This is a genomic window from Paenibacillus sp. FSL R7-0333, from assembly GCF_038000365.1.
Lineage (GTDB): Bacteria > Bacillota > Bacilli > Paenibacillales > Paenibacillaceae > Paenibacillus_AQ > Paenibacillus_AQ silagei.
The window spans coordinates 1-115,343 of the sequence record NZ_JBBOBZ010000001.1; the positions used below are offsets into that span (position 1 = coordinate 1).

The 115,343-nt window shown below is 53.8% G+C and carries 93 protein-coding genes, 1 pseudogene and 2 riboswitches (1 of these 96 running past the window's edge); of the genes and pseudogenes, 59 read left to right on the forward strand and 35 right to left on the reverse strand.

Annotated features, from left to right (window positions below):
• On the forward strand, positions 1-525 hold a 525-nt coding region (locus MKY86_RS00005), incomplete at its 5' end, for a helix-turn-helix transcriptional regulator (protein WP_340825512.1).
• Here the strand turns inward: MKY86_RS00005 and MKY86_RS34120 are convergent.
• The 3 genes and pseudogenes from MKY86_RS34120 to MKY86_RS00015 form a co-directional block, all read right to left on the reverse strand.
• Positions 522-638, reverse strand: a pseudogene (locus MKY86_RS34120) (flavin reductase family protein); the annotation flags it as partial. The gene MKY86_RS00005 and the pseudogene MKY86_RS34120 sit on opposite strands and share 4 nt — an antisense overlap.
• Before the next feature lie 18 nt (positions 639-656).
• Positions 657-1,100, reverse strand: coding sequence for an SMI1/KNR4 family protein (locus MKY86_RS00010; RefSeq protein ID WP_076077484.1), 444 nt, complete (start codon positions 1,098-1,100; stop codon positions 657-659).
• Between the two features lie 206 nt (positions 1,101-1,306).
• Positions 1,307-1,717, reverse strand: a complete 411-nt coding sequence (locus tag MKY86_RS00015) for a hypothetical protein (RefSeq protein ID WP_340825513.1) — start codon at positions 1,715-1,717, stop codon at positions 1,307-1,309.
• Positions 1,718-1,955: 238 nt separating this feature from the next.
• On the opposite strand from MKY86_RS00015, the gene MKY86_RS00020 reads away from it, so the two are divergent.
• The 4 genes from MKY86_RS00020 (at position 1,956) to MKY86_RS00035 (ending at position 5,687) form a co-directional block, all read left to right on the forward strand.
• Entirely contained in the window at positions 1,956-2,648 is a 693-nt protein-coding gene (locus MKY86_RS00020; protein ID WP_076077487.1) for a response regulator transcription factor, read from the forward strand.
• Positions 2,645-4,111, forward strand: coding sequence for a sensor histidine kinase (locus MKY86_RS00025; RefSeq protein ID WP_076077490.1), 1,467 nt, complete (start codon positions 2,645-2,647; stop codon positions 4,109-4,111). Before MKY86_RS00020 ends, MKY86_RS00025 begins: the two co-directional genes overlap by 4 nt.
• Before the next feature lie 103 nt (positions 4,112-4,214).
• Positions 4,215-5,336, forward strand: coding sequence for a PD40 domain-containing protein (locus MKY86_RS00030; RefSeq protein ID WP_076077492.1), 1,122 nt, complete (start codon positions 4,215-4,217; stop codon positions 5,334-5,336).
• A 114-nt stretch (positions 5,337-5,450) separates the two neighbouring features.
• The gene (locus MKY86_RS00035) at positions 5,451-5,687 is read left to right on the forward strand and encodes a DUF6953 family protein (protein WP_036723590.1); all 237 of its coding nucleotides are present in this window, start codon (positions 5,451-5,453) and stop codon (positions 5,685-5,687) included.
• A gap of 109 nt (positions 5,688-5,796) precedes the next feature.
• Here MKY86_RS00035 and MKY86_RS00040 read toward each other — a convergent pair whose 3' ends face one another.
• The 3 genes from MKY86_RS00040 to MKY86_RS00050 are packed head-to-tail and all read right to left on the reverse strand — an operon-like array spanning position 5,797 to position 9,159.
• Positions 5,797-6,879, reverse strand: a complete 1,083-nt coding sequence (locus MKY86_RS00040; protein ID WP_076077495.1) for a mannose-1-phosphate guanylyltransferase — start codon at positions 6,877-6,879, stop codon at positions 5,797-5,799.
• Positions 6,872-7,978, reverse strand: a complete 1,107-nt coding sequence (locus MKY86_RS00045; RefSeq protein WP_051477883.1) for a glycosyl transferase — start codon at positions 7,976-7,978, stop codon at positions 6,872-6,874. Before MKY86_RS00045 ends, MKY86_RS00040 begins: the two co-directional genes overlap by 8 nt.
• The gene (locus MKY86_RS00050; RefSeq protein WP_076077498.1) at positions 7,978-9,159 is read right to left on the reverse strand and encodes a glycosyltransferase family 4 protein; all 1,182 of its coding nucleotides are present in this window, start codon (positions 9,157-9,159) and stop codon (positions 7,978-7,980) included. Before MKY86_RS00050 ends, MKY86_RS00045 begins: the two co-directional genes overlap by 1 nt.
• Positions 9,160-9,360: 201 nt before the next feature.
• Here MKY86_RS00050 and MKY86_RS00055 point away from each other — a divergent pair, with 201 nt between their 5' ends.
• The 3 genes from MKY86_RS00055 (at position 9,361) to MKY86_RS00065 (ending at position 11,239) form a co-directional block, all read left to right on the forward strand.
• Positions 9,361-9,657, forward strand: coding sequence for a helix-turn-helix domain-containing protein (locus MKY86_RS00055; RefSeq protein WP_063830889.1), 297 nt, complete (start codon positions 9,361-9,363; stop codon positions 9,655-9,657).
• Positions 9,623-10,570, forward strand: a complete 948-nt coding sequence (locus MKY86_RS00060; protein ID WP_076077502.1) for a DUF1861 family protein — start codon at positions 9,623-9,625, stop codon at positions 10,568-10,570. Before MKY86_RS00055 ends, MKY86_RS00060 begins: the two co-directional genes overlap by 35 nt.
• Positions 10,571-10,654: 84 nt before the next feature.
• Positions 10,655-11,239, forward strand: coding sequence for a 50S ribosomal protein L25 (locus MKY86_RS00065; RefSeq protein WP_339253070.1), 585 nt, complete (start codon positions 10,655-10,657; stop codon positions 11,237-11,239).
• 126 nt (positions 11,240-11,365) lie between these two features.
• Here the strand turns inward: MKY86_RS00065 and MKY86_RS00070 are convergent, their stop codons facing one another.
• The 3 genes from MKY86_RS00070 to MKY86_RS00080 all read right to left on the reverse strand — a co-directional run bounded on the left by MKY86_RS00070 (position 11,366) and on the right by MKY86_RS00080 (position 14,620).
• Positions 11,366-12,244, reverse strand: a complete 879-nt coding sequence (locus tag MKY86_RS00070) for a carbohydrate ABC transporter permease (RefSeq protein ID WP_340825535.1) — start codon at positions 12,242-12,244, stop codon at positions 11,366-11,368.
• A 112-nt stretch (positions 12,245-12,356) separates the two neighbouring features.
• Positions 12,357-13,241, reverse strand: coding sequence for a carbohydrate ABC transporter permease (locus MKY86_RS00075; protein WP_051477881.1), 885 nt, complete (start codon positions 13,239-13,241; stop codon positions 12,357-12,359).
• 83 nt (positions 13,242-13,324) lie between these two features.
• On the reverse strand, positions 13,325-14,620 hold the full coding sequence (locus tag MKY86_RS00080; RefSeq protein WP_076077507.1) for an ABC transporter substrate-binding protein: 1,296 nt from the start codon (positions 14,618-14,620) through the stop codon (positions 13,325-13,327).
• A gap of 617 nt (positions 14,621-15,237) precedes the next feature.
• On the opposite strand from MKY86_RS00080, the gene MKY86_RS00085 reads away from it, so the two are divergent.
• Both MKY86_RS00085 and MKY86_RS00090 read left to right on the forward strand, forming a co-directional pair.
• The gene (locus MKY86_RS00085) at positions 15,238-17,166 is read left to right on the forward strand and encodes an S-layer homology domain-containing protein (protein ID WP_083684754.1); all 1,929 of its coding nucleotides are present in this window, start codon (positions 15,238-15,240) and stop codon (positions 17,164-17,166) included.
• Positions 17,167-17,189: 23 nt separating this feature from the next.
• The gene (locus tag MKY86_RS00090; protein WP_143803634.1) at positions 17,190-19,733 is read left to right on the forward strand and encodes a hypothetical protein; all 2,544 of its coding nucleotides are present in this window, start codon (positions 17,190-17,192) and stop codon (positions 19,731-19,733) included.
• Between the two features lie 92 nt (positions 19,734-19,825).
• Here MKY86_RS00090 and MKY86_RS00095 read toward each other — a convergent pair whose 3' ends face one another.
• On the reverse strand, positions 19,826-20,542 hold the full coding sequence (locus tag MKY86_RS00095; RefSeq protein ID WP_036723582.1) for a GntR family transcriptional regulator: 717 nt from the start codon (positions 20,540-20,542) through the stop codon (positions 19,826-19,828).
• Between the two features lie 273 nt (positions 20,543-20,815).
• Between MKY86_RS00095 and MKY86_RS00100 the strand changes: the two genes are divergently transcribed.
• The gene (locus tag MKY86_RS00100) at positions 20,816-22,144 is read left to right on the forward strand and encodes a 6-phospho-beta-glucosidase (RefSeq protein WP_076077513.1); all 1,329 of its coding nucleotides are present in this window, start codon (positions 20,816-20,818) and stop codon (positions 22,142-22,144) included.
• 88 nt (positions 22,145-22,232) lie between these two features.
• Here MKY86_RS00100 and MKY86_RS00105 read toward each other — a convergent pair whose 3' ends face one another.
• The 3 genes from MKY86_RS00105 to MKY86_RS00115 form a co-directional block, all read right to left on the reverse strand.
• Complete coding sequence (locus tag MKY86_RS00105) at positions 22,233-24,578, reverse strand: UvrD-helicase domain-containing protein (protein WP_076077516.1); 2,346 nt, start codon at positions 24,576-24,578, stop codon at positions 22,233-22,235.
• 93 nt (positions 24,579-24,671) lie between these two features.
• Positions 24,672-25,142 (reverse strand): Imm30 family immunity protein, encoded by a 471-nt coding sequence (locus tag MKY86_RS00110; RefSeq protein ID WP_076077518.1) that lies wholly within the window; start codon positions 25,140-25,142, stop codon positions 24,672-24,674.
• A gap of 274 nt (positions 25,143-25,416) precedes the next feature.
• Entirely contained in the window at positions 25,417-26,292 is an 876-nt protein-coding gene (locus MKY86_RS00115) for a Cof-type HAD-IIB family hydrolase (protein WP_076077521.1), read from the reverse strand.
• Between the two features lie 296 nt (positions 26,293-26,588).
• Between MKY86_RS00115 and MKY86_RS00120 the strand changes: the two genes are divergently transcribed.
• Positions 26,589-27,830, forward strand: coding sequence for a DUF445 domain-containing protein (locus tag MKY86_RS00120; RefSeq protein ID WP_076077524.1), 1,242 nt, complete (start codon positions 26,589-26,591; stop codon positions 27,828-27,830).
• Between the two features lie 100 nt (positions 27,831-27,930).
• Here the strand turns inward: MKY86_RS00120 and MKY86_RS00125 are convergent, their stop codons facing one another.
• The 3 genes from MKY86_RS00125 to MKY86_RS00135 form a co-directional block, all read right to left on the reverse strand.
• A complete protein-coding gene (locus tag MKY86_RS00125) occupies positions 27,931-28,257 on the reverse strand; it encodes a P-II family nitrogen regulator (RefSeq protein WP_076077527.1) in 327 nt (108 codons plus the stop codon).
• Positions 28,258-28,541: 284 nt separating this feature from the next.
• Positions 28,542-29,648, reverse strand: a complete 1,107-nt coding sequence (locus MKY86_RS00130; RefSeq protein ID WP_076077529.1) for a glycosyltransferase family 4 protein — start codon at positions 29,646-29,648, stop codon at positions 28,542-28,544.
• Between the two features lie 104 nt (positions 29,649-29,752).
• Complete coding sequence (locus MKY86_RS00135; protein WP_076077532.1) at positions 29,753-30,577, reverse strand: hypothetical protein; 825 nt, start codon at positions 30,575-30,577, stop codon at positions 29,753-29,755.
• Between the two features lie 302 nt (positions 30,578-30,879).
• On the opposite strand from MKY86_RS00135, the gene MKY86_RS00140 reads away from it, so the two are divergent.
• The 6 genes from MKY86_RS00140 (at position 30,880) to MKY86_RS00165 (ending at position 40,171) form a co-directional block, all read left to right on the forward strand.
• A complete protein-coding gene (locus tag MKY86_RS00140) occupies positions 30,880-33,906 on the forward strand; it encodes a PAS domain-containing protein (RefSeq protein ID WP_076077535.1) in 3,027 nt (1,008 codons plus the stop codon).
• Complete coding sequence (locus MKY86_RS00145) at positions 33,903-34,514, forward strand: C39 family peptidase (RefSeq protein WP_083684760.1); 612 nt, start codon at positions 33,903-33,905, stop codon at positions 34,512-34,514. Before MKY86_RS00140 ends, MKY86_RS00145 begins: the two co-directional genes overlap by 4 nt.
• 194 nt (positions 34,515-34,708) lie before the next feature.
• Complete coding sequence (pulA, locus tag MKY86_RS00150) at positions 34,709-36,664, forward strand: type I pullulanase (protein ID WP_076077540.1); 1,956 nt, start codon at positions 34,709-34,711, stop codon at positions 36,662-36,664.
• Between the two features lie 404 nt (positions 36,665-37,068).
• Positions 37,069-37,395 carry a PadR family transcriptional regulator gene (locus MKY86_RS00155; RefSeq protein ID WP_076077543.1) on the forward strand — a complete coding sequence of 109 codons (327 nt, stop codon included), beginning with the start codon at positions 37,069-37,071 and terminating at the stop codon, positions 37,393-37,395.
• A 5-nt stretch (positions 37,396-37,400) separates the two neighbouring features.
• Positions 37,401-38,393, forward strand: coding sequence for a permease prefix domain 1-containing protein (locus MKY86_RS00160; protein ID WP_076077546.1), 993 nt, complete (start codon positions 37,401-37,403; stop codon positions 38,391-38,393).
• 293 nt (positions 38,394-38,686) lie between these two features.
• Positions 38,687-40,171 (forward strand): glutamate synthase subunit beta, encoded by a 1,485-nt coding sequence (locus MKY86_RS00165; protein ID WP_076077548.1) that lies wholly within the window; start codon positions 38,687-38,689, stop codon positions 40,169-40,171.
• A 96-nt stretch (positions 40,172-40,267) separates the two neighbouring features.
• On the opposite strand, the gene MKY86_RS00170 is transcribed toward MKY86_RS00165, so the two are convergent.
• The gene (locus MKY86_RS00170) at positions 40,268-41,398 is read right to left on the reverse strand and encodes an IS4 family transposase (protein WP_340825549.1); all 1,131 of its coding nucleotides are present in this window, start codon (positions 41,396-41,398) and stop codon (positions 40,268-40,270) included.
• A 290-nt stretch (positions 41,399-41,688) separates the two neighbouring features.
• On the opposite strand from MKY86_RS00170, the gene yfcE reads away from it, so the two are divergent.
• The 20 genes from yfcE (at position 41,689) to MKY86_RS00270 (ending at position 60,669) form a co-directional block, all read left to right on the forward strand.
• Positions 41,689-42,240, forward strand: a complete 552-nt coding sequence (gene yfcE, locus MKY86_RS00175; protein ID WP_076085934.1) for a phosphodiesterase — start codon at positions 41,689-41,691, stop codon at positions 42,238-42,240.
• Between the two features lie 240 nt (positions 42,241-42,480).
• A complete protein-coding gene (locus MKY86_RS00180; protein WP_076085973.1) occupies positions 42,481-43,509 on the forward strand; it encodes an agmatine deiminase family protein in 1,029 nt (342 codons plus the stop codon).
• A 28-nt stretch (positions 43,510-43,537) separates the two neighbouring features.
• On the forward strand, positions 43,538-44,413 hold the full coding sequence (gene aguB, locus MKY86_RS00185; protein WP_076085937.1) for an N-carbamoylputrescine amidase: 876 nt from the start codon (positions 43,538-43,540) through the stop codon (positions 44,411-44,413).
• Positions 44,414-44,630: 217 nt separating this feature from the next.
• Positions 44,631-45,446, forward strand: a complete 816-nt coding sequence (locus MKY86_RS00190; protein ID WP_083685780.1) for a basic amino acid ABC transporter substrate-binding protein — start codon at positions 44,631-44,633, stop codon at positions 45,444-45,446.
• A gap of 96 nt (positions 45,447-45,542) precedes the next feature.
• On the forward strand, positions 45,543-46,190 hold the full coding sequence (locus MKY86_RS00195) for an amino acid ABC transporter permease (RefSeq protein WP_076085940.1): 648 nt from the start codon (positions 45,543-45,545) through the stop codon (positions 46,188-46,190).
• A 5-nt stretch (positions 46,191-46,195) separates the two neighbouring features.
• Positions 46,196-46,927 carry an amino acid ABC transporter ATP-binding protein gene (locus MKY86_RS00200; RefSeq protein WP_076085943.1) on the forward strand — a complete coding sequence of 244 codons (732 nt, stop codon included), beginning with the start codon at positions 46,196-46,198 and terminating at the stop codon, positions 46,925-46,927.
• Between the two features lie 257 nt (positions 46,928-47,184).
• A complete protein-coding gene (locus MKY86_RS00205) occupies positions 47,185-47,631 on the forward strand; it encodes a tellurite resistance TerB family protein (RefSeq protein WP_036723555.1) in 447 nt (148 codons plus the stop codon).
• Between the two features lie 111 nt (positions 47,632-47,742).
• Positions 47,743-48,339: a TerD family protein gene (locus tag MKY86_RS00210; RefSeq protein WP_076085946.1), complete on the forward strand. Its 597-nt coding sequence runs from the start codon at positions 47,743-47,745 to the stop codon at positions 48,337-48,339.
• Between the two features lie 29 nt (positions 48,340-48,368).
• A complete protein-coding gene (locus MKY86_RS00215) occupies positions 48,369-48,944 on the forward strand; it encodes a TerD family protein (protein ID WP_076085949.1) in 576 nt (191 codons plus the stop codon).
• A gap of 50 nt (positions 48,945-48,994) precedes the next feature.
• Positions 48,995-49,576, forward strand: a complete 582-nt coding sequence (locus MKY86_RS00220; RefSeq protein WP_036723550.1) for a TerD family protein — start codon at positions 48,995-48,997, stop codon at positions 49,574-49,576.
• Positions 49,577-49,670: 94 nt separating this feature from the next.
• Positions 49,671-50,996: a TerD family protein gene (locus tag MKY86_RS00225; RefSeq protein ID WP_076085952.1), complete on the forward strand. Its 1,326-nt coding sequence runs from the start codon at positions 49,671-49,673 to the stop codon at positions 50,994-50,996.
• A gap of 27 nt (positions 50,997-51,023) precedes the next feature.
• Positions 51,024-51,767: a TerC family protein gene (locus MKY86_RS00230; RefSeq protein ID WP_036723548.1), complete on the forward strand. Its 744-nt coding sequence runs from the start codon at positions 51,024-51,026 to the stop codon at positions 51,765-51,767.
• A gap of 233 nt (positions 51,768-52,000) precedes the next feature.
• Positions 52,001-53,209 carry an HpcH/HpaI aldolase/citrate lyase family protein gene (locus tag MKY86_RS00235; protein WP_051477877.1) on the forward strand — a complete coding sequence of 403 codons (1,209 nt, stop codon included), beginning with the start codon at positions 52,001-52,003 and terminating at the stop codon, positions 53,207-53,209.
• A 76-nt stretch (positions 53,210-53,285) separates the two neighbouring features.
• A complete protein-coding gene (locus MKY86_RS00240; protein WP_076085978.1) occupies positions 53,286-54,578 on the forward strand; it encodes a phosphoribosyltransferase family protein in 1,293 nt (430 codons plus the stop codon).
• On the forward strand, positions 54,575-55,729 hold the full coding sequence (locus MKY86_RS00245; protein WP_076085955.1) for a cysteine protease StiP family protein: 1,155 nt from the start codon (positions 54,575-54,577) through the stop codon (positions 55,727-55,729). The genes MKY86_RS00240 and MKY86_RS00245 overlap by 4 nt, the downstream gene beginning before the upstream one ends.
• Positions 55,726-56,562 (forward strand): HAD family hydrolase, encoded by an 837-nt coding sequence (locus tag MKY86_RS00250; RefSeq protein ID WP_076085958.1) that lies wholly within the window; start codon positions 55,726-55,728, stop codon positions 56,560-56,562. Before MKY86_RS00245 ends, MKY86_RS00250 begins: the two co-directional genes overlap by 4 nt.
• The gene (locus MKY86_RS00255; protein WP_076085961.1) at positions 56,559-57,614 is read left to right on the forward strand and encodes an ATP-grasp domain-containing protein; all 1,056 of its coding nucleotides are present in this window, start codon (positions 56,559-56,561) and stop codon (positions 57,612-57,614) included. The genes MKY86_RS00250 and MKY86_RS00255 overlap by 4 nt, the downstream gene beginning before the upstream one ends.
• Before the next feature lie 36 nt (positions 57,615-57,650).
• Positions 57,651-58,367, forward strand: coding sequence for a hypothetical protein (locus MKY86_RS00260; protein WP_076085964.1), 717 nt, complete (start codon positions 57,651-57,653; stop codon positions 58,365-58,367).
• A gap of 13 nt (positions 58,368-58,380) precedes the next feature.
• On the forward strand, positions 58,381-59,475 hold the full coding sequence (locus MKY86_RS00265; protein ID WP_076085967.1) for a toxic anion resistance protein: 1,095 nt from the start codon (positions 58,381-58,383) through the stop codon (positions 59,473-59,475).
• 405 nt (positions 59,476-59,880) lie between these two features.
• Complete coding sequence (locus MKY86_RS00270; protein ID WP_036723535.1) at positions 59,881-60,669, forward strand: formate/nitrite transporter family protein; 789 nt, start codon at positions 59,881-59,883, stop codon at positions 60,667-60,669.
• A 156-nt stretch (positions 60,670-60,825) separates the two neighbouring features.
• Here MKY86_RS00270 and MKY86_RS00275 read toward each other — a convergent pair whose 3' ends face one another.
• Positions 60,826-65,223 carry a helix-turn-helix transcriptional regulator gene (locus tag MKY86_RS00275; protein WP_076085970.1) on the reverse strand — a complete coding sequence of 1,466 codons (4,398 nt, stop codon included), beginning with the start codon at positions 65,221-65,223 and terminating at the stop codon, positions 60,826-60,828.
• A gap of 198 nt (positions 65,224-65,421) precedes the next feature.
• Here MKY86_RS00275 and MKY86_RS00280 point away from each other — a divergent pair, with 198 nt between their 5' ends.
• Together MKY86_RS00280 and MKY86_RS00285 are read left to right on the forward strand one after the other, a co-directional pair.
• Entirely contained in the window at positions 65,422-65,592 is a 171-nt protein-coding gene (locus MKY86_RS00280) for a hypothetical protein (protein ID WP_340757501.1), read from the forward strand.
• 336 nt (positions 65,593-65,928) lie between these two features.
• Positions 65,929-70,464 carry an invasin domain 3-containing protein gene (locus tag MKY86_RS00285; RefSeq protein WP_340825560.1) on the forward strand — a complete coding sequence of 1,512 codons (4,536 nt, stop codon included), beginning with the start codon at positions 65,929-65,931 and terminating at the stop codon, positions 70,462-70,464.
• 110 nt (positions 70,465-70,574) lie between these two features.
• Here MKY86_RS00285 and MKY86_RS00290 read toward each other — a convergent pair whose 3' ends face one another.
• A complete protein-coding gene (locus MKY86_RS00290; RefSeq protein WP_083685746.1) occupies positions 70,575-72,884 on the reverse strand; it encodes a TPM domain-containing protein in 2,310 nt (769 codons plus the stop codon).
• Positions 72,885-73,078: 194 nt separating this feature from the next.
• Positions 73,079-73,222 carry a hypothetical protein gene (locus MKY86_RS00295; protein ID WP_171720322.1) on the reverse strand — a complete coding sequence of 48 codons (144 nt, stop codon included), beginning with the start codon at positions 73,220-73,222 and terminating at the stop codon, positions 73,079-73,081.
• A gap of 298 nt (positions 73,223-73,520) precedes the next feature.
• Here MKY86_RS00295 and MKY86_RS00300 point away from each other — a divergent pair, with 298 nt between their 5' ends.
• A complete protein-coding gene (locus MKY86_RS00300; RefSeq protein ID WP_076085507.1) occupies positions 73,521-76,661 on the forward strand; it encodes an EAL domain-containing protein in 3,141 nt (1,046 codons plus the stop codon).
• 91 nt (positions 76,662-76,752) lie between these two features.
• Here the strand turns inward: MKY86_RS00300 and MKY86_RS00305 are convergent, their stop codons facing one another.
• Positions 76,753-77,763, reverse strand: coding sequence for a GGDEF domain-containing protein (locus MKY86_RS00305; protein ID WP_340825565.1), 1,011 nt, complete (start codon positions 77,761-77,763; stop codon positions 76,753-76,755).
• 310 nt (positions 77,764-78,073) lie between these two features.
• Positions 78,074-78,173: riboswitch (purine riboswitch) on the forward strand.
• A 137-nt stretch (positions 78,174-78,310) separates the two neighbouring features.
• Between MKY86_RS00305 and MKY86_RS00310 the strand changes: the two genes are divergently transcribed.
• Both MKY86_RS00310 and MKY86_RS00315 read left to right on the forward strand, forming a co-directional pair.
• A complete protein-coding gene (locus tag MKY86_RS00310; RefSeq protein ID WP_076085512.1) occupies positions 78,311-79,741 on the forward strand; it encodes an NAD(P)/FAD-dependent oxidoreductase in 1,431 nt (476 codons plus the stop codon).
• Between the two features lie 70 nt (positions 79,742-79,811).
• Positions 79,812-81,329 carry a methyl-accepting chemotaxis protein gene (locus MKY86_RS00315; protein WP_076085515.1) on the forward strand — a complete coding sequence of 506 codons (1,518 nt, stop codon included), beginning with the start codon at positions 79,812-79,814 and terminating at the stop codon, positions 81,327-81,329.
• Positions 81,330-81,485: 156 nt separating this feature from the next.
• Here the strand turns inward: MKY86_RS00315 and MKY86_RS00320 are convergent, their stop codons facing one another.
• Complete coding sequence (locus MKY86_RS00320; RefSeq protein WP_076085518.1) at positions 81,486-81,818, reverse strand: HIT domain-containing protein; 333 nt, start codon at positions 81,816-81,818, stop codon at positions 81,486-81,488.
• Positions 81,819-82,341: 523 nt separating this feature from the next.
• On the opposite strand from MKY86_RS00320, the gene MKY86_RS00325 reads away from it, so the two are divergent.
• The 5 genes from MKY86_RS00325 to MKY86_RS00345 all read left to right on the forward strand — a co-directional run bounded on the left by MKY86_RS00325 (position 82,342) and on the right by MKY86_RS00345 (position 87,960).
• Positions 82,342-83,946 carry a LytS/YhcK type 5TM receptor domain-containing protein gene (locus MKY86_RS00325; protein ID WP_445669923.1) on the forward strand — a complete coding sequence of 535 codons (1,605 nt, stop codon included), beginning with the start codon at positions 82,342-82,344 and terminating at the stop codon, positions 83,944-83,946.
• Positions 83,943-84,674 carry a LytR/AlgR family response regulator transcription factor gene (locus tag MKY86_RS00330; RefSeq protein WP_076085521.1) on the forward strand — a complete coding sequence of 244 codons (732 nt, stop codon included), beginning with the start codon at positions 83,943-83,945 and terminating at the stop codon, positions 84,672-84,674. Before MKY86_RS00325 ends, MKY86_RS00330 begins: the two co-directional genes overlap by 4 nt.
• Positions 84,675-84,808: 134 nt before the next feature.
• Entirely contained in the window at positions 84,809-86,065 is a 1,257-nt protein-coding gene (locus MKY86_RS00335; RefSeq protein ID WP_445669924.1) for an L-lactate MFS transporter, read from the forward strand.
• Between the two features lie 402 nt (positions 86,066-86,467).
• Entirely contained in the window at positions 86,468-87,016 is a 549-nt protein-coding gene (locus tag MKY86_RS00340; RefSeq protein ID WP_340825571.1) for an RNA polymerase sigma factor, read from the forward strand.
• Positions 86,977-87,960: a hypothetical protein gene (locus MKY86_RS00345; protein WP_076085527.1), complete on the forward strand. Its 984-nt coding sequence runs from the start codon at positions 86,977-86,979 to the stop codon at positions 87,958-87,960. The genes MKY86_RS00340 and MKY86_RS00345 overlap by 40 nt, the downstream gene beginning before the upstream one ends.
• A 221-nt stretch (positions 87,961-88,181) precedes the next feature.
• Here the strand turns inward: MKY86_RS00345 and odhB are convergent, their stop codons facing one another.
• Together odhB and MKY86_RS00355 are read right to left on the reverse strand one after the other, a co-directional pair.
• On the reverse strand, positions 88,182-89,498 hold the full coding sequence (gene odhB / locus MKY86_RS00350; protein WP_076085530.1) for a 2-oxoglutarate dehydrogenase complex dihydrolipoyllysine-residue succinyltransferase: 1,317 nt from the start codon (positions 89,496-89,498) through the stop codon (positions 88,182-88,184).
• Between the two features lie 59 nt (positions 89,499-89,557).
• Positions 89,558-92,425 carry a 2-oxoglutarate dehydrogenase E1 component gene (locus tag MKY86_RS00355; protein WP_076085533.1) on the reverse strand — a complete coding sequence of 956 codons (2,868 nt, stop codon included), beginning with the start codon at positions 92,423-92,425 and terminating at the stop codon, positions 89,558-89,560.
• 495 nt (positions 92,426-92,920) lie between these two features.
• Positions 92,921-93,024, forward strand: a riboswitch (cyclic di-GMP riboswitch).
• 34 nt (positions 93,025-93,058) lie between these two features.
• Between MKY86_RS00355 and MKY86_RS00360 the strand changes: the two genes are divergently transcribed.
• Positions 93,059-93,202: an anti-repressor SinI family protein gene (locus MKY86_RS00360; RefSeq protein WP_143803895.1), complete on the forward strand. Its 144-nt coding sequence runs from the start codon at positions 93,059-93,061 to the stop codon at positions 93,200-93,202.
• Between the two features lie 144 nt (positions 93,203-93,346).
• Here MKY86_RS00360 and MKY86_RS00365 read toward each other — a convergent pair whose 3' ends face one another.
• From MKY86_RS00365 to MKY86_RS00405, 9 genes are all read right to left on the reverse strand, one after another.
• Positions 93,347-93,679 carry a helix-turn-helix domain-containing protein gene (locus MKY86_RS00365; RefSeq protein ID WP_036732876.1) on the reverse strand — a complete coding sequence of 111 codons (333 nt, stop codon included), beginning with the start codon at positions 93,677-93,679 and terminating at the stop codon, positions 93,347-93,349.
• 319 nt (positions 93,680-93,998) lie between these two features.
• Positions 93,999-94,589: a TasA family protein gene (locus MKY86_RS00370; RefSeq protein WP_036732873.1), complete on the reverse strand. Its 591-nt coding sequence runs from the start codon at positions 94,587-94,589 to the stop codon at positions 93,999-94,001.
• A 37-nt stretch (positions 94,590-94,626) separates the two neighbouring features.
• The gene (locus tag MKY86_RS00375; RefSeq protein ID WP_036732870.1) at positions 94,627-95,223 is read right to left on the reverse strand and encodes a TasA family protein; all 597 of its coding nucleotides are present in this window, start codon (positions 95,221-95,223) and stop codon (positions 94,627-94,629) included.
• A gap of 99 nt (positions 95,224-95,322) precedes the next feature.
• The gene (gene sipW / locus MKY86_RS00380; protein ID WP_076085535.1) at positions 95,323-95,925 is read right to left on the reverse strand and encodes a signal peptidase I SipW; all 603 of its coding nucleotides are present in this window, start codon (positions 95,923-95,925) and stop codon (positions 95,323-95,325) included.
• A 1-nt stretch (position 95,926) separates the two neighbouring features.
• Positions 95,927-97,237, reverse strand: coding sequence for a hypothetical protein (locus MKY86_RS00385; RefSeq protein ID WP_076085538.1), 1,311 nt, complete (start codon positions 97,235-97,237; stop codon positions 95,927-95,929).
• Positions 97,238-98,343: 1,106 nt separating this feature from the next.
• Positions 98,344-99,321, reverse strand: a complete 978-nt coding sequence (locus MKY86_RS00390; protein WP_076086805.1) for an aldo/keto reductase — start codon at positions 99,319-99,321, stop codon at positions 98,344-98,346.
• 65 nt (positions 99,322-99,386) lie between these two features.
• A complete protein-coding gene (locus tag MKY86_RS00395; RefSeq protein WP_076086808.1) occupies positions 99,387-99,599 on the reverse strand; it encodes a hypothetical protein in 213 nt (70 codons plus the stop codon).
• Between the two features lie 253 nt (positions 99,600-99,852).
• Positions 99,853-100,452 carry a PadR family transcriptional regulator gene (locus MKY86_RS00400; protein ID WP_340825582.1) on the reverse strand — a complete coding sequence of 200 codons (600 nt, stop codon included), beginning with the start codon at positions 100,450-100,452 and terminating at the stop codon, positions 99,853-99,855.
• Positions 100,430-101,950 carry an MDR family MFS transporter gene (locus MKY86_RS00405; protein ID WP_076086811.1) on the reverse strand — a complete coding sequence of 507 codons (1,521 nt, stop codon included), beginning with the start codon at positions 101,948-101,950 and terminating at the stop codon, positions 100,430-100,432. The genes MKY86_RS00400 and MKY86_RS00405 overlap by 23 nt, the downstream gene beginning before the upstream one ends.
• 268 nt (positions 101,951-102,218) lie before the next feature.
• On the opposite strand from MKY86_RS00405, the gene MKY86_RS00410 reads away from it, so the two are divergent.
• From MKY86_RS00410 to MKY86_RS00420, 3 genes are all read left to right on the forward strand, one after another.
• Positions 102,219-102,569 (forward strand): metal-sensitive transcriptional regulator, encoded by a 351-nt coding sequence (locus MKY86_RS00410; RefSeq protein WP_076086814.1) that lies wholly within the window; start codon positions 102,219-102,221, stop codon positions 102,567-102,569.
• A 295-nt stretch (positions 102,570-102,864) separates the two neighbouring features.
• The gene (locus tag MKY86_RS00415) at positions 102,865-103,065 is read left to right on the forward strand and encodes a copper ion binding protein (protein ID WP_036732845.1); all 201 of its coding nucleotides are present in this window, start codon (positions 102,865-102,867) and stop codon (positions 103,063-103,065) included.
• A gap of 119 nt (positions 103,066-103,184) precedes the next feature.
• A complete protein-coding gene (locus MKY86_RS00420) occupies positions 103,185-105,641 on the forward strand; it encodes a heavy metal translocating P-type ATPase (RefSeq protein WP_076086817.1) in 2,457 nt (818 codons plus the stop codon).
• Between the two features lie 395 nt (positions 105,642-106,036).
• Here MKY86_RS00420 and MKY86_RS00425 read toward each other — a convergent pair whose 3' ends face one another.
• Positions 106,037-107,167, reverse strand: coding sequence for an IS4 family transposase (locus tag MKY86_RS00425; protein ID WP_340825549.1), 1,131 nt, complete (start codon positions 107,165-107,167; stop codon positions 106,037-106,039).
• 220 nt (positions 107,168-107,387) lie between these two features.
• Positions 107,388-108,326, reverse strand: a complete 939-nt coding sequence (locus tag MKY86_RS00430) for a DMT family transporter (protein ID WP_076083498.1) — start codon at positions 108,324-108,326, stop codon at positions 107,388-107,390.
• 208 nt (positions 108,327-108,534) lie between these two features.
• On the opposite strand from MKY86_RS00430, the gene MKY86_RS00435 reads away from it, so the two are divergent.
• From MKY86_RS00435 to MKY86_RS00465, 7 genes are all read left to right on the forward strand, one after another.
• The gene (locus MKY86_RS00435; RefSeq protein WP_076083495.1) at positions 108,535-109,878 is read left to right on the forward strand and encodes an aminotransferase-like domain-containing protein; all 1,344 of its coding nucleotides are present in this window, start codon (positions 108,535-108,537) and stop codon (positions 109,876-109,878) included.
• Between the two features lie 143 nt (positions 109,879-110,021).
• Positions 110,022-110,774 carry an oxygen-insensitive NADPH nitroreductase gene (gene nfsA / locus MKY86_RS00440; protein WP_076083492.1) on the forward strand — a complete coding sequence of 251 codons (753 nt, stop codon included), beginning with the start codon at positions 110,022-110,024 and terminating at the stop codon, positions 110,772-110,774.
• 988 nt (positions 110,775-111,762) lie between these two features.
• Positions 111,763-112,227: a hypothetical protein gene (locus MKY86_RS00445; protein ID WP_076083488.1), complete on the forward strand. Its 465-nt coding sequence runs from the start codon at positions 111,763-111,765 to the stop codon at positions 112,225-112,227.
• The gene (locus MKY86_RS00450) at positions 112,188-113,024 is read left to right on the forward strand and encodes an alpha/beta hydrolase family protein (protein ID WP_076083485.1); all 837 of its coding nucleotides are present in this window, start codon (positions 112,188-112,190) and stop codon (positions 113,022-113,024) included. The genes MKY86_RS00445 and MKY86_RS00450 overlap by 40 nt, the downstream gene beginning before the upstream one ends.
• A 109-nt stretch (positions 113,025-113,133) precedes the next feature.
• Complete coding sequence (locus MKY86_RS00455) at positions 113,134-113,721, forward strand: TetR/AcrR family transcriptional regulator (protein ID WP_076083482.1); 588 nt, start codon at positions 113,134-113,136, stop codon at positions 113,719-113,721.
• A 278-nt stretch (positions 113,722-113,999) separates the two neighbouring features.
• Positions 114,000-114,911, forward strand: a complete 912-nt coding sequence (locus MKY86_RS00460; protein WP_076083477.1) for an ABC transporter ATP-binding protein — start codon at positions 114,000-114,002, stop codon at positions 114,909-114,911.
• Positions 114,911-115,343, forward strand: the 5' portion of a protein-coding gene (locus tag MKY86_RS00465; RefSeq protein WP_076083510.1) for an ABC transporter permease. 305 nt of this gene lie beyond the right edge of the window; 433 of the gene's 738 nt are visible here — the first part of the coding sequence; its start codon is at positions 114,911-114,913; its stop codon lies off the right edge, out of view. Before MKY86_RS00460 ends, MKY86_RS00465 begins: the two co-directional genes overlap by 1 nt.

Consider the following 115,343-nt stretch of genomic DNA (forward strand, 5'->3'; position numbering starts at 1 on the left):
TTGATAGATAATAACAAAGCCGGGCAGAATATATTGAACTTAAGGAAGGGGCTTTCCCTGACCCAAGCAGAGCTGTCCAGCTTACTTGGCGTAAGCCATCAGGCGGTTTCCAAGTGGGAGCAGGGTGACTGCCTGCCTGATATCGGGGTGTTGCTGAAGCTTGGACAGGTCTTCGGGAAGTCGGTGGAGGAGCTTCTGTTAGGGGAGAGCGTTATCCGCGATTCAGCTTCTGAGAAAATTGTAAGCCCTCCCATCGAGCTGCCGGATGAGGTCTGGACGCAAGCTTTGAATCATATCCAAGGCCGCATCTCACCACCCAGCTTCAACACCTGGTTCAAGGGCACGAAGGGCAAACAGCTGGGGGAGACTTACTGCGTCTACAGTCCGAGCCGTTTTGCTTCAGAATGGTTATATCACCGTTATTCCAATTTGATTGTACCGATTCTCGAAGATATTACGGGCACATCCGGCCTTAAGGTCGAGTTCTGCTCTATGGGAGCGTGGGACATTAACCGTAAGGATTAGGTTTCTGCCCGGTAGGTTTTGCCAAGACGATGACCCAGACCAAAATAATGGCGGAAATTGTAGAGGAGTGGACTCCATTTCAGAGGATCGATATGATTGTCATCGATAATAATTAGCTGCAAGGAATGAAGCTACCACTCCATAAAATTCTCTTCGATCAGCGCAGCAAACGATTCTGCGATCACCTCGTAATCCCCGTTATCATGGTCGATGAGCAGCACGCGGCCCTCGGGGTCAAGCAGGATCGGGTTGCCCGAGCCGTCCATGGAAAAGACTGCACTTCGTGCAAGCAGCCCGCTCATAGGGGTATCCTTGTAATCCTCGCGGAAGGACAACGTTAACTCGATCACACTCTCCCGTCCGATGGAGGAACCGTTGCTGAAGGCGTGTACGGATAGTCCGGCATAGGCGCCGCCAAAGCTTCGGATGAATTGAACATAATCCTGATCCAGCGACAGACCCAGTTGCTTCTCTGCCTCAGCGATTTGTTCCTCTGTTGCCGGTGTACCAAGCAGACTCTGATTTCCTTCTTTGGTTAAAAAAAGCTGCAAACGTTCCATTAGCGCATCATTCATAGCTATTCCTCCACTTCTAAGAGTATCTATTAATCATAACAAGAGCGGGACTTAGGTCAATAGTGCTCTTTGAATGATCTGAATGTGTTGCTGCGAAGGCATATGAGCCGGATATAAAAAAAGCTGTCCCATACGCAGTAAGTCTGCTAAAGGGACAGCTTTTTAAATACTTTCAGCCCTATTTAGTTGTCGCTGCGCCCATTCACTCAGCCAAACGAGGTTTCGACACTCTGCGCGACAATCTCCCTGAGCTCGGCCTTCTGTACGTTGAACTGCTGCGGGGTGATGCTGCCGCTGGCGAGTCTGGCTTCGAGCTGCTGGGTCAGCTGCTTGACTTGCAGGTTAATGACCTGAGTCACGTTGCCGCCATTCTCTTCTGCAATGTTACGCAGGGATTTGCCGTCATACAAGGCGTCGTATAGCTCTTCGTCAGAGGTAGGGTTCAGGTTCAGGGCATCCAGCAGCTCATCGGTATCGGCCACATCAGAGGTGGACCATTTGGCGACAGGAAGGGTATGTAAAGCCGGCTTACCCCAGGCCGTTCCTCCGAACGACATAGCTACGATCATTGTTCCTACAATCATTACACGCTTAATATTCATATGTTTTATATTCATGTGTATCATCCTCTTTTCGTGGTTGGTTATATCGGTCAAGGTTCATCATTTACGGCGGCTAGTGAACTTCAGCTAAGTACAGTTTACCCAACAATACTGAAATGAAGCTTAAGTCTTCTTAAAGATAACCTAAACTTTGCTTGGCTCCTGCCGGTTCCTTGCTCCGGCTTCTTCATCTGCGTTATTCTTGAAGGGCATTACCGAACCGAACAAGCGAGAGCGGAAGGATGAACCGTCTATGAAAAAAATACTGGTCGTCGATGACGAACCGGCCATAGTAAGTGCGATTGCCTACGCGCTGCGGCGTGAAGGCTATGAGGTCGATACTGCCGGTGACGGTGAGGAAGCGCTAAGCAAGGCGAATACCTTCCGTCCGAATGTGCTGGTGCTGGATGTAATGATGCCGAAGCTAAGCGGTTATGATGTCTGCCGCAAGCTGGAGGACCGGGATGATATTGGAATCATCCTGCTGACTGTCAAGAATGATATTGTTGATAAAATTGTCGGTCTGGAGCTGGGTGCAGACGATTATATGACCAAGCCCTTCGAGATCCGCGAGCTGCTGGCCCGGGTGAAGGCGCTGCTGCGCCGGCTGGAGAAGAATACGGCTGAGATCCGCAGTGAGCTGATCGAATACGGCCTCTTGCAGGTTCACCCGGACCGGCGCAGCGCCGAGCTTGGCGGGGAGCCGCTGGAGCTGACCCCGAAGGAATTCGATCTGCTGCATCTGCTGCTCTCGCACCCGCAGCGGGTGTATATGCGCGAGGAGCTGCTGGAGCAGGTCTGGGATATGGACTATGCCGGAGGAACGCGCACCGTGGATATTCATATCCAGCGGCTGCGCAAAAAGCTGGGCGAGCCCTACCAGAATATCCTGCAAACCGTCTACGGTGTAGGCTATAAGGCAGTGCCTGCGGGGAGCTACTCATGAGAATCAGCATTAAGCTGAAGTTCAGCCTGTTCCTGGCGGTGCTGCTGATTCTGGCCGTCGGCGTGCTGAGCTACTTCGTCCTGCGCGGCGTGGAGCGCAATGAGCAGGGCCAGACGGAGCACAATCTGGCCCAGCACGTCAACACGGTCAATCTGCGCGTGAAGCAGACATACTATACCGGTGCGCGCCTTACGCCGCAGGTCTTCATGCAGCAGCGCGGCAAGGCGCTGGCTGCCGAGCTGGCCGGATTCACCGGCCTGGAGGTGACCCTGTACGACAGCCAGGGCCAGCAGGCGGGCACCTCGGCGCAAGGCGAGCCTGGGCCGGGCAAGCCGGATCTCAGCACAGCGCTGGACTACGCGCTGAATAACAAGGTCGCCTACCAGAGTGAAGGCGACAGGCTGTTCTACCTGGCCCCGCTGCAGGGGCCGGAGGGGCAGATGGGCGTGGTGCAGCTGCAGTACTCCCTGGAGGGTGCCCGCAGCTTCCAGCAGACGCTGCTGAATCTGTTCCTGACCACAGGCGGCGCGGTACTGGTATTCAGCTTCATCCTCGGGTATCTGTATTTCAACCGTGCGGCTGCCGCTATCGGGCGGCTGAAGAAGGCGGCGGAGGATATCCGCGGTGCCGACTATATCACAGCTCCGCCGGTGCGGCGCAAGGATGAGCTGGGGGAGCTGGCCGAGGGCATCTACTTCATGAGCCGGGAGATCGAGCGCAGCATTGCCGCCAAGGATGAAGAACGGCGCAAGCTCCAGCTGGCGGTGGAGAAGCTTCAGGCGCTGGAGCAGCAGCAGAAGCAGTACATCGGGAACATCAGCCATGAATTCAAGACGCCGCTGACCTCGATTAAGGCGTATGTTGATCTGCTGAATATGTATGACGATGACCCCAAGCTGCTGCATGATGCCAAGCTGAGTATCGCCAAGGAAACAGAGCGGCTGTACGAGATGGTGGAGAAGGTGCTGCAATTAACGGCGCTGGAGAAGTATGATTTTGAATCCCAGGCAGAGCTGCTGGAGGTTGAGAGTACGCTGCGCGATATCTGCGGACGAATGAAAGGCAAGGCGGAGCGCTACGGCCTCACAGTCACGCTTGACGCCCAGCCCGCGCATATCTGGATCGATAGAGAAAGCTTCATGCATATCTTCATCAATCTGCTGGACAATGCGATCAAATATAATGTCCCGCAGGGGAGTATTCATCTGTACAGCGAGGTCAGGGATCAGCGGGTATGGATCACCGTGCAGGATTCCGGCATCGGCATTCCGGAGGCGTCGCGGGAGAAGATCTTCGAAGCGTTCTATACGGTCAATCGTGACCGTTCCAGAGCCTCGGGCGGCACAGGGCTTGGTCTCTCGCTGGTCCGTAATCTGGTGGAGAAGCAGGGCGGCACCATTGTCTTGCTGGAAGGCTCAGGCGAAGGGGCGGCGTTTGAGCTGTCTTTTCCGCTGGTGACCTGAAGGGATAAAGTTTACAAGTTGGATATATTTGCGATGCGGTCTGGAAATAAGCGTCCAGTATGCTGAAGAGGCAACATGAGCGATGAGCTGGAGGGAAGCCTGAATGAATCATAAGAGCCATAGAGCCTGGGGCAAGATCTGGAGCATTCTGCTCTGCGGAGCTGTTCTGCTATCGGTTACTGCCTGTAGTACTGAGAGCACAGATACACGTGAGGTTGTAGAGAAGGCAGGCCGCAAAATTACAGTCCTCGATAATATCAGCGAACCGGTCTACACAAAGCTGAAGCTTGCGGGCATACAGAAGGTGGAGGGGGTGCGGGGGACGGATTTTGCCGGCGAGGATGTAATGGTAGTGACCAAGGAGAACCGCAGTCTTCCCTCGCAGATTATTGAAGGACAGGAACGGTATCCGCTGAATCTCTATCTGCATACCCTGTCCACTGGTGAGGAAGCACCGCTGCAGGTTGGAGAGCTGAATGTTGGCGCGCCGCAAATATCCCCGGACAAGACGCATGTCTTCTTCAAGGAGATGCATGACATCACAGGATTCGGTTATATTATGGATCTGTCCGGGGGTGCACCGGTGAAGGTAAGCGATGCAGAGTTTCGGGTGGAGGAAGGAAAGTGGGCGGATGACGCGCATGTGATTTTTCCTGATATGGAAGGCAATATTCTAAGTGCAGATCTAACCGGCAAGCAGGAGACGATCGTGAAGACGGGCATCCCGTATGTGCATGAGGTGGTTCAGACCGGCAGCCGGATTCTCTATGTTACAGGTGAAGACAGCCAGCTTAGCGCCTATGACACAGCGACGAAGCAGACCAAGGTGCTGCGAAAGAATGTGATCTGGGCGGTTCCTTCTCCGGACGGAAGTCAGATGGCGATTGTCGAGCGTATCGGACGCGGAGAGATGACTCTGAAGCTCTGTGACAGCGAAGGCAATGAGCAGTCTAAGCTAGCTTCAGGGCAGCAGATCTTCGGCACCAGCTGGTCGCCGGACGGCAAGCTGCTGGCTTATGCGGTCACGGCGGCCGGTTCGACGGATGACCAGCAGGACCTGTTCATTACCGAGGTGGAGACCGGAGAGCAGACACCTGTACTGAATGATTTTCATCTGGCTGACCCTCTCCACTGGAGTCCGTCCGGCAAGAAGCTACTGGCTACAGCTACGGTACTGAAGGATAATATCTATCAGTTTCTGACCTATGTGGTTAGCCTGTCGTAGCTTTCTTATTCGCCAAAAGGTAAAGGCCGCTGGAATGGTGGAATCGACTGGCGGGATTCGTGGTATAATGGGGGAATGTGCAAGCAGGATGAACAGGAAGGAGCAGTACCCCCAATGGAAGTAACCGCACAGGAAGTAGCGGAGTGGATGGTGAAGGAGATTAAGTTCACAGGAACTTTATACCAGACCGCTGCGATTGAATATGTGAAGGCGAATTTCGGTGAGGAATTTGTATTCGTGAATGAGAATGGCAATGCCTCGTTATCCAAGGAAGTGAAGAAGGCCTTCCGCAAGCTGCATGGCGGCCGGATTGCCTGGGACCGCGACGGATTCCTCTGGGCCTGGACCTGAGGCTGGACAAGTAGAGAATACCCATAAGAACATAACAAAGGGAGCATTGCTGTAATGGCAGTGCTCCCTTTTGTATGCAAATAGAACTTACTATAATGATTAGCATCCCCTATACATATTCCAGCATGCCCTTGTCCTTGAGCAGATCCACAATGTCTTTGACGGACTGCGCCTTGTCCTTAGGGCAGATCATGAGGGCATCCCCCGTGTCGGCGATGATGAAGCCGTCAACGCTGATGGTGGTAATCAGCCGCCCGTTGCCATAGATAATGGAATTGCGGGTGTCGATGCCGACATGATTGGCCTTGATAATGTTGCCTTCATCATCAGGCGGGAAGATGGCCCCGAGTGCGTCCCAGCTGCCGATATCATTCCAGCCGAACTGGCCGGACAGCACCACTACCTCATCAGAGCGTTCAAGTATGCCATAGTCAATGGAGATATTCTGCAGCAGCGGATAAATCCGGTTAAGGGTCTCCTGCTCCTGATCTGTACCGAGTGCATCGCGGATCGGCAGCATGGTATTGTACAGCCGCGGCAGGTAGCGCTTGAAGTTATCAATAATGACCGAAGTTTTCCAGATGAAGATTCCGCTGTTCCAGAGATAATTGCCTGAGGCCAGATACCCCTGTGCCTTCTTGAAATCCGGCTTCTCCACGAATTCAGCTACATCGTATACGGCAACCGGCTTGACTGCGATCGGCTCCTGGTCATAAGCGATGTAGCCGTAGCCGGTGGATGGGAAGGTCGGCTTAATCCCGATCGTGACAATGGCGTCACTCTCCATCGCGACGGTGCAGGCTTCGTCCAGCGTAAGCCGGAACTGCGGCTCATCGGTAATGTAGTGATCGGAAGGCAGGACAACCATTAGGGAATCCCCTTCACTCATCTGCTGGATGGAGAAGGCGGCAAACAGGATGCTTGCTGAAGTGTTCCGGGCCACAGGCTCGATCAGAATATTGCTTTTCTGAACACTACTGTGCATAATGCTCTCCAGCAGGACCGCCTGGGTGCGGTTCGTTACAATAACGGTATTCTCCTGCGGGATGATGCCCTTGAAGCGTTCGATGGTATCGTTCAGCATAATATCGTTGCCGCTGATGTTCAGCAGCTGCTTGGGGATTTCCTGTCTGGACAGCGGCCAGAAGCGGGTGCCGCCACCGCCTGCAAGTATGGTTGCGTATTTATCCATGATGAGTCACCAGATGGGCAATCGAGAAGGATATAATGCTCTCCGATCCCTGATTGAGGTTCAGCCCTGAGCTGTGAATGCCGTCGTAGCAAGCCCCGGACTGGGGGTCAATCAGGGAGATCTGCAAGGAATTATTCCCTGTATACCAGGCGTAGCACAGGTCAGCCCGCTGCAGATAAGCCGGGTCCTTCAGCACAACGGCCGCTTCCTCGCAGGCCAGCAGCATTTCGCAGGCTTCGATGGGCTGTTCATCATATAACGCAGGGCTGCCGCCGCGCAGCAGCCAGCCGTGGCTGCCAATGGGCTTGTAATAGCCTTCCGGCGCGAAGGTCCGGGAGATCAGGAAATCGAGGCTTTCCTTAGCCGTGATTCTCAGCGCCGGATTGCCGGAAATCTTGTAAGCCTTAAGCAGCGCCCAAGGCAGCATCGAGTTACCATACGTAAGACTGTCTTCATACCAGTTCCAGCCTTCGCCCTTGGTGAGATTGTATTGGTCATTCAGCCGGACGGCAACAGATTCAATAAGTTCTGTGATGAAGGCTTCAGGCAGGAAGGCACGTTCTTCTTCTGTACTTGGTATATGCGGATAAGGGAAGGAGTAGGTGAGTGCTCCTGGAGTCCCGGGTAAATAGCTGAGTCCGATCACGGCATAGGCCAGAGCCCGGGGCGACCGCAGGCCTGCGATATGCGGCAGCGCCTGGTTGATTAAATAACGGCAGGTATTCAGCAGATTATCAGGCAATATGGAGGAATAGGAGAGTACGAAGCCCAACGCCCAGAGGGTACGCCCCTGGCAATCCTCAGAGCCCCGTTCTTCCAGGAAGGAACGGTTATAGTCCATGAAGTTCCGGAAGTTGCCTTCTTCAGTCTGTGCATGGTGGACGAAAGAGAGGTACGTATGGATCAGGTCGAGGGAGGCGTTGTCCTGATTTTTTTTGTACATCAGAACGGCTGCAATTAGAGCCCGCGCATTATCATCGGTAGTGTAGCCTTTGGCACGGTCGGGAACCCCGAATTTCGTATGCTGAAAAATCCCTGTATCATCGGTAATCCGGCGCATATAGTCCGGCTTGAACTGTAACACCGCTGGCGCCTGCATCAGATCACACTCCGGTCAGCCGGTGTGGCAAGGCCTATAATGTCCTGGAAGATGGCGGCATAGGTCTTCGCAACCTCACTCCACATCATTGTACTGCCGAGTTCCTGTGTACGCTGTTCCATATCCCGGACTTTGGCCGGACTGTCCAGCAGTTCCAGAATACAGGCCTCCAGGGAAGCCGAATCGCGGAATGCTGCCAGCAGTCCTCTGCCTCCCGCCAGCATCTCTTCGGCATAGCGGTAAGGGGTGGAGATAATCACTCTGCCATAGCCGACTCCATAAGCGAGCGTTCCGCTGACGGCCTGTTCCTTGCCCAGATAAGGAGTCATATATATATCCGACATCACCAGGGACTCAATGACCTCTTCCTGGGTCAGCAGCTTGTCGACGAACAGCACATTATTGACCAGGTCTAATTCATGCACCAGATCGGTCAGCTTTTGCCGGTAGACTTCACCGGTCTCCTGTTTAACGACCGGATGCGTCTTGCCCCAGATGATATAGAGCGCGTCAGGATGCTGCTTCACTACGCCGCTCATAGCCTCAATCGCATATTCAATGCCCTTGCCGGGACTCAGGAAGCCGAAGGTCGAGAGGATTTTGCGTTCGCCGAACTTGTATTGAAGCTTCAGCTCTGCACGGGTGGAGGTCTGGACAAAAGGAACGCCGTGATGAATGAATGCTATTTTGGCGGCGTTAATATGATAGACAGAGATTAGATCCTCTACTGTGGATTGGGCCATGGTCACTACCTTGACGCTTCCTTCGGCGAGCCGGGTGATAATCTCATGCTGCTTGGGGGTAGGCTTGGTTAAGACAGTATGGAAGATAACCACGTAAGGGATCTGAAGCTCTTCTGTGAACTGCAGCAGATATTCGCCGCTCTCTCCGCCGTAGATGCCGAATTCATGCTGAATGACTAGCAGATCGGTATCTGACTGGTTGATGTCCCTGGCTGATTCTATATAATCAGATAGCTGATGTTGGTTAATTTCCCGCATGACCTGATCCGTGTAACGGTAGTTCCCGTTGTTATTCATGGCGATGATGCGCGGTTTGTTGAAGCCCTGAAGCTTCGTGAATTCATCCAGCAGATCCTGGGTGAAGGTGGCAATTCCGCATTCTCTAGGCAGGCTGGTGGACAGGAAAACAATGTTTTTATTGCGGTTGCTGTGGTTCATAATAGAAAGCCTCCCTATTGATTATCGAACTTTTGGGGACAAAAAAAGAAAATAAAGAGGACTTTATTTTCCGGGGATGAGTGGTATAAAGTTTTGTTTCTGCAAATAATTTCCTGCCCAAACTATAACATGACCATTTAATCTTGTCAATTTATTGACTCCCTTGAAATCACCGGATATAGTGATGTAGGAGGTGTATGGATGCCAGTCATACGCAGTAAATTGAGTGAGGTTATGGATAAGCATGACCCGAAATTATCGATTCGCAAGCTAGCGAAGGACATTAATTACCATTTCGATTCCGTCCGGCGGATGTACAAAGACGAGATGGTGCAGTATCCCCGGGATCTGCTGCTGAAGCTGTGTACGTATTTCAATATTCAGCCTGGGGAATTGATCCGGATGGAATCGGATGAGAACGATTGGGCAATAGATAAGGCAAATGAATATGAGGAGGAAGGCAATGACAAGGAGCCCGGCGAAGACAGCAACCTGTAATGAACTGCTGGATACCTTTTATGCCAATCTCCGTACCGTGCACGTGGAGAAGCTGGTCTTCTCCGGTGTGGGCGGGCGTGATGTCTACAATATAACGGCTCCGTTCCTGCATGACGGGGAGGAAGTGATCTTGGGAAGAGTTGAGGAACGGGATAGCGAGTTCTCTCAAGTCTTCTTTTTTACATCCGGCGCAGATGGGGTATGGGTTCCCCGTGCGCATACCCATACCTATAATCTGCAGGACCCGTGCGTAACCCGCGTTAAGGGAGAATTGATTGTCGGCGGAGTTGAGGTGATTACGGCTGGGGATAATCCGCCCAAGATAGTCTCCTGGGTTACCCAGTTCTACCGGGGATACCGGATCGACTCGCTTCATCACTTCGCCTCCGGTCCGGCAATGATGAAGGATATCCGGCTGATTGAGCTTCAGGATGGCAGAATCGGTGTACTGACCAGACCGCAGGGAGAGCGGGGCGGCAGAGGACAAATTGGCTTCACCATTATTGATTCACTGGAGGAGCTGCATGAACAGACCTTCCTGGAGGCGGAGATTCTGCAGCATCAGTTCGTGCCGGAAGAGTGGGGCGGAGCCAATGAAGCCCATCTGCTGCGCAATGGCCATATAGGTGTGCTGGGGCATATTGCCTGCTTCGACCGTCTGGGGAAGAAGCATTACTACTCTATGGCCTTCTCGCTTAATCCGGACACTTTGGAGACTACCCCGATTAAAATCATCGCAGCCAGAAGCGACTTCCCGATCGGTCCGGGCAAACGTCCTGATCTGCAGGATGTCATCTTCAGCGGCGGACTGGTACGCGGAGCGGGCGGCCGGGCGGTATTGTCTGTAGGCGTCAGCGATGCGGAAGCCTATAGAATCGAGATCCCTGATCCTTTTGCTGAATATGAAGTCTGATTGCTGCAGGTTTGACTAGATTCTATGGTCATGTTACACTTGAGGTGACAAGAATTTATGGTCGAAGAGAGCGGGAACCAAGCAATGAGTAAATTTATTCAACTAAGCAATCGTACGTCTGACACGAAGTCCAACCTGAATGTGGCAAGAAAGCAGGGCCGCATCCCGGCTGTACTGTACGGAATTGGTAAAGATACTCTTAGTCTTGAAGTGAACGAGAAGGAACTGCTGGAAGTGCTGAGAACGAATCCGCGGGCGATCCTGCAAGGGAAATTGACCGACGGTACAACCGTTCCGGTAGTGGTTCAGAACATCCAGAAGCAATCCATGTCCGGTAAAGTGCTGCATATTGATTTCCAGCATGTGAACATGAGCATCAGCATGGACAGCAAGGTGACCATTCATTTTGCAGGCGAAGCTGTTGGCGTCAAAGAAGGCGGCGTACTGCAGGTGGAAATCTATGAAGTAGAAGTCCGCTGTATGCCGGGCGATCTGCCTACTTCCATGGAAGTGGATATCAGCGGCCTTGCCATCGGCGACCAATTGCTGGTGTCGGATCTCATTTTCCAGGATGGCATTGAAGTGCTGACCGATCCAAGTACGGTCATGATTCAGATCAAGACTGTACATGAAGAAGTTGAAGAACCGGTAGTAGTTACTCCGGCTTAAATACAGTATGACGCATAGCCCTTTCGGGCAGAACGTCTTGGAAGCTCATGATATATCATGATTCCGCTACGTCTGCCCGAAGGGGTTTTTGTTGTTGTGGGGGACAGGAAGGAAGTCAGGGGGAGGTTATTTCAGCGCCCCTTCTGTCAGGCCGGCAACGATGTAGCGGTGGAAGAAGAGGTATACGACAATCATTGGGAGCGTAATAATCGCGAGTGCTGAGAACAGCAGCTTATAGTCGGTCATATACCGGCTGGAGAAGGCCAGCAGACCAACCGGTATCGTCTTCAGTGCATCATTCTGGATGTACAGCATGGCCAGCAGCAGCTCATTCCATGCATTCAGCGCTGAGAAGATCCCGACGGTGGCCATGTTCGGAATAAGCAGCGGAAGGATAATTCTGCTGTACATTCTCCAGTTGCCGCAGCCGTCTATCCGGGCAGCTTCCAGCAGCTCTTTCGGGATAGAGTCCAAGTATGCCTTGAGCAGGAAGATGGCCAGCGGAAGACCGGTTCCAATATAAGGGAGAATTAACCCCATATAGGAATCCTTCAAATTCAGCTGCTCAAAAATATAGCTCTGGGCAATGAAAAAGGATTGCAGCGGCATAAACAGTCCGAATACGAACATCAGCATCAGGAAGCTGCTGCCGCGGAAGCGGAGCTTGCTGAAGGCGAAGGCTGCGAGGCTTGCGAAGAGCAGGATGCCCGCAACGGTGGCCGAGGTTACAATTACACTGTTGCCGGCGTAGGTGCTCATATTGCCGACGGTCCAGGCTTTGGACCAGTTCTGAAGATTGATCTGTTCCGGCAGTGCGAATGGAGCGGAGAAGATCTCCCGGTTCTCACGGAAGGAGGAGAGAATAAGCCAGAGAATCGGGTAGAAATAGAAGCAGGAAATGAAGATCATGAACAGATAATACATAATATGCGAGAACGCTCTGCGGCTGGCCGCTTCCCCGCCGCTGTAAGCGTCTTTCTTGAGATCCAGGGCTGTGGTCGTCAAGCGGTACACCTCACTTTCGTATAATGTCAGAGTTTACATGTATCGGGGTCCCCGCAAAGTACCTGAGTCATCACCCGAAGCCTCTTTCAGAGGACTGCGAAGCCGTTTCTTCCTAATACTCCAGTACACTGGAGTCTTTCTTATTCAGTCTGCCGGCCACAAGCCCGATCACTGCGATCACAATTGTCATGATGACGGCAAGTGCGGAGCCGTAGCCGATGCTCATATGGGTGAAGACTACTTTGACCAGGTAGGTCGTAACGATTTCGGTTGAATTATACGGTCCGCCATTGGTCATTACATAGAACAGATCGAAGGACTGGAAGCCGGTAAGTACACACAGCATGATGCCTGTCTCCACCAGATTACGGATCATGGGCACCTTGATTTTGAAGAAGATCTGTCCTTCCCCTGCGCCGTCCAGATAGGCCGATTCATAGACTTCTCTAGAGATGCGCTGGATTCCGGAATAAAAGATGGTCATATAGAAGCCTGCGTAGACCCAGCCGGATACGATGCAGATGGCATAAAGCGCGGTATCGGGGTTGCCCAGCCAGACACGGGTCCAGCTCTCCAGACCGATCTTCTCCAGCAGGATATTGATGAGGCCAAAGTCGGAATTATAGACGAATTTCCATAAGTAGGAGACGACTATCATCGGCAGCATGACGGGCACGAAGAAGGCGAGCCGGAAGAGTCCGCTTCCCTTGCGGCCCATCGTGATCAAGCCTGCGAGCCCGAGTCCGGCAATGACTTCAACAAAGACAGTGGCGACAATATAGATAAGCGTGTGTCCGTAGGAGTTCATGTAGACACGGTCCTGAAAAGCCCGGATGTAGTTGTCGAAGCCGGTGAATTTCATAGTGCCGATCCCATTCCAATCGTAGAAGCTGAATACGAAGGTCATAAGGACGGGGACAAGTACAACAAAGCCAAACAGCAGGAGGGCTGGAGATATGAACAGGTAGGGAGAGAATTTATTGCTTCGGCCGGACATGGGTCCACCTCCAATTCAAGGTATAAGGGGGGATGCGTAATCTTCGATTTCCGGATGAAGCCGCCTTACGGACGTACTCATCGTTACTTCAGAGGGGCGATGGTTGTCTCGAGCTCAGCCAGAGCCTCTTCAGGTGATTTGGCGCCACCGATAACCTCGGAGGTGGCCATATTGAGCGCGTTGGCGACCTCGATGGAATAGCCGGTATCGGGCGGCGACACAAGTGCCGGAGCATTCTCCATCAAATCGTTCAATTCCAGCGAGAGCGGAAGCATGGTCTCCTTGTCGATCCCGTCTTTGGTAATCGGTACAGCCCCGGCATCGGACAGCTTCTTGGAGGATTCGGGGGAGCTGTAGAGCTTCATGAATTCAATAGCCTCGTCGATCAGCCTGGAGTTTTTATTGACCACCATTCCGTTCAACACGCCGATTACACTCTCCTGATTGCCCTTGCCGTCCGGTATGGCCGGAGTATTGAAGTAGCCAAGCTCAAGTTCCGGTGTCTCTTCGACTGCGGTTGGAGCGAGCCAGCTTCCGATCGGATGCATGGCACCGCTGCCGTTCAGGAACAGCATGTCCGCCTCACTGTCGCTTGCGGCGGTTACATTTTCGTTAATATAGCCTTTATCCCAGAGCTCCTGCACGTAACCGTAGGCTTTGACAAAATCAGGTGAATTGAACGGCTGCTTCAGCTGCATAGCCTCACTGTAGGCGTCTTCGCCCACAACCCGGGAGATGATATGGGCGACCCAGTTGCCTGCCGTCCACAGATCGGAGTTGCCGATCACGAGCGGGGTGATGCCTGCCTGCTTGATGGTCTCGCATACCTTAAGGAATTCCTCCCAGGTAGCTGGCGGCTGAAGACCCAGATCATTGAATACCGCTTTATTGTAAAAGATTACGTTCGTCACATCGCCCGCAGTTGGAATCATATACGTCTTGCCGTCGATTACCATACCATTGAAGGTACCCTCCGCGAACATATCCTTCAGTCCTGAGCTTTGGAGCTGCTCTGTAATATCCGCCGCATAACCGTCCGCTACTCTTGTCTGCAGGCGCTGCCCCGCCCATTCAAAGTACAGGTCAGGAGCGTTCTTGCCGCTTAGCAGATTTGGCAATCCGATCGTCTGATAGGTGTCATCGTCCTGATAGCTGAATTCCACCTTAATCCCCTGATGCTGCGCTTCAAACTCTTTGCCGATCGTTTCCCAGACCTTGATCAATCCTTCGCCGGGCGAACCCATAGCAATACGGAGTGTTTCCGGTTTTGCACCGGAGCCTCCGTTATTGGCCGGGCTGTTATTAGAAGCTTCAGAAGAGCAGCCCGTTAAGGCGGTAACCAGCATCGTTGAGATCATTGCAATCATCCGTTTGTTCATTCGTTAATCGCTCCTTTGATTGGTATTGGCAAATAAGTTGACGCGACTACGCTCTTTATCCTTAGTCCCTACTCTCCCCTACGCGTTCACACTCCTCAATGTAATGTTATATGACTCTTCTGAGTGAGGTGTTTCTGATTTTTGTGTGTGATTGATTGAGTAACTAATATTTGTAGTAACAATATTGCTTTCATTATTCATGATAGCAAGAAGCCTGTCAATTGTTTTTTCATGCAAAAAGACATATAAAAATCATTTTATCCAGAAAGTACGCAGTAATTATTTTTGACCAATGGATTATTGTAAGCGCAAACAACATTGATTTTACATGGAAATTTACGATGTTATGGGAGTTTGTGGAAAAGGGAGGAAGAATATCTCTCTATTTAATAAATGTATTGACAATTTGTTATGATTAAAAATAGAATGTGGGTAAATGTTACTACAATAACATTGATAATATGACATGGAGGTGACATTAAGAAACCTGCCAATTTGAAAAGATTACCTGAAAAGGATGTCACCCCTGGAGATTATGCAGCACATGCTTCCGAAACAGTTGTGTACGAAGTTATCAGCTGAAGTACCGCTTAACAAAACCTTGAGGAGGAGTGCATATGAAGTTCAAATGGAAGCAGACGCTTGGAGTATTCGCCGTAGTGTCATCCGTGGCGTTTACGGGCATGCCCGCAGCATCTGCAGAAGTAGCGGAGAAGATTCCTGCATGGGCCGCAGAGGAAATAGCCTCGTGGAAAGAGATGGGGCTGCTCAAAGGCAATCAGGAAGGTCTCGTTCTGCCGAATGACGGAATCAGAAAAACAGAATTCGTCGCCCTGATTAACCGGATCTTTCATTTCAGTGAGGAGAGCGGCCAGAGCTTTACCGACGTCCCTAAGACGGCATGGTACGCCTCTGACATCAGCAAAGCGGTTGCTGCCGGTGCCCTTATTGGTAACGGCGAAGGCAGGATCAATCCGCTGGAGATCCTGACCCGTGAGCAGGCGGCGCTGATTCTCAGCAGAGTATTTAATGTTGCAGCCTCCGGGAATTCCTTCGTCCCGTTTACCGATGATGCTCAACTTGCCGGCTGGTCCAAGGAAGCGGTCTATGCTATGAAGGAAGCTGGTTATGTGGCTGGAACACCGCAAGGCGCGTTCCAGCCCAAGAAGGCACTGACGCGGGCCGAGGCCGTGAAGATGATGAATAACACCATGGGCCTCTTGGTTGCCGACGGCGGAGATCATTCGGGAACCTCCGGAAGCAACCTGATTGTTAACACAGCTGGAGGCACGCTATCGGATCTGAACTTCTCAGGGAATGTATATATTACTCCCGGCGTTGGCGAAGGTAATCTGAGTTTCATCAATGCTAAGATTGGAGGCACCGTCTACATAAACGGCGGCGGTGTGAACAGTATTACGCTGACAGACAGTCAGGTAGGCAGCATTGTTATCAGCAAACCCGCTTCTCCTGTAAGAGTTATTCTGAAGGGGAAGACAACTGCCGGGAAGATGGATGTAACCTCGGCTGCAAGGATCGTTAATGAATCCGGCCAGGCGATAAGTACCGTTAACCTGCTTACGCGGGCTTCCGATGCTGTCTCTGTATCAGGGGATGTTAATGAATTGAATGTAGCTGCACCGGCAAGCTTCACGCTGGAGGGCGGCCAGATTGGAAGCTTCAACGTCTCGTCCAAAGCAGGCGGCTCAGCGATTAAGCTGAATAAAGGCGGGGTTGTCAAGAAAATGACCTTGAACAGCGCAGCAACTATAACCGGTGAAGGAATAATCGCAGAAGCGGTGGTCAATGGAGAAGGCGTGTCTTTCTCTGTCAAGCCGGACAAACTGACGATGAATGCTGCGAAGGTGCGCATAGGCGGACAAGACTTTGATGCTTCAGGTCATCTGATCACTTCGGCGGCCGGCCATTCGGGAGGAACCGGTTCAAGCGGCGGCACGGGAAGCCAGGCCCCTACTCTAACTCCGGCTCCAACCTCAAGCCCGGGTACAGGGGGTCCAACGCCAACCCCGACACCAGTGCCGACACCGACACCAACAACGAAACCGACGCCGACACCAACTCCAACGCCGACGCCAACCCCAACACCTGAGCCCAAAGCTCCGGAGCTGTATACCTATGCCGAAGCCTTAAGCTCCTTCAGCTCCACAGGAGCAGAAGGATTGGCCAAGCAATACCTGACCTTCCTCCAGGACCCTTCATACACGCCTTCGATAGCGAACAAGGATGTGACCATGCCGAACCTTGTGAATGCAATAACCTTTGTAAATTATGAATTTAATATCAAACCTTCCATATTCGCTTCGATGCGGGGGATTAACACCTCTGTATTGGACAAAACCCGGACTTATTTGTGGATCGGAACAGACAGCGGAGTCACCAAAATCAATCTCGTCACGAATGAAATGATAAGTTATTCCGCACAAGGCAAGCAATTGTACGATGATAAGGTGCTTCTGCTTTTACCGGATGAAAGTACGGGGGTACTGGTTATTACACAAACCGGCGTATCGCATATCTACCAATAAGGAAAGGGGAGCTTACCATGTACATGATGAAAAGAAATGGCGTGAAGATCACGGGTGCACTGCTTGCCTTAACGCTGTTCGTACTGCCGGCAGCGCCCGTGCTTGCGGAGAAGCTGCCGGGTGCGGGCTACTCTCCTGTTCAGCTGGAGGCTGTGCAGACCAAGGAAATGACCTATTACAAAGCCGGATCTGCCTCCATACCGGTTACCCTTGAATGGGTCACCGATGCTGCAGCACTCAAATTCCTGCCGATGTCGGTAACCGGGGATGTAACCAGCGTTGTTCTGGACGGGGGAGTCTACTGGATTGGAACGGAGACCGGCCTGCAGCGGGTTGATTTCGGCGCAAGCGATACCAAGGATATTGTTCAGTATATGGCCGGACCAAGGTATCTGTATGGCGGAGACGATCATGTGACGGGACTTGCCAGTGACGGGCAGAACGGCATTTGGGTCCGGACAGCGAGCGGTGTCACGCATATCGCGATGCCGGAGAAGACGCTGCATGACAAATCGTTTATCTATGAGGATCTGGTGAAGTCGATTCTGGACCGGCGCGGCATGGTTCATGGCGCAGGCTTTACATTTACGGAGACGGACAGCAAGCTGGATGCGGTCAATTACAACTCTAAGACCGGAGTATTCACCTCCACACCTACAACCAGTGATAATGACGGTCTATGGACAGCGATGTATGCAATGGGGGAGATTTTCCGCTATAAAGCACTGCAGGAGCAGTACGGAGCCAGCCCGGCTTCCGGGGAGCAGGCAGAAATTGCTGATGCAAGAGCGGCGGCGCTTAGAGCGACCAAGGCCGTTCTGCTGCTCGATTATGTCTCCGGACGCGGAAACGGATTTCCGGCACGCTCCTATATGCTGACCAGCGAAGCGAGTGCGGCTACAGTGGGCAATTCAGTGTACGGCTACCAATCTCAGAACGGCTTCTGGTTCCAGAACTTTGTCGGGCCGGACATGATTAACCCGAATGGAATCATTCCAAGCATGCAGCGTAACGACGGGGTGGAGCCTATCGGCTATTCCATGGTGAGGGTAACCAAAGACGCTGAGAACAAAAAAGGCTCCACGCTGTTCCCGAGCGGAGGTACCGATGTGCTCAATTACAATGGGCTTGGGCTTAGTCAAGCTGCCATTGACGAGCTGAACCTGACGCGTCCTGAAGGCCAGAAGCTGGGGATTGATATCAAGACACGGGTTGGAACTACCGTAACCGGCTCAGTATATCAGGTGCTGCCTGTCATTACGGCTGCCACTAACAACAATGACGCGAAGGAAGATAAGACAACGGGCATCAATAATAAGCCGCTGTTTCAACTGACAGCTCCCGTCTATGAGCAGATTCCGGAATTCTTCAATGATTTGTTCCCGGATAGCGCAATTGTGGACGGCCATATCGACATGAACCAGATTGTGTATAAGGCAGATACTTCTGCAGATGAAGTGGATGGCCATTATGCCATGTTCTATACAGCTTATAAATATCTGGTCGGTGACAGCACCGATCCTGAACTTCTTGAGCTGAAATCCCTCATTGAAGAAACGACGCACCGCATGACAGAGCTGATTTTGAAGGACGACCATTATTATATTGAGGATGCCACCGGCAAATCAACACAGTGGTCCAGATGGTTCGCCAAATACTTCAACGACAGCCTTGGCGTTATGGAGCAGCAGGTACAGTGGCAGTCCAAGATCGGCGTTGACGAAAAAGGGGATGATGCGCTGTCCTACGGTTACGAAGACGGCCCGCTCAACGCACTGCAAGTCATGGCTGCGCTGAAATCAGCAAGCTATATTGTCGCAGCGAGCTATCCGGCTGATTCGGCCAAGTATGAGCTGGCGTATGAGCAGGCTTTTGCAGGCAGCTACAGCAAGGAAGAGCCGTATATCAACGGTAAGGGCTATATGGCCATGGCACAGGACTATATTGAGCGCAGACTGGTGCGTCAGGCTACCAATGCTTACAGCGAGAACGACAACCAGCCGGTAACTATGGATAATGCAGGCGATGGCACGAACACCAATGCGACGCTTCATAATGACTGGACCCAATACATCAATTACTCGGATGAAGAGCTGGGCTGGTTCCCGGTATTCATACTTGTTACGCTTGAGCAGGATGCAGGCAGACATGCGCAGATTGTAGCAGCCTATGATCAATGGTACTCCAATGAGGTGCGGGAGGAGAATCCGTTCTACACCTTCCTCTACCAGCTTGCGCATCCGGACAAAACCGATGTCGATCTGCAGTCGGCGGTCCGCTTCCTGTACCGTTTCCCTGAATTCCAGATTGAATTCCCGGTACAGTGGGACCGTCAGGATGTGCTGTATATTGAACCGGGTGACCGCGATGATTATAAACAGACGAACTACGCACTGGCTCCGGATGAGCGGCGCATTATTAAGCATAACTCGAATCCGTTTGAAAATGACAGCCAGACTACCGGGGCCAATCCGGGGTATAACTACCATTCAGGCGGCATTGAGGCTGGTTCGGTATTCACACTGCCCTACTGGCTGGGGCGCTATTTTGAGATCATCAAGGAGTAACAGGGCTTACTGAACTGAAGGTAACGGAGCCGGAGCGCCCCATCCAGGGGTGCTCCGTATGCTCTCTGCGCTGACGATCGTCCGGCCTTCCTTCATCCAAACTGTCTCTCGATAGTATAGCTGGGGAAATCGCCCCGGAATACGCCGAAGCTGTATTCCAGCGGGGAACCGTCGGCCAAATACGTAAAAGTTCTCACTTGCAGGCAAGGGGAGCCTTCTTTGACACCAAGCAGCCTGCTGGCTGTTTTGTCCGCGAGTACAGGCTTCAGCTGCTCCACAGAGCGGTGGGCCTTCAGGTTATACTCTGACTCAAGGAAGGAGAAGAGCGATCCATCCTTATATTCATTAATGAGCCCCGGAGCAAGATCCCAGGCAATATAAGTGGTCTCATATAGAAGTGGTTCATTATCGGCATAGCGGAGCCGCAATAGCTGGTTTACCGGTGCTTTCAACGGAATATTGAGGAATTCATTGAGCGGGATTTCCGCAGGTGTCACTTTGGCTTCAATAATTGTACTGGTCGGCTCTTTGCCGCTCATCAGCACATCTTCAGTGAAGCTTCGTTTCTGGTTAAGCTGGAGCTCCTTCCGTTTGACAAAGGTGCCCTTGCCCTGATGCCGCTCCAGAATATCCTGAACCTCAAGCTCGCTGAGCGCGAGGCGGATAGTGGTCCGGCTGGCGGAGAACATCTCGCATAACGCGGCTTCGGTGGGAAGCTTCTCTCCGACAGCATAGAAGCCGGATTGGATCTGTTTGAGCAGTTGTTCTTTAATATTGAAATATAATGTATTATTTGTTCTCTTTGTCATTACAAGTTTCCTCCGATGCCAATTTGTTATATTATATCACGGAAAAAGAGCAGGAGAAACCATATGGAAATGACGGGGTTTTGAATCCATAATGTGTGCACCCTTTGCCGGGTATAGAGATTCACAAATCATTTGAGTGATTAGAAAATCCAATGAGGAGAAAAAAGGTTAAAAAAGGACATGTATTTGTAGGAACAATAAATAGAATTGTTATTATAAATATCTAACCGGGGCAATAATAAAGCATTTCAAGAGAGACGGAGGAAATCACAAATGAAGAAGAAACACTTGAAAATCGCAGTCATCGGAGGAGGTTCCTCCTATACGCCGGAGCTTGTTGAAGGGCTGATCCGGTATCATGATGAATTTCCGGTTGCTGAGCTGTATCTGGCAGATATCGAGGCAGGGGCGGACAAGCTGAGAATCATAGGGGAGCTGGCGCAGCGTATGATTGATGCAAGCGGCAAGCCTATCAGGCTGCATACGACACTGGACCGGCGCGAAGCGATTCGCGGTGCGGATTTTGTCGCTACGCAGATCCGTGTCGGCATGCTGGATGCACGCTCCAGAGATGAGAAGATCCCGCTGGCCCACCATTTAATCGGCCAGGAGACGACGGGCGCGGGCGGGTTCGCCAAGGCGCTTCGCACCATTCCGGTCATTCTGGATATTTGCCGGGATATCGAGGAGCTGGCTCCGGGTGCGTTCATGATTAACTTCACCAACCCGGCCGGTATCATTACGGAAGCCGTCTCGAAGCATTCCCGGGTCAAGTCTGTGGGGCTATGCAATCTTCCTATAAGCACGAAGATGCAGATCGCTGAGCTGTACGGGGTTCAGCAATCGGAAATGTTCATTGAGATTGTCGGGATCAATCACCTCAACTGGACGACCCGGGTGCTGATTGAAGGGGAGGACATGACGGAGGACTTTCTCAATAAGCTGTCGGGAGCCAAGGGGCCTTCGATGGCCAACATCCCCGATCTGGAGTGGGATTCGGAGTTCATTCAGTCCGTAGGTGCACTTCCCTGCCCGTATCACCGTTACTACTATATGAAGGAAGAGATGTACCGGGAGATCTCTGAGCATTACCAGAAGAGCGGCAAGACACGTGCCGATGATGTGAAGGAAGTGGAAGCCGAGCTGTTCGAGATCTATAAGCAGCCTGAAGTGAACAGTAAGCCGGCTCAATTGGAGAAACGCGGCGGTGCCTACTATTCGGAAGCGGCGGTTCAATTGATGAAGTCTATCTATAATGATACCGGCGATATTCAGACCGTCAATGTGCGTAATCAGGGGGTTATTCCGGATCTTCCGGGTGATGTCTCCATTGAGATCAACTGTGTCATCAAATCCGATGGGCCTCATGCGCTTGCACCAAGCCAGCCCCTTCCCCCGCAGATCCGAGGTCTGCTGCAGGTAGTGAAGGCTTACGAGGAGTTGACCATAGATGCTGCAGTAAGAGGAGATTATGCCTCTGCACTGCAGGCCCTGACGATCCATCCGCTGGTGGGCGACGAGCGGATCGCCAAGGAAGTACTGGCCGACATTCTGGAGCAGAATGCCGAGTACCTGCCCCAATTCCAGGTGCGGGCAAGATAAACCCGGGAATAACGGCATCAGCCCCTTTCTGCAGCGCCGATTAGCTGCTGAAAGGGGCTGATGTTATGCATGGCAGCCGTGCGTCCTGTTATACCGGGACGTCCCGGGTGCTTGGTTCCATCGGGGAGCTGCAGAGCGGACACGGCTTCGAGGTCAGGTGATCCTCTGCGCCGCCCGCCTTCTTCCGGGTCCAGCCCGGACAGGCTTTGCCGGTGCACTGCCAGACCGGAACAGTATGTGTTCTCACTGCGGCTGAACCGTGTGTGCCGCTGCGTGTTACATGCGTTCTGCCCGGGCTGCTGGCTCCGGCGGCTGGAGCCGGTGCCTGTGGGCGGGCCGCCGAACGGAAGGCCGCGAGCATGAAGCGCGAGACCTCCGCTTTCTTGCCCCGATGCCTTGCAGGCGAGCTGATGAACAGCTCCTCCCTGGCCCGGGTAACGGCCACGTAGGCGAGCCGGCGCTCTTCCTCCAATGCGGCAATGCCCGCTTCGGCTGCGGCTTTTGCAGCAGCCGCGCTGATCACCTTGACCGAGGCCTTCGCTGGCTTGCGGTCCTTAGCACGGTCCTCCTCCAGAGCGGAGCTATGCGGCAGAATTCCCTCTGATGCTCCGATCAGGAAGACTACGGGGAACTCCAGTCCCTTGGATTTGTGGATGGTCATCAGCGCCACCCGGTTGCCTTGCTCCTTCAGCCCCGGCTGCCGGTTCTGCTCGTTACGCTCCGTTACGTTGTCGATGAATTCAAGGAACAGCGGAATTGTAGCGAAGCGCTCCGCCGAGGACTCCAGCTCATCCAGCATTTCCTTCAGCGTCTCCCGGTGCAGCGTAGCCTGATGGCGCTCGCTGCCTTCGATGAAATAATCATAGAATACAGTGCGGATCTGGCGGATCGCCTGCACGGGCGTCAGCTCGCGCAGGCCGCGGATCAGGTCCAGCCGTTCGCGCAGCTTGACGCCCTTGAAATCCTCCATGCCCGGCATGGAGAGCAGATGAATCAACGGGCCCTGCTTCGCCTGTACCGCCTCCATGCGCCTGATATGCTCCATTCCCTTGTCCCGGTTCATGTAGAGTGTCGGCAGAATATTCTCCATGGCAGCGAAGTCGCGGCGGTTCACCGACAGGCGAAGGTGATCCAGCACTGGAGAGATTAGCCAATGCTCATAGAGCAGCTGGCCTTCCCCGTAATCAATATAAGGAATATCGCGCAGCAGCAGCAGCTCCAGCACCGCCCGGTTGCTGCTTGTGGCGCGGTACAACAGGGCGAAATCACGGTATTCCCGGGCCCCGCTCTGCGTTTCACGCTCAATATGCTCCACGATTTGTCCAGCCTCGTCATCTGCTGTCTGCGGACGCAGGTAACGGGGTGGCAGGCCGCTGCTGCGGGCTGCCTGCAACGTCTTGGCGCGGCGCCGCGAATTATGGCGGATAATGCCGTTGCCCAGTCCGATGATCGCCGGACCGGACCGGTAGTTGATATCCAGCGTGATCACCTTGGCCTGCGGATACAGCTTCTCGAACTCCAGGATGAACTCGCTGCGGGCACCGTTGAAGGAGTAGATCGTCTGGTCATCGTCGCCGACCACCATCAGGTTATCCTGCGGAGCAGCAACCATCTTCACCAGCTCATATTGCAGCGCATTCGTATCCTGGAACTCATCAACCATCACATATTGATACTGCTGCTGCAGCTCCCGCAGCAGCGCCGGCTGTTCCCGGAGCATCTGGTAGGCGAGCAGCAGGACATCGTCGAAATCGATTTTGAAATGATCGGTCTTCCACTGCTCGTATAGAGCCAGGATGGCCTTCATCTCCTTCTCTGCCTCGGTAGTCTCCGGCAGCTGCCCGGGCAAGCCCATATTCATCTTGCAGGCGGAGAGCAGGCTGAGCAGATTCTCCGGCGGATAGGCATCCTTCGGCAGTCCCAGCTCGCGCATAATCTGCTTCAGCAGAATATGCTGGCGGCGGGTCTCGCTGAAAATATCCTGCCGCAGTCCCTGCCGCCGCAAGAAATAAAGAAAGAACGAGTGGAATGTACGCGCCTGCAGGCGCGCGGCATCCCCCTCGTTCACCCCCGGCAGCAGGGCAATCCGCTCGCGCATCTCTGCTGCTGCCTTGCTGGAGAAGGTCAGCAGCAGCAGGCGTCCGGGGGCGATGCCGCGCACAGACAGCAAATACCCGGCTCTGCAGATCAGCACCGAGGTTTTGCCGGAGCCGGCTCCAGCCAGTGTCAGCAGCGGCCCGAGATGATGGCGTACCGCCGAGACCTGCGGCGGATTGAGCAGAATGCCGCCTGCCTCCAGCCGCCTGAAATAAGCGGCATCGCTGTCCCCCGGCTGTACCGTCTCCCGGCTTGTCCGGGCTGAGGCTACCTTCGCCTGGGGGATATTCTCACCGCTGGCTCCCAGCGGGATATTATGAAATAAGAGCTTGTTCATTATGTTCACCTTCGTTTGTTTCTGAATGCGTAATCAGTCATGCGGTTTTGGCCAGTATACACTATACCATTCCGCACTCTATTCTGCACGAGGCTATCTCCCGGATGCATTCAGCTTGGCCAGAAAAGAATTCACCTTGCGCTCGTACAGCCGGGGCTGGTCCTCCTTGATCTCCTCCAGCAGGAAGGCCAGGCACTGCCGGATTCTTGGCGGCATACGGACGGCGATCTCGGCGTAATCCCTGCGGTAGCGGTCGTCCTGGAGAATTCTTTGATTCAGCACAATCGCCCAGTTGCGGGCGTGCTCCAGCATCTCCGGCAGCGATTCCAGCAGCTGGGTCAGATACATCTCCATCTGGACACTCTCTACAAAATGAACAAGGCTGAACATCACCTCTTCCTGCTCCGTATCATCGTCGAATACTTTGAAGATCTGGTGAATGACGGCATCCTCTGTATCACCGGCCAGACCCTCCAGTGCCTGATCGAACTGCTCGCATTCCAGCTCGGTGCGCAGCAGCCGGTTCTCATATAACCGGGCAATCCCGGGGTATAGGTGGTTCATAGAGTAATTCCTCCCAGCAGAAAATAACGCCATTTATCATAAAGTCCACTTTTTGACAGATAATACTAATATATTGAACAAAGGACTAGCTGATTATAACAGATAGACAAATAGAAGTGAGGTATGGAGGGATATCATGTTTATTCCGGTGCTTATGGAATTAACCAATGCCGAACGGTTGACGCTCATTCTATATTTAGCAGTCAACCTGGGCGCCATCTCATTATTATGCTTTCGGCGCTCGGGGACCGACCGCCGTTAGCGGAAGCAGCCTTCATTTGAAGGCTGTTTTGCTGTTCAGAAGATGCCGCAGTCCCGCCGCTACACCATTCTCCGTATGGCTCAACGTAATGAAGTCGGCGGTCTGCTTCAGCACAGGGGCGGCATTCTCCATGGCAATCTTGTACCCCGCCATCTCGAACATAGGCAGATCATTGTAGCTGTCGCCCATCACCGCCACTTGCTCCGCAGGAATCCCGTAATGGGCTGCGAGCATGCTTACACCGGTGCCCTTATTCGCTTCCTTATGGTTGATCTCGATATTGTTGACATGCGATGCGGTAATAATCAGCCCGGGAATGGCAGCGAACCGCACAGAGGCTTCCTTCAGCAGCTCACGGTTCAGCGAGAAGACCAGGGTCTTATAGATCAGATTCTCTTCCTTGCTCCAGACGTCCTCCATCTTCTCCACGTAGGTTACCGCTGCCTGCTGGAACTGCTGGTCTACCATTGCCTGGAGCAGCCAGGCCAATTCCTCGGGTACCTCAGTATCCTTAAGAGTAGCCAGCTTCTCCAGTTGTACCCGCTTGTCCAGCTCTACATATACGTTATCCTCAGTGTACACCTCGTAATACAATTCAGGAATTTCATTCATCCAGCGCAGTGCGGGGATAATATCCTCTTTATTCAGCGGAGTGCTTGCCGCCACCGTCCGGTCAGCCAGCGTGATCACAGCACCGTTAAGACTCACCACAGGGCACTCCAGATCAGCCAGCCGCAGCTGCCGTTCAGCATCCATGTAGGCCCGGCCCGTAGCGATAATCACGATATGCCCCAGGCGCTGTGCTTGAAGAATAGCTTCTTTGTTCTCGTTGCTGATTTCACCCTCCGCATTGAGCAGTGTTCCGTCCATATCCAGTGCAATAAGCATGTGATTGATCTCCTGTTCTATCTATTTATTGTAATTTCCCCTTCAAGGGTGCGTATGCTTTGCCTGTATTTTATCATTATTTACTCGGAAACTTAAAATTAAAGTGTTCATCTATAGTATTACAGAACAGCTTCGCTGCTGCATGCAGCGTGACGGATTTTCAGAAAAGAGTGCTCCCGTGGTACAATGTAAGGCAGACCTGTAACCTGACAGCCTGGTTCGTCTTCTGCAGTGCAAGGGACGATGACCGGGATGCAAGCGGCATGGGGTCGCTATGTAAGGGGGAAAAGATACTGATGAAATCCAGAAATTTAGCTACGATCTCTCTGGCTATTATGGCCTGCGGCTTTCTGTTCACCTTGTTTCTGCCGGAGAATCTGGCAGTTATTCTGCTGAGAGGCGGCTTCGAGGCAGGTCTGGTCGGAGGAATCGCCGACTGGTTTGCTGTGACGGCGCTGTTTCGTCACCCGCTGGGCCTTAGAATTCCGCATACCTCGCTGCTGCTGAAGAACCGGGATAAGCTGATCCAGTCCCTGATTTCTGCGATGGAGAATGAACTGCTGAACAAGGAGAGCATTGAGAACAAGCTGCGCACATTCAATATAGTCTCGCTTGGAGCTGGCGTACTGACCCGGTTCTTCTCCAGAAAGAAAGCGCGGCAGGAAGTGCTGGAGCAGCTGAAGGGCTTCGTGCTGCGGCTTCCGGTAGAGCAGGCTGTTCCGTATATTCAATCGGCAGCAGCAAGCTATCTGCGTGAAGCTAAGCTCGGAGTCGCAGCAGATACCATAGCAACCAGCCTGATGAATGAGGGCAAGGATATTGCAGCTCTTGATTTTGCGCTGGAGGGGATCTCCGCCTGGAGCGGACGCCCGGAGACGCGGGCCATGCTGGGCAAGATCGCCAGTGAGAAGCTGGCCGAGGTTAAGCTTGGCGGACTGAAGGGAATGGCCTTCCAGGCCTTCGTCGGGTTCGTGGATGCTGATATGCTAGGGGAAATGCTCCAGGGTATGGTACAGTCTACGATCCGTGACTTTAAGGAAGAGGATAGCCCCTACCGGGAGGAAGTCATCCGGGAGATCCGGGTGGCTCTGTTCCAGCTGCTGAGCGATGAAGAACGGATTGCCTCACTGAAGAATTGGGCGCTGAATGAGCTTCAAGGGGAAGCCGCTGCCGCATTTGTACTACAGCAGCTGCAAGGGCTGCGCGGCAAGGCGGTTACGCTGCTGGAAGAGGACCGGGGCCGGGGCGGGCGCAGGCTGTTCTCGCTGTATGCCGCGCTGGTCCGGCGGGTTAGCCAGGAGAAGGAATGGATTCAGACATCAGAGGACCGGATTCGTGGTACACTGATCTCCTTCGTGGAAGCTAATCATTACCGGATCGGGCAACTGGTCAAGGAGAACCTCGATCAGATGGACGATGCCGCTCTGGTGAATATGCTGGAGGAGAAGGTCGGCAAGGATCTGCAGTGGATTCGTGTCAACGGTGCCGTCTGCGGATTTGTGGTCGGGCTGGGACTTACCGTGATCCAGCTGATCTGATCATCGCAAGACCAGGAATTCATAAAGGCAGCAAGGCAGTCCCCGGTCGTCCGTGAATACGGAGAGCGGGGGATGCTTTGCTGCCTCTTTCATAGACGCTCTATAGCTGGTTCTTGCCGTTGCTGATGGTGAAGACCTCCTGTACAGGCAGGACAAAGATTTTGCCGTCGCCGAAGGAGCCATGCTCACCGGTTCTTGCCGTACGCATAATAATGCTGATCACGTCATCCTTGTCTTCATCCTGGATGACGATCATCAGCAGCTTCTTGGAGATTTGGTTGTAATGGTTGGTTCCGACCTGAATGCCCTTTTGCTTGCCGCGCCCGAGCAGATCCATCTTGCTGATGGAGGGGAAGCCGGCCAGCAGCAATTCGGCCATTACTTCATCCGCTTTCTCAGGTCTTACGATAGCTTTGATCATTAACATAACGATGCACCCTTTCTACAGCGAATAATAGGTTGTAGGGGGTTGCCAATATCTCGGTGGCTTACTGTATAGTGCATTTGTTTAATGGCAACGCTTACACGTGTAGTATATTATTAACTCCGGCTGCATCCTGCGAGAAGGATCACAAAATCCGTATTACACATTGTCGTATCCTGACTGGACTTACAGTTCGGCGCTGTCCGCCCGCCAGGAAAGTATTTCAAGGTAAAGTGTTATGCCCCTTCGTTAACCGGAGGAGCCTTCTAGAAGGATGCTTCCTCTGGTTAACGTGAAGGAACCAGCTTCAGATAAATGTTCTCCAGCAGTTCTGCGGTATGCTGCCATTCATACATCTGCAGCGCATCGCTCCTTCCTTGCAGTCCGATCCTTGCGGAAAGGTCCGGATTGCGGCCGATCTGCAGCATACGGCTGGCAAAAGCAGCAGGGTTCCTGTACTGCTTCACCAGATAGCCGTTACGGCCCGAATCGATAATCTCCCGGATTCCGCCGTTGCTGGAGGCGATCACCGGCAGCCCCGAGGCCATCGCCTCCACATTCACCAGCCCGAAGGCTTCATGCTGCTGGGAGGGGCAGATGAAGCAGTCGGCAGCCTGATACATACTGTGGATATCCTCATGGGGAATATTGCCGAGAAATGACACCTGTACGCCCAGCCGCCGGGCAAGAGCTCTCAGCTGCCGGAGATACGACGGCTTCCCTTTGCCCGCGATCAGCAGCCGTGCGGGCATATGCCGGTTCAGGCGGTGCATGGCCCGGAGCAGCACAGGCACTCCCTTGCGCGGAATGACCCGGCCTACGAACAGGACCGTGAAGCCGGGGCCAAGACCATGCAGCGTGCGCAGACGCGCCTTCTCCTGCACAGATGCAGGAGTGAAGCGTGACAGGTCTGCTCCCAGAGGAACCACGCGAAGCTTGCTGCGGATGCCGGGGAACCTCCGGATAAGCCGCTGCTCCAGGGAGCTGCTGTTGGCCGTGACGGCATCGGCCAGGGCCAGGCAACGGGCGATGCCGGGCTCCTGCGGCACGAATGTGAGAGAGTGAAGGAATATCATCACCGGAGTGCCGGGGGACTGCCGCTTCACAGCCGCCGCCAGCCGCGGCCGGTTGTCGATCTGAATAAGATCGAACGGCTCTGAGGCTTCCAGGAATGTAAGAACGGAGCTGCGGTACCGGGAAGGGGTGCCTGAGGGCAGCCGGATGAACTGGACCTGCTCGAGCTCATCCGTGTCAGGAAGACCGGCGGCTCTGCGGCTCACAATGGTTACCTTGTGTCTCTTGGTCAGCCTGCGCGCGATATTCCAGATGCAAATCTCCACAGAGCCGTCCCCGGGAACCGTGAACTGCTCCGGTGCAATCATGCAGATGTGCATTGTGGCTGCTCCTCCCGCTGCATAGTAGATAGGGTTCTTAACCTAACATATGCGTTCAGGCGTGCAGAAGTCACAGGAGCAAGCAGGGAACGGCCGTCTGCGGTCTAGCTGCCTGTCTGTCTAAGAGTAGCTGCAATGACTCCGGCAATCGTCTGCTCATACTCCAGGATCTTCAGCTTCCCCGCCGCGATCTGCTTGTACCCGGCGACCATAGAAGATAAGGATTGTCCGGCCAGAGCCGGATTCTGCTTGCGGATAGCCACTTTGAAGTCACTCCAATCTGCCGTTAGCCGCTTGTTTAGGGCAGAGACTGCGCTTTTCTGTGATTTGATTAAGCTTTGCGGTCTGTCAATGCCCGCCAGGGTCTTGCGGGCAGCGGCCATCCGGCGGGTACGGGTATCCTTGGCGGCCTTGAGCAGCGCTTCCTTGTCGCGGATCTCCTGGCGGGCAATCTGGACCAGCAGCTTCATGGCTTCCGACTGGGCCTTCAGGACGGAGTTCAGCGTCTTGTCCTTCAGTCCCTTGAGCAGGGAGATCCGCTTGTTCAGCGCGCTGTATTGATCGAACAGCGGCTGATAACGCTGCTTGGCACTGCTGACGGCGGCGCTCAGCTTGGTGATGGAGGCCTGGTCCATATTCTTGATGGACTCCCGGACTGCATTCAACGCCTCTGTATTCTGATCATGGAGCGTCCTGATCTGCACCTCCCGGCTGTCATACCCGGCAGACAGGACGGTCAGCTCAGTGAACTGGCTCTTCATCCGGGCGCGGGCAGTGCTGTCTGCCTTAGCAGCAGTCAGATCAAAGGAAGCCTGAACCGATGAGGTAATCACCGTTACTGCTGCCGAAGCCGGACCGGCCGGGAAGCTGAGGGCGAGGGCAATCAAGAGGGATAGCAGCAGACAACTGGGCTTGTACAGATTATTCATTACATTCCTCCGCTTGTCTTCATGTCCCGCAACACAAAGAAAGCACCCGCAGTAAAGGCCAACAGGCCTCTATTACGGGTGCTTCCGGCGTAATGAGTCACGAAGATAGTTTTGCTTTTTATTATAGATATAATATCTTATTTATGTCAATATTATCAATTTTAACTTATGCGAATCAAGGGGGAGGACCTTCATTTCATTCCGTGACGGTCTTATCGTATACTGTGAAGGAAGAACGTCAAGTAAAGCACAACAGAGGGTCAGCAGAAGCGCCAGCCCCAAGATGAAGGAGGCCTTAGGTGATGGATAACCTGGCTAGGAATAACAGCATTCTCGATCAAGCCTTCCAGTTATCTCCGGTGGGGATGGCTGTATTGTCTCCGGAAGGAGGCAGATGGATGAAGATTAATCCTGCTTTTTGCAATATGCTGGGCTGCACTGAGCCTGAATTTCTCTCAGGGACTCTATCGGGGGCCGGCCGGGACCTGCAGGAAGAATTCTCTATTCAGCGAATCGGGACAGAGCTTGCACAGCGGCAGGGACAGCCTCTCCAGGTGGAGCAGCGGTTCTCCGGCAGTGACGGGAAGCCGTTCTGGCTCGCCCTGACCTTCATTCCGGCCCAAGAGGAGCCTTCCGGCCGGACCGTTATTGTATATGCACAGGATGTAACAGACCGCAAAATTGCTGACCAGCTGACCGTAGACAGCCGCGATCTGTATAATTTATTCATAAAAGACGATCAGAGCATGATCTCCTTCTCCCTGCCCGACGGGACGATAACCTTCATATCGCCGTCCTCCTATTCCCAGATCGGATACCATCCGGAGGAGATCGTCGGCAGGAACCGCGCCGAATTCTATCACCTGGAGGATGTTGAAGCAATCAACAGCTCCGGCAGCCTGCTGAAGAACAATATCTCCAGTCGCCGCCTGCGCCATAAGGAGGGCCATTATCTATGGTTCGAGACATCCTTCCATGTGGTCCGCGGCGATAAGGGTGAAATCACACGGATTATGGGGATTGGCCGTAACGTCACCCGGCGCAAGCACAGCGAGGAGGCCCTTGCGTCCGCGCAGCGGGTGGCGCGAATAGGCTCATGGGGCTGGGATCTGGTGAAGGGCAGAATCACGTTCTCCGACGAACTGCGGCGTATTCTGCAATATAGTGTGGAGACAGGCCAAGTGAATCAGGAGGCCTTCCTGGCACTGGTCCATCCGGAAGATGTCCGGATTCTGCAGGAGGCCGTAGAACGGGCTATGGGACTAGGGGAGCCGGGGAATACGGCTTACCGGATGATTTTGCCGGATGGGGAGGTCCTGATGGTGCATGTCCAGTGGGATGTCATCCTGGGACCGGAGGGCCAGCCAGCCCAGCTGTTCGGCATGATGCAGGATATTACGGAGCGTATGCATATGGAGGAGCAGCTGCGGGAGAGTGAACGGAATTTCCGGCTGATGTCGGAGAACTCCCTCGACCTGATCTCGCGCCATGCGATTAAGGACAGTATCTTCCTGTATTGCTCACCGGCCAGCCGTTCGCTGCTCGGTTATGAGCCTGAGGAGATGATCGGCACCAGTGCCTACGATTACCTGCATCCTGATGATCTGGAGATGATTCTGAATCAGATGGCGGAGAGCGTGGATTCGGGATTGATTCCGCCGGCCTCCTACCGCTACCGGCACAAGAACGGAACCTATGTCTGGTTTGAAACGAACAGCCGGTATATTTTTGACGCGCAGGGCCGGAAGACAGAGATTATTGCCGTAGGCCGTGACATTACTGAACGCAAGCAATTCGAATCGAAGCTGCAGGAGAGTGAGCAACGCTACAAATCCCTGTTCGAGTATAATCCTGCGGCGGTATATTCCATGAATCTGCAGGGCGATTATCTGACGGCGAATGCCAATCTGGAGAAGCTGAGCGGCTACTCGCTGGAGGAGCTGCTGGGTAATTATTTTGGACCGCTGGTGGCTGAGAAGGATATCCAGAAGACGCTGCATCATTTCACCCTGGCCAGCCAGGGGGAGCCGCAGAGCTATGATCTGACGCTGATTCACAAAGACGGGCATCCGGTGGAGATCAATACGATTAATATTCCAATAGTTGTGGATCATCAGGTGGTTGGAGTATATGGGATCTCCCGCGATATTACGGATCATATCAGGTACACGGAGCAGATTGAGAAGCTGAGCAATGATTATACCCTGATTCTCAATGCCGTGTCCGAAGGAATATTTGGTCTGGACAACGAGGGGCGGGTCACCTTTATTAATCCTGCGGGGGCGCATATGCTGGGCTTCGAATGTGATGAGATTACCGGGCATCCTTACCTGGACCCCATCCAGCAGACCGCGCTTGACGGCAACCATTACCGGCCGGAGGAGTCTCCGCTGATGCGGGCAGTCCGGGCAGGAGAATCTCATCAGAGCCTGGATGCGGTGCTGTGGCGCAAGGACGGCTCCAGCTTCCTGGCCGAGTACCAGGTAACCCCACTGTTCGACAAGGGTGAGCGCAAGGGAGCGGTTGTTGTCTTCCGTGACATTACCGGGGAGAAGGAGATTATCAGAGCCAAGGAGCTGGCGGAGAAGGCGGACCAGGCCAAATCGGAATTTCTCGCCATCATGAGCCATGAGCTGCGTACACCGATGAACGGAATTATGGGCATGACCGATCTGCTAAGTGAGACGGAATTGACGGAAGAACAGCGGGGGTATGCCCAGATTATCAGCGAGAGCAGTGCATCCCTGCTATATATTCTTAATGAAATTCTGGATTTCAGCAAAATCGAAGCTGGTAAAATGACGCTTACCCACGAGCCGGTAAGTCTGGTGGAATTACTCGACAATATCACGGAGCTGTTCATGCCGAAGGCCCGTGAAAAGAATATTGAGCTGTCCTGCCGCATGGCTGCGGATGTGCCGGAGCTGATCATGGGAGATGCGGCCCGGCTGCGCCAGGTGCTGGTGAATCTCGTCAGCAATGCCGTGAAATTCACCGAGACGGGACAGGTCTTCATTCTGCTCAGCAGAGAATATAGCAGGGAGCGCAAGAAGCTGATGCTCAAATTCAGCGTGGCCGATACAGGGATAGGAATCCCTTCTGAGAAGCAGCCGCTGTTGTTCCAGTCCTTCTCGCAGCTGCACCCGTCCATTAACCGCAAGTATGGGGGAACCGGACTGGGGCTGGCCATCTGCAAAAAGCTGGTGGAGCTGATGGGCGGTGCCATCACTGTGGATAGCGTAGTCGGGGAAGGGTCTGATTTCTATTTTATCCTGCCTGTAGATATGGAGCTGGGTCTGGAGCATTTCAGCGATAAGGTATCCCTATGAGCCGGAGGCCTTCTGGTGAGCGATTGAAGGCGAAGGCGTATACACAGTGGGAGACAGGCGTAGCCTCGCCTTCCTCAGCCTGCGGTCCGGCAACCATGGCTGCCCTCCTGGAATATTGGCATTCGCAAATGGGCCGGACGTTTATTCCGGGTATCCGTCATTTTGATTCCATGGCCGCGCATATCAATTACATCTACACCCATCATGGCGGGACGCCCTGGGGCATGAGTGCACGCAGCTTTGTCAGAGGCCTCCGGGCGTACATCGGCGCAGCCCTGCCGCCTTTAAGTCACCGCTCCGACCTGATTAAGGTATCCGTGTTCAATGATATCGGGCGCTACCGGGCCGAGATTGATGCCGGGCGTCCGGTTGCGCTCAAATTCGACAAGTGGTTCAGCCTCCGCTGGCGGGGCAGATATGCGTATGACTATCATTGGGTGCTGGGAATCGGCTATGAGGATGAGGAGGACGGCTCCTGTAAGCTGATTGTCCATGACAACGGGGTGCAACATCCTGGCGGCGGTTATACGCCGGGCAGAGAACGGCAGATCTCCTATTCAGCCAATAAAAAAATACTTACGATGGTGTCGCTCGACCTGCCGGAATAATAATCCTCCTATTCTCGCTGAAACGGTCCCGTCCTTTAAAGGGACGGCCAAGCCGTTTCCACTTGCAAAGTGTGATTCAAACGTTTGCACAAAGTTGGCGGTTAGGATAAAATTTCATTTAGAGAAATGAGGAGTTGTATAAAACCCAGGAGCCCTGCCGTATATTTAGTTAAGGGTAAAGGAGGCGGTAAGCCTTGTCAGTACAGAAGGAAATGAAGGAACCGATTGATTACGGGGACCCTGCAGCTACCAGCGGAATCTCCGTCTTCGACCGGAATTTCGATGAGCTGTTCAGCTATGACGGAGAGGATCTTGGCCTAACCTATTCGGCGTCCGGCTCCGCGTTCTGTCTGTGGGCCCCGACAGCCCAGGAAGCGGAGCTGGTGCTCTATCCATCCTGGAAGGATGCTGCGCAGCGGCAGATACCCATGGTGCGAGACGTCCGGGGAACCTGGAGACTCAGCGTTCCGGGCGATCTGGATGGAATGTTCTACACCTACAAGGTGCGTATCGGTGATCTATGGAACGAAGCGGTGGACCCGTATGCCCGCGCAGTCGGGGTGAACGGGGACAGAGGGGCTATACTGGATCTGCGCAAGACCGATCCCGTGCGCTGGACGCAGGATAAGCCGCCGCTGGAGGACCCGGTGGATGCGGTGATCTATGAGCTTCACCTGCGTGACTTATCGGTTCATCCTGCCAGCGGGATTAAGCATACAGGGCAATACCTCGGCCTTGCAGAAGCCGGAACCCGGGGTCCCGAGGGCATTGCCACCGGCCTTGATCATATTGCCAGTCTGGGTGTTACCCATGTGCAGCTGCTGCCTATCTATGATTATGCGACAGAGAGCGTAGATGAGACCCGCCTGGATGAGCCGTATTATAATTGGGGATATGATCCCAAGAACTACAATGCTCCTGAAGGTTCCTATGCGTCAGATCCGTATGTTCCGGGCCTGCGTATCCGGGAGCTGAAGACGATGATCCAGGCGCTTCATGACCGCGGTCTGCGTGTCATCATGGATGTGGTCTACAATCATGTCTATGACGGCTTCCGTGTTAATTTCACCAAGCTGGTCCCTGGCTATTATCTGCGGTATAAGCAGGACGGGCGGTTGTCGAACGGCTCCGGCTGCGGGAACGACACTGCTTCTGAGCGCAAGATGATGTCCCGTTTCATCGTAGAGTCCGTGTTGTACTGGGCTAAGGAGTACCATATTGACGGCTTCCGCTTCGATCTGATGGGACTGCATGATACAGGGACCATGAACGAGATCCGCCGCCGTCTGGATGAGCTGGACCCCTCTCTGATCACCATTGGCGAAGGCTGGGTGATGGACACGGAGCTGCCAGAGGACCTTCGGGCCAACCAGCGCCAGGCCAATGAGATGCCGGGCATCGGGCATTTTAATGACGGCTTCCGCGATGCGGTCAAAGGAAATATATTTCTGCATGACCAGAAGGGCTTCATAAGCGGCGGATTCGGCTTCGAGCGCAATGTGAAGGCAGGCATTGCCGGAGCGATCTACTACGGGCCCGGCCTTGGGCAATACGCCCAGGAGCCGCAGCAGAGTGTGAACTTCGTGGAGTGCCATGACAATCATACACTGTGGGATAAGCTGGTCTTGTCTACGGCAGGAGCAGAAGACAGGCAGCGCCGCGCCATGCACCATCTGGCCTCAGCCATCGTGCTGACGAGTCAGGGGATTCCATTCATTCATGCCGGACAGGAATTCCTAAGAACGAAGGGCGGGGTGGAGAACAGCTATAAATCGCCAGTGGAAGTGAACTGGCTGGACTGGGAACGCTGCGCGGAACATGCCGAATCTGTGGAGTACATGAAGCGTCTGATCGCGCTGCGCGCGGCTCACCCCGCCTTCCGGCTGCGTACCGCCGAGGAGATCCGTGACCATCTGATCTTCGAGGAGGCACCGGCGCAGGCGGTGGCCTTCACCCTCCGCGATCATGCGGGAGGAGATTCTGCGGAGCATCTGTACGTTCTGTACAATGCCAACCCGGAGGGTGCAGCCCTGAAGCTGCCTGAACTGGGCACATGGAACATTGTATTCGGCGGGGAGCAGATCAGCGGGCTGGCGGGCGGCATTTTAACTGCTGCAGGAATTGGAATGATTGTACTCGCTGTGAACTAATGGATTGGTACCGCGATTATAAGTCGCGCAGAAGCAGGCTGCCAGGGCAGTCTGTTTTTTGCTGTGGCGGAATTCTGCTTAATGTATGCGGAAAACCGAACACAATGTGCTGATGGGGGGGCGTGTGGCCAAATGTATGTGGAAAACCGAACACAATGTGACAGCATGAAGGTGAGCGGGCCGGATGTATGCGAAAAACCGAACACAATAGGCGGCCGCGGGGGTATGTGGCCAAATGTATGCGGAAAACCGAACACAATAAGCTGATGCGACAGTGTATAAGCCTGTTGTCAGCCTACTTTTAATAAAATATAAAATTCCACTAAACACTACTTCATCTGTCGTAGTAATTATGCTACAATGAACCTAATTACTACGACAGATGAAGTATAGGAGGCAGGCAATTGATCAGCAGTGATGTGATTAGGGGATACAATGACACGATGATCCTCTACATGCTTCTGGACGGGGAGTCTTACGGCTATGAGATTTCCAAGAATATACGGAAGCTATCCGATGAGAAATACATTATGAAGGAAACCACGCTCTATTCGGCATTCACCCGGCTGGAGAAGAACGGTTATATTGATTCCTTTTATATGGATGAGACGTTTGGCAAAAGGCGTACCTACTACCGCATCACTCCCCAGGGTCTTGCCTACTACCGTGCCAAATGCGAGGAATGGCAGATTACGCAAGAAGTTATCAACAAATTCATAAAGGAGCTGTGAGGAACTTGGATACCATCATTGGATACTTGAACAATATGTTCGCATCTCTGCCCAGAACGGAACAGATGGTGATGCTGAAGCAGGAGCTGCTGGGCAACATGGAAGAGAAATACTATGAACTGAAGCATGAAGGGAAGTCGGAGAATGAGGCGGTGGGCATCGTGATTTCCGAGTTCGGCAACATTGATGAGCTGGTCAGTGAGCTGGGGCTTGGAGAGGATCGTAAGGAGGAAGGATTACGGCTGCCCATGCTGGATGAGCTTGCTGTAGAAGAATTCATTGCTGCCAAAAGAAAATCCGGCCTGCTCGTAGGCTGGGGCGTAGGGTTGATTATGTTAGGTGCTGCCCTGCTTATCCTTTTCTCGGGTCTTGGGGAGAACGGGGTCATGGGAAATGTATTCTCTGAAGATGCTATGAGCATGATCGGACTGATCCCCCTGTTACTGCTGCTCGGTCCGGCTATCGCATTATTTATCTACAGCGGCACGAAGATGGAGAAATACAAATACATGGAGTCGGGTTTCAGTCTGCCGTATCCGCTGGAGGCATATATTGAGCAGAGACAGTCCGCTTTTGCTGCCACGTATACGTTGTCGCTTATCATGGGTGTCTGTTTATGCGTACTTTCGCCGATTGCTATCTTTGTATCTTCCGCGTTTGGAGATGAATACAGTTCTTACGGGGTAGCCGTTCTATTGATTATAGTGGCTGTAGCCGTTTTCCTCTTCGTGTATTACGGGAATATCCGGGGGGCTTATCAGAGACTGCTGAAGACCGGCGATTTCAGTGAGGAGAAGCAGGAGGAGAAGAAGGAGGAGGACCGGATTGTCGGTGCGGTTGCCGCTATTATCTGGCCGCTGGTTACCTGTGTTTTTCTGGTCAGCGGTTTCGTGTTCGACCAGTGGGAGATCAACTGGATCGTCTTCCCGTTAACGGGCATTCTGTTCGGGGTGTTCAGCTCGGTCTACAATATGTTCAAGAAAAAAGATGCTGCCTGAGTCTGCTGTACATTATTTGCCACACAACGTTAATAAAAAAGGTGACATTGCTCATGTTCCCTCCCTGCGGATAGATGGTAATATGAAGGCATTTATTCCCCTTATGATAACCGTGCAAGAGCCTGTACCGGGGTGATTTGAAGCCCCGTTATAGCCGCTTGCTTCGCTGCTTTACAGTGACAGAATAACGGACGGTGACAGAAGAGTGTATTTCTTTTTGGAGCCGGGTGTGGGCATGAATGCCGTCTATTATCTTTCGGCGGCCAATCAGAGAGACTCGGAGGATGACAGGGATGGGCAAAACAACCGGATTTATAGAATATCAGCGGCGGACGCCTGCTGAATGTGAGCCAATGGAGCGGATTAAGAACTGGAATGAATTCTCGGTTCCGATGGAGGAAGAACAACTGCGTGAGCAGGGTGCCCGCTGTATGGATTGCGGAACACCGTTCTGTCATGTGGGGCGTATGTTGTCAGGGATGGCCAGCGGCTGTCCGCTGCATAATCTGATTCCAGAGTGGAATGACATGGTATACCGCGGCAACTGGCAGGTCGCGCTGAAGCGCCTGCACAAGACGAATAATTTCCCCGAATTTACGGGACGCGTCTGCCCTGCGCCATGTGAAGGCGCTTGTACGGTAGGGAAGAACGGCGATTCGGTAACGATTAAATCAATCGAGAAAGCGATTGTAGATAGAGGGTTTGCTGAAGGCTGGATCGTTCCTGAGCCGCCGCTTACCCGTACAGGCAAGAAGGTCGCCGTTGTCGGCTCCGGCCCTGCCGGGCTGGCCTGCGCCGCCCAGCTGAATAAGGCGGGACACAGTGTAACGGTCTATGAGCGGGCTGACCGGATCGGCGGTCTGCTGACCTATGGCATTCCGAACATGAAGCTGGATAAAAAGAAGGTGCAATGCCGGGTGGATCTGCTGGCAGCGGAAGGCGTTACCTTCGTCACCCGGACTGAGATTGGCAGAGATATTGCAGCAGCTCAGTTACAGGAGGAGCATGATGCGGTCGTCCTCTGCGGCGGCTCTACCAAGGCGCGTGACCTGCCGCTGGAGGGCCGGGAACTGCGTGGTATCCATCAGGCGATGGAGTTCCTGACACTGAACACCAAGAGCCTGCTGGATTCCGGGCTGGAGGACGGAGAGTATCTGTCAGCGGCGGGCAAGGATGTGGTCGTTATCGGTGGCGGAGATACGGGGACAGACTGTGTAGCTACTTCGATCCGCCACGGCTGCCGCAGCGTGATCCAGCTGGAGATTATGCCGCAGTCGCCATTAACCCGCCAGCCGGGCAATCCTTGGCCGGAATGGCCGAAGGTGCTGAAGGTGGACTACGGACAGCAGGAGGCAGCTTCTCTATATGAAGAAGATCCGCGCCGCTATCTGGTGAATACCAAGCGCTTCGTCGGCGATGCAAGCGGACATGTACAGGAGCTGCACACGGTGCGTATTGAATGGAAGCGCACGGAGGACGGACGGATGGCACCAGTCGAAGTGCCGGGCAGCGAAGAGATCATTCAGGCGCAGCTGGTGCTGCTGGCTCTGGGCTTCACCGGACCAGAGGAGACAGTGCTTGGAGAGCTTGGCGTGGAGCGCGATGAGCGTTCCAACGTTAAGGCAGAGTTCGGCGCGCAGGCAACGAATGTGGAGGGAGTCTTCACGGCAGGTGACATGCGGCGCGGCCAGAGTCTGGTGGTCTGGGCGATTAACGAGGGCCGCCAGGCCGCCCGCGAGGTAGACCGTTTCCTGATGGGCTCGTCCAATCTGCCTTGAGGCGACTGATTAAGTAACTAATTTTCTAATTTTATATTGCGGAGGCTGTGATGCGACCGATTGTTGCATATATTGCAGGCGTGTTGATTACCCATATTATGGGATGACAAAAACACCTAAATGTTCTTTACGCCTGAGCTGATTAAGCTGAACCTGCCACTCCAGCGGAAGATTAAATATACGCCAGTCCTGCATAAATTCCCAAAGAGTCAGCTCAGCAAAGACCGGTACCTTCGGGTGAATTTCATCAAAAATGTATTTCAAAAGCACATACGCGGCAAGGGCTACAAACAATTGGCTATATACTGCATTTTCGGTGGTTCCAAATAGACAAGGGACATTCAAATGCTGTTTCACCCAGCGGAAAAATACTTCAATTTCCCAGCGTGCTTTGTACATTTCAGTAATCACATGAGCGGACTCTTTTCTCAAATCGGTCACAATTCGTACCACTTCACCCCGGTCATTTTCAAATTCAACGACGCGGTGGCGGTGGGCGGATTGGTGTTTGCCTTGACCAATATAACAGGTGATATCGCGTACAATTTTGGTGTCTCCCTCCGCCGGTCGTTGAAGCTTTCGCGGCATCACCAAATGGAGATTGTCTTTCAGACGAATCACAAAGGACTGACCTTGCTGCACATATTGATCCAATCGACCGATCTTTCCATACGCCCGATCCTGAACTAAAAGGTAGTCCTTATCGGCCAAAATTTCTCCAAATGGAGCGTCATTGCGCCTGGCAATCGATTCGACCACCTTCACGGGTGAATGCTGTCCATGCGAGAAGGCCACATGCAGCTTGATACCTCCTCTGAATTTTTTATACGGAGCCCAAGACATACGGGAGTTTGCCGCCGTAACCGTCGTAGAGTCAATAAGCAGAAGATCTTTAGGCAGATTCAGGTGCCGACGGGTTTGCCGGTTACATTTCTGGACGAGCAGTTGAAACAAACGCTTGAAGATATCGTAAGGCACTTCACCGGCTTTGCCCGAAAGAGTGGAGTAATGAACCTTGGGCAAATCGTAGTTCGAGCCCACCCGAGCACTTTGACGAAAGCCATCCCATTGGTGGTAGCAGGCTTGGATAAAGTAGTCGAACAACACACCGACAGTCATTTTGGTTCCTGTATCCTCGTAGTTCTCGGTTTGCCCAGTCACCATTTCGACTTCTTCCGGGGTTAATACTTGTTTGAACACGGCCAGGAATGGGGTATTATTATTCATGAGGTCGCCTCATTTCGGTTTGGTTTGGTCGTACTTACCATTACCCGAAATGGCGGCCTTTCTTGTCCCTTTTTTTGGGAAATCAACACGCTTACATATATTGCAGTTTTGGTGCATGGATACATGGGAGTTTAGGTGAAATGTTGCACAAATTGCAGGAAATCGTCCCGCAATTCAGCTTGAAGGAACAGGAATCCTGCTTTTTATGCAACAATAGTCGATTCGTACTGGAATGGTGAGCGAAATGTTGCATTTTGGGCAGGATATATGGACAGAAAGGAAGCACTCACATGAAGCTGATGTTTATTTCCGATATTCACGGATCCCTGTACTGGCTGGAGCAGGCGCTGGCGAAGGCGGAGGAGGAGCAGCCGCACACGCTGGTTATTCTGGGGGATTTCCTGTATCACGGACCGAGGAATCCGCTGCCGGAGGGGTATAATCCGCAGGGGGTTGCCGACAGGCTGAATGCTTACAGCCAATCGGGCAAATCGCTGGCGGCGGTGAGAGGTAACTGTGACGCCGAGGTGGATCAGATGCTGCTGCACTTCCCGATGATGGGCGACTATGTGCTGATTCTGCATGAAGGCCGCACAATCTATGCCACGCACGGGCATGGCTTCAGCATCGACCACTTACCGGCGCTGGCCCCGCAGGCTGTGTTCATTCAGGGGCATACGCATCTGCCGGTGGCAGAGGTGAAGGACGGCATTACTGTGCTCAACCCCGGATCGATTGCGCTGCCGAAGGAGAACAACCCGAACTCCTACGGCGTTCTGGAGAACGGTGAGTTCAGCATTAAGGATTTTGAGGGCAATATAATCAAGCGCATCACTCTGTAAAATCGATTCATCCCCGAGGTTCTCTGATTGTAGTCCCGCAATTTCTCTGATTACAGTCTCACAGTTTTTCTGATTACAGTACCGCAGATTATTATGCTTCAATGACAGTCCCTCTGGATATTTCCAGAGGGATTATTGCTGCGCAGCAATTGAGCCTGCCGGCATATTCATGTATGATGGGTGAGGAGCTTGCGGGTAGATCCCCGGCTTCAAAAACTAAACAGCAGAGGTAACTAAATGATGCATCCACGTGATTTACACTATACAATGCCTGCCGAATGGGCCAAGCATGAACGGACCTTCATTTCATGGCCGGTGAAGGACTCTATGGTACACCCTGATAATCATGAAGCGGTTAGTAGGGGCTATGCCGAGATTATCCGGGCGATTGCCGAATTCGAGCCGGTGACGGTTATCGTCAATCCAGAGGAGCTGGATCAGGTAGAGAAATTGGCGCTCGGCGGGAATGTGACACTGCTCCCCGTCCGGCACAACGATGCCTGGCTGCGGGACAACGGACCAACCTTCCTCACGGGTCCTGACGGGAAGCTGGCCGGGGTCAACTGGAAATTCAATGCCTGGGGCGGCAAATACTCGCCTTGGGATCTCGATGATGAGGTAGCTCCGCAGATTCTGAAGCACCTGGAGGTCAGCGCGTTCGATGCTCCCCTGGTGATGGAGGGCGGCTCGATTCATACGGACGGTGAAGGCACGCTGCTGACCACCGAGGAATGTCTGCTCAACACCAACCGTAATCCGGGCTTAAGCCGCGAGGAGATTGCTGCATATGTGAAGCAATATACCGGGACCGAGTCCATCATCTGGCTGAAGCGCGGCCTCAGCGGGGATGAGACGGACGGGCATGTCGATAACATCGCCTGCTTCGCGGCACCGGGTAAGGTGATTATTCAGGTCTGCGAGGACCCGCAGGATGAGAACTATGCGATTACGCAGGAGAATCTGCGCATCCTGGAGCAGACGGTTGATGCCAAAGGCCGGAAGCTGGAGATTATCCGCATTCAGCAGCCGCCCCGCGTAGACTTCGAGGGCAGCCGCCTGACGCTGAGTTATCTGAACTTTTATTTTGTGAACGGCGGCATTATTCTGCCGGTCTTCGGCGGTACAGCGGCTGAGACGGACAAGCTGGCTGAAGAGACGCTGGGCGGATTGTTCCCAGACCGCCGCATTCGGACCGTGAACGGAATGGCCGTGATCGGCGAAGGCGGGAACGTGCATTGCACCACCCAGCAGATGCCTGCGGTGGAGTAGACTGAGATCCAACCAAGGAGGAACAACCATGAGACAAGTAAAAGTAGCCGCGACGCAAATGAGCTGTTCCGGCGACATTGATGAGAATATCCGCAAGGCGGAGACACTGGTAAGAGAGGCAGCCGCCCAGGGTGCGCAGATTATTCTGCTGCAGGAGCTCTTCGAGACGCCGTATTTCTGCCAGAAGGAGAAGTCGGATTACTACGCCTATGCTACAGAGCTTGAGCAGAACAAGGCGGTGAACCACTTCAAGGCTATCGCCAAGGAGCTTGCGGTGGTGCTGCCGATCAGCTTTTATGAGAAGAAGAATTATGCGCGGTACAACTCGCTGGCGGTCATTGATGCGGACGGAACCGTGATGGGCAAATACCGCAAGAGCCATATTCCTGACGGTCCGGGCTATGAAGAGAAATTCTACTTCAACCCGGGCGATACTGGCTTCAAGGTGTGGAATACCCGCTATGCCAAAATCGGAGTCGGCGTATGCTGGGACCAATGGTACCCGGAAGCTGCCCGGGTGATGAGCCTGATGGGTGCGGAGATTCTGTTCTACCCTACAGCGATCGGCTCAGAGCCGCAGGACGGGTCAATCGATTCCAAGGATCACTGGCAGACCTGCATGCTGGGTCATGCTGCCGCTAACCTGATTCCTGTCGTGGCCTCCAACCGGATCGGGAAGGAGACTGACGAGGATTCCAGCATTGATTTCTACGGCTCGTCGTTCATCGCTGGTCCGCAGGGCAACAAGATTGTCGAAGCTGGACGGAATGAGCAGGCCGTGCTGGTCAGCGAATTTGATCTGGATGCCCTTGAGGTCGGCCGGATTGAATGGGGGATCTTCCGTGACCGCCGTCCGGAGCTGTACCGGATGATTGCTTCCTATGATGGCGATCTGACCTTCTAACTTATGCGCTAATATGTATAGACCACTCATTAAGCAGCCAGAATGCTGCCGGAGCTCTCTCCGGGGCATTTTGGCTGCTTTTTTGCATGAGATGTTACAATATATCGATAATAATGTCATATTATATTACACACAAGGATAAAGTTAATTGTCATCACTACTTTAATCTGATAAAATCTCCTTAAGTTATTTTACAAATAAGTAGGGGGATTGGAGAATGGGAATCCGGAAAAAGTGGGCGATGTCAGGTATGGTAGCACTCCTGGTCTTGGCAATGGCGGGTTGTAGCTCTGGTAATGAGGCGAAAGGCGGCAGTGCGGACGGGAAAAGCCTCAAAATCGCTACCGATGCCAGCTATGCACCAATGGAGTATATGGATACTGATACAATCAAGGGCTTTGACATTGATTTCATTAAGGCGGTGATGGAGGAGGCCGGCATTGATTACACGGTCACCAACACAGGCTGGGATACCATGCTGACCAGTGTGAAGCAGGGCACTGAATATCAGGCGGGTGTATCCTCGGTATCGATTACAGATGAGCGCAAGGAAACCTATGACTACTCCATCCCTTATTTCGAATCTACGAACATGATCATGGTGAAGGAAGGCAGCGACATCAAATCCGCCCTGGACCTGAAGGGGAAGAAGGTTGCGGTTCAGGCAGCCACCACAGCGGATGAGCTGATGAGCGGCATTATGGGCGTTGACAACGGAAATCTGAAGCGGTTCGACAGCAATGCGGTAGCGCTGATGGAGCTGAACGGCGGCGGAGCGGATGCGGTGGTCGCGGATATCGCCATCGTGAACGAATACATCAAGAACAATCCGAAGGAGAAGCTGACAGGCATTATCGACAAGGAGAATTTCGGCTCCGAGTACTACGGCATTCTGTATCCTAAGGGCAGTGAATGGAAGGCGAAGCTGGACCCGGCGATCAAGAAGGTCATCGAGAACGGCAAATATGCGGAGATCTACAAGGAATGGTTCGGCGAAGAGCCGGACACGGCGGCGCTTATGAACGCGAAGTAGCATAGGGGCCGGCACAACTAAGCATGCGTAATGATTGCTATTGCGCGTGCTTCTTTTTTTGAGCAAGCCACAAGCAGAAGAGAAGGGAAGAATTCTATGGATTTCAGATTCGACATCATCATTCATTATTTACCGGTTCTGCTAAAAGGGACCCTGTTCACCATCGGCGTATCGCTGGTCTCCATTCTGTGCGGTTCCCTGCTGGGACTGGTGATCGGCTTCGGCAAAATGGCGCCAAGATGGTATTTCCGCTGGCCGTTTCACGCGTATATTAACCTCTTCCGCGGTACGCCGCTCTATGTGCAGATTCTGATCGTCCACTTCGGGCTGATCCCGTTGTTCTACGGCAAAACCTACGCGCTGATGAGCGCATTCGTGGCGCTGTCGCTCAATTCCGCTGCCTATTCTGCGGAGATCTTCCGCGCCGGTATCCAGTCCATCGACCCCGGTCAGCGGGAAGCGGCCCTATCCCTTGGAATGACCCGGCAGCAGGCGATGCGCTTCATTATTCTGCCCCAGGCCATCAAACGGATGGTTCCCGCCTTCGGGAATGAATTCATCGTACTTGTTAAGGATTCCTCGCTGCTGGCGCTGATTGCCGCCCCTGAGATTATGTACTGGAGCAATACCATGAAAGGCCAATACCTGCGGATCTGGGAGCCTTATCTGACCGCTGCACTGATCTATTTCATCCTGACCTACTCCCTCAGCAAGCTGCTTAATTATATCGAACGGAAGGTGTAACCCCTATGGAACCGGTTATTTCAGTCAAGCATCTGCACAAATCATTTGGTGCCCATCAGGTACTGACGGATATCAGCGTCGACATTCACAGCCGGGAGGTTGTGGTCGTCATCGGGCCTTCGGGCTCAGGCAAATCGACCTTTCTGCGCTGCCTTAATCTGCTGGAGCAGCCGCAAAAGGGCGATATTATCATTGAAGGCACTTCCTTGATGGCCAAGAGCACAAGGATTAACGATATCCGTACTGAGGTGGGGATGGTTTTTCAGCAGTTCAATCTGTTTCCGCACCGCACAGTGATCGAGAACATCATGCTGGCCCCGATGAAGGTGCGGAAATGGACGGAGGATCAAGCGAGGCAGAAGGCTGTGGAGCTGCTGCAGAAGGTGGACCTCAGTGAGAAGGCGGAGATGTATCCTGCCTCGCTCTCCGGCGGTCAGGCCCAGCGGGTGGCGATTGCCCGGGCGCTGGCGATGGAGCCGAAGATCATGCTGTTCGACGAGCCGACCTCGGCCCTGGACCCCGAGATGGTGGGCGAGGTGCTGGCCGTAATGAAGGAGCTGGCCCTTGAGGGGATGACTATGGTTGTGGTGACCCATGAGATGGGCTTCGCCCGTGAAGTGGGGGACCGGGTGCTTTTTATGGAGCAAGGGGCCATAGTGGAGCAGGGTGCGCCGGAGCAGTTGTTCGGCAGCCCGTCGCATGAGCGTACACGGGAGTTTCTGTCCAAGGTGCTGTAAGAATCGCCCAAAGTAGAATATTGTTATTTAATCGGTTATATTAGAAGAGTAAGAAATAGGCAATAAGTCCAAGCGTGAATAGCTGCCCAGGGTGGCGGGGAGGAGGCTCGGAGATATCTTTTTTTAAAGTATAAGGATGACAGCGGTTCTGCATAATGATTGATCCTTATATTTCCGGCAGAAAAGGATAGGGTGCTTAATAAGACGGCATAGGCTTTCTGCTGGTCATAATTCCATAATGATAGAAGGAGAATACGATGAGCACATTCAAGAATTGGCTGAATACCACCAAGAGCGGACTGACGGATCAAGTGAAGAAATTTAAAAATAAAGACTTTATGAACGCGGTGGTAGCGGGCTGCGCGCTGGTCGCTGCTGCTGACGGCAAGATTGAGGAAGCTGAGAAGAACAAGATGGCGGGATATATGAATCTCAGCAATGAACTCAAGGTATTTGACATGAGGGACGTCATTGCCCAGTTCAATTACTATGTAAGCAACTTCGAATTCTCGCCGGAGATCGGTAAGCAGGAAGCGCTGAAGGCTATCGGTAAGTTTAACGGCAAACCGGAGGTTGGACGCTTAATCGTGGGCGTATGCTCGGCGATTGGTGCAGCAGACGGTGACTTCGACGAGCATGAGAAGGCAGTTGTGCGGAATATCTGCAGCGTACTGGGACTCAGCCCAAGCGAATTCAGCCTGTAATTACAGGCTGGATTTCATTTGCTAATTACTGAAACTTTAGGCGATTCATCGCCGTATCACTGATGTAACACCCGCAAGCACACTTCTATCTGGAAACGGAGGTACTTCAAGTTGGCTGGAATTAATCTGGTAAAAGGTCAGAAGATCGATTTAACCAAAGGCAATGCCGGACTGTCTAACGTAATCGTAGGACTGGGCTGGGACCCTGCCGAACCGGCAAGAGGATTCTTTGGGGTTAAAAAACAGGCGAATGTTGACTGCGATGCTTCAGCGCTGCTGCTGAATGAGAACGGCAAGCTGACGAACAAGCTGAACCTTGTCTGCTTTCACAACAAACAGAATGCGAATAACTCTGTAGTCCACTCGGGGGATAATCTGACGGGTGAGGGCGACGGGGACGACGAACAGATCATGGTGAATCTGAAGCAGATTCCTGCCGATGTCCATAAGGTCCTTGTTGTGGTTAACATCTACGACGCGGTGAACCGCAAGCAGGATTTCGGAATGATCAAATCTGCGTATATCCGCATTATTAATGCGGCAGGGAATGCAGAATTGGTTAAGTTTAATCTGACAGAGAATTATACAGGCTTCACGGCACTGATCTGCGGCGAGCTGTACCGTCATGGCGAAGAGTGGAAATTCGCAGCCATCGGTGAAGCGGCCCACGCCGCGCATATCAATCAGCTGGCAGAACGCTATATCTAAATCCAATTTGAGAAAAGAGGGCTCTATTCATGGCTATTAACTTATCCAAGGGACAAAAAATTGATTTAACCAAAACGAATCCAGGCTTGTCCAAAATCACAGTCGGCCTAGGATGGGATACGAATAAATACGATGGCGGTAAGGACTTTGACCTTGACGTTTCCGTGTTCCTGACGAATGCCAGCGGTAAAGTAGATAAAGAAACCAACTTCATCTTCTTCAACAACAAGCAGAACGAGAACGCTTCTGTCGTACACACCGGCGATAACCGTACCGGGGAAGGCGACGGAGACGATGAGCAGGTTCAAGTCGATTTGCTTAATGTTCCTGCAGATGTGGACAAGATTGCCTTCACCATTACCATCTATGAAGCAGAATCCAGAAGCCAGAACTTTGGACAAGTCTCCCGTTCTTATGTACGTATCGTCAACGATGCGAACAGTGAGGAACTGATCCGTTTTGACCTGGGTGAAGATTTCTCCGTTGAAACAGGCGTAGTTGTAGGCGAATTGTACCGTAACGGCGCAGAATGGAAATTCAATGCGATTGGCAGCGGCTACAAGGATGGTCTCTCCGGCTTGACCCGTGATTACGGTCTGCAATAAGGCTCTGACATTACGGGAATTAAATCTGTAAGGAAAGAGGGTTTTTGACAGTGACGATCAGTCTTTCCAAAGGACAGCGGATTGATCTTACCAAGACTAATCCGGGTCTGACCAAGGTAGTTGTAGGACTGGGCTGGGATACAAACAAGTACAGCGGCGGCAAGGATTTCGACCTTGATGCATCAGCATTCCTGCTGCATGAGGACGGCAAAGCCAAAAGCGAAAATGACTTTGTATTCTATAACAACCCAAGCGGCGGTACTGGATCTGTAACCCACACAGGCGACAATCGTACGGGGGAAGGCGACGGGGATGATGAGCAGATCGTCGTAGACTTCAGCCTGGTGCCTGCCAATATTCAGCGGATCGGGATCACGGTCACGATCTATGATTATGAGGCCCGGGCACAGAACTTCGGACAAGTCTCCAACGCTTTCGTCCGCGTAGTGGATGCATCCAGTGACCGTGAGATTCTGCGGTTCGATCTGGGCGAGGATTTCTCCACCGAGACGGCTGTGGTCTTCTGTGAATTCTACCGCCAGGGGGCGGACTGGAAATTCCAGGCGATTGGCAGCGGCTTCGCCGGCGGACTAAGTGCATTATGCAAAAACTACGGGCTGGACGCGCAATAAGAGCTTCAAAGGCGGGATCATCATCGATCCTGCCCTTTTTATACACAAAATCTGATAAGTTGCGCTCTTATCCATGTATAAAGGTGGCGTAAGAATGAATACAGAAGTAGTCAAAGGACAGAAAGCAGATCTGACCAAAGGGAACCCGGGGCTCCGCAGCATTACGGTTGAGATCGGGTGGAAAGCTCCGTCTTCCATGGATATTGATGCTTCCGCATTCCTGCTTGGAGCTGGCGGTAAAGTCGGCAGTGACGACGATCTGATCTTCTACAATAACCCGTCTACTCCATATATCACTTATAAGGATGTGCCGGGTACGGCTTCGGGCGGACTGAAGCAGTTCGAGGTCTCGCTGGAGCGGATTCCGGCAAACATAGTGAAGATTGCCTTCACGCTTACTCTGTATGACGGAGAAAACCGCAAGCAGATGTTCGGACAAATGAGTGAAGCGGAGTGCCGGATCGTGAATCAGGCGACAGGTGCGCAGCTTCTGCGGTGTAACCTTGGAAATCAGTTCTCTGTGGAAACGGCTGTTGTAGTTGGAGAATTATATAGACATGGTGAAGAATGGAAATACAGTGCGATTGTTGCGGGCTTCTCGGGCGGGCTTAAGGCGCTCTGCGGCAACTATGGCATAGAAGTAGAGGACGAGCCTGCGCCGGCACCGAAGCCGCCTGAACAGACGCCTCCGCCGGGACGCCCGCCGCTTCAAGTGCCGCCGCCCCGCGCAGAGTCATCCAGACCGAATATTGTGATTCCGCCACCGCCTGCACCGGCACCCCCTAAGCAGGAGGCTGCTCCCGCACCGGCGCTGAATCTCAATCTGAAGAAGATTGAGCTGAAGAAGAAGGGCGATTCGATTAACCTGAAGAAATCCGCCTCCGGTCTGGGTGAGCTGCTCATTAACCTGAACTGGAACCAGAAGCAGGGCGGAGGGCTGTTCAGCCGTAACAAGGGCGGGGTAGATCTCGACTTGGCCTGTCTGTATGAGCTGAAGAATGGCAGCAAAGGTGTGGTGCAGGCACTGGGCAATGCGTTCGGCAACCTCCAGCAGCCGCCGTACATCATGCTCGATGGAGATGATCGGACCGGCTCCGTAACATCTGGCGAGAATCTGCGTATAAACGGAAGTAAGGTCGCCCAGATTGAACGGATTCTGGTGTTTGCCTTTATTTACAAAGGAGTTACCAACTGGTCTGAAGCGGATGGAGTGGTTACCCTGAAGCAGGATGGAGGACCGGATATTATCGTTAATCTGGACGAGCATAACAACCGTAAAGGCATGTGCGCCATCGCGCTGATCCGGAATGTGGATAACGAGACCTTCAGTATTGAACGGCTCGTGCAATATTTCAGCGGTCACAGGGAGATGGATGAGGCTTATGGCTGGGGGCTTCGCTGGGTAGCGGGAAGCAAATAATTTGATATTACCGGAGGCGCAAGTGGAATGGACTGGTTCAGTGATTTTTTTAGGAGTATCGGTGAGAATTACGGGCATTTCTTCTCATGGAGTGATATTGCAGGAACGCTCTCCGACCCTGTCAGCTGGGGGATAATCGGAAGCCTGATTCTGCTGGAGGGTCTGCTGTCCGCTGATAACGCGCTTGTACTGGCGGTCATGGTTAAGCACCTGCCGAAGGAGCAGCAGCGTAAGGCGTTGTTCTACGGTATTATCGGTGCTTATGTATTCAGATTCCTGGCGATTGGGCTGGGGACCTATCTCGTCAAATTCACGCTGGTGAAGGTGCTTGGAGCCTTGTATCTCTTCTACATTGCCTACAAAGGGTTGTTCAAGGGCAGCGGAGAAGAGGGAGAGATTAAGAATAAAGGCGCCTCCTTCTGGAAGACGGTACTCCTCGTTGAATTAATGGATATTGCCTTCAGTATTGACAGCGTGGTAGCTGCGTTTGGTCTTAGCAGTGAAGTATGGGTACTCTTCCTGGGCGGTATTCTCGGCGTACTGATGATGCGCGGAGTGGCACAGGTGTTCCTCAAGCTGATTGCCAGATATCCTGAATTGGAACAGACAGCATTCCTGCTTATTGCACTGATTGCCGGTAAAATGCTTGCCGGAGCCTTCGGCTATGAATTGCCGCATGTAATTTTCTTCGGTATTCTAATTGCGGTGTTTGCAGGTACTATCGTGTACAGCGCAAGCAAACGCAAGAAGGCTGAGAACCACAAGGCCTGATGGTTGTGCGTGCTTCATCTCTTTATCCTTTATAGCTGTGCAGGAAGGCGCGGGGTTCACGGGAAGGGTGGACTCCGGCACGCCTTTCGGGTAATCGTAACAGGTTTATAGCATGGCCTTTGCTTGGGTTCTAAGCAAGCCGGATACCGTCCCCGAGAGGACGGCATAGCTGGTTCTGCTCGCAGCCAAAGGCCATTTGGATTGTGCTGGCACAACATTAAGGGGGAAGGGCCTTGAGATATTTCGATTACCTCACACAAGAACAGGAAGCCTCATTATTCCATGTTCCGCCGGTTTCATTTGATCATACTACCCGCAAGGATTTACTGGCTTATGCCGTCGGAGCAGCCCTTTATATGCCGGCCACCCGTGCCAGTGTTGCCGAAGATATTATTAAGCTGAGAGCCTCGGGGCTTATCACGGTAATCATAGATTTGGAGGATGCCATCGGGGACGGTGAAGTGGATTATGCCGAAGAATCCATCGTCAGGCATCTGGCATTTCTGTCCGCTTATGCGGAGAATGAGCCGGACCAGCGCGGCAGTCTTCCGCTGCTGTTCATCCGCGTACGTAACCCTGCACAGCTGCGGGATCTGATCTTTCGGCTGGGATCATTAATCACCATGCTGACCGGCTTCGTCTTCCCCAAATTCTCCGTAGAGAACGGTACGGATTATTTCGAGGCCATTGCCGATTACAATGACACACGCAGCTATTCCGCTCCGGTGCTGTACGGGATGCCGATTCTGGAGAATGCACCGATCATCTACCGGGAGAGCCGGATGGATACTTTGCTTGGGGTCCGCGATCTGCTGGGGCAATACCGCGAGTATGTACTGAATGTCCGGATTGGAGCGACGGACTTCTCCAGTCTGTTCGGACTGCGGCGCAGCCCGGATATCAGTATTTATGACCTGACGCCGATCCGTGACTGCATGTCGGATATTATTAACGTCTTTGGCCGTGTGGAGGAAGGATACGTCATCTCTGGGCCTGTGTGGGAGTATTTTGCCAGCAAAGGACACCGGGTCCTCCGCCCGCAGCTGCGGGAGACGCCCTTCGAGGATACTTATGGCAAGCATGGCCGCGAGATGCGCAACAGCTTCATTTCAAGCTCGATGGACGGACTGATCCGGGAAGTAATTCTGGACAAGGAGAACGGTATTGTGGGCAAAACCATTATCCACCCCTCCCACCTCAGACCCGTGCAGGCGATGTATACCGTAATGCATGAAGAGTATGTGGATGCCTTAAGTATTGTAGACAGCAACGATGGCAGCCGCGGCGTGTTCAAGAGTGAATACTATAACAAAATGAATGAAATCAAGCCTCATTTGAACTGGGCCAGACGAATTTTATTACGATCTCAAATATACGGGGTGTTACATGAACAACAGCATTTTGTCGGATTACTACCCGAGAACGAATACACACACGTTTAATATCGTCGAGAATCTGCGGGTTACGGTAACAGAAACCTCGAATCCTTTTCATATGCCTGTGGATTCCTTGTTCTCCATGGCTGCACGAATCAATAAGAAGCGCTCCTTCCTGTTCGTCAGCAAAGTGCTTGGCAAGCATATTCCCGTAGGGCCCTATACCCCGCTGCTTAGCGGAGCGGCACTCGCCTTGCTCCTGTATCTGGAGATGAGCGCGGATACCGCTGACCGGGAGATGATGGAACCGCTGATGAACCAGGCCGTTCATGGCCTGATCCATCCTGAGTATGCGGAAGAAGCTTATCATGCGCTGCTTGCTGCGCGCCTGGCTCTGCCTGAGCCGGTTCTGTTTATCGGGTTCGCCGAAACCGCTACCGCCCTGGGCCACAGCATGTATAATGCATTCGCCGGCGGTGCGTCCTATATTCATACCACGCGTGAGCTGATTCCTGAGCTGGAATCGGTGGTGACCTTTGAAGAGGAGCATTCCCACGCCGTAGATCATCTCTGCTATGCCCTGAATGCCGGGCTGTTATCGGGGACAGAGCCGATTGTATTAGTGGATGACGAGATTACGACCGGTAATACGGCGATTAATACGATCCGGGACATCCAGTCCAAATTTCCGCGCAGGGAGTATGTAGTGGCTTCTCTCTTGGACTGGCGGAGTGAAGCTAATATCCAGGCGTACCGTGATCTGGAGCTGGAGCTGGGGATACGCATACAAGCTCTATCCCTGCTGCAAGGAAGCATCAAGGTTGAGGGGGTTCCGCTGCTGCAGCCTGCAGCCGGTAACGGAGCCGCTGCTACCACAGGCGCAGAGCTTGTAACTACTTATGCATTCGACGGCTTAGAGCGGCTTCCGGTAACCTCGGCGGATGGGCAGGGCGTTATCAATCCATCGCCTTATCTGAAGCACAGCGGCCGCTTCGGCCTGGAGTCTGCGGATAATGCGCGGATAGATGCAGGTGTAAGCCGCGTGGCCAGGCAGCTCCGGGGGCTGCGGGAAGGCGGACGTACCCTGGTGTTGGGCGTAGGCGAGTTCATGTATCTGCCGATGCGGATCGCTGCAGAGATGGGAGAGGGCGTGCTGTACCAGTCCTCAACCCGCAGTCCGATCCATCCCGAGCGGCGTGCGGATTACGGCGTGCACAGCGCCGCTGCCTATCCGTCCGCAGGCGACACGGAGATCACGAATTTCATCTATAATGTGGACCCCGGCCAGTATGACGATATCTTCGTCCTGCTGGAACGCGAGGTGCCCCGGCAGCGGATTGCACCGATGACGGATATTTTACAGAGGCTGGCGGGCAATAAGGTACATCTTGTTGTGCTCAGCCCAGAACCAGATACGGGAGGCTCAGGGCTATGAAGGGAATAGATATCGAAGCCATTCACAATAGAACAATATCCCCTCCGGTGGCACTGGGCAGCTATCCTGCTTCCGACGTTACCTTCCTGCTCAAGGATCTAAGCAATGTATCCCTGGAGCGGGGAACAGCCGAGCGGGAGGAAGCGATCCAGTCCGGCGTGCATTATTCGGAGATGCTTCCGGTGGAGTACCAGCCGACAGAGCAGTATATCGAATTGTTTCATGAGACGCTGCAGCAGACTGCGAAGAAGGTGGCGCTGGCTGTAGCTGTGGTGTCCGAGATGATTGTTGCCCGGCGGGGAACGGCGAATACCGTGCTGGTCTCCCTGGCGAGAGCGGGCACTCCGATCGGGGTATTGATCAAACGTTATATTCTTGAGAAATATGGAGCAGATCTTCCGCATTACAGCATCTCGATTATCCGCGGCAAGGGGATTGATGAGAATGCGGTGCTCTATATGCTGCAGCAGCATGGAAGGGATGCCGAACTGCAATTCATCGATGGCTGGACCGGTAAGGGGGCCATCCGGCAGGTGCTGATAGAGGCCTGTGAGAGTATGCATAAGAAATATGGCATTACGCTAAATGATGATCTGGCGGTACTTGCTGATCCCGGGCACTGCTCGGGAACCTACGGCACCCGGGAGGATTATCTGATTCCAAGCGCTTGCCTGAACTCCACGGTATCGGGCCTGATGAGCCGTACGGTGCTCCGCGATGATCTGATCGGGCCAGAGGAATTCCACGGGGCCAAATTCTACAAGGAATGGCTGGACAGTGATCTGTCCAACGTATTCGTTGAAGCGATTACCCCGTATTTCACGGAAGTAGCAGCAGAGGCATTTGCGCAGGCTGCGGAGATGCTGGAGCATCCGCCGGAGATTACCTGGCAGGGGCTGGCCGATATCCGCAGTATCCAGGATACCTTCGGCATAGATAATATCAATCTGGTGAAGCCCGGAGTGGGGGAGACGACACGTGTACTGCTGCGGAGAGTGCCCTGGAGAATCCTTGTCGACAGGCTGGACAATCCCAACCTGCGGCATATTCTGCTGCTGGCGGAGGACCGGGGCGTGCCGGTAGAGGTCTATCCCGGGCTGACCTACTCCTGCTGCGGCATCATCAAGCCGCTGAAAGGGGAGAGTGAATGATCTACGCCAGCGATCTGGACCGCACGCTGATCTACTCTCTTAGTGCGATAGGCGTTCCTGAGGATACCCCCGGTCTGGTTCCGGCAGAGGTCGTTGACGGCAGGACGGTATCGTATATCTCACAGCAGGCTCTGGCTACACTGATAGAACTGGTTGCGAAAATTGTCTTCATGCCGGTGACTACACGTACGATTGCCCAGTACCGGCGGATTAACCTGTTCCAGGAGACGGTCATTCCGGATTATGCTATCACCAGCAATGGCGGCAATATTCTTGTGAACGGGATAGTGGACCAGGATTGGCGGACGGCTGTCGGCAGAGCGGTGGAACGCGGCTCCGCTGCGGCGGAAGAAGCCGAAAGCATCGTGCGTGCTGTTGTTCAGGAAGAATGGATCATTAGCCGGCGGTATTGCGATGAGCTGTTCTTTACGTTCGTGGTTCACCGGGATTCGCTGCCGCTTGAGGAGATTGCCCGGATGTCTCAACGGCTGGGCGAGCTTGGCTGGAGAGTATCCCTGCAGGGGCGCAAGCTCTATATCGTGCCGGAGGCGGTGAACAAAAGCGATGCCATTCTTCATGTCCGCCGCACCGTGCATTCGGAGCCGATGGTCGCTTCAGGCGATTCCCTTCTGGACAAGAGCCTGCTCGCCGCCGCCGACTATGCCATAGCCCCCTGCCACGGAGAAATATTTGCCGAGCAGCAGGCGGGTTTAGTACACTTAGAGTATCCGTTTACTGAGCGGCCGGGGGTATTTGCCGCGGATGAGATTATGCAGTATGTTCACAGGATCTATACACATTCGACAGCATTGGGAGTTGGACCGCCACCATGAAAAAGGTAAATATATATTTCAACCGCTGGTTTTCTGTTGCCTATCACTATATGAATCTCATCCGGGGCAATGAAGACGGAATTCCGGTGCAAATCTTCGCCACCCACCCGGATATCCACCATATGTCGCTGCAAGGCGCCGATGTGGCCGGAACCGAGCCGGCGCTCGAAGGCATTGAATACGTGCAGTTCTGTGTTGATTTTTGCCGCCGGAACGAGATTGATATCTTCATCCCCCGGCTGCATATGCTCGATATCGCGCTGCATGCCTCGCTGTTCGATGAGATCGGGACGAAGGTGCTGGTCTGCCGTGATCTGGATCTGCTGGAGATGATCATGGACAAAGGCAAGTTCTATGAGAGCGTGAAGACCACCGGGATTATGACAATTCCTGATTATCATGTGGTTAGTAATGCGCAGCAGTTCAGGGAAGCTTATGAAGATCTCGCAGCCAAAGGACACAAGGTCTGCTTCAAGCCTACCGAGACGGAGGGCGGACTCGGATTCCGGATTATAGATAATGACCGCAGTCCCGTGGAGGAGCTGTTCGGCCACGTAACTCCGCTGATCTCCTTCGAGGAAGCTTACCGTATCCTTGATGAAGCCGGGAGCTTCCCTAACCTGATGGTGATGGAGCTGCTGGAGGGATATGAATATAGTATTGATTGCTTGTCGGATGAGAAGGGCAGGCTGCTGGCCGCAGTTCCCCGCCGTAAGGCAGGCGGCCGCCTGCGGTTGATGGAGTATATCCCGGAGCTTGCGGAGGTGGCCCGCAGGGTGGCTGAGACATACCGGATTCCGTTCAATTTCAATATCCAGATGAAATACAGCGGCGGCGTGCCCAAGCTGCTGGAGATCAATCCGCGGATGTCCGGCGGCCTGCATATCTCCTGTCTGTCTGGAATTAACTTCCCTTATCTGGCTGTCAAAAGCGCGCTCGGAGGCGAGGTTCTGCCTGCGTCGTTCGAGCATAATGTCCTGGCCAGCCATGTCGAGCAGCCGCTGATCATGAGAATAAACGGAGAATCCGTCATTACGGATTCCGTGAATTGAGCGTGTAGCATTCACGCTCATAAGAGGTGAGAAGGAATGCAAGCTAAATTCAAAGTACTGGCGTATGCCGGTGCCGGTTATGTCGTAGCCGTACTGACCAGCGGCTTCCTGCCTGAGCTGGTCTCGCTGCTGCTCCCGGTAATCGGGGCAGCACTTGCAGTGCCGGAGCTCAGGCGCACCAAAGTGAATCTCCCGGTAGAGGTGATTCCTGCCGGACAGGAGCCGCAGGCAATTCCGGCGGCATCCTCCGCCGCGCAGCAGGCTTCGTCTGCTGCCGCTGCCTCTCCTGCTGCTGCGGGACAGGCCACCCCGGCCCATTCGGGTGCCGGACACAGGGAGGACATACAGATCGGAGCGGAGTTCGCTCCGGTGGTGGAGTATCTGGGCATCCTGGAGGATATGATCATCTCCGAAGGGCAGAAGGATACGCTGGACAATGAAATTGTCGAGAAGTCGCTGGCGCTGTTCGCCAGGCTGCAGCGCGTCATTCCGCTGCTGCAGGAGCTGGGCAACGGCGAGATTAACCATACCGTCCGCAGGCTGGTGCTGAAGGACCTTAATGGAGTAATCAATCCGTTCCTGCGCCTGGGGGGCGAAGCCAAGACAAGAAACCGGAGAATGCTGCTGAACGGTCTGCGTGATGTCGATGCCAAAATTTCCGATATTGCGTCGACAATCGAGCACAAAGACCTGATGGAACTTCAGACCAAGGCGGAACTGATTCATCAGCGCTACAGCAGTTCCGAATTATAGGAGGAGGATAGCCATGTCCACGCAGTTAATTGAGCTTAGAAAAGAAGATGAGCAGAAGGTAGTCCAGGAGGCTTCCCAGTTAATTGAGCAGGTAGCCAAGACTGACACGGTGGCACTGGATTCCCTGATGGACGATATCGGGAAGCTTGGGGTGAAGACGCAGGAGAAGGCAGGCCAGACGCTGAAGCTGCTGGACCGCCCCGTCAATGACCTGATGAGCGGCAAGCGGGTGGAAGTGCCCAATATGATTATGAAGCTGCGGGGTGAGTGCGAGACCCTTCAGCAGAGCAAGAATGTCAGCTTCTTCGGCAAAATGCTGCGCAAAAGCCCGCTTAAGAATTATGTCTACAAATATCAGTCGGTCCGCACCAACATTGATGCCATTATCACCGGTCTGCGTGACGGCCGGGATACGCTGGAAGAGAGTATCGTTAACATGCGCCAGTTGAAGCGCACCTCCATGGAGGAGATCTATAACCTCCAGACCAAGATCGCCTTCGGCAATAAGCTGAAGGAGCTGTTCGAGGTTGAGATCGCCAAGCCCGAGAATGAATTCCGCAAAGCGTATCTGGAGCGGGGGCTGCGCAAGGTCATGGTGCGGATTCAGTCCATGACCGAGATGATTCTGCTCTACAATCAGGCGATTGCGGCAACGGATATCATCAATGACAATAATGACAAGCTGATCGATTCCGTAAACAACGCGATCGATAAGACCTCTAATCTGATCACCGTCTCGGCGATGATTGCCATGTCCCTGGCCGATCAGGAGAATGTCATCAATGCGGTCGAAGCCACCAACAAGACCATCGAGGACCAGTTCAAGGAGAATGCACGGCTGCTGCGCACGACGACCGAGAAGACAACGGAGCTGCTCTCCAAGCCGTCCATGTCGCTGGAAGCCGTGAATCAGGCTATTGGCGACTTGCTCAGCGCCCTGGATACCTCAGAGCAGTCCAACCGGCGGATCATCGAGAGCTGTCAGGATTATACGTCCAAAATGACCACCATCAACACCCAGCTGAACAACCGGCTCGGGCTGAATGAGGGTTCACAGCCGCAGGCGTTGAAGCAGGCGGAGAACGGCCTGAGCAGCTTTTTGAACTAAGAGTTTGATTCTGGGCCGGTAAAATAACTTGAATAATGCACCAAGCCTGCTGATATGGATTCGGCGGGCTTTTTTGTTGTGCACTCATTCATATTGTCTTCGCCCCCCACATACGTTGTCACTAAGGCGACCTGTGGAGAAAGAGGGGATAAGCGGGATGATTCTGGGATGCTTGATCGTGGTGCTTATCGTCGTAGCCAGCAGTGAGAAGGCGGAGGCGATTGCCAGCCTGAATGATCGGGAGGATAACAGCCTGTAACAAGGGTGCGGGGAGTGTGCGGATTCATAAATTATTGATGCTCTGTGATTCAAGCAATTTCCAGTGGTTTATTGGGTATAATAGCTGGAGGCTGTACATCAGTCTTCCGGCACCACTGAAAATATAAAGTGAATACGGAGGGTCAAATGGAGAACGAGGCACTGCTGCAGGTAGAGAAGCTTGCACTTAAGAAACAGAAGATCTTCCGGCAAAGCGTATGGCGGTACATTGCCAGGGCCATGCTCGCCAGCATGTTTATCGGATTCGGCGTGATCGTAGCCTTTAAGACCGGCAACTTCTTCTATATGGAACAATCGCCGATGACCTATCCGATGGCTGCGATCACCTTCGGCGCAGCCATCATCCTGATTTCCTACGGTGGAGGAGATTTATTTACCGGGGACACTTTTTATTACACCTATGCGGCACTGAGGCGCAAGCTGGCATGGACTGAGGTTGTGCGGATGTGGGTCGTCAGCTACCTGGGCAACATTCTTGGGGCTACGGCGTTTGCGCTGCTTATTTTTCTGACCGGATTGTTCTATGATTCCTCTGTCAACGGGTTCCTGCTTAATGTGGTGGCCCATAAGATGGAAGCACCGGCGATGCAGCTGTTCTTCCGGGCGATTCTCTGTAACTGGCTCGTCTGTCTGGCCTTCTTCGTCCCGATGTCAATGAAGAACGACGGTGCCAAAATGTTCGCCATGGTCCTGTTCGTGTTCTGCTTCTTCATCTCGGGGTACGAGCATAGTATTGCCAACATGTGTACCTTCGCGATTGCTCTCGTCCTGGACCACCCTGGTACGATCTCCTGGGGAGGCGTGGTGCATAATCTCGTCCCGGTCACATTAGGCAATCTGATCGGTGGCGGCGTGCTAATGGGCGTGATGTATTACTATGTGAACAAGCCGTTTCTGGAGGATGAGTCTCACTGAACGGCAATAACACGACACAACAGCGATTCTCCGGTTACCGGGGGATCGCTGTTGTGCGTCCGCAGCTCGGAATTAGGGAACTGGGGGATATTATAGTGAGCTGTCAGATATGTTCCAGTATAAGGGGCATACTTGGCAGCAGGGAGAGCTGGAGCGCTACCCTAGCAGCTTCAGCTCCTGGGCCTGGGCGATAGCTTTGGTGCGGCGGTTGACCTTGAGCTTGGCAAAAATATTCTTGACATGCACTTTAACGGTACTTATGGCGATGATCAGCTGGTCGGCAATTTCTTTGTTCGATAATCCTGCTGCCAGCAAGGTAAGAACCTCCAATTCACGCTCTGTGAGCGGTTCATCCAGCAGGGCAGGCAGGGGCAGCAGCGCCTCGGTCTGCTCTATTTGTGAACCCGGAGTCTCGCCCGAACTCTGCAGCACACACATAAGCAGGGCGCGGGAGGCCAGTGCCAGCAGAACCGCCTTATGTTCATCCGCGAAGATGCCGCTGGTCAGCTTGTTCTCCAGGTAGAGGACGCCAAGCATCATACCGTGTACCGTTACGGGAATACACAAGGCAGAACCGGGCCGGTGGTAGGCCATGTAGGGGTTATGAATCAACCAGCTGTCGCTTCCGCCGGTATAATGCACCTCCTCCTGTGTACGGTACACATACCGAATAATCCCTTCCGGCAAAAGAATGCTGTCTGTCATTTCGGCAGGTGACGAGACCGCAGGGTTCTCAGAATCCGCATAGGTTTGAATGTACAGGGTATCCTGATTGCCTGTCAGCAGTGAGCCTTTGCTTGCCCCGGCATATTTCATCAGCGTACTCATCATCTCTCTGAGCACAGTGTCTATATCCAGCGGATTTGTGATGGCCTGGGAGGTTTGAAGGATTGCAGCCAAATCCATCGGTTCCACAGCATGCGCCTCTTTCTGGACTGAATGTAAGGGTTCTGCGCTCTGACGGGGATTTCCCTGGCTAATGGCTGTCGATGCAGGGACAGGTGCCGGATCGACTGCAGCCTGCCATTGGAGGCGCAGCTCTTCTATCTGGGACACCTTGATCAGCACCTCCCAGTCGCTGTAGCCCCCGGCAGCCGTCTCTAAATAGAACAACGCCGTGGTGCTTTTGCCGCAACTCCAGTAATATCTGGCAGCCAGTTCACCGGTAAGAGCGGTGATCTGCACCTCCTCATATTCCCTGGCCTCGCGGATCGCACGGTCATACATCTCCTCAGCTCTTGGAAGCTGCCCGGATACCCGGGCGAATTCGGCTTGCAGCAGATCATATCTGGACTGGAAATTGACCGGACTGGCCAATGACCATTGTCTGAAGCGGCGCAGAATGCGCCGCAGACGGCGGTGTTCAGGTGCAGATTTGCGCCAGTGTACAGGCATGGACATCAGAGAGAGAGCTTCGTACATCAAGCATTCAGGCAAATGGGGCAAATGGGTGGCATACGCCTCATGTACACGAGCCTTTCTCGCCCACTGTAGCGCCTGATCGTAACGGCCCAGCAGCCAGCATAGCTGCGTTTTGTAGGTACAGTATTGAAATAAAGTGGTGGACGAGGTCTCTTCCCTACGGATTTCCTCCAAAAACAGCTCTTCCCTGAAGCCAGCTCCGCTGAAGGAATCGGGTTCAGCCGACCGGCCTTGCAGTGCCAGAATCCATTGCTGGAACAGCTGAATGTTCTTCTTCACGAACTCGTCTTTGGTGGTATCAAGCACTACGGCATACTCGGCCAGTGTCCGCGCGAATTCCCCCAGCGGTGCTCTTGAGTACAAGGCGTTGATATGCGCGCCTATGGCATAGCTGGCAAACACATAATCCCCCGCATCCAGGCCATGGCGCAGCGCTTTCGCCAGATAGGCCTCCCCTTCACGTGAATTTCCGGCAAATTGGCACAGAACGCCGCCAAATACGGTGTAGGTCTTGCTTTTAATGGAAGGAATATTATAACGATCCGAGAGCTCCAGCCCTACCTCGCCGATATTATAACCTTTGCGGGCTTTGCCCGGTGTATTGCCCAGAATCATACCATATGCCGAGTAGACGGCTGCAGAAGCAGGCGTGTTCCCGTATGTGAGCGAGAGCTGGATGGCACGGCACACCAACAGGAAATACACCTTCTTGTTGGTGAAAAAGGTTGAAGGCACCACGGCAAAAAGCAGATTCATAGCAGCAATCCGTTCAGGGTCCGACATTTCCTTCAAATGCGCGAGGCGGTCATACCGGCCGTTCAGCAGGAGCTCAAGCTTCATACTCTCCATCAACAGCATGACTTTGCCGGGCCGGGGAGAGATCATAATGCGATGCTCCCGCAGACTGCTGAGTCCAAGCGCAGTGCCTTCCAGATATCTGCCCTGGTTGATGTACTGCATGATCCGGATTAACTGAATCCGGCTGCGTTCAACCGGATTGCGGGCATGCTGCAGCAGAGCATCAAGCTCCAGTTCGGATTGTCTGATATTTCCGCATAAATATTCGCATTCTGCTTTATGTATATACAATTCGAAACAAAGGTCGAACTCGTTCTCCCAATCCTTTGCCGGCAGCAGCTCCAGTCCTTGGGCGAAATACTCCAGCGCGATGTCGTAAGCGGAGGAGGTTTTGGCCCTTATTCCCGCCTCCAGATTGAGGCGCACCAGCTGCAAGATCTCTCGCGGGTCTGTTATTCCCGCCGAGCCCAGGTTCAGCTGATTGACTGCATCAAAGGCATGCGCTATCCAGGCGCCGTCTCTTTCAAGCAGGAACCTGCCAATCCTGAGATGGAGGTTATGCCTTGCCTCATCGTCTATTCTGCTATAGATCAGCTTCTGAATATTGTCGTGGGCAAACCGGAATTGGCCGTCGCCGCACGAAATCATCATGCCTTCGGCTTCAAGGATCGACCAGGCGTCGCTGCGCTCAGAGTGGGTCTGCCCGGCGATATGCACAATATCCTGCGCTTGAAGCACACTTCCGATACAGGCGGCAATGGCGAGCAACTGCCGCGCATCCTCTGGGAGACGGTGCAGTCTATGCTCCAGCAGATCCTTGACGGCATAGCTGGGAGTCTGCTCTATAATCTGTCCCAGATTCCATTGCCAGCGACGCTGCTCGGGACTGTAGCGCAGAATGCTGTCATCTTGAAGCCGGCGGAGGATTTGCTTGAAATGAAATGGATTGCCTCCTGAAGAGGGATACAACAGTTCGGTCAAAGCAAGTGCTGTATCGGCCGGACTGTTCAAGGCTTCCATCACAATCGGATTCATCTGCGCAAGGCTCAGCGGAGCCAGATGAAGGTGATGAACAAGTGCCTGATCGGTGACCGTGCCATCCGGTTCATATCCTGGGAGCCTGCCAAGGTCCGTCTCGTTATGCCGGTAGGCACAGACGAACATCAGATACTGGCATTCCGGATCACACAACAATTCATGGATCAGCTGAAGCGAAGAGTCATTCGCCCATTGCAGATCATCAATAAACAGAACGAGCGGATGCTCGCTGGAAGCCAGGGCCTGCACAAACTTGCGGAAGACATAGATAAACCGTTTCTTGGATTCACTGGCCGGCAGTGTCTCGGCCTCCGGCAAGTCCCCCAATATCCGTGCAGCTTCCGGTATCATCGCAGTAATGATGTGGGCACTTGAGCCCAAGGCATTCCGCAGCCGCTCCGCCCAGAATTCGGACGTGTCCCTGCGCTCTCCCAGCAGATGCCGCAGAAGTCCGCGAAAGGCCTGGATAATCGGGTGATAGGGACTTTGACTGGAGATTTGCTCGAACTTACCGGTGATATAAAAGAACTGCCGGGCATGCTGCTGGTTTTGGAACATTTGCTCCATCAGGCTGGTTTTGCCGATTCCGGCTTCTCCGGATATGTACACCATTTCCGTGGAGCCGAGACAAGCGGAATAGAAGGCTTGCGTCAGAGTAGCAAGCTCATGCGTTCTCCCGTGATAACGTGTTTGTGTAAGGATTCTGTCCTGGACTAGTCCAAGGGTATCCAGGTCCGAGATCAGCACATGAGTACTCGGATAGCGCTTATCCGGATTCTTGCTGAGCAGCTTCATGATGATGGATTCCAGCCCCTCAGGCAGATCGGCTCTTGTATGTGCAAGGGGGGGAGGACTTTGGGCCAAGTGCATATATACCCATTCGAGTGAATCTTCAGCCTGAAAAGGAAGTCTGCCTGCAAGCATTTCATAGAAAATAATCCCTAACGAATAGAGGTCACTGCGCTCGTCTATCGTTCTGTGCATCCTGCCGGTGTTCTCCGGTGAGCAATAAGGCAGACCGGCTGCAGGGAGGCTGTAGCCGGGAGGATGGATATACCCTTCTGGCGAGCGGGACACGGCAGAGCCGGAAGCTGTTATTTCAACCGTTTGCTCATCGGAGTATACAACAATATGTTCCGGCCGCAGATCAAGATGGAGAAGCTGCTCCTGATGCAGCTTCCCGGCCTCGGCGGCAATAGCCCGGGCCAGGTGCAGAAACAGCTCCGGCTCCAGGCAGGGCTGCCCGTTCATCAATGCCCTGAGCGTAATTTCTTGGGTATACTGAACTTCTTCCATTTTATTAACACCCCTACTGTATGCGTACTGGTGATTTCTATCCTATATTCTAGAGGATACTCCTTTATAGGTATAGAGAATTTGAAGCATTTGCTCTATCTTGAAATTGAAGAAATATAGGTCTGCGGCTTACTAGACGGCGGAACAGGTTCTTCTTGTTCGCTGCATCAAACTTAAGGAGGTAGAGGTACACATTAAATGGAGAACGCACTCATCGCTTTTGTAAGTATATTAATTCTCGGAATCGTCGTCTTTGTCAAGATCTGGTGGGAAGGTACCGGAACGAGTCTACGGTTCACCAAATGGTATTTTGGCTTTTTTACTTTGGTGGCCGCAGGGGTTGGAATGTACACGTATTTCGTGGGCTAATGAGTTCATTACATAATGCAGGAATTCAAATGGGGGATTGAGATGAAAGTCTGGAACAGAGGGAAACGGTGGATGGCTATCCTTCTGACCGTAGTGATGGTTGCGGGAGGAGTGCCATATAGAGAGGCTAGCGCTGAAAGTACAGCGGTCCTGGATCAAGAGCAGAGTGCAACAACCGGAAACATCTGGGTGAATTCTGATAATTCTAGGTACCAGACCTTTACACCGGCAATAACAGGGAACCTTAGCAGGATCGCGCTCAACATCTTTGACAGCAGAGGCGCACTTGGATCCATTAATGTAAAAATTTATAAGGAAGGAGATCTTTCTACACCCTTGGCGACAGGGCGACTCGTGACTGACAGTGCATCGGGTTGGACGGCTATTGACTTCTCTGCAGCAGATCCTTATTTGCAAAAGGATAAAATGTATCGGATGGTAGTAACCACGGATGTCGGAGGTTTAGAAGCTGGCATTGGGTGGTATTCAAGCAGCGGCAATCCATATCCCCGGGGATCCTCCCCGGCAACTAATTATGATTTTTCGTTCCGGACATACATGGTTGCGGATTATTCGGTATCTCCGGGCAACAGTCAGATTTTCAGTACGCATTCCAGTCTTGTAGCCGACGGCAGCAACCAGACGATGGTAACGGTGAGGCTGTGGGATGCGCAGGGCAACGCGCTGACCAGCGGCGGAGCGGCGGTAACAATCAGCGCGACGGCGGGAACGGTTGGCGTGGTGACGGACAACCGGGACGGTACGTATAGCGCGAAGCTAACGGCGCCGACGAGCGCAGGCAGCGGGGTGGTGAGCGCGAGCGTAAATGGCGCGGCGCTAACAACAAGTGTAACGGTAGCATTCGTACCGGGAGAACCATTCCTTGCGAAGAGCACGATAGAGGTAGCGGACACAGTACTGACCGCCGACGGCAGCAGCCAGACGACGGTGACGGTGAAGCTGCGGGACGCGCAGGGTAATCTGCTGACGCAAGGCTATGAGGTAGTAGGTTTCGACACGACGAAGGGAAGTATTAGTGGGCCGAGGAACAATCAGGACGGCACGTATTACGCGATATTGACGGCGCCGACGAGTGTAGGCAGCGGGGTGATAAGTGCCAAAGTGCTTGGGAGACCGATACTCTTGAAGGTGGATGTACAGTTTGTACCTGGGCCTGCATCCCCGGCGAAAAGCACGCTGGAGGTGACGGACACTGCGTTGACCGCCGACGGGAGCAGCCAGACGACGGTGACGGTGAAGCTGCGGGACGCGCAGGGCAACGCGCTGACGAGCGGCGGCGCGGCGGTAGCGATTAGCGCGACAGCGGGAACGGTGGGTCCCGTGACGGACAACCGGGGCGGCACGTATAGCGCGACCTTGACGGCGCCGGCAAGCACAGGCAGCGGGGTGGTGAGCGCGAGCGTAAATGGCGTTGCGTTAACGACAAGTGCAACGGTAGTGTTCGTACCGGGCGTAGCCTCCGCAGCGAAGAGCACGCTTGAGGTAGCGGACACTGTATTGACCGCTGACGGCAGCAGCCAGACGACGGTGACAGTGAAGCTTCGGGACGCGCAGGGTAATGCGCTGACGAGCGGCGGCGCGGCGGTAGCGATTAGCGCGACAGCGGGAACGGTGGGTCCCGTGACGGACAACCAGGACGGCACGTATAGCGCGAAGCTAACAGCGCCGGCGAGCGCAGGCAGCGGGGTGGTAAGCGCGAGCGTAGGTGGCGCAGAGCTGCCCAGAAGTGCAAAGGTAGCGTTCGTACCGGGCGCAGCCTTCGCAGGGAAGAGCACGCTGGAGGTGATGGACACGACGCTGACTGCCGACGGCAGCAGCCAGACGACGGTGACGATGAAGCTGCGGGACGCGCAGGGCAACGCGCTGACGAGCGGCGGCGCAGTGGTAATAATTAGCGCGACGTCGGGAACGGTTGGTCCCGTGACGGACAACCAGGACGGCACGTATAGCGCGAAGCTGACGGCGCCGGCAAGCGTGGACAGTGCAGTGGTGAGCGCGAGCGTAGCTGGCGCAGAACTGCCTAAAAGTGCAACAGTAACGTTCGTGCCGGGCGCAGCCTCCGCAGCGAAGAGCACGCTGGAGGTGGCGGACACCACGCTAACCGCCGATGGCAGCAGCCAGACGACGGTGACAGTGAAGCTGCGGGACGCGCAGGGCAACGCGCTGAGGAGCGGCGGAGCAGCAGTAGCGGTTAGCGCGACGTCGGGAACGGTTGGTCCCGTGACGGACAACCAGGACGGCACGTATAGCGCGAAGCTGACGGCGCCGGCAAGCGTGGGCAGTGCAGTGGTGAGCGCGAGCGTAGCTGGCGCAGAGCTGCCGACAAGTGCAACGGTAGCGTTCGTACCGGGCGCAGCCTCCGCAGCGAAGAGCACACTGGAAGTGACGGACACCACGCTGACTGCCGACGGCAGCAGCCAGACGACGGTGACGATGAAGCTGCGGGACGCGCAGGGCAACGCGCTGACGAACGGCGGCGTGGCGGTAGCGATTAGCGCGACCTCGGGAACGGTTGGTCCGGTGACGGACAACCAGGACGGCACGTATAGCGCGAAGCTAACAGCGCCAACGAGCGTGGGGAGCGGGGTGGTGAGCGCCAGTGTGGAAGGGACCATGCTTGACGCTACAGCTTCCGTCCAGTTCACATCCGGGGAGTTCAGTACGCTTCACTCTACAGTTACCGCCAGTGATCTGGTGGTACGGGCAGACGGACAGAGCTCAGCTGAGATCATCGTGCGATTGCAGGATGACTATGAACACCCGATTGCCGGGAAGCGGCTCATGCTTGAGGCGAACAGCGGGCAGTCTGTGATTCAGAATGTATATGGCACGACGGATGCCGAGGGCCTTACTGCTTTTTCAGTAAGTAACACAGCCGCCGAGAAGGTTACTTATATGGTCAAAGAAGAAGCTAGTGGCCTGGCGCTGCTTCAGACGGTGAGCATCAGCTTTACGTATGATCAGCCGCCGCGCATTATACTGGAGGCTGACCCTCCTAGCGCAACTTACGGAAGTGTAAAAGTTACCGTATCAGCGTCTGTGTATGGTGAGTTCAACCAAATCTCTGCGGTGAAGTGGGCCGCAGGCAGTAGAGATATCGCCTATTTCGCTGCAGCAGGTACAGAGATCACTGATCATTTTGCCGTGCAAGAGAATGGAGTTTATTCCGTATACGTGGCAGACGTGGCGGGGAACGCGAATGTCAGCAATATTGAGATCAGCAACATTGTCCCTCTGAGCAGTAACGCAGACTTAATAGCCTGGGAGCTCACAGGTTTGGGAGGGCAAGTCGGATTTGATTTTAAGCCGGGGGTAGCAAACTATACGGTAAAAGCAGATCACGCTGTATATGCATTGAAGATGCGGATTACTGCTGCAGAGGAGCTGTCGGCCCTTCAAGTAAACGGATCGCAGATCAGCCCTAACTTGACCACCGGGGAATACCCGCTTGCAATCGGTGAGAACCGGTTTGAGGTAACAGTCACAGCGCAAGACTATACTATCCGCACATACATCCTGACTGTGATTCGTTCAGCTGCGCCAGCAGAGCCGGCTGTCGATTCAGGCACAAACCATTCGTCATCGCCTGCGGTTACTCCAAGTCAGCCGCCGCAGAACCGTTCAATAATGATTTGGATTAATGATAAAGGGGTATCTGGAATGGCTTCATTTGAAATGAGTGCGGACAAAATAAAGGCGATTGCTGTACGGATAGATACAGGCTCACTCAAGAACGTTCTGGATTCGCTGTCCCTTAAGCCGGAGGAGGCTCTTACGATTGCCATTGAAGAAGAGGCGGACAAGCTGACGCTTCGGCTACCGGGCAGTGCGATTTCGTTCATGGACAAGCAGGTAGGGGCAATTACACTGAAGACCCGGAACGGGCAGTACCGTTTGCCTTTGGCTGAAATCGTACATCAGCTGCCGGACTTCACAGACGAGACCGAGGTTCAAATTACAATCGAGCGCGGGGACAGTGAAGCGCTTGCCGGATTGCAGGAAGCGGCCGATCAGGGCGGGTTCCAGCTGGTTGCGGCCCCGATATATTTCGAAGTGCATGTGGTGCGTCAGGGGGTCAGGCAAGAGATTTCCAGCTTCAACCATTACGTGGAACGGGTCATCTACTTGCCCAAGGATGTCCTGGCAGCATCCACTGTCATGGTCTGGGATCAAAAGCTGGGTGCGCGTCCGGTATCTACAGCATTCGTCGAAGTGGACTGGCGGCGGGCGGCGGTGATTCACAGCCTTACGAACAGCGCGTATATACTGGTCGCTAAGACACCGGCATTTATAGATTTGGAGGGTCACTGGGCTGCAAAAGAAATCAGCAACATGAACAGCAGAATGATCGTTCAGGGGATAGACGGAACAAGGTTCGCCCCCGAGGCGGCGATTACGCGGGCCGAGCTTGCTGCACTGCTTGCCAGAGCGCTGGGTCTGCCGGAAGCCGAAGGTCATCTGGGTTTCCGCGATGTAGCAGAGTCCGGCTGGTACAGCGGAGCCGTAGAATCTGTCCAGGCATATGGAATTATGGATGGCTTCGCCGACGGGACCTTTAAACCGCATCAAGCGGTAACACGGCAAGAAGCGATCGTTACGATAATCCGGGCCTTGCAGATGACCAATGCGGCCTCGGTTACAGATTCTGCGGGGAAGACTGTCGATTTGTCAGTCTACGTGGACAGCGGTGAAATTGGGAGCTGGGCTGATGAGGCGATCCGTATAGCTATTGCAGGGGGACTAGTGCAAGGGTATGAAGACGAGCTTCGTCCAGGCAAGGCCTTAACCCGTGCAGAGACAGCTGTGTTATTGTACCGTATGCTGATTCATGCGCGGCTGATCAATGGCTGAGTCCTGTCTCATGGGGATACTTCAATTTCAAGAAGAATGATCATGAATAAAAGAAGACTTCAGCCATTAACCCTGGCTGAAGTCTTTTTGTTTGTGTCCGTGCCTCCTGCTTACCACTTGGAGCCGCCGGAGCTTCGGCCGGATTTGCCGCCGCCAAACGAAGAGCCGCCGGAGGAACGTCCGCCGCCACCGCCGCCCCCCCAAGAAGAGCCGCCGGAAGAGCGTCCGCCACCGCCAAGCCCGCCGCCGAATCCTCCGCCTGGCGGGCCGGAATTGCGTCTGCGGGCTTGTTCCCGGCGTTGCTGCTCCCGCAGCATGGCCATTCTGGCTGCGCGTTCGGCCTCTTCCTTCTGGCGGACCAGCCGGTTCGCTTCCTCTACGAAGGACGCGATCTGCGAAGCATAGGAGCGCCCTGTCTCCTCCAGCTGATCCAGATCGTAGGGACCTGAGGCCAGACGCTGCTCCAGCTCGGTATACTCCGGCAGCAGGGACAGCTGGAAGCGGTTCTGCGAGGCAATTCCTCTGCTATGCAGCAGATTGTAGGCGGCATCCACCCGGCTCTGCCCCTCCGTGAACAGCCTGTTCAGGCTGTTCACGCGCTCCTCCAGAGCGTCCAGACTGCTGCTGATGCTATTCATGCTGTTTGCCGTCTCATCCTGCAAGGCAAGCAGGCGGTCCAGTCCGCTGCGGGCATTGTCATACTCTCCGCGTGCATCGCTGGTCCAGGTCTCAAGCTGCGGCACTTCCGCCGCGCCTTGCCGTAGCGCGCCGCCGGCCTCTTCCAGCAGCTTTTCCAGAGCGTCCAGGTGCTGCCGGGCGAACCGGTTCTTCGCCTCGGCAAGCCGGCTCTGCAATTCATTCCGCCGCTGGCTTAGTGTTGCCCATGTGCTGCGTACCGTCTCCAGATCCCTGAGGTTATTCTGCCGGATCATAGCCTGGCGTTCCGTCATAGCCACGGCTTCAGTCAGAAGGGCATCCATGTCAGCGCCAATCCGGCGCACTTCGTCCATATCGCCGCTGTGCAGCGGCGCTTCCATGGAACTGGCGGCAGCCGAGGCCTGGTCCAGGCTGTCGTAAGGCTTAACCTTCATATTGTGCAGAGAGTTCTGGTCGATCAGCCCGGCAATCCGGCTGCGTGCAGCCGCCAGGACACCGGGGAAGGCCTTCAGCTTATCGTCAAAGGTCCCCACATCCTGCACATCCTGCTCAATCTGCTGTTGCCGCTTCTTCGCCTGTGCAGTAATCTCCTGGGCGGCGATGGGGTCGAACAGCTCCAGTTGATCTGCCTTGGCCGTCTCTTCGGCCAGCTCCTGAAGATCTTGGGCAATCTCCTCCAGCGTATAGCCCGTCTCCAGGGCCGCTTGCTGCCGCTGTTCCTCAAGCTCGGGGGCAGCCTGCTTCAGCTCGGTGATCTGCTGCTTGACGTTCCGGTCGGCCTCGCTGACGACTGCGATATTCTTCTCCTCTTCCTCCAGGGAGGCACGGAATTCCCCCTCTGTCTGCTGGAGCTGCTCTGCCGCCGCCTTAAGCGCAGACAAACGGTAGAATGGCGGCAATGGGGCTTGCCCGGCTGTCTGCAATGCAGAGATTTCGACCAGCCGGGAGGTCAGGCGCTTCGAGATGCCCTCGACCCTCTCACCGGTCTTGCCCTGCACAATTCCCTGGAAAGGCTGAAGAGACTCCAGAGCGCGGTTCGCCCGTACCAGCAGGTCGGCGAGCTGCTCACGCTGCGCGGACAGTCCCTTCCGGCGGCGCATTCCGGTAATTAGCACATACAGCAGCAATATCAGCAGCGCGGCCAAGACAAGGCCGCCTGCGACCGGCAGGAGAGGGAATCTGCTGCCGCTGCCGTTAGGACCAGAGCCAGCTCCTGCGGTACCGGCATTCGCACCGCCTGCCGCACCGCTGCCGGTATTACTGCTCGGTCCGCTGCTGCCAATGGCTTGCAGCTGCTGGATCACAGAACGTATGCCTTCAGGGATATCTCCGTTCCTGGCATAAGGATTAAAATATTTCTCCAGCACCTTGTTAATGGCTGCGCTGCCCGCAGCTCCGCCCTGTTGTATGGACCAGGCATCGAGCGCATCCTGCAGCCCGGGGTTAATGAAGCTGATCTCAGTCAGCTGATCTTCGTAAGCGATCAGGAGCAGGATGTCCCGGGACTTCAGCCCCCAGGTATCATATACATCCGCAGCGTAACTGGACATGTCGCTCCCGGCTACCGAATCAACGGTTAAGACATGGAAGGTGTAGCGGTCTGTAGTGGCAATCCGGGCAAGGCTCTCTGCTTCTTGGGCAGAGAGCAGCCGGGCTTCATCCGTAATCACTCCCTGCTGTGCGGGAACATTCGCAGCATAGACCCCCGGAATCCATAGCAGGGATAATATCAGGACCAAGGCGAGGGTGAGGTTTTTTCTCAAGCTGACACACTCCGATCTATAGGCTATTGTTCATTGTAGTATGCTGATCATTATACTATATCATTACACATTCTAAGCCCCGCAGATGCAGGTACCCCGGATTTGGTGGAATAAACGCACAAAAACCGCACCCCGGTAAGGGATGCGGCTGTGTAAGAAGTAAGCTATATTCATCTATTTCTGTATGAAATGGGCTATCTGGTCTGCAGGCACAGGATATACTGCAACCGGGACTTGATTTCTTTCTGCCATTTCATATCTCCGACCTTCACAGCAAGATTGAGCAGGTCCAGGTAATCGTCAACCTGCAGGGCGGTCCGGGTAGTGGCTGCGTTCATGGGTGTTCAGTCTCCTTTTAGCTCAAATATAGAAAATAATGAATGTTGTACATCCAATAATGATAATCATTATCAACCGTTACTGTTATTATCCACACTTTAGCCGCAAAAAGCAATACAAATCTAAAGTTTTTGATTAAATCTAAGATGATGCACTAAAGAGTTAAGGATATGAACCCGCAGGATGTGCACAATTTATCGGAAATGAGAAAAAAGGAGCAGGAACCCTACCATATTTTGTCGAATAAGCTTGTATACATAGTTAAGCCGATCTTACTTGGGATAAAGGAGAATTGCGATGAAGCGGTGTAAATTGTTGCTTCTAATTAGCATTGTGCTCATGCTTGCACACCCCGCTGCCGCTTATGCCGAAAGACAGGAAATTAAGTATCAGGCAGAACTGGATTATCCACCTTATAAGTACATACAGAATGGTTATCTGACGGGCTTCGATATTGATCTGACAAGTATGATCTTTGAGAAGAACGAATATCTTGTCCACTACAGCACCGGGAATTGGGAGCAGACATACCGGCGGCTGACTGAGGACGGGATTGATACTACCGGGCTAATGGCTGTCAGCGAGGAGAGGAAGCAGGATATTCTTTTCTCAAAGCCCGTGTTAAAAAGCTATATTTCTGTCTATTCGCGTCAAGGACTCCAGGGTGAGGTGACGCTGGGCACACTCCGTAAGTACAAGATCGGTGTTGGCAAAGGACAATATGCAGAGACCATCCTGCAGCACGAGGCGGGTATCCCGCCATCAGAATACATAGAATATGCAACCGTACCGGATGCGCTTGAGGCTCTGCGTCAGGGGGAGATCGACCTGCTGTTCGAGAATCAGGGGGTTGTCGATTATCTGATTGTAGAACAGGGCTTAACCGGTAATATTATCCGCAAAATGAGCAATCTGTATCCGCAGGATGTGGCCTACGGCATCAGCAAGTCCAAGCCTGAGCTGGTATCCTACGTCAATGCAAGGCTAGAGCGTCTGATAAGCTCCGGTGCCTTCGAAGAGCTGTACCAGCAGTATTTCTTCGTGCATTCCGACCATTATAATGAAAAGATGCGTAACCGGATTTTTACCGTGTTCTCCATCGGAACCATACTGCTGGTATTCGGTGCCGTCCTCCTCCGGATGTATATCCGGCGCCTGCGCCGTACGATTCATTCCGAACAGGAATTCTTCAAGGATGTGATCGAGAATACCGGGGTGATTGTATGGGCTGTTCACGGGGACAGACGGAGTGTGCGCTTCAATAAATATGCCGAGAGAATGACCGGGCTGAAGGAGAAGGAGGTGCTGGGTGTAAGCATAGATGAGCTGCCCGGCCTCGAAGCCGGAGCCGCTGTGCTTAGGGATCTCCTTGCCAGAGCAGCAGCCCGGGATTATGTGACCAATGTCGAGCTGAGACTTCCGGGCCACTCTCCGGGGGCGCATTATTTCTCCGTCCGCACAGCCCTCATTAAGGGGATGGATGAGCAGGCGGAGGATATCTTCGTGCTGGTCGGCATCGATATCGATGAACGCAAGCAGAATGAGCTTAAGCTGCAGCTTAGCTACGAGGAGCTGGAGTCTACATATGAGGAGCTGGCGGCCACAGAGGTAGAGCTGCAGGATCAGTTCAATAAGCTGGGGGTCAGCGAACGGCGGTTCCGCCTGGCCTCGGAAGGCTCTGGTGCGTACATGTGGGAGCTGGACTGGGACAGCGGCTTCTACAAGCTCTCGGACCGGTGGTACGAGGTAATGGGATATACTGAGGCGGAGATCAACTCCTTCGAGGGAGGCGTGCTCAGCATTATTCACCCGGATGATCAGGAATCTGCGCGCAAGGCCAGGCAGGAGCATCTTACCGGATTGACCCCGATCTATGAAACCGAATACCGGATGAGAACAGGGCAGGGGGAGTACATCTGGTTCGAGGTGCGGGGCAAGGCAATCGTTGACCCGAAGGATCAGATCGTCCTGTTCCTCGGTTCCCTGATCGATATCAGCAAGCGCAAGCAGGCAGAATTCAAGCTGAATAACAGCTACCAGGAGCTGGAGGCGACTTATGAGCAGCTTACAGCGACCCAGCAGGAGATTGTAGGACAATATGATATGCTGCTGGAGAATCAGAAGAATATGCATCGCCTGGCGTATATGGATTCGCTCAGCAATCTTCCGAACCGGCTCAGTCTGCTGGAGACGATGGAGAGTTATTTCCGCCGGACGGGAGGCAGTGCGGCGCTGCTTTTCGTAGATATGGATAATTTCAAATACATCAATGACACGCTTGGACACAAGTCCGGTGATATTCTGATCCGCAAGGCCAGCGAACGGCTCCAGTCTGTAGTGCGTGAGGAGGATCTGCTGTCGCGGCTGGGCGGAGATGAATTTGTGATTTTCCTCAAGGATATTGAGAGCCGGGTGGATGTGCTTAATCTGGCCGAGGATATTATGCGTGCGTTCCGCAAGTCTTTTCTTATTGGTGAGAGCAATCTGTATGTGTCCTCCAGTATCGGGATCTCCTTCTACCCGGAAGACGGCGAGACGACGGAAGAGATTCTGAAGAACGCCGATGTAGCGATGTACCGGGCCAAGGAAGAGGGGAAAAGCACCTATGTCGTATATGATAAATCGATGCATACCGCCTTCAATGACCGGATGAATATTGAGAAGCATCTGCGCAGTGCAATGAATAATAACGAATTTGAGCTGCATTATCAGCCGCAGGTACAGATGGAGACCGGGCTGATCTCAGGCTTCGAGGCTCTGATCCGCTGGAACAGTCCGGTCCTCGGCTTTGTCTCCCCGCTCTCCTTCATCAAGATTGCCGAGGATTCCCGGCTGATTATCTATATCGGCGAATGGGTGCTGCGGGAGGCCTGCAAGTTCATGAACAGCATCCATCAGCGGACCGGCATTCCTTACAAAATATCGGTGAACATCTCCATCATTCAGCTCCTGCAGGATGATTTCGTAGAGATTGTGCTGGACAGTCTGGAGGAGAGCGGCCTTGTGGCATCCAGTCTGGAGCTTGAAATCACAGAGTCTATCTTCATGGAGTCGTTCGGGAGTACGGTCAGCAAGCTGGAGTTCCTGCAGTCCCGGGGGATACGAATTGCCCTGGATGATTTCGGGACGGGGTATTCCTCCCTTAGTTATCTGCAGCAGCTGCCGATCTCTACGCTCAAGATGGATAAAGTCTTCATTGATTCCTTGGCCGATAAGGCCTTTAGCGAATCTTTTGTGCAGACGATTATTATCCTGGGCCATAAGATGGGCCTGGATGTAGTAGCCGAGGGTGTGGAGGATGCCAGCCAATGGGCTTTCCTTAGAGAAGCTCATTGCGATAAAGTGCAGGGTTATCTGATCAGCCGGCCGGTGCCGCAGCGCCAGGTCATGGAGCTGCTCGTTCCGCAGAGACGGTATGGGGCGGAGGAGCTGGAATAGATATCAGAACAGGTTCAGATGACAAGCGGGTCCCCGGCATAGGTTGCTATGCACGGTGGACCCGCTTGTTTGGGATATAGGATGGAGAGCCTTACAGAATGACGATTCTGTTCTTACCGGTTTTCTTGGCCTCGTACAGGGCGTCGTCCGCCTGCTGAAAGATAGAGCTCTTGGACTCCCCGCCGTTATATTCATGCATTCCGATGCTCACGGTAACCGATTCATTGTCCATTTCGCTGATCGGAAGGCTTGCAATTCCTGCGAGGATATTCTCCATAATGCGGCCCGAATCCTCTAATGTCTTGGATGTCAGAATAATCACGAATTCCTCCCCGCCGTACCGCGCTGCGAAATCATCCGAGCCGATATGCCGGAGCATGACAGCGGCGACCTGCCGGAGAACGATGTCTCCGACCCAGTGCCCGTACCGGTCATTGACCTTTTTGAAATTGTCGATATCAATAACCGCCAGCTGCATCGGAAAAGGATTGCTCTGCTGATGGTCAATCAGCCAGCCCAGGTACTCATGAAAGGTCTTATGGTTGTACAGGTCGGTCAGCGGGTCGATCTTGGACAGCCGGTCCATAATAATATTCTGGATGCGCAGCTCTTGCTCTGACTTCAACGAATTCTCCAGCGAGCGCATAAGATCTTTGCCCCGTGCAATGACACCGAAGCCGGCCAGAGAGGTTCCGGCTAAGACCAGGGTGATAATGATGTTCTGGATGCGTAGCGTGTAATCGGTAATAGGGGTGTTCAGAAATAGTATGATGATGTAGATCAGGCAGATCACAGAGGAAGCCCTCAGATAATTCTCCTTCAGATAGATCATGGATACCAGCAGCGGAAGCAGCATAATCAGCGGCTTCACATGATATTCGGAACTAAGATTCAGGATGAACACGATACCGCACAGGTGGCTTCCAAGAATAATTGAGAATTCGGATAACAGCGGCTTGTATTTATGAACAGCCTCCAGAATCAGCAGCAGGGCGAACAGAATAGCATCTGGAATCCAGATATGCCTAATGAGATATGGCTTGTCGGACAACTCGGGCCGGTGGCCCCACATGGATAAGTAAACATATAGCTGGCTTGCCATATAAACAAAAAGCGCCATCCAAAAGGTATTGAGGAGGACGCGGTTCCAATACATTTGGCGAGGAGTAGGGGGCGGGATCTGCATAAGATGTTCCTCATTTCCAGTGGCTATGTACTTATATATTCGACAATGTTCTTGTTTCTCCTTCTAGGTCTTATGACTGGGAATAGGTCTGAAATAACGTTCGTGTTTGTGAGGTGTTTGTTAGGTTATCTGGGTACGCGATTCTGCATAATGCTATAAACACGAACTATTAATGCCATTCATCATTGACACATTCGGATTTATTCGGTAAAATTCCAATTGCCCCGTAATAACGGGTGAAGTTGTTCGTATATCCTCAATGATAAGGTTTGGGGGTTTCTACAGGGGACCGTAAATTCCTGGCTACGAATAGGGTGCATTTTGCATACCTATGAAGAGGCCGGGTTTTTTGTGTGCTGTTGTGTGCTGCTTGGTTAAGTGGACTAATATACTGCAGAGACGCTTTGCGGACCCTGTCAACCGCAGGCCGAAGCCGTTTCACCTTGGGAGGAACAGAGAAGATATGAGTAAATATGATGTAATTGTTGTTGGAGCCGGTCCGGCTGGAATATTCGCCTGTTATGAATTAACACTGAAGGCCCCTGAGCTGAAGGTGCTGCTGGTGGACAAGGGACATGATATCTACCGCCGCAACTGCCCGATCCTGGAGGAGAAAATCAAGCTCTGTCCGCCCGCCTCCGGCCGCAAGGAATTCGCCGGGTGTCTGCCGGCCTGCTCCATTACTGCGGGCTTCGGCGGCGCTGGTGCGTACAGTGACGGCAAATTCAACATTACCACCGAATTCGGCGGCTGGATGACGGATTATCTGCCTCCTTCCAAGGTGATGGAGCTGATTGAATATGTAGATGGAATCAACCTGGAGCACGGGGCAACCCCGGTCATTACCGATCCGACTACGGAGAGCATTCGCGGTATCGAGCAGCGGGGATATGCCGCTGGGCTGAAGCTGCTGCGGGCGCAGGTCCGCCACCTCGGAACCGAGCAGAACCTGGAGATTCTGAAATCGATCTATGAATATCTGCGGACACGCATTGATATGTTATACAAGACAGAAGTAGAAGATATCGTTACCGTCAAAGAGAACGGAACACACCGTATTACAGGCATTACGCTGAAGAACGGGGAGAGTCATGAAGCTGATCTGGTGATGATCGCTCCGGGACGGGACGGCTCGGCCTGGCTGACAGAGGTGCTGAAGAAGCGCAGGCTCAAAATGTACAATAACCAGGTCGATGTCGGGGTGCGTGTTGAGACCTCGGATGTGGTAATGCGGGAGATCAATGAGCATCTGTACGAGGGCAAATTCATCTTCAATACCTCCGTGGGTACACGCGTCCGTACCTTCTGCAGCAATCCTTCGGGACATGTGGTTGTGGAGAATCACAGTGGAGCGATGGCCGCAAACGGGCACTCCTATAAGGACCCAGCGCTGGGCTCGAAGAATACCAACTTTGCGCTGCTGGTCTCCCATACCTTCACCGAGCCGTTCGACAAGCCGAACGAATATGCCCGGGAGATCTGCAAGCGGGCCAATGATCTGTCTGGCGGGGGCGTCATTGTGCAGAAGTACGGGGACATCCTGCGGGGCCGCCGTTCTACGGAGACCCGGATTAAGGAAGGGTTCCTGGAGCCGACGCTGAAGGAAGCGGTGCCCGGTGACCTGGGTCTGGTGCTGCCGTACATCACGATGAAGAGCCTGATTGAAATGGTGGAGGCCTTGGAAAAGGTAACCCCGGGCATTGCCTCCGAACATACGCTGTTCTATGGCGTGGAAGCGAAATTCTATTCCGCCCGTCCGAAGCTGACGGATGAGTTCGAGACCGAAATCTCCGGCCTCTACTGCGGCGGCGACGGGGCAGGCATTACCCGCGGATTGGCCCAGGCCGGAGCGGCTGGCGTCTGGATTGCCCGCGGCATGATGGCGAAGAAATAGTTCCCTTAATTTAACTCTGCTGATATAATGTTAGAATACATAACATGATAGAGTGGAGTGAACGTGCAGAATGGGAATTCGCCGGAGCAAGGCCGCTATCGTTATTATTTTACTGCTGGGTGTGGGGTTGTATGGCTTATGGATGGAGATGTACTGGGTACATAAGGTTTTCTATTTGCTGCTGATGGCGGCGCTTGCCGGGCTTGTGCTGGATATCCGCCGGGGCGGAGTGCTCGGAGCCGGGCAACTGGCGGAAGCCCGAAGCAAGGTAGAGCGGCTGGGCAATGAAATTGTTGTCACCTCGGACCGGCTGCATGGTGCTCTGGAGGAGATTACCCGCCACACTGAAGGGCTTCAGCAGACAGCGGACTATTCGCATGCCTACGAGGTGGAGCTGCAGACCCGCAGCAATGAGGCGAAGGCCAATATTGAGGGGGCTTTTGCCAGGATGGGCGGAGTCGCAGCGGTTACCGGACAGATTGGAGAGCTGACCGTACGGCTGAGTACGGCGATGCAGGCAGCACGTACAGGGATGGCGGGGATGGTGGATTCCCTGAAGAATACAGATGAGGTCATGGAGGAATTGCAGGAGCAGAGCGGAGATATGCTGGGCAAATTCACCGTGTTAAGCGGACATATTGCGCTGGTGGAGGAGATGAACGCCCTGATTGTAAGCATCGGCAATGAGACCTCGCTGCTGGCGCTGAATGCCTCGATTGAAGCTGCGCGGGCCGGAGAAGCGGGCAGGGGATTCGCTGTGGTCGCAGGCCGGATCAGGCAGCTGGCCGATCAGAGCCGGGATTCCGTGGAGCGCTCAACGGCGGTGCTGCGGGATCTCAATCATGGCGTACGGCAGGTGCTGGAGTCGGTCACGAAGGAGCAGACAGCGGTTGCGCATGGAGTGAATGAAGTGGCGAAGGTGAAGCAGCGCCTCGGAGATATCTCGTCTCGGGTGGAGGAAGTTGGGGTCATAGTTACAGAGTCAGCGGCTGCGGCCGAGCGGCAGAACAGGCTGATCGAAGAGGTGACCGGCGAGTTGAGCGGTGCAGTAGGAATTGTCAATGAGACCATTGCAGGCGTAGACCTGACGCTGGAGCAGGTAACCCGCCAGCGGACACAGATTGGGCAGCTTAATGAGATCAGCGCAAGCCTGCTGCTGGAATCTCAGACCCTGCAGCAGTCGGTGAACGGTATTGCCGGACGCGAAGTCATTGAACTGGGCCAACATACGGCGCGGCTTCAGGAAATGCAGGCGTTGCTTCAGGAGATAGCAGCCAAGCAGGAGATGGGTGCTGCGGATGCGGACATCCATGGCAGAGTTCTTACAGCCTGTAAGAATAAGGTGCCGGATGTGCAGGCCATCTGGTCCAACCGGACGGATGGCACCTTCATCTACTCGGAGCCTGCGGCCGGGCTGCTGAATGCGAAGCGCCGGGACTGGTGGAACGGGGCGATGGCGGAAGGCCAGTACGTCTCCCAGCCGTATGTCTCGGCCATTACGAAGCGTTCCTGCATTACGCTCTCCAGAGCAATTACGAACGGGGACGGGGAGATTGTGGGTGTGGTGGGGATTGATCTGGCAGTTTAGAGGCATTGAACAGTAGACGTATAATGTGCAGTAAGGAAGGGATGGAACGGTGAGAAAACTCAGCATATCGCGGCAACTCTGAACTAAAAAATAAGGATAGACTGCCGCTGTTATTTTTAAACTGCGTTTCCCGTTTATTCAGCGAGCGAAATAACATTATTTGTCTAATGGTTCGCCATAGAATACATGAAAATGAAGATGTTTTGAGTCTTGGTACTCCCCCAAATTAGTCAGCACCCTGCAAGCACCATACTCAGACTGCACTTGGGATGCCACAATTTTTATAACATCCATCAACTCGATTAAGAGATCGTTGTCGCTTTGTTCCAGTGTTAGAAGTGACGAGACGTGCTTCTTCGGAATCGTAACAATATGAACGGGATAAAAAGGGCGTGTGTGATGATAAGCAAGCACGTTATCACTCTCAAAGACTTTCTGTACATCAGTACGACCACTTAATACTTCATCGCAATAAAAATCTTCAGTCAATACGATCCCTCCAAATATTTTTTTCTTTATTATGGAATTCGTTATATTTGATCGTTATCCTGCCAGTTAACTGAATGAAGCTTTTTCATCAAGAGTCATAGTGTACTGTTGTGCAGTACGAAGAAACGGCGCAGCAGTTATTTTGAGGGGCTGTTATAGCCCCTATAGATTACTTTCGTTTGTTACGGCCAATTAAGCCGCCCACTATCCAAAAGATCAAAATACCAACAAAGGCAAATACAATCCAAAAAGCTATACGCACAAGCTATCACTCCTTTAAAACAACCTTACGATAATAGTTAATTTTCCGCAATAGAAGGGCTTTTATACTCAGTGAGGGAACACGACATGCCTGGTTTGGAAATCCAATAGGATTACCTCAACCCTTAGCGGCTGCTGCGCGGATTGCTATAACCATTATCCCAACTTATAATGGACCGATAGCTTGTCCTATGGAGGCGTGAGTGTGCAATATAATCTGAGTATTCTGCTGCAATTGTTGGAGCGGGCAGCGCTGCTGCTGATGTGTCTGTTCGTCCTGAGCCGGGTGCCGCGGTTCAAGGAGATTTTTGCCAAAGGGGTGCATGCCCCTCAGGAGCTGGCGATTGTCACGGTTATCTTCAGCCTGTTCGCCATCTTCGGAACCTACAGCGGGATTAATGTGGAAGGGTCTCTGGTCAACGTGCGGATTATCGCCATTATAGCCGGGGGGATTCTGTTCGGCCCCTGGGTCGGGCTGATTACCGGGATCCTCTCGGGCGTACACCGCTTCCTGATCGATATCGGCGGGGTTACCTCGCTCCCGTGTCTGATTACCAGCATTACAGCGGGTGTGGTATCCGGGATCATCTACCGGCGCACTTCGCCTGAACGCCGCTGGATCGCTGCCATTGCTGCCGGGATGGCCTGCGAGGCACTGACGATGCTGCTGATTCTAGTGATGGCTGATCCCCATTCGCTGGGGGTGGATATCGTCTCCAAGATTGCTTTTCCGATGATAATGGGGCAGATCTGTGCCGGGCTGATCGTTACGCTTGTGCAGAGTGTAGAAGGGGAGAAGGAACGGATTGCCGCGAAGCAGTCCAAGCTGGCGCTGGATATTGCCAATAAGACGCTCCCGTATTTCCGCAGTATTACTCCCGAGTCGCTGCGTACCATCTGCGGAATTATCCAGGAGGATATCGGGGCGGATGCGGTGGCCATTACCGATACCAGAGTTATTCTGGCCTACGTGGGTGTCGGGGAGGAATATTATGCCGAAGCTAATGAAATCATCAGTGAGGAGACGAAGCAGACGCTGAGCAGCGGGGAGATTACCATCCGTGACGACGATACCGAATACATGAACCGTGACATCCGCTCGCTGATCATTATCCCGCTGAAGGAGAAGGGGGAGGTGACGGGATCACTCAAGATCTACTATACCCACGCGCATAAAATCACCTATTCCCTCCAGGCTATGGCGGTAGGGCTGTCACAGATCATCTCCACGCTGATGGAGGTGTCACGGGTTGAGGGGATCAAGGAGATGGCCAACAAGGCCGAGCTGAAGGCACTGCAGACCAGCATCAACCCCCATTTTCTGTTCAATGCGCTGAATGCGATTATCTCCTCGATCAGGATCGACCCGGACAAGGCGCGCGAGCTGATCGTCAATCTGTCGGGGTATATGCGGTATAATCTGGAGCTGACCGATGAGTCCATAGATATCCGGCGCGAGCTGCAGCAGGTGCAGCATTATGTGGAGATTGAGAAGGCCCGCTTCGGCAGCCGCCTGAGCGTTCTGTACGATATAGATGAGGTAGCGGTACGCATTCCGAGTCTGGTCATTCAGCCGCTGGTGGAGAATGCGATTATCCACGGGATTTTGAAGGGGAAAGGGAACGGAACGGTAGACATCTCGGTCAAGGACTACGGAGACAGTGTAAGGGTGCGAATTGCCGATACCGGAGCGGGGATCAGTGAAGAGACGATTGCGAAGGTCTACAGTGGAAGCATGGAGGGCAACAAAATCGGCCTCAACAACGTGCACCAGCGTATCAAGCTGATCTATGGCACGGGTCTGACCATCCGGCGGCTGGCTAAGGGGACGGAAATCTATTTTGATGTGATAAAGGAGCAGCGATGAGAGCGATCATTGTCGAGGATGAAGTGCTGGCAAGACAGGAGCTTACGTATCTGATTCAGACCCACAGCCGGATCAAGATTGCGGCGGAATTCGAGGACGGGCTGGATGCGCTGAAGTACCTGCAGACAGATACGGTGGATGTGATTTTCCTGGATATCAATATCCCTTCAATTGATGGGGTGCTGCTGGCCCATAATATCAGCCGGTTCGCGGTCAAGCCGTATATTGTGTTCATTACAGCCTATAAGGAGCATGCCGCCGAGGCGTTCGAGATTGAAGCGTTCGACTATATTCTGAAGCCTTACAGTGAGACGCGGATCAGAGCGATGCTGCAGAAGCTGGAAGGTGCCATTGCGGCCAGAAGCCGCCAGGGGGAAGAGGGACCGGTGAAGCTGGGCAGCGATAAGGTCAATCTGTGGAAAAATGAAAAGATTATCGTCGTCGATGCGGACGAGATCTATTATGCTTCGGCGCAGGAGAAAACAACGAGTGTGATCACCAAGGGGGAGGAATACAGCATGGCCCTCAGTATCAGTGAATTCCATACCCGCCTGCCGCAGGAGCAGTTCTTCCGCTGTCACCGCTCCTATCTCGTCAATCTGTCCAAAATTAAGGAAATCATCCCCTGGTTCAACAATACCTATCTGCTTAGGCTGCGTGATCTGAATGTGGAGGTTCCAGTCAGCCGCAGCAAGGTGAAGGAATTCAGGCAGATTATGCGTCTCTAACGGCAGTTCATTCCCCGTCAGTGTCATCTCATTCCGGATTTCTCTCAGATGGAGCTCCTTTCGCTACAATGAAGAGGCCAAGTAAGCCTTGAAGCGACTTCAGCGACTTCAGAGAGAAAGAGGGAATTCTGATGATAACGGATACAGCCAGTAAACGGTGGCTCATCGTACTAGGTACAGTAATTATGCAAATGGGACTCGGCACCATCTACACCTGGAGCCTGTTCAATGCACATCTTGTCAGTACATTTGGTTTTGAGCTTAGCTCAGTTTCGATAACGTTCTCTATTACCAGCTTTGCCTTGGCCTTCGCCACACTGTTCGCAGGCAAGCTGCAGGACCGGTTCGGTCTCCGCAGACTGACCGCAGCTTCCGGTATACTGCTCGGGCTGGGGCTGATGCTAAGCTCGCAGGCCAGTTCCCTGCCGATGTTCTACCTGCTGGCTGGCGTAGTGGTCGGGTATGCGGACGGAACGGCGTATATTACTTCGTTGTCCAACCTGATGAAGTGGTTCCCGAAGAATAAGGGACTGATCTCCGGGGTGTCCGTGGGTGCTTACGGAACGGGCAGTCTGATCTTCAAATACATCAACGGCGGCCTGATTGAATCGGCGGGGGTGTCGGATGCTTTTCTATACTGGGGCCTGATGGTCATGCTGATGATCCTCCTCGGCTCGCTGCTGATCCGGGAGGCTCCGGTGGCTGCACCTGCTGTAACTGCTGCGGGAAACCGGGCATCGTCCGCTTCCGGGGCGGCTCTGCTGCCCAAGGATTATACCGTGAAGGAAATGCTCCGCACGAAGGAAGCGTACCTGCTGTTCGTGATTTTCTTCACCGCCTGCATGAGCGGCCTCTATCTGATCGGTATCGTGAAGGATATCGGTGTGCAACTGGCGGGTATGGATGTTGCGACGGCGGCGAATGCGGTAGCGATGATCGCTATCTTCAATACGGCCGGACGCCTGATCCTCGGCGCATTATCCGACCGGGTAAGCCGGACCAAGCTGATTAGTATCACGCTGGCGGTAACGGTTGTGGCGATGTTTACCCTCAGCTATGCCACACTGAGCTATGGCCTGTTCTTCGCCTGTGTGGCGGCCATCGCCTTCTGCTTCGGCGGTAACATCACCGTCTTCCCGGCGATTGTCAGTGACTTCTTCGGCCTGAAGAATCACAGCAAGAACTACGGCATCATCTACCAGGGCTTCGGGATCGGCGCGTTGTCCGGTTCATTCATCGCCGCCTTCCTCGGCGGGTTCAAGCCCACGTTTAACATTATCGGACTGCTGTGTATTCTGGCCTGTATCCTGGCGGTTTCGCTGAAGCCTCCGGTAGCCGGAGCGGCCCGGGCCAAGGGAATGAGCCTGAAGCCTTCACGGCATACGGCTTAAACCATATATAGATTAATGTCGGCTTGAGAGAAACGTAAACAAAGAGTATTATACAGAAAAAGAACGGCAGACCAAGAGAATCGTTATGGAGAAGAGATGTCCTTAGTTCCGCTTGAGCGGAGGGGATGTCTCTTTTCTGTTGTGGGCAGGCACGGCCCGAACGGATGTCATGAGCTGGAGGGGCGCAGGGTTGTCTTACCCGAAGAGTTATAATAGGGTGGATGCTTGGATGAATTAGAGCGGGGAATCCTGTGACATGGAGGATTATTTATAGATTATTGTGCCGGAGAGGCACTTTTTGCAGGAGTCAGGTGTTATAGAGGTATTACAAGTAAGGAGGTGAGGGCAACGTTACAGGGACATATACCGGAGGGTCAGCAGGTAGAAGCAGTTATTATCAGGGTGCAGCAGGGAGAGCAGGAATGCTTCTCCTGGATTGTAGATGCTTATCAACAGCCGATATACCGGTACTGCTGCCGGATGCTGGGCAACACACAGGATGCCGAGGATGCGGTGCAGGATGTACTGGTCAAAGCCTATCAATCCATTAGGGGGTACAAGCCCGCAGTCAGCTTCTCGGCCTGGCTGTACCGGATTGCGGGCAATCATTGTTTGAATCTGTTGCGCCAACGAAGGCGTCAAGGGCAGTTCCTGCAGTTGTTCCGCCCTGCCGCTACAGTGGCCGGCCCGGAGCAGGAGCTGGATCAGCGTTTATATAGCCCGGCGCTTGAGAAGGCTATTGGCCGGCTGTCGCTGGAGGAGCGGAATCTGCTTGTTCTGCGGGTGTTCGAAGAACAGAGCTTCCCCGAGATCAGCGCCATTCTGAATATCAATCCCAATGCGCTGCACAAACGGATGGAGCGGATCAAACGTAAGGTGAGGGAAACGATGCAAGCGGAGGAGGGGATATCATGGAACGGACGAGAATCGGTAATGAGTACCAAGATATAAAAGCCGCAGCCATCGGCGTGGAAGCGTTGCGTAAGGTTGAGATGACGGACAGGGTGATGGCCCGGGTTCGGGAATTGGGACCGCAGCGTAGTCCGCGCGGGATCAGGTTTGTTAGTAAAACGGCGGCATTCTCAGGGATGCTGGTCATGCTGCTGCTGGTTACAGTGACAGCTTACGCCGCCTCGGAGTATATTCAGATCCGGAATAAGGCGGGTGAGGTGAAGGTGCAGCATGTACCCAAAGATCCGCGTCCTGTAGAGCCGGCGCCGTATTACCAATATGCATCGAAGCTGATGGACTTTGCTAAACCCGGGGAACTGATTGCTTATTTCGTCAGAGGGGAGAAGCTCCCGGAAGGCGCGAAATCTGCACTGCAGTATACAATGAAGGAGCTGCGTCTGACCGATTATTCTGCGTTTCTTGAAGAGATGAAGAAATGGAAGATACCGGTGCTGCCCAAGGAAGCTGGAGGCTATGTGTTTGAGTCCGGCAGGATCACTCCGGGTTCCCCCTCAGAGAAGGAATATGACAACCATCCGCTGTACCGTCAAACCCTTGATGAGCTGATCGCCGAGGCGAGACAGGACACCAGCCGTAATCTGTTCATGAAGGCCATCCCGTGGAACAAGGTGTCGTTCTTTGACAGCATATACACCAAGCAAGGAGCGGTTATTAATATAGCAGTTTCCTTCTTGGGAGAGAGCAATATACAGGTGTATCAGGAGACGAACAACACGCCGGAAAAGCTTAAGGTAGAAGGAAGGGAGATTGTCTACAATCTGGTAAGCAGACCGGACCTGAAACCGGGCTTCAGCTACCATTACCTGAACTGGTACAATGAGCAGCAGGATGCTTACTACACGGTCTCCACTTACGGAGATAGGGAGTTGCCGAAGCAGAAGGTTCTCGACCTGGCAGGTGAATTGATCCGGGGCGGATTATAGAGAGGGTATTCATTCGGGAACCAATCTGTGTAGTCATACAACATTTTTGGATTTTGGTCATTTAAATGAGGCGGATGTTTTATTTTCTATATGAATTTCATGGCACGAAGGAGAAGTCAGTTATACGAAAAGGCATCCGAAGAGCGTAGCCTACACGCTTCATCGGATGCCTTTTAAATCTTAAGGAAAGATTCGATTTGAAAAGTGATCAAGCCGCAGGCTTAACCTTCGAGCAGCAGGGATTCCGGGTCCTCCAGCAATTCCTTGACTCTGACCAGGAAGCTGACCGCTTCTGATCCGTCCACGATCCGGTGATCGTAGGACAAGGCGATGTACATCATCGGACGGTTGACCGTGCGCTCCTCATCCAGCGCGATGGGGCGCAGCTGGATCTTGTGCATGCCGAGAATGCCGACCTGCGGGGTGTTGAGGATCGGTGTGGACAGCAGGGAGCCGAACACTCCGCCGTTCGTGATCGTGAAGGTACCGCCCTGAAGCTCGGGCAGGCTGAGCGTATTGGCGCGCGCCTTGGAGGCCAACTCGCCGATACGCCGCTCGATCTCTGGGAAGCTAAGCCGGTCGGCATCGCGGACGACGGGTACGACCAGGCCTTCCTTGGCAGCTACGGCAATGCCGATGTCGTAATATTTCTTGAGCAGGAGATCTTCTCCGTCGATCTCGGCGTTCAGCATCGGGTAAGCCTTGAGCGCGCCGATGACGGCCTTGGTGAAGAAGGACATGAAGCCGAGTCCGACCTCGTGCTTCTCCTTGAAGGCATCCTTGCGGCGCTTGCGGATGTCGAGAATGGCCGTCATGTCCACCTCGTTGAAGGTGGTCAGCATCGCGGCCGTCTGCTGCGCTTCGACCAGGCGGCTGGCAATCGTCAGCCGCCGCCGCGACATGCGCTTGCGCTCGGTGGCTTTGCCGTCCTCGGCGTGCGGCGCCTTGCCCGCTGCCTGCGGCGCGGGCTTCGCCGGCTCCGGCCGCACGGCCGCCGGAGCTGCTGGCGCAGCGGCCTGCGGCCCGGCTGCGCCATGACCATCCACATCGGCCTGACCGATCCGGCCGATAGGGTCGCGGGCACTGACCTCGCCGAGGTCGATGCCCCGCTCCCGCGCCAGCTTGCGCGCCCCCGGCGAAGCCAGGGCCGCAGTGCCTGCCGCCGCACCTTCGGCGGCGGCTGGAGCCGTTACCGCAGCGGCCGGTTCAGCCGCTGCGGCACTTGCGGCAGCAGCAGGCGCGCTGCCGCTCTGCAGTGCATTATCTGCTGCAGGCTTGCCCCCGCTGGCAGCACCTGCCCCGGCGGCGCTGCCGATGATGCCGATGGCTTCGCCAACGGCAACGTTCTCGCCCGCCTGGCGCAGGATGGAGGAGATGACGCCGTCCTCCTCCGCACTGATCTCGAGATTGACCTTGTCGGTCTCAAGCTCGGCAAGCACATCTCCCTGGCCGACAGTGTCGCCTTCTTTAACCAGCCATTTGTAGATCGTTCCTTCGGAAATCGATTCGCCCAAATCGGGTACTTTTATCTCGGACACAGGCCGTACCTCCCCAAATATAGTGGTGTGCGTGATATCGGATGACCGCCTTGCTGTGCTCAGGAAGACGGTACAGGTGCTTGCACTGCAGCATTCAATTTCAGGGCTTCCCGGACAATGCGCCGCTGCTCGAAGCTGTGGACATCTGCGTAGCCGCTGGCCGGACTGGAACGGTCCGGACGGCCGATATACTGGACAGTGACCTTCTGCGGTGCGATGGCGCGCAGCCGGGATTCGGCATACGTCCACCCGCCCATATTCTTCGGTTCTTCCTGCACCCAGACGATCTCCTCCAGAGAGCTGAAGCTGCTAAGGTGAGCGCCAAGCTCGCGTTCCGGGAACGGATAGAGCTGTTCCATGCGCAAAATGTGCAGCCAGGAGAAGTCCTGTCCGCGCGTTGCCTCCAGCTCCGTCTGCAAGTCGATGGCCACCTTGCCGCTGCATACCACGAGGCGCTTCACGGCTTCCGGCTTACTGCCGAGCAGCGGCTCGGGAAGAACCGGCTGGAAGGTGCCCGAAGCGAGGTCCGCTCCGGCTGAGGTGCTGCGCGTGTTACGGATCAGGCTCTTCGGCGCCATGATCACCAGCGGCCGGGCATCCGGTTGTCCGCAGAGCGCGGCCTGACGGCGGAGCAGATGGAAATACTGCGCAGCGCTGGTCAGGTTGGCTACAGTCCAGTTCTCCTCGGCGGAGAGCTGGAGGAACCGTTCCATTCGGCCGCTGGAGTGCTCTGGTCCTTGGCCTTCATAGCCATGAGGCAGCAGGATCGTCAGATTGCTGCGCTGCGTCCACTTGGCACGGCCGGCGGAAATGAACTGGTCGATAATGACCTGAGCGGCATTGGCGAAGTCGCCATATTGAGCCTCCCAGATGACGAAGGTCTCCGGTGCGAACACGTTATAACCATATTCGAAGCCGAGGACAGAGGCCTCGGACAGCGGACTGTTGTAGACGCCGAAGGAAGCGCCGGAATCACTCAGCTGATGCAGCGGAGAATAGAGTTCGCCGTTCTCGCTGTCATGCAGCACCAGATGGCGGTGGGCGAAGGTGCCGCGCTGTGAATCCTGTCCGCTGAGGCGGATCGGCGTGCCATCCTTCAGGATGGTAGCGAAGGCCAGTGTCTCTGCCAGCGCCCAGTCTACCCGCTCTCCGTCATTCAGCGCATCCTTGCGGCGCTGAAGAATCCGTTCCAGCTTCGGATAGACCTTGAAGCCTGCCGGTACGCGCAGCAGCTCGCGGTTAATCTCCTGCAGACCGGCCAGAGGGAAGGCTGTCGGACGCTGCTGGGGACTGCTGTTATCCAGCGCGACGGCGGTTTTGGACTCCGCATTCTTCTGCTTGCCTTCCTTCATCTGATCGAAGGCCTGCTGGAGGACGCTCTCCGCCTCGGCAATCATGTTCTTCAGATCATCGGCTGTGATTACCTTCTCGCGCTCCAGGCGTTCTGCATAAGCGCGGTACACAGTAGGGTGGTTCCGCACCTTGCCGTACACAATCGGCTGGGTCGTCTCGGGATCATCCATTTCATTATGTCCGTGGCGCCGGTAGCCGATCAGATCAATCAGGAAGTCCTTCTTGAACATATGGCGGTAAGCGCTGGCCAGACGGACTGCGGCAATACAGGCTTCCGGGTCATCGGCATTGACATGCACGACCGGAATCTCATACCCTTTGGCCAGGTCGCTGGCATAATGGGTGGAGCGGGAATCCTCGCTCTCTGTGGTGAAGCCGATCCGGTTATTGACGATAATATGCACGGTACCGCCATTCTGATAACCCTGCAATTTGCCGATATTAAGCGTCTCAGCGACAATACCTTCGCCAGGGAAGGCTGCATCGCCGTGCATCAGCACAGCCATAGCCTTGCTTGTGTTCAGCTTAGGCAGTCCCGGAGCGTTGCGTTCTTCCTGTGCGGCGCGTGTGAAGCCCTCGACTACAGGATTGACGAATTCAAGATGGCTCGGGTTATTGGCCAGCGTGATCCGGGTACGTACGGTCTCGCCTTCGCGGACGGCACGGTCAGCCCCGAGATGGTACTTCACATCACCGCTCCAGCCGTAGGTCACGCCCATGGAGCCTTCTGAAGGGAACAGCTCTTTGTTCGGCGAATGATGGAACTCTGAGAAAATAATATCATAAGGCTTGCCCAGAATATGGGCCAGCACATTAAGTCTTCCGCGGTGGGCCATACCCATCAGGATATGCTCTGCGCCGTCATGCGCGGCAGCCCGCACAATCTCATCCAGCATCGGCACAAGGGCATCATTGCCCTCCAGGCTGAAGCGCTTTTGGCCGACGAAGGTCTTGTGCAGGAAGGTCTCGAAATGCTCCACCTGAACCAGCCGCTTCAGCAGCTCTTTGCGTTCTGTATTATTCAGCGGAGCCGGGGAGGTCATCGATTCCGCCTGGCTGTTGAGCCAGCGCAGCTCGCGTTCATCATGCACATGCCCGAATTCATAAGCAATGGTCTGTGTATAGGCCTGGCGCATTCTGTGGACGGCATCCATCGCGGTATGCACATCCGCAGGGGCATTATCCCAAATCAGCGAAGCGGGCAGGGCATTAAGATCCTCGCGGGTAAGCTCGTAGGTCTCCAGCTCCAGCCATTTGGCCATCGGGTTCGTGCTGCGCTCCAGCGGGTCAATGTCTGCGGCCATATGGCCATATATTCGAATATTGGCGATCAGCTTCGAGGCCTTGACAGCCTTCTTGAGCCACTCGGCATCTGCTGATACGGCAGGCCTTGGAGCCCTCTCGGCATCGGGTGCCAGTGGAGGGGGGCCGGATACGGTGAAGAGATCGCGGTAATGCTGTTCAACAGAAGAGGGGTCCTTGACAAATTGCTCATATCTTTCTTGGATGTAGCCCAGGTTGGGGCCGTAGTATTTGCTCCATACTGTGTCGTTATAGGGCTCTTTGACTGCCATGAATAGGTCCTCCTAACGGATAAACTCCACGCGAGGCATCCAGTGTGCCACTTGGCGGAGCTGCAAATGTTTGCGGTTTCATTCTCACCTTATTGTGCTACTTTCCGGCGGGGTAATCAATTCATACTTTCGGTCAATCCGTTCGCAATTTGGCATGATTCATTACAGTATTCATACGGAACTATCATAAATAGAAAAAACACATATAACAGCCCGTTATACATACAAATGGGTAATTGTCTCTATACGATGTTGCGTGAAGCGGTAAGTCGGGGCGGATGGGGTTCCCTTTAGTATAATTAAACTATTAGCTAGTGTTTGAACTTGGAACTGGAAATATTTATACAAGCCGCTGGCAATTTCAGCTAAGTTTCCTCACATTTTTTCATAAAAAAATTCCAGAAAACGACACACTAATTGCATATGATCTTGTATAATGTTATTGCGGAGAACGGTTTCATCGATTCTTGCCAGATCCTTTCATGATGGAAAGGGTCCAGTAAAAGGTAAACCTGCCGAAAGACAGGGGCACAAAGTCTCGGATCTAAAGTAGAAATACTACAAAGTAGCAATACTACTATGATGGCCGGACTGCCTGGGGACGCGAAAATTCTAGGAGGAGATTTCTTGGATATGTCCAACCAGGGGAATGACGAGCTGCAGGCAGTAGATCTGGATTTAGAATGGGTGCACTTGCTGATGTCTGCCAAGCAGGCGGGGATCGCGGCGGAGGATATCCGCCGGTTTCTAAGTGAGAAGGCGCTCCAGGCGATGTAAGGGCGGTCATCATTGTTCGGATACATACAGAAAAGGCACAGCGTCCGGTACGCTGTGCCTTTTCTGTATGCCGCTTGAAAGGCTGCCTTCGCCGAAGTCGGCCTCCCTGCTGTGCGGAGTCTTCCTGTGGCATATAATGCTCGTCTAGTTGTCCTTTTGTTCCATGCGCCATTTCTGGTAATCGAGGAATTCCTTGAATTCGCGTTTGCTTATACCGGAGGCCATGGCCTCCTGAACAAGCCGGAACCATTCCCCGTCCAGAGCCTGTTCTTCCGTCTCTGCCAGTCCGCCATACAACAGTGCATGAATGGATACCTGAAGCGCGTCAGCGATTTTTTCGATGAATTGAATGGAGGGGTTGGATTGAATGTTCCGTTCCACATTACTGAGGTATGATTTCGCCACATCAGCCTTATCGGCAAGCTCGGATAACGAATAGCCCTTCTCCAGCCGGAGTTTGTGGATGCGGCTTCCCATAGTATCTGACACGATTACAACGCCCTCCGTACTTTTTTTGGTGAAAAATAAGAAGTTATATGCTTCGCGCTATACATTCTCCTTATCTTTCTCGTTGAAACGGTACCGCCCGTTCAAAGGCCGGCAAAGCCGTTTTCTCTTGTCAGTATAACAAAAATCCGCAAAACGGACAAAAATCCTTGAACCCGGCAGCGGGGAAAAAGAAACGGCATACCCGCCCGGATGGGGGAGGATATGCCGTCTTGATGGATTGCTGAAACGCTGCCTTCCTAATAAAGGACGGCAAAGCCATGTTCATTTGTATAGGCTGGCCCCTGAGCTACTTGGCTTCTCCCACTCCTTGAAGAGCATCGAAGGTCCAGTTCAGCGCTAAGCCGTCACCCTGGAAAATGTTCTGATCGAGCGTGTTGTCTACGAATTCGAAGGCGATCTTGAAGGTCTTGGACCCGGCGGCGGCAATCCCGCCTGGCAGTACACCTGCTGCTACGAGATCGTAGCTGGGGGTGTTTTTCAGATCCTTCAGGGAGATCTCGGACAGCACATGACCGCTTAGTGAACCGCCGGTGTACGTATTATCCAGGAGCTTGACCTTGAAGTGGTCTCCGAGATCCTGGCCCGCGTTATCGCCCTTGGCATCGGTCACGGTGTAAGTGGTGGCAAGCTTAAGGAATTTGATATCCAGTGTCCCGTCATTGGACAGGGTGAAGGTGCGGACGGTGTAGTCTCCCGGCTTCAGATTCGTCAGCGCTACCGGAGTATTGAAGGAAGAGCCGAGCTTCAGCGTACCCGCTGCGAAGGTTGCCGTGCTGGTAGCTGTGGAGCTGAAGTAAGCGAAGGTGCCCCCGCCGATTAAAGACAAGCCCAGTGCTGCCGATGCTACGCCAAGACCCAATGTTTTTTTGATACCCATCATTTATTTCCTCCTCGAATGGTTTGTTTTTGTGGAATTATTTGAGCGTGCCTTTTTCCTGGTTGGCTTCGAAATTCAGAGTCAGTGCAAGCGTGTCGCCCTGATAATAGTTCTGCGGCTGGAGGGTCTCCTTGAAGGCGAACTGGATGGTCAGGTTATCCGACGTGCCGGCTTTGATGCCGGACTTCTCTCCGCCTAAGATCGCTCCGAGAATTCCCCGGGCCACCAGATCGGGACTCTCCTGCTCCAGATCGGCCAGCGAGATGACCAGGAGCGGCGATTCTTTCTTATCCTTGTTCACGAGGAAGGTCACAATAATATCATCCTTGAAATTATGGGAGCCGTTGTCTCCCTGGGCGTCTGTAATGGCCGATGAGGTGCGCAGTACCACTTTGGGAATATTGAGCGTCCCGTCATTTTTGAGCTTGAAGTCCCGTAAGACGGTATCGCCCGGCTTGAGATTGCTGAGATTAACAATGACGGAGGGATCAGATTGTAATGATAGGGTTCCGTTGTTAAAAGAAGCTGAGGAAGTAGAAGTGCTGCTGAAGTAAGCGAAGGTGCCTCCGCCGACCAGGGTTAAGCCTAATGCTGCCGATACAACGCCGAGACCTAATGTTTTTTTGACGTTCATTTGTTCATCCCTCTCTTTTGAGTCTGCTTTGTGCATAGCCGGTGCTTCCGGCAAGCTGTATTGTGGCTCCGCGTTTCGTAAACGGGAGAGAACAATTGATCATTGTACGAGGTCAGTCAGAGTATCCGGCCCGCCGCTGCTGGCTGCGGATGACGGGGCATTCTTCTTTTCCAGTGCTGCAACGGCCTTCCAGGAAGAATACAGCGCGTAGAGAAGCAGGAGCAGTCCGGGAATAATCATCAGCACTACGCTTCCGGCTTTGGAGACTGCGAAGCTCATGGCATAGCCCACATAGGGGACGGTCACGCCGGTGTACTCACCGACCACATTCGTGGAACTGACGGCTGCGGTGTCGGCTGAATCATTATTGTCGCCCTTGGTGGTGTAGCTGGCTTCCCCCAGAGCACTGTTCAGCTCGGCATCGACCACGCGGTGGGTAATCAGAATGTTATCGGGATTCAGAAAAGTGATCACATCGCCCTTCTGGAATCGGGTCATGTCCCCGCCCGGCTTAATGGCCACAATGGAACCGGTCTGGATGCCGGGCTCCATGGAGCCGGATAATACCGTCTTGATCTGGTAGCCGAAGAAGGAGGGCTCGCCGCCGGAGGCTTTGGAGATGACAACGGCTGTGATTAGCACCAGGAACACTATAAGAATCAGAGTGGAAATTATCGTATTGGCTATTTTTCGGATGCGCATCTTATTCGCCGCCTTTGCTGGGTTCAGATTGTGGAGCCGGTGTAGCTGTAGGAGCAGGCTGCGCGCCGTCCATTACAGTGCCTGGAATTACGCTGCCGGGTAATGGATCTGGAGTTGCTTCCGGTAAAAGAAGCTCAGACGCCGGAGTGGCAGTGGGAATAACCTCTGCTGCTGCTGAAGCTGTGGGGACTGGATTGTCCTCTACAGGCGCTGCGGGAGCAGGCTCCTCTGCAGGCTGGATTTTGTCAGGAAGACTGGTTGCGGCCGGCTGGTTCTGTGCTTGTTCATGCTCCAGCTTCAGCGCTTCGTCAGCAGCCTTCTGCTTCTCTATGGCAAGCCGCTGGGCTTCCTCCGCTCTGGCTTTATCGGCCTTTTCAAGCGCCAGGCGTTCCTCTTCCTCTTGCTGTGCCTTCGCTTTGTCCTCAAGGGTTGTTTTGGCTTCAGCGATTTCTGTGAGCCGCTCCTGTAAGGTATGGATGGTGGAGAACAGGGTATCCTTGGACGCCGTTAATTCGGTATTCAACTGCTCATACGTGGCCAGCAGCGCGGGGGATACCTGCGAATCTGCTTGGTAGGCGCTGGTTACGAATGAAAGGATAGGCTCTTCAGCAGGGAAGCTGTAGTCATCCTGCCGGAGCAAGACGCGGTCCGGATTGCCGGTGGGCAAGGATCCGCCGATATCATGAATCGAGCCAAGATACTGCACAATTCCGCTTAACGTCTCTGCCAGCGATTCCGACAGAATCCCGCTTTGATGAAGGCTCTCTTGAATCTGGTCGAAGAACTGGGCATCACGGATTTCCAGACAGTTAGGATCGAGGTTCACCATATATCCTCCAAGCTTGTGCAGAATGGCCGCTGCATTGCCAATTTCCTGCAGAATGTGTTGCCAGACCGTCCCATTGAAGCTCAGCTGCTTCTCCAGCAGGTCGATCTCGCTGCCAGCTTGAGTGAGCTCGGACGAGAGTTCATCCGCAGCCTGATCCAGCTCTGCAAGCGACAGCTCTCCGGCAGCGACTGAGGTGTTATACACTCCGCTGATGCTATGGCTGCCAAGGGAAGCTTTCAGCTCTATGACGGTGTTTAGATGCCCGCTGAATTCCGACAACAACTGCTCAATCTGACCCGGGAAAACCGAACACAGCCCGATGGAGCTGATCTGTTCCTGGGAGGTATTGAACTCTCCATAGGTGCTGCCGATCTGGCCTGAGGTGTACATCAGGAGCACAGATACGGCCATACCCGATTGCAGAATCCGCAGGCCGAGCTTCCTGGTTTTCCGTTTGCGCCGCTTGGCAGATCTGGGGTACATAGCTAAGCCCCCTCTCGAGTTGCTAATGAATAATTCGTTATATTCGTTCTTAATAAAGAACGATATCGTAAGCAAATCATACACCGCGCTGCTCAGAAAAGAAAAATGTTATTTTCAGCGGAATGTTCGCAATAAAGTACGAAATGTATTAGATATCTCTATTTATCTGACGATATCGCTGTTTTTCACAAATGTTCTTTATAAAGAACGGTCGGCGGGCGTGGCTGGGAGGGTAGGGAGAGTAACTAGTGCACCTGAATGGGGCGAAAGTGGGCGATACGCGGAAATGAGGAGCACTAGTGCACCTGAATGGGGCGAAAGTGGGCGATACGCGGAAATGAGGAGCACTAGTGCACCTGAATGGGGCGAAAGTGGGTAGTAGGCGGAAAGGAGGAGCACTAGTGCACCTGAATCCGACGAAAGTGGGTAGTAGGCGAAAATGAGGAGCACTAGTGCACCTGAATGGGGCGAAAGTGGGCGATACGCGGAAAGGAGGAGCGCTAGTGCACCTGAATCCGACGAAAGTGGGTAGTAGGCGAAAATGAGGAGCACTAGTGCACCTGAATCAGGCGAAAGTGGGCGATACGCGGAAAGGAGGAGCACTAGTGCACCTGAATCCGGTGAAAGCGGGCGATCCGCGAAAATGAAGAGCACTAGTGCACCTGAATCCGGTGAACGCGGGCGATAGGCGAAAAGGAGGAGCACTAGTGCACCTGAATCCGGTGAAAGCGGGCGATACGCGGAAAGGAGGAGCACTAGTGCACCTGAATGGGGCGAAAGTGGGTAGTAGGCGGAAAGGAGGAGCACTAGTGCACCTGAATGGGGCGAAAGTGGGCGATACGCGGAAATGAGGAGCACTAGTGCACCTGAATCAGGCGAAAGTGGGCGATACGCGGAAAGGAGGAGCACTAGTGCACCTGAATGGGGCGAAAGTGGGCGATACGCGGAAATGAGGAGAACTAGTGCACCAGTTGGCTGAACGATGGGGTTTAGAGTAATCCACGGCAAAGAAGGTACTGTCCATAAAAGGATAGTACCCTCTCCGATGCACCTGTTCAATTTCAGTGTACCTGCCCAATAATCCGGATCTCCAGCAAACTACACCCTTAAGGAAGCTTCTCCCCGCGCGATGTGACGTACAGCTCATACCATTCCTTGCGGGAGAGCTCTACCTGGTCTGCGCCTGCACAGGCGGCGATCCGCTGCGGATTCACGGTGCCGATGACGGGCTGGATGGCTGCGGGATGGGTCATCAGCCAAGCCAGCACGATAGCCTCGGGCGTTGTGCCCTTCTCGTCAGCAAGTCTCTGTACCATGGCTGCTGTATTCACAACATTCTCCGGCTGGCCTTCAAGCGGCCGTCCGCTGAAGAGTCCCTGGGCCAGGGGGCCCCAGGCCTGAAGCTGGATGTTCCCGGCACGGCAATACTCCATGGTGCCCTCCGGGAATGTAATGTCCTTCCACGGGTCGCGGTTCACGCTGAGTACGGCGTCAACCCAGCTGATCCGGGACAGGCTCATATGCAGCTGGTTGACAATGAACGGCTCGTCGCAATAAGTCTGTAACAGCTGGATCTGGGCGGCGCTCATGTTGGAGACGCCGAAGTGGCGCACCTTGCCGGAGGCCTTGAGCCGATGGAGCGCTTCCGCCACTTCTTCAGGGTCCATTAACGGGTCGGGGCGGTGCAGCAGCAGAATATCAATATACTCTGTGCCCAGCCGTGCGAGAGTTCCATCGACGCTGGACAGAATGTGCTCCCTGGAGAGGTCGAAGCTATTGGAGATATCGCCTGGCTCCATCAGCTTGATGCCGCATTTCGACTGGAGCAGGATGTCCCCGCGCAGACCCGGCCGTTCCTTGAAGATCTGTCCGAACACCTTCTCTGCCTTGCCCCGGGTATAGATATCCGCATGGTCAAAAAAATTAATACCTATAGACAGCGCCGCATCCAGCGCCTCATGCCCCTGCTTCATATTCGCAGCCGTGACCGGTTCACGGTCCCAGCCGCCGCCCAGCCCCATGCAGCCCAGGGCGATACGGCTGGCAGGTATGCCGCGCCGGTTAAGGGGTAACGCTCTCAGCAATGTGATCCCTCCATACCATTAAGCTTGTAAATGCTCCGATGATACTACCGGAAAAGCACACACCTTCAGAACCCGGTGTGGTATCTCTTGTCGCTGGAGGAGCGGTGTTTCGTGGTCTCTTTATCCTTCTCTTCCTCTTTCTCGAGTGTCAGGTCCTCTACGGGTATCGGGTCTACATGCTGCTGGCTCTCATCTACATCGAACAGGCTGGGCTTGTCCGTAGGGTATTGCTCCGGGTGGTCACGCTCGTCTCTGATCGGCTTTTTGTCATCGTTCATAGCGGCTTCACTTCCCTTTCCAGAGTATCCGCCAGGCGGGGCCGGCACACCGCACGAATTGAAACTGTAGTACAGCCGGATGCCCAACCCGCTCGCCAGCGGTTTGCTTCAAATATAAGAATTTATATGTTTCACACTATAACTTATCCTTCTATTTCCCGCTGAAACGGTACCGCCCTTTAAAAGGACAATAAAGCCGTTTCCACTTGCTAATAAACACATACGGTCTTCGCTAAACAATTACAGCGGCTATCTACTTCTTGTAGTCTGCGATAATCGGTCTGCCGATATCATTCATGCTGCGGACGGCTACATCCTCATACAGGCGCTTCAGCCATTTCAGCTCGGTCTGGCTATGCTCATATCTGCCGTACATCATATGCAGCACCGAGCGGGGCACAATGGAGATATGCTCCTCGTATACTTGATAGGCAAAATTCACCTGATGCTCCGCCTCCCGGATGCGCTCTTCCAGCAGCTTCGCAACCTTGTCCTGGTCGATATGACGCGCAAGGGCCAGGGCCATGTACAGCGGATGATACGGCGGATCACTTTTCTTAATCTGCTGGAGAATGAGCTGCTCCATCAATTCTTTGCCTTTATCCGTAATGCGGTAGATGGTCTTATCCGGCCGGTCGGGGCTGTGAATGATCTCCACCGCCTCGATATGGCCGCCTGCGGCCAGCTTGTCAACGGCATAATATAAGGAACCGGTCTGCAGCTTGATGACTTGATCCATGGAGCGTTCCTTCATGACAAGGGTGATCTCGTAGGGATGCATATCCCGCTCCAGCAGAATTCCCAGAATCAGCAGCTTCATCGGCATGGGCTTACCGCTGACCTTGATTTGCACCGTGCTGGCTGCCCTGCGGCAGCAGACGGTCCTTCGGCATCAGCAGGACGAAGACCACGGTAAGCACCGCCGGAACGATGGCCCACAAGAAGGTATGCGAGATCGACGAAGACAGTGAATTCGTAATCTTCTCCAGGACAGGCGGCGGAATCTGTGCTCTGGCCTCAGGCGTCAACGCGGAACGCGGGTCGCCGAAGGAAGCGGCCTGGCCGCTGTCTCCGAAGGCTGTACTAAGCTCTGAGGCGAAGCTGTTACGCTGGATGATGCCGAAGATCGTTATCCCCAGCGTCATCCCGAGCGAGCGCATGAAGGTACTGGTGGACGTTGCCGAACCGCGCTGGCGCATGTCGAAATGCTGGATCGAAGACAGGCTGAGTACAGAGAAGGAGAAGCCGACTCCGAAGCCGGTCAGGGCCATGAAGGCATTAAGCGCCATCCGGGAGGTCTCCGGGGTCAATGTGCTGAGGGAGTAGATCCCGCCTACGAAGCAGACTGCTGACAGCAGCATGATGTTGCGGAAGCTCGTTTTGGTGGTAAGCAGGCCGCCGGACTGGCTGCCGATTACGGTACCGATCATCATCGGCATCAGAATCAGGCCGGAGTTGGTGGCCGAGCCGCCGTATACCCCCTGGACGTAGATCGGGATATATACCGTGGCTACGATGAATGCCGAACCATAGAACAGCCCCAGGATACTGCTGGTTGCGAACAGGCGCTGGCGGAACATGGCGAAGGAGATGACTGGCTCTGCCGCGATTTTTTCAATGACAATGAAGGCGATTAGAAGCACGGCGAACGCAGCGAACAAGCCGAGAATGACCAGAGAATCCCAGGCATACTGGTTGCCGCCAAGCTCCAGGGCGAACATCAGGCAGATAATCCCTGCCACCAGAGTGAAAGCGCCGCCCCAGTCAATCCGCTGCTTGGAATGCGATATGGATTCCTTGTAGGAGGTCATAATAAGGAAGAACGAGACAATCCCGATGGGCAGGTTAATATAGAAAATCCAGTGCCAGCTCATATATTCGGTGATATAAGCACCAAGTAGAGGCCCAATCACACTGGAGATCCCGAAGACAGCGCCGAAGAGTCCGGTGAGCTTGCCTCTTTTCTCAGGCGGGAAGATGTCGAAGACAATCGTGAAGGCAATCGGCATCAGTGCACCGCCGCCAATCCCTTGAATTGCACGGTAAATACTGAGCTGGGTAATGCTCGCCGACGTTCCGCACAGGGCGGAGCCAATCAGGAACACGATAAGCCCGAAGATGAAAAACCGCTTGCGCCCGTACATATCGGACAATTTGCCGAAGATCGGGGTGCCGGCCATAACCATGACCATATAAGCAGAGGTGACCCATACGATTTTATCCAGTCCTCCAAGATCGGACACAATCGTGCCCATAGCTGCGGCAACAATGGTATTATCCATGGCCGACATCAGAATGCCGAGCAGCAGTCCGATAATGACTAGCTTGAGATTACTTTCTTTGGTGTGCATGTTAAGCTCCTTTATGTTTAAAATTCAATGGAATTTCATTATATTCAAATTTGAATAGGGTGGCAATTGTTTTTTTCAGGAGGACAGGCGGGTTGGGATCTGCTTGGGAACTTGCATGCGTGTACTTGGTATTCCTTATCGGCCGGTCCTTTATTCCAGCTGCAATAGGGCAAAGTATCTGAAGGAGGGGCGGAGGGCGCTTGTCCGCTAAGGTCTTGACATACCCATGGGGGGTATATTATATTGGTACATAAGGAGGTTGATTCCTGTGTCTACAAATGAGAAGGACCCTGCCGGACAGGATTTCGCCGAAGCCTGCCATTCTTCTGCAGCATCCGGCGGCCGCAAGAGTCATCATTCCCCGGAATTCAAGAATGGGCTGACGACCCGGCTGAACCGGATTGAAGGGCAGATCCGCGGTGTGAAAGGCATGATTGAACGCGATACCTACTGCGATGATGTGCTGAATCAGCTGGCGGCGGTGCAGGCGGCCCTGAACAGTGTCGGCAAGCTGCTGCTTGAAGGCCACATGAAGAGCTGTATTATTGAACGGATCGAAGCCGGTGAGCATGAGGTGATTGACGAGCTGCTGGTCACGGTGAACAAGCTGATGAAATAAAGATGGGGCCTGGAGAGTTTGAATGTCTAAATTCAATGATGAGGACCGTAACTGCGGTGAATTTAGAACTTTCGGCCGCTGTTGTCCACAGATTTCATGATTGATACCGCCGTAGCGGTAGAAATCCGTGGACAAAGGCGGTCGCTGGCGCTCCTGCAGTTTCAAAATTCCCCTCCGTTACTATCATCTATTGTTATTTTCTCAAGATCAAACTCTTCAGGCATATGAGGAGCCGAAAGACCAAGCATTCGCTTACAATTAAGCAAATGCTAAATAACATTGGGAGGTTATTCAAATGTCGAATGTAACACTGAATGTTGAAGGAATGTCCTGCGGTCATTGTGTAAGTGCTGTAGAGAAGGCTGTTAGCGGCGTAGGCGCTGCGGCGAAGGTGGATCTGCCGGCGAAGACGGTGGCGGTTGAATTCGATGAGAATACGGTAAGCCTGGATAAGATCAAGGCTGCTATTGAAGATCAGGGCTACGACGTAGTGTAAGCTAAAGGGTTGTAATACAAGGGCTTGGAGCAGGGAACCCTGGGGTACAGGGCCGGGCGCCAATGCCTTTTCTTTTCAAAATAAATATACCCCTTGGGGGTATGTGGAGGTGCTTAAGAATGGAAAAGAGTGCAGAGTCCGCCCCGCAGCAACAGGCAACGCTGCAAATTACCGGCATGACATGCTCTGCTTGTGCGACGCGGATTGAGAAGGGCTTGTCCCGCATGGAGGGGGTATCCCGGGCGAATGTCAATCTGGCGCTGGAGCAGGCTACAGTGGGCTTCGATCCGGCAGTTGCAGATGTGGCGCAAATGGAGGAGAAGATCCGCTCTCTGGGCTATGATACGCTGAAGGAGTCGGCGGATTTCGATATTACCGGCATGACCTGTGCTGCCTGCTCGGCTCGTATTGAGAAGGTGCTGGGACGGATGCCGGGGATTGCGGCCGTGAATGTGAACCTGGCGCTGGAGACTGCGCATGTGGAATATTCGCCGGGCAATGTCAGTACAGCCGAGATTATGGATAAGGTGAGCAGCATCGGCTATAAGGCGGCGCTTAAGCAGGACCGGAAGGATATCGCGGAGCAGCGCAGTGAAGAGATTACACGCAAGCGGAATAAGTGGATGCTCTCCGCGTTGTTGTCCCTACCGCTGCTCTGGGCCATGGCCGGCCACTTCTCGTTCACAACCTGGATTTGGACGCCGGAGCTATTCATGAATCCCTGGTTCCAGCTTGTGCTGGCGACCCCGGTTCAGTTCGTGATCGGCTGGCAGTTCTATGTCAGCGCCTATAAGGCGCTGAAGAACGGCAGTGCCAACATGGATGTGCTGGTGGTGCTGGGCACCTCTGCGGCTTATTTTTACAGCCTATACCTGACAATCGATTCCCTGAAAATGAGCGGGATGAACCATACCGTGGAGCTGTATTTCGAGACCAGCGCGGTGCTGATCACGTTAATTCTCGTAGGCAAGTGGTTCGAGGCGCTGGCGAAGGGGCGTTCATCGGATGCGATCCGCAGCCTGATGGGGCTGCAGGCCAAGACTGCGCTGGTGCTGCGGGACGGTGCAGAGCTGAGTATTCCCGTCGAGGATGTAGTGATCGGCGATATTGTGCTGGTGAAGCCGGGCACCAAGGTGCCTGTAGACGGTGAAGTCGTGGAGGGGCTGTCCTCCGTCGATGAATCTATGCTCACGGGCGAGAGTATCCCGGTAGAGAAGAAGCCGGGGGATTCCGTTATCGGAGCCACGCTGAACAAGAACGGAATGCTGCGGGTCAAAGCCCGCAAGGTCGGCCGCGATACGGCGCTGGCACAGATTATCAGAGTCGTGGAGGAAGCGCAGGGCTCGAAGGCGCCGATCCAGCGTATTGCAGATGTCATCTCCGGGATCTTCGTGCCGATTGTGGTCGGTATTGCTGCCGTAACCTTCGGGGTCTGGTATATCTGGGGAGCGCCGGGGCAGTTCGCGGAGGCCCTGGAGAAAGCGATCGCCGTGCTTGTCATCGCCTGTCCATGCGCACTGGGACTTGCGACACCAACCTCGATTATGGCCGGGTCCGGCCGGGCTGCCGAGTTCGGCATCCTGTTCAAGGGCGGGGAGCATCTGGAAGCTGCGCAGGGCGTGAAGGTAGTGGTCGTGGATAAGACGGGAACGGTGACTAACGGTAAGCCGGTGCTGACCGATATTATAGCGACTGCCGGAAATGAGACACAAGGCAGGGTGCTTGCCGAGAATCGTCTGCTGTCGATTACAGCGGCTGCGGAGAAGCTCTCGGAGCATCCGCTGGCGGATGCCATTGTGGCCGGAGCACAGGGCAGAGGGATCGACCTGCCGCCAGCGGGCCAGTTCGAAGCGGTACCGGGACGCGGGGTGTCGGCGGTAGTAGATGGCCAGAAGGTAAGCGTAGGCACACGGCGGATGATGGTGGAGAACGGGCTGGATATCGGGCCGTGGACAGGGATCATGACCAGGCTGGAGCAGGAAGGCAAAACAGCGATGCTGGTAGCCGTGGAGGATGCGGTAGCGGGAGTGATTGCCGTGGCTGACACGATCAAGGAGACCTCCCGCGAAGCGGTAGCCCGGCTGCATGCCATGGGTATCGAGGTTGTCATGATTACTGGAGACAACAAGATTACGGCCCAGGCAATTGCAGATCAGGCGGGTATACGCACGGTTCTGGCGGAGGTGCTGCCTGAGGGCAAGGCGGAAGAGATCCGCAGGCTCCAGAGCGGCGGGGTCAAGGTGGCTATGGTCGGCGACGGCATCAACGATGCTCCTGCGCTGGCGACTGCGGATACGGGCATGGCGATCGGCACCGGCACGGATGTGGCGATGGAGGCGGCGGATATTACGCTGATGCGCGGCGATCTGATGAGCATCCCGGATGCGATCCTGATGAGCCGCAAGACCATGCGCAATATCAAGCAGAATCTGTTCTGGGCGCTGGCCTACAATACGATCGGAATCCCGATTGCGGCACTGGGCTTCCTGGCACCCTGGCTGGCCGGAGCCGCGATGGCCTTCAGCTCGGTGTCGGTTGTACTGAACGCGCTGCGGCTACAGCGCGTCAAGCTGTAAGGGGCCAAGACATCTGTCTGCAGACGGTCCGGTCCGGACAATTGCGGAAACCAAAGAACCGCCGGGTTTAATCCTGCGGTTCTTTGTGTTTTTAGGCGGAGTGGGGAATTGAGGAAGTGGGGAATTTACCGGTTGGATAACTTTCTATGGAGTATAGAGCAGAGCTGGAGTGTAGAACGGAGCTCTCTGAAGCACAAACTTTGGTCTTGTATCAGGATTCCGAACGAAGCCAACAATAGTCCGTTTTATGAAATCAAAAGTACGCTGCATGGGCCAATCAAAGGGATAAATCCCTCTGATTCCACCAAATGTTAGAAGCACGAGCTAATCAAAGGGATAAATCCCTCTGATTCCATGAAAAGTTAGCTGCACGACAGGCGTGTTGATTACCCATATTATGGGATGACAAAAACACCTAAATGTTCTTTACGCCTGAGCTGATTAAGCTGAACCTGCCACTCCAGCGGAAGATTAAATATACGCCAGTCCTGCATAAATTCCCAAAGAGTCAGCTCAGCAAAGACCGGTACCTTCGGGTGAATTTCATCAAAAATGTATTTCAAAAGCACATACGCGGCAAGGGCTACAAACAATTGGCTATATACTGCATTTTCGGTGGTTCCAAATAGACAAGGGACATTCAAATGCTGTTTCACCCAGCGGAAAAATACTTCAATTTCCCAGCGTGCTTTGTACATTTCAGTAATCACATGAGCGGACTCTTTTCTCAAATCGGTCACAATTCGTACCACTTCACCCCGGTCATTTTCAAATTCAACGACGCGGTGGCGGTGGGCGGATTGGTGTTTGCCTTGACCAATATAACAGGTGATATCGCGTACAATTTTGGTGTCTCCCTCCGCCGGTCGTTGAAGCTTTCGCGGCATCACCAAATGGAGATTGTCTTTCAGACGAATCACAAAGGACTGACCTTGCTGCACATATTGATCCAATCGACCGATCTTTCCATACGCCCGATCCTGAACTAAAAGGTAGTCCTTATCGGCCAAAATTTCTCCAAATGGAGCGTCATTGCGCCTGGCAATCGATTCGACCACCTTCACGGGTGAATGCTGTCCATGCGAGAAGGCCACATGCAGCTTGATACCTCCTCTGAATTTTTTATACGGAGCCCAAGACATACGGGAGTTTGCCGCCGTAACCGTCGTAGAGTCAATAAGCAGAAGATCTTTAGGCAGATTCAGGTGCCGACGGGTTTGCCGGTTACATTTCTGGACGAGCAGTTGAAACAAACGCTTGAAGATATCGTAAGGCACTTCACCGGCTTTGCCCGAAAGAGTGGAGTAATGAACCTTGGGCAAATCGTAGTTCGAGCCCACCCGAGCACTTTGACGAAAGCCATCCCATTGGTGGTAGCAGGCTTGGATAAAGTAGTCGAACAACACACCGACAGTCATTTTGGTTCCTGTATCCTCGTAGTTCTCGGTTTGCCCAGTCACCATTTCGACTTCTTCCGGGGTTAATACTTGTTTGAACACGGCCAGGAATGGGGTATTATTATTCATGAGGTCGCCTCATTTCGGTTTGGTTTGGTCGTACTTACCATTACCCGAAATGGCGGCCTTTCTTGTCCCTTTTTTTGGGAAATCAACACGCTTAGCTGCACGAGCAAATCAAGTGGATAAATCCCTCTGATTCTCGCGAATGGGGTGCTGGCGGGAGGAATCAGGAGCAGAAGTGCACTTGAATCCGGAATGCCATCTAGCCCGGTCCAGTCAGCCCCGCTTATTCCGGTCCTTGCTGACCCGGAGAGCCTCCCTTGCTGCGGCCAAGCAGGTTCGTGCCAATGACCCCGGCGATGATCAGGAAGGATCCGATCCAGTGATAGACCGTGATCTGCTCACCCAGGAAGACCGCTCCGGCTGCAATGGATACGATGGTGGACAGATTAGTGAACACGCTCATGAGTGAGGCCTCGATTTTGGATAAAATATAGGTTGAAGTCAGGGTTGTGACCAGCGAAGCGATTACCCCCAGATATACGGCGGACAGGACAAACGTTGCACTTCCCAGCGGATTTAGGAAATCTCCAAGCGTCCCGCTGACTGTATGTCCGGTAAGCGAGATGATCAGGAAGGTGGCGAAGCCGACCCCCATCATCAGGTAGCTGAGCTCAGCGGGGCTGAAGTGGCTGGAGAGGGAGCGTGCCAGCACACTGTACCCGGCAAAAGCGAGACAAGTCATGAACAGCAGCACAATCCCGGTCATATTGGACAGCTGAATGCCGCTCCCCTTCATGACGAAGATGAACACCACGCCGAATACCGAGAGGAAGATGCACAGCTTTTGCAGCAGGGTGGTTTTCTCCTTCAGGACAACCCCGGCGATGATCATCGTCACCACCGGAGTGAACGAATAGAGGATGCCTCCCTCGGCTGAGGTGGCGCGCTGAAGTCCGAAGACCTGGAGGGTGAAGAAGCCGAGCGGATACATTGCGGCGAGCAGCAGTGCCCGGCCCATCGGCTTGCCCCGGTAGGATACCTTGACCCAGCCGAGGGCGACCGGAACCGACATGACGGCAAAAGAGGCAGCGAACCGGAAGGTCAGCGTGTCGAGCGGCCCGGCATGAACCAGAGCTACTTTGGTGAACAGGAAGGAGAAGCCGATAATGACCGCATTGAGTACGGCGAAGCTGTAGGCCAGCTTGAGTCCTTGTTTGTGCATGGGTACATCTCCTTGTAGGTTAGTGAAGATTGGATGCTGTAAACATTCGATCTATTACTTTAAAATTAAAGGAAAAGGCATACACTAACAACACAAGGTTTCCTTAACTGTACCGGTACAGTTTGCAGCGATCCCTATATAATAAGGGAAGAATAATAGGATAAAATACAAGGCATAGCATGGTAATGACGGCGAACGGAGGCGGGCGATGAACAAGTATCATCAGGTGATTACAGAGCTTGAGCGGCAGATGAAGGAAGGGCAGTACCGCCCCGGGGATAAGCTACCGTCTGTGCGCAGTGCTTCAGAAATCTACGGCTGCAGTGTCAGTACCATTCTGAAGGCTTACGGGGAGCTGGAGCGGACGCATACGATCTACTCTATTCCGCAGAGCGGTTATTACATGGTGGACAAGAGTGAGGATTCGGCAGCGGCGGGGAGCGAAGGGACGGTTGATTTTGCTTCGGCTTCGCCGGATCTGAACGTGTTTCCGTACCTGGACTTCCAGCATTGCCTCAATAAAGCGATTGACCAGTACAAATACCATCTGTTCACCTATGGCGATGCGCTGGGGCTGGAGACACTGCGCCGCACCCTGGTGTCGCATCTGGCCGAGTATCAGGTGTTCGCCAAGGCGGAGTCGATCCTGATTACCTCGGGGATTCAGCAGGCGCTGGAGATTCTGGCCAGAATGCCTTTTCCCAGCGGCAGGACGGAGATTCTGGTAGAACAGCCGGGATATGATATCTATCTGCGGTATTTGGAGGCTGAGGGGCTGCCGGTGAGCGGAATCGGGCGTTCGGCGGCGGGCATCAACCTGCAGGAGCTGGAGGAGCGGTTCGCGAGCGGGCGATTCAAATTTTTTTATACGATGCCCAGATATCACAATCCGCTCGGGACAACCTACAGCACAGAGGAACGCAAGGCCATTGCCGGCTTGGCAGCCAAATACGATGTCTACATCGCCGAGGATGATTATATGGCGGATCTGGGGATCGGATGGCGTTATGACCCGATCTATGCGTATGACCAGACTTCCCATGTCATTTATCTCAAAAGCTTCTCCAAAATCATCTTCCCGGGCCTCCGGCTCGGTGCGGTGGTGGTACCGCAGCCGCTGCTGGAGACCTTCCGCTCCTATAAAGGCTACACCGATACCTCGCTGCTGTCGCAGGCTGCGCTTGAGGTATACATCAAGAACGGGATGTACGGGCATCACAGGCACAAGATCAAAGCTATGTACGCCAAAAAAATCCGCGCGGTATACGTTGCGCTTGGGCGGCATAATACGGACGGCTTCATCGAAGCCTCTGCGGACAGCTCCGGCATCTATATCCAGTTCAAGCTGCCGCTCACCGTCAACCTGGAGCGTCTGGTCAAGCGCCTGGCCGGGCGGAAGATCCGCGTGGTGCCGGGGAACGGCTTCTATCTGCCGGGTTACCAGACCCGGGACAAATTCCTGCGCATCAGTATTTCCCGGGCGGGGCTTACGCAGATTGATGAGGGAATCCTGGCGATTGTCCAGGAGGTGAAGCGGGGGAGCGGGTGGTAGAGGCGGAGAGTAAGAGTAGTAAGAGTAGTAAGAGTAAGAGAAGTAAGAGGAGGAGGCGGAAGAAGGAAATCCCGCTTGTTGTCTGAGCCGCGAAATGGGATCATAATAGGCTTATATTAGGAGTTAAGAAAGGCGGGACGATAATGAAACCCACGAATGAAACCCTTGAGTTGTTGAACCGTCATACCTCTGTCCGCCAGTACCAGGACAAGCCGGTCAGTGACGAACTGCTGGCAGCCGTGATTGGAGCGGGGCAGATGGCTTCGACCTCCAGCAATGTCCAGGCGTACACGGTTATTGCTGTAACTGAGTCTGCGCTTAAGGCACGGTTGTCCGCACTGTCGGGCAATCAGGCGTACATCGAGCAGTGTCCGGTGTTCCTGGTCTGGTGTGCGGATCTGTACAGGCTGCGGGAAGCGTCGGCTCCGCATTTGCACGGGAAGCCGTCCTACGAGGACACGGCTGAGAATCTGATCGTGGCTACGGTCGATGTGGCGCTGGCCGCGCAGAACGCTGCCGTTGCCGCTGAATCGCTGGGCCTCGGCATTGTTTATATCGGCGGCATCCGCAATGAGATCGCCGCGGTATCCGGGCTGCTCGGCCTGCCGGAGCTGGTCTATCCGGTCTTCGGCATGTGCCTCGGGTATCCGGCTGCCGTGAACGGCATCCGCCCGCGCCTGCCGCAGGCAGCGGTGCTGCATCATAACGGCTACAATGCCGAAGCCGCAGTGGAACAGGCCCGCGTGTACGACGCCATCTCCAGCGACTATATGCGCGAGCGTACCGGCGGTCAGAGCGCAGCCTCCTGGTCGGAGATGATGGCCGGCCGGCTGGCTCAGCCTGCCCGGCTGCACATGAAGGAATACCTGCTTAGCAAGGGATTCATACAGCGGTAGAATTGGAAAGGTCTTCTCCGGAGTTAGCGGGGGAGGCCTTTTTTTGATTGGAGGCGAGTGGACTTGTGTATGCGAAAAACTGAACACAGTAGGCTGGCGCGAAGGTACGTAGGCTCAATACGCCATAGCCAGTAACAAATATTGAAATTTTCTGCAAGAAGTGCAACAATGCTGCCCAATAGAAGCGACCTATGCAGAAATCCTGCACGAAATGCAACTATGCCAGCGCTAACTTGCTCAAAACACCAAAATTCCTGGAAATCCTGCAACATTGCGCCGCAGCCAGTAACATGTCTGGAGAAATCCTGCAAAAACTGCAACAATGTTGCTCCATACAAGCGGTTGGTGAGAGTGAAAACCATCAAAATTGGCCAGAGATAGGCAGAACGTCGCCATGATGTGCTACTGCGAGTGAGCAGGGCGAATGTATGTGGAAAACAACACACAATGTGCAACTGCGAGGGTGAGCGGGGTAAATGTATGCCGAAAACAACATACAATGTGCAACTGCAAGGATGAGCGGGGCGAATGTATGTGGAAAACAACACACAATGTGCAACTGCGAGGGTGAGCGGGGTAAATGTATGCCGAAAACAACATACAATGTGCAACTGCAAGGGTGAGCGGGGCGAATGTATGTGGAAAACAACATACAATGTGCAACTGCAAGGGTGAGCGGGCCTAATGTATGTGGAAAACAACATACAATGTGCAACTGCTGAGGCGCGTGGACCAAATGTATGTGGAAAACCGAATACAATCGCAATGTGCCAGCGCGAAGCCGCGAGGATAAAATATTGCTTAATAAGAAATATTGCGTGTTGCGCAAAAATATGGAAAGTGCTAAAATCTGGTAAGAGGTTGGATTTCGCTGGACGCCAACACCCGGGCCCGGAATCGCGCCGTAGCCTAATTCCCTCTTCCGCTTCGCGGCTGTTTCTGCTGTGGATGATCTTGAAAGGATAGATTGGAGAAGGAGGAGAATGGTATGGTACAGGTAGACGGGCAAGAGACAAAGGTGGCTGCACGATTGACGCACAAGGTATTCTTCGAGCGCGATGATATTGAATTCACGTTCCAGTGGCTGCTGTCGTTCGTACACTGCGGCGGTGTGTCACAGGGTGAAGTATTCAAGCTTGCACGGAACATCGATCCCAGCTCTTTGACCATCTGGAAGACTGAATTCGAGAAGGAAGCCGTTAAAATCGAGGCAACAGCAGAGCTCTGCCTGAAGAAAGGGCATCTGATCAGCGCCGGTGAGGCATTCATTCGTGCCCATTCGTATTACAGGGCAGCCTTCTATGGAGCTTTTCCCGCGAACCGGATTTCGCACGGTACCACGGCAAAAGTGTGGAATGCTTCCGCAAGGCGCTTGATGCGAAGTCTGAGCAGATTCCCCATGAGTGGGTCGAGGTGGAATACAAGGGGTATAAGTTCCCGGGCTGCTTCCTGAAGGCGGAGCACGGGAATGCGCCTAAGCCAACGATTATTTTCCATAACGGCGGGGAGACGCACAAGGAAGATACCTATTTTCTCGGAGGGCAAGCGGCTATTGACCGGGGATACAACGCGCTGATCGTAGACCTTCCTTATGATGTATGTGTCAGATTCTATGAGCCTGAGGCGACAGCACGGAACTTCCCGCGCGAGGAGCTGCATAATGTCTACAGAACCACCACGGATTTCGTCCTGGCCCGTCCGGATGTGGACCCTGAGCGGCTGGTGGTCAGCGGCATGAGCTATGGCGGGGCCAAGACGATGGTGCATGCCAGCTGTGACGACCGCTTCGCTGCGGCAGTGCCGAACTCGCCGGTGTACTCTATGGCGTCCTTCATTGAACGAGGGATGCCTTCATTCCTGCGGGGCACCGCGGAAGAAGCGGCGGAGCAGAGCAAGAAGATGCCCTATACCGGCCAGGTTCTATTCGCCGGATCGGCTTGGTCGCACGGCTTCGACAGTATTGCCGAGTGGTATCATGTAGCCAGGGAAGCCATCGAAGTCGACCCGAAGGACGTCAAATGTCCCTTGCTCTCCATGTTTTCGGAAGCGGAGCATCCTGAGATGCAGCGGCAAGCGATAGACACTTACGAGAAGGCTCCGAATGAGAAGAACGCGATCTTCAAGGGGACGGAAGAGGATGGTGCCGATCTGCACTGCCAACTGAACAATCTGCCGCTCAGCTACCAGGTGATGTTTGACTGGCTGGACGAGGTGCTGGATTATAACATTCAGCTTCCAGTGGCGCAGTAAACAATTCCGCAGAATGATACAAGGGTCTGTAGTGCTGAAATTTTCAGCACCGCAGGCCTTTGATTACATATAGAATTGACTACATACAGGAATGGAGACATAGACGGACATGACGACTGAGAAACCGGGCTTGAGAGAACGCAAGAAGGAAGAGACCAGGCGGACGCTAAGTGATGTAGCCTGCAGACTTGCCATGGAGAAAGGGGCCAGCCAGGTCCGGGTGGAGGATATTGCCGCAGCCGCGAATGTCTCCATGCGGACGTTCAATAACTATTTTGCTTCCAAAGAGGCTGCAATGGTCGGCAATGCTTATCAGCGTTCCGAGCGGATAGCGGCTGCCCTTGCCGGCCGTCCATCCGGTGAACCACTGCAGGAATCGATCCGGGCTGCTGTGCTTGAGGAATTCGCCGAAACAACAGACCGGCAGTGGTATGCACGCATCGTCCTTCTCCGTGATGATCCGGCATTGTTCGGCGCGACACGGAAGGTGGAGATCGAGATTGAGCGGGAGCTCGCCAGGGTGATCGCGGAACGTACACACAAGGATGTGAAGCTCGACCTGTACCCGGATTTATTGGCCGCGCTGCTTATGGCAGCGATACGCACAGCGGTTTTCCATTGGGTAAGCGCCCCTCCCGGAGGGGAGACGCTGAACGGCATGCTGGAACAGGCGATTGAGCAATTGAGGTTTGAGTAATAGGCACACGGAGGCGCTCCTGCTACGATAACGGAATCGTGGACAGGAGCGCTTTATTTAAATATTACGCCAGAATTTATATGTTTCACATGATAAATTATCCTTCTATTTCTCGCTGAAACGGTACCGTCCTTAAAAGGACGGTAAAGCCGTTTCCACTTGTTGCCGGGTGACAGTTGTCACTTTGAATCGATGACAGTCCATACTGATGCTTCTCTCCGGTCTCCGGTACTATAGCAATATAGCCAAGAAGGCAGAAGGACACGGAGGGATACACGATGGAACATGTCATTGAAATGAAGAATGTCAGCCGCAGCTTCCAGGAGAAGCAAGCGGTGAAGCAGGTGAGCTTCACGATTAGCCGCGGCTCGATCACAGCGGTGCTTGGCCCTAACGGAGCAGGCAAAACCACCACATTGGCGATGCTTCTGGGCTTGCTTGAGCCCTCGGAGGGCAGCGTGAAGGTGTTCGGTCTTAAGCCGGCAGACGTCAGGGTGAAGCAGCGGACCGGAGCCATGCTCCAGGAGGTCAGCGTCATGGACCGGCTCAAGGTCCGGGAGCTTCTGGCCCTGATCCGCAGCTATTATCCGCAGCCCATGGAGATGGAGGTGCTGCTTCAGGCGACGGGGCTGGGGGAGGCGGATCTGAACCGCTACGCGGAGAAGCTCTCCGGCGGGCAGAAGCGCAGCCTTAGCTTCGCGCTGGCGCTGGCGGGCAACCCGGATCTGCTGTTTTTTGACGAGCCGACGGTGGGGTTGGATACGACAGCGCGGCGACATTTCTGGGAGAGGGTGCGGGGACTGGCCGATCAGGGCAAGACGATTCTGTTCAGCACCCATTATCTGCAGGAGGCGGAGGATATCGCGGACCGGATTCTGCTGTTCAACCGGGGAGTGCTGGCGGCGGACGGAAGCCCGGACGAGATTAAGGCGAGACTGGTCAAGAAGTCGCTGTCCTTCCTGGCGTCCGGCGACCCGGCGCTGCTGCGCAATCAATTGCTGGAGCTGCCAGCCGTGGAAGGCTGCTACGAGAAGGATGGACGGCTGCATGTGTCGACAGGGAATACGGATGAGGCGCTGCGGGCTATTTTCGTGAACGGGCTGGCCGTGGAGGATGTACGGATCGACCAGGGGAAGCTGGATGAAGCGTTCGAGCAATTGACCCTGAATCAAGAGGAGGCGGCAGTATGATGAACCCTATGATAGCCCAGTGCAAGGCAGAGCTGCTGCGGATTATCCGCAATCCCTATTATGTATTCTGGTCGCTGCTCATGCCGATTATGTTCTACTTCATCTTCACCCGGGTGGTGAATACGGGGACGGACGATACGAAGCAGTGGCAGGCGCATTATCTGATGTCGATGGCGGCCTTCAGCGTGATGGGCTCGGCGATTATGACCCTCGGCGTCCGGCTGGTACAGGAGCAGACGCAGGGCTGGAATACGTTTATCCGCATTACTCCGCTGCCGTCCACGGTATATTTTTTCGGCAAAATGTTCGGTCAGAGCATCATGCATCTGTTCTCGGTTCTGTGTATTTTCGCAGCCGGGTACCTGATTAACGGGGTATCGCTGACAGCAGCGCAGTGGCTGCTTAGCGGACTGTGGCTGCTTGCGGGCTCTC

Coding starts and splice junctions, on each gene's coding strand:
- MKY86_RS00200 (WP_076085943.1), top strand. CDS start 46,196: ATGGAACCGGTTATTTCAGTCAAGCATCTGCACAAATCATTTGGTGCC.
- MKY86_RS00030 (WP_076077492.1), top strand. CDS start 4,215: ATGAATCATAAGAGCCATAGAGCCTGGGGCAAGATCTGGAGCATTCTG.
- MKY86_RS00305 (WP_340825565.1), bottom strand. CDS start 77,763: ATGGCAAGCCAGCTATATGTTTACTTATCCATGTGGGGCCACCGGCCC.
- MKY86_RS00015 (WP_340825513.1), bottom strand. CDS start 1,717: ATGAATATAAAACATATGAATATTAAGCGTGTAATGATTGTAGGAACA.
- MKY86_RS00425 (WP_340825549.1), bottom strand. CDS start 107,167: ATGAATAATAATACCCCATTCCTGGCCGTGTTCAAACAAGTATTAACC.
- MKY86_RS00310 (WP_076085512.1), top strand. CDS start 78,311: ATGAGTAAATATGATGTAATTGTTGTTGGAGCCGGTCCGGCTGGAATA.
- MKY86_RS00270 (WP_036723535.1), top strand. CDS start 59,881: ATGGAGAACGAGGCACTGCTGCAGGTAGAGAAGCTTGCACTTAAGAAA.
- MKY86_RS00330 (WP_076085521.1), top strand. CDS start 83,943: ATGAGAGCGATCATTGTCGAGGATGAAGTGCTGGCAAGACAGGAGCTT.
- MKY86_RS00265 (WP_076085967.1), top strand. CDS start 58,381: ATGTCCACGCAGTTAATTGAGCTTAGAAAAGAAGATGAGCAGAAGGTA.
- MKY86_RS00025 (WP_076077490.1), top strand. CDS start 2,645: ATGAGAATCAGCATTAAGCTGAAGTTCAGCCTGTTCCTGGCGGTGCTG.
- MKY86_RS00455 (WP_076083482.1), top strand. CDS start 113,134: ATGACGACTGAGAAACCGGGCTTGAGAGAACGCAAGAAGGAAGAGACC.
- MKY86_RS00105 (WP_076077516.1), bottom strand. CDS start 24,578: ATGAACAAGCTCTTATTTCATAATATCCCGCTGGGAGCCAGCGGTGAG.
- MKY86_RS00250 (WP_076085958.1), top strand. CDS start 55,726: ATGATCTACGCCAGCGATCTGGACCGCACGCTGATCTACTCTCTTAGT.
- MKY86_RS00180 (WP_076085973.1), top strand. CDS start 42,481: ATGCATCCACGTGATTTACACTATACAATGCCTGCCGAATGGGCCAAG.
- MKY86_RS00075 (WP_051477881.1), bottom strand. CDS start 13,241: ATGTCCGGCCGAAGCAATAAATTCTCTCCCTACCTGTTCATATCTCCA.
- MKY86_RS00100 (WP_076077513.1), top strand. CDS start 20,816: ATGAAGAAGAAACACTTGAAAATCGCAGTCATCGGAGGAGGTTCCTCC.
- MKY86_RS00010 (WP_076077484.1), bottom strand. CDS start 1,100: ATGAATGATGCGCTAATGGAACGTTTGCAGCTTTTTTTAACCAAAGAA.
- MKY86_RS00135 (WP_076077532.1), bottom strand. CDS start 30,577: ATGAATAATCTGTACAAGCCCAGTTGTCTGCTGCTATCCCTCTTGATT.
- MKY86_RS00230 (WP_036723548.1), top strand. CDS start 51,024: ATGGACTGGTTCAGTGATTTTTTTAGGAGTATCGGTGAGAATTACGGG.
- sipW (WP_076085535.1), bottom strand. CDS start 95,925: ATGCGCATCCGAAAAATAGCCAATACGATAATTTCCACTCTGATTCTT.
- MKY86_RS00280 (WP_340757501.1), top strand. CDS start 65,422: ATGGAGAACGCACTCATCGCTTTTGTAAGTATATTAATTCTCGGAATC.
- MKY86_RS00215 (WP_076085949.1), top strand. CDS start 48,369: ATGGCTATTAACTTATCCAAGGGACAAAAAATTGATTTAACCAAAACG.
- MKY86_RS00055 (WP_063830889.1), top strand. CDS start 9,361: ATGCCAGTCATACGCAGTAAATTGAGTGAGGTTATGGATAAGCATGAC.
- MKY86_RS00430 (WP_076083498.1), bottom strand. CDS start 108,326: ATGCACAAACAAGGACTCAAGCTGGCCTACAGCTTCGCCGTACTCAAT.
- MKY86_RS00170 (WP_340825549.1), bottom strand. CDS start 41,398: ATGAATAATAATACCCCATTCCTGGCCGTGTTCAAACAAGTATTAACC.
- MKY86_RS00260 (WP_076085964.1), top strand. CDS start 57,651: ATGCAAGCTAAATTCAAAGTACTGGCGTATGCCGGTGCCGGTTATGTC.
- MKY86_RS00120 (WP_076077524.1), top strand. CDS start 26,589: ATGAAATCCAGAAATTTAGCTACGATCTCTCTGGCTATTATGGCCTGC.
- MKY86_RS00060 (WP_076077502.1), top strand. CDS start 9,623: ATGACAAGGAGCCCGGCGAAGACAGCAACCTGTAATGAACTGCTGGAT.
- MKY86_RS00125 (WP_076077527.1), bottom strand. CDS start 28,257: ATGTTAATGATCAAAGCTATCGTAAGACCTGAGAAAGCGGATGAAGTA.
- MKY86_RS00295 (WP_171720322.1), bottom strand. CDS start 73,222: ATGAACGCAGCCACTACCCGGACCGCCCTGCAGGTTGACGATTACCTG.
- MKY86_RS00195 (WP_076085940.1), top strand. CDS start 45,543: ATGGATTTCAGATTCGACATCATCATTCATTATTTACCGGTTCTGCTA.
- MKY86_RS00115 (WP_076077521.1), bottom strand. CDS start 26,292: ATGCTTATTGCACTGGATATGGACGGAACACTGCTCAATGCGGAGGGT.
- MKY86_RS00345 (WP_076085527.1), top strand. CDS start 86,977: ATGGAACGGACGAGAATCGGTAATGAGTACCAAGATATAAAAGCCGCA.
- MKY86_RS00355 (WP_076085533.1), bottom strand. CDS start 92,425: ATGGCAGTCAAAGAGCCCTATAACGACACAGTATGGAGCAAATACTAC.
- MKY86_RS00445 (WP_076083488.1), top strand. CDS start 111,763: ATGGTACAGGTAGACGGGCAAGAGACAAAGGTGGCTGCACGATTGACG.
- MKY86_RS00065 (WP_339253070.1), top strand. CDS start 10,655: ATGAGTAAATTTATTCAACTAAGCAATCGTACGTCTGACACGAAGTCC.
- MKY86_RS00300 (WP_076085507.1), top strand. CDS start 73,521: ATGAAGCGGTGTAAATTGTTGCTTCTAATTAGCATTGTGCTCATGCTT.
- MKY86_RS00255 (WP_076085961.1), top strand. CDS start 56,559: ATGAAAAAGGTAAATATATATTTCAACCGCTGGTTTTCTGTTGCCTAT.
- MKY86_RS00035 (WP_036723590.1), top strand. CDS start 5,451: ATGGAAGTAACCGCACAGGAAGTAGCGGAGTGGATGGTGAAGGAGATT.
- MKY86_RS00140 (WP_076077535.1), top strand. CDS start 30,880: ATGGATAACCTGGCTAGGAATAACAGCATTCTCGATCAAGCCTTCCAG.
- MKY86_RS00205 (WP_036723555.1), top strand. CDS start 47,185: ATGAGCACATTCAAGAATTGGCTGAATACCACCAAGAGCGGACTGACG.
- MKY86_RS00245 (WP_076085955.1), top strand. CDS start 54,575: ATGAAGGGAATAGATATCGAAGCCATTCACAATAGAACAATATCCCCT.
- MKY86_RS00225 (WP_076085952.1), top strand. CDS start 49,671: ATGAATACAGAAGTAGTCAAAGGACAGAAAGCAGATCTGACCAAAGGG.
- MKY86_RS00275 (WP_076085970.1), bottom strand. CDS start 65,223: ATGGAAGAAGTTCAGTATACCCAAGAAATTACGCTCAGGGCATTGATG.
- MKY86_RS00415 (WP_036732845.1), top strand. CDS start 102,865: ATGTCGAATGTAACACTGAATGTTGAAGGAATGTCCTGCGGTCATTGT.
- MKY86_RS00040 (WP_076077495.1), bottom strand. CDS start 6,879: ATGGATAAATACGCAACCATACTTGCAGGCGGTGGCGGCACCCGCTTC.
- MKY86_RS00460 (WP_076083477.1), top strand. CDS start 114,000: ATGGAACATGTCATTGAAATGAAGAATGTCAGCCGCAGCTTCCAGGAG.
- MKY86_RS00085 (WP_083684754.1), top strand. CDS start 15,238: ATGAAGTTCAAATGGAAGCAGACGCTTGGAGTATTCGCCGTAGTGTCA.
- MKY86_RS00090 (WP_143803634.1), top strand. CDS start 17,190: ATGATGAAAAGAAATGGCGTGAAGATCACGGGTGCACTGCTTGCCTTA.
- MKY86_RS00325 (WP_445669923.1), top strand. CDS start 82,342: ATGTGTCTGTTCGTCCTGAGCCGGGTGCCGCGGTTCAAGGAGATTTTT.
- MKY86_RS00385 (WP_076085538.1), bottom strand. CDS start 97,237: ATGTACCCCAGATCTGCCAAGCGGCGCAAACGGAAAACCAGGAAGCTC.
- MKY86_RS00435 (WP_076083495.1), top strand. CDS start 108,535: ATGAACAAGTATCATCAGGTGATTACAGAGCTTGAGCGGCAGATGAAG.
- MKY86_RS00420 (WP_076086817.1), top strand. CDS start 103,185: ATGGAAAAGAGTGCAGAGTCCGCCCCGCAGCAACAGGCAACGCTGCAA.
- MKY86_RS00375 (WP_036732870.1), bottom strand. CDS start 95,223: ATGAACGTCAAAAAAACATTAGGTCTCGGCGTTGTATCGGCAGCATTA.
- MKY86_RS00045 (WP_051477883.1), bottom strand. CDS start 7,978: ATGCAGGCGCCAGCGGTGTTACAGTTCAAGCCGGACTATATGCGCCGG.
- MKY86_RS00240 (WP_076085978.1), top strand. CDS start 53,286: ATGGCTGCACGAATCAATAAGAAGCGCTCCTTCCTGTTCGTCAGCAAA.
- MKY86_RS00130 (WP_076077529.1), bottom strand. CDS start 29,648: ATGCACATCTGCATGATTGCACCGGAGCAGTTCACGGTTCCCGGGGAC.
- MKY86_RS00165 (WP_076077548.1), top strand. CDS start 38,687: ATGGGCAAAACAACCGGATTTATAGAATATCAGCGGCGGACGCCTGCT.
- MKY86_RS00315 (WP_076085515.1), top strand. CDS start 79,812: ATGGGAATTCGCCGGAGCAAGGCCGCTATCGTTATTATTTTACTGCTG.
- MKY86_RS00395 (WP_076086808.1), bottom strand. CDS start 99,599: ATGAACGATGACAAAAAGCCGATCAGAGACGAGCGTGACCACCCGGAG.
- nfsA (WP_076083492.1), top strand. CDS start 110,022: ATGAAACCCACGAATGAAACCCTTGAGTTGTTGAACCGTCATACCTCT.
- MKY86_RS00020 (WP_076077487.1), top strand. CDS start 1,956: ATGAAAAAAATACTGGTCGTCGATGACGAACCGGCCATAGTAAGTGCG.
- yfcE (WP_076085934.1), top strand. CDS start 41,689: ATGAAGCTGATGTTTATTTCCGATATTCACGGATCCCTGTACTGGCTG.
- MKY86_RS00050 (WP_076077498.1), bottom strand. CDS start 9,159: ATGAACCACAGCAACCGCAATAAAAACATTGTTTTCCTGTCCACCAGC.
- MKY86_RS00110 (WP_076077518.1), bottom strand. CDS start 25,142: ATGAACCACCTATACCCCGGGATTGCCCGGTTATATGAGAACCGGCTG.
- MKY86_RS00080 (WP_076077507.1), bottom strand. CDS start 14,620: ATGAACAAACGGATGATTGCAATGATCTCAACGATGCTGGTTACCGCC.
- MKY86_RS00095 (WP_036723582.1), bottom strand. CDS start 20,542: ATGACAAAGAGAACAAATAATACATTATATTTCAATATTAAAGAACAA.
- MKY86_RS00365 (WP_036732876.1), bottom strand. CDS start 93,679: ATGGGAAGCCGCATCCACAAACTCCGGCTGGAGAAGGGCTATTCGTTA.
- MKY86_RS00360 (WP_143803895.1), top strand. CDS start 93,059: ATGTCCAACCAGGGGAATGACGAGCTGCAGGCAGTAGATCTGGATTTA.
- MKY86_RS00190 (WP_083685780.1), top strand. CDS start 44,631: ATGGGAATCCGGAAAAAGTGGGCGATGTCAGGTATGGTAGCACTCCTG.
- aguB (WP_076085937.1), top strand. CDS start 43,538: ATGAGACAAGTAAAAGTAGCCGCGACGCAAATGAGCTGTTCCGGCGAC.
- MKY86_RS00370 (WP_036732873.1), bottom strand. CDS start 94,589: ATGGGTATCAAAAAAACATTGGGTCTTGGCGTAGCATCGGCAGCACTG.
- MKY86_RS00405 (WP_076086811.1), bottom strand. CDS start 101,950: ATGCACACCAAAGAAAGTAATCTCAAGCTAGTCATTATCGGACTGCTG.
- MKY86_RS00145 (WP_083684760.1), top strand. CDS start 33,903: ATGAGCCGGAGGCCTTCTGGTGAGCGATTGAAGGCGAAGGCGTATACA.